This is a genomic window from Asanoa sp. NPDC049573, from assembly GCF_040676615.1.
In the GTDB taxonomy this organism is placed as follows: domain Bacteria; phylum Actinomycetota; class Actinomycetes; order Mycobacteriales; family Micromonosporaceae; genus Asanoa.
Genome location: NZ_JBFAPI010000005.1, coordinates 56,126 through 169,149, shown reverse-complemented (window position 1 = coordinate 169,149; position 113,024 = coordinate 56,126). Strand labels below are relative to the sequence as shown.

Annotated in this window: 106 protein-coding genes, 2 tRNA genes and 3 pseudogenes (1 of these 111 cut by a window edge); 39 read left to right on the top strand and 72 right to left on the bottom strand. The window is 70.5% G+C overall.

Going from position 1 to position 113,024, the window contains the following annotated elements; all coding sequences use genetic code 11:
* From obgE to AB0J74_RS13715, 4 genes are all read right to left on the bottom strand, one after another.
* Positions 1-548 carry the 5' portion of a GTPase ObgE gene (obgE, locus tag AB0J74_RS13730; RefSeq protein WP_363448043.1) on the bottom strand. Its footprint begins 916 nt before the window's first position, so the window shows 548 of its 1,464 coding nt (coding positions 1-548); its start codon is at positions 546-548; its stop codon lies beyond the left edge, outside the window.
* Positions 549-647: 99 nt separating this feature from the next.
* Positions 648-905: a 50S ribosomal protein L27 gene (rpmA, locus tag AB0J74_RS13725; protein ID WP_363448042.1), complete on the bottom strand. Its 258-nt coding sequence runs from the start codon at positions 903-905 to the stop codon at positions 648-650.
* Between the two features lie 9 nt (positions 906-914).
* On the bottom strand, positions 915-1,229 hold the full coding sequence (gene rplU / locus AB0J74_RS13720; RefSeq protein ID WP_116066148.1) for a 50S ribosomal protein L21: 315 nt from the start codon (positions 1,227-1,229) through the stop codon (positions 915-917).
* 166 nt (positions 1,230-1,395) lie between these two features.
* Positions 1,396-3,159: an ABC transporter ATP-binding protein gene (locus AB0J74_RS13715; protein WP_363448040.1), complete on the bottom strand. Its 1,764-nt coding sequence runs from the start codon at positions 3,157-3,159 to the stop codon at positions 1,396-1,398.
* Positions 3,160-3,231: 72 nt separating this feature from the next.
* Between AB0J74_RS13715 and AB0J74_RS13710 the strand changes: the two genes are divergently transcribed.
* Entirely contained in the window at positions 3,232-3,783 is a 552-nt protein-coding gene (locus AB0J74_RS13710) for a TetR/AcrR family transcriptional regulator (RefSeq protein WP_363448039.1), read from the top strand.
* Between the two features lie 4 nt (positions 3,784-3,787).
* Here AB0J74_RS13710 and AB0J74_RS13705 read toward each other — a convergent pair whose 3' ends face one another.
* The 3 genes from AB0J74_RS13705 to AB0J74_RS13695 all read right to left on the bottom strand — a co-directional run bounded on the left by AB0J74_RS13705 (position 3,788) and on the right by AB0J74_RS13695 (position 8,405).
* On the bottom strand, positions 3,788-4,333 hold the full coding sequence (locus AB0J74_RS13705; protein ID WP_363448038.1) for a hypothetical protein: 546 nt from the start codon (positions 4,331-4,333) through the stop codon (positions 3,788-3,790).
* A gap of 168 nt (positions 4,334-4,501) precedes the next feature.
* Positions 4,502-7,546: an Rne/Rng family ribonuclease gene (locus tag AB0J74_RS13700; RefSeq protein ID WP_363448037.1), complete on the bottom strand. Its 3,045-nt coding sequence runs from the start codon at positions 7,544-7,546 to the stop codon at positions 4,502-4,504.
* A 139-nt stretch (positions 7,547-7,685) separates the two neighbouring features.
* The gene (locus AB0J74_RS13695) at positions 7,686-8,405 is read right to left on the bottom strand and encodes a TIGR03936 family radical SAM-associated protein (RefSeq protein WP_363448363.1); all 720 of its coding nucleotides are present in this window, start codon (positions 8,403-8,405) and stop codon (positions 7,686-7,688) included.
* 119 nt (positions 8,406-8,524) lie between these two features.
* On the opposite strand from AB0J74_RS13695, the gene AB0J74_RS13690 reads away from it, so the two are divergent.
* A complete protein-coding gene (locus AB0J74_RS13690) occupies positions 8,525-9,364 on the top strand; it encodes a methyltransferase domain-containing protein (protein ID WP_363448036.1) in 840 nt (279 codons plus the stop codon).
* On the opposite strand, the gene AB0J74_RS13685 is transcribed toward AB0J74_RS13690, so the two are convergent.
* Genes AB0J74_RS13685 through AB0J74_RS13675 form a run of 3 tightly spaced genes read right to left on the bottom strand, consistent with a single transcriptional unit; the run spans position 9,339 to position 12,312 of the window.
* Positions 9,339-9,911: a TetR/AcrR family transcriptional regulator gene (locus AB0J74_RS13685; protein ID WP_363448035.1), complete on the bottom strand. Its 573-nt coding sequence runs from the start codon at positions 9,909-9,911 to the stop codon at positions 9,339-9,341. The two genes, AB0J74_RS13690 and AB0J74_RS13685, sit on opposite strands and share 26 nt — an antisense overlap.
* 39 nt (positions 9,912-9,950) lie before the next feature.
* Complete coding sequence (locus AB0J74_RS13680) at positions 9,951-10,388, bottom strand: GNAT family N-acetyltransferase (protein WP_363448034.1); 438 nt, start codon at positions 10,386-10,388, stop codon at positions 9,951-9,953.
* On the bottom strand, positions 10,381-12,312 hold the full coding sequence (locus AB0J74_RS13675; protein ID WP_363448033.1) for a TIGR03960 family B12-binding radical SAM protein: 1,932 nt from the start codon (positions 12,310-12,312) through the stop codon (positions 10,381-10,383). Before AB0J74_RS13675 ends, AB0J74_RS13680 begins: the two co-directional genes overlap by 8 nt.
* A 110-nt stretch (positions 12,313-12,422) precedes the next feature.
* On the opposite strand from AB0J74_RS13675, the gene AB0J74_RS13670 reads away from it, so the two are divergent.
* Entirely contained in the window at positions 12,423-13,439 is a 1,017-nt protein-coding gene (locus AB0J74_RS13670) for a prenyltransferase (protein ID WP_363448031.1), read from the top strand.
* Here the strand turns inward: AB0J74_RS13670 and AB0J74_RS13665 are convergent.
* The gene (locus AB0J74_RS13665; RefSeq protein WP_363448030.1) at positions 13,436-13,831 is read right to left on the bottom strand and encodes a VOC family protein; all 396 of its coding nucleotides are present in this window, start codon (positions 13,829-13,831) and stop codon (positions 13,436-13,438) included. The genes AB0J74_RS13670 and AB0J74_RS13665 overlap by 4 nt on opposite strands.
* 60 nt (positions 13,832-13,891) lie before the next feature.
* On the opposite strand from AB0J74_RS13665, the gene AB0J74_RS13660 reads away from it, so the two are divergent.
* From AB0J74_RS13660 to AB0J74_RS13645, 4 genes are all read left to right on the top strand, one after another.
* The gene (locus AB0J74_RS13660) at positions 13,892-14,947 is read left to right on the top strand and encodes a hypothetical protein (RefSeq protein ID WP_363448029.1); all 1,056 of its coding nucleotides are present in this window, start codon (positions 13,892-13,894) and stop codon (positions 14,945-14,947) included.
* A gap of 29 nt (positions 14,948-14,976) precedes the next feature.
* Complete coding sequence (locus AB0J74_RS13655) at positions 14,977-16,446, top strand: cryptochrome/photolyase family protein (protein ID WP_363448028.1); 1,470 nt, start codon at positions 14,977-14,979, stop codon at positions 16,444-16,446.
* Positions 16,443-17,198, top strand: a complete 756-nt coding sequence (locus AB0J74_RS13650) for an SDR family oxidoreductase (RefSeq protein ID WP_363448027.1) — start codon at positions 16,443-16,445, stop codon at positions 17,196-17,198. The genes AB0J74_RS13655 and AB0J74_RS13650 overlap by 4 nt, the downstream gene beginning before the upstream one ends.
* 164 nt (positions 17,199-17,362) lie before the next feature.
* Positions 17,363-18,142, top strand: coding sequence for an SDR family NAD(P)-dependent oxidoreductase (locus AB0J74_RS13645; protein ID WP_363448026.1), 780 nt, complete (start codon positions 17,363-17,365; stop codon positions 18,140-18,142).
* A gap of 189 nt (positions 18,143-18,331) precedes the next feature.
* Here AB0J74_RS13645 and AB0J74_RS13640 read toward each other — a convergent pair whose 3' ends face one another.
* The 8 genes from AB0J74_RS13640 to AB0J74_RS13605 all read right to left on the bottom strand — a co-directional run bounded on the left by AB0J74_RS13640 (position 18,332) and on the right by AB0J74_RS13605 (position 24,059).
* Entirely contained in the window at positions 18,332-19,057 is a 726-nt protein-coding gene (locus AB0J74_RS13640) for a PRC and DUF2382 domain-containing protein (protein WP_363448025.1), read from the bottom strand.
* 111 nt (positions 19,058-19,168) lie between these two features.
* Positions 19,169-19,699 (bottom strand): hypothetical protein, encoded by a 531-nt coding sequence (locus tag AB0J74_RS13635; RefSeq protein WP_363448024.1) that lies wholly within the window; start codon positions 19,697-19,699, stop codon positions 19,169-19,171.
* On the bottom strand, positions 19,674-19,871 hold the full coding sequence (locus tag AB0J74_RS13630) for a hypothetical protein (RefSeq protein WP_363448023.1): 198 nt from the start codon (positions 19,869-19,871) through the stop codon (positions 19,674-19,676). Before AB0J74_RS13630 ends, AB0J74_RS13635 begins: the two co-directional genes overlap by 26 nt.
* A gap of 101 nt (positions 19,872-19,972) precedes the next feature.
* A complete protein-coding gene (locus tag AB0J74_RS13625; RefSeq protein ID WP_363448022.1) occupies positions 19,973-20,326 on the bottom strand; it encodes a hypothetical protein in 354 nt (117 codons plus the stop codon).
* A 97-nt stretch (positions 20,327-20,423) separates the two neighbouring features.
* Positions 20,424-21,200 (bottom strand): ABC transporter permease, encoded by a 777-nt coding sequence (locus AB0J74_RS13620; RefSeq protein WP_363448021.1) that lies wholly within the window; start codon positions 21,198-21,200, stop codon positions 20,424-20,426.
* A gap of 14 nt (positions 21,201-21,214) precedes the next feature.
* Positions 21,215-21,988, bottom strand: a complete 774-nt coding sequence (locus tag AB0J74_RS13615) for an ABC transporter permease (protein WP_363448019.1) — start codon at positions 21,986-21,988, stop codon at positions 21,215-21,217.
* Positions 21,985-22,983: an ABC transporter ATP-binding protein gene (locus tag AB0J74_RS13610; RefSeq protein WP_363448018.1), complete on the bottom strand. Its 999-nt coding sequence runs from the start codon at positions 22,981-22,983 to the stop codon at positions 21,985-21,987. The genes AB0J74_RS13615 and AB0J74_RS13610 overlap by 4 nt, the downstream gene beginning before the upstream one ends.
* Positions 22,984-23,048: 65 nt before the next feature.
* Positions 23,049-24,059 (bottom strand): helix-turn-helix domain-containing protein, encoded by a 1,011-nt coding sequence (locus AB0J74_RS13605; protein ID WP_363448017.1) that lies wholly within the window; start codon positions 24,057-24,059, stop codon positions 23,049-23,051.
* A gap of 263 nt (positions 24,060-24,322) precedes the next feature.
* On the opposite strand from AB0J74_RS13605, the gene ileS reads away from it, so the two are divergent.
* Positions 24,323-27,439, top strand: a complete 3,117-nt coding sequence (gene ileS, locus AB0J74_RS13600) for an isoleucine--tRNA ligase (RefSeq protein WP_363448016.1) — start codon at positions 24,323-24,325, stop codon at positions 27,437-27,439.
* Between the two features lie 245 nt (positions 27,440-27,684).
* Positions 27,685-28,365, top strand: a complete 681-nt coding sequence (locus AB0J74_RS13595) for a lysophospholipid acyltransferase family protein (protein ID WP_363448362.1) — start codon at positions 27,685-27,687, stop codon at positions 28,363-28,365.
* Here AB0J74_RS13595 and AB0J74_RS13590 read toward each other — a convergent pair.
* The 4 genes from AB0J74_RS13590 to ndk form a co-directional block, all read right to left on the bottom strand.
* Complete coding sequence (locus AB0J74_RS13590) at positions 28,362-28,541, bottom strand: DUF1737 domain-containing protein (RefSeq protein ID WP_363448015.1); 180 nt, start codon at positions 28,539-28,541, stop codon at positions 28,362-28,364. The two genes, AB0J74_RS13595 and AB0J74_RS13590, sit on opposite strands and share 4 nt — an antisense overlap.
* Before the next feature lie 19 nt (positions 28,542-28,560).
* The gene (locus tag AB0J74_RS13585) at positions 28,561-28,869 is read right to left on the bottom strand and encodes a hypothetical protein (protein WP_363448014.1); all 309 of its coding nucleotides are present in this window, start codon (positions 28,867-28,869) and stop codon (positions 28,561-28,563) included.
* The gene (locus tag AB0J74_RS13580; RefSeq protein WP_363448013.1) at positions 28,869-29,459 is read right to left on the bottom strand and encodes a TetR/AcrR family transcriptional regulator; all 591 of its coding nucleotides are present in this window, start codon (positions 29,457-29,459) and stop codon (positions 28,869-28,871) included. Before AB0J74_RS13580 ends, AB0J74_RS13585 begins: the two co-directional genes overlap by 1 nt.
* A 1,279-nt stretch (positions 29,460-30,738) precedes the next feature.
* Complete coding sequence (ndk, locus tag AB0J74_RS13575; protein WP_363448012.1) at positions 30,739-31,158, bottom strand: nucleoside-diphosphate kinase; 420 nt, start codon at positions 31,156-31,158, stop codon at positions 30,739-30,741.
* A 920-nt stretch (positions 31,159-32,078) separates the two neighbouring features.
* Between ndk and AB0J74_RS13570 the strand changes: the two genes are divergently transcribed.
* The 3 genes and pseudogenes from AB0J74_RS13570 (at position 32,079) to AB0J74_RS13560 (ending at position 34,284) form a co-directional block, all read left to right on the top strand.
* Complete coding sequence (locus AB0J74_RS13570; protein ID WP_363448361.1) at positions 32,079-33,425, top strand: pentapeptide repeat-containing protein; 1,347 nt, start codon at positions 32,079-32,081, stop codon at positions 33,423-33,425.
* 44 nt (positions 33,426-33,469) lie between these two features.
* Positions 33,470-33,841: pseudogene (locus tag AB0J74_RS13565) on the top strand (VOC family protein); the annotation flags it as partial.
* A gap of 59 nt (positions 33,842-33,900) precedes the next feature.
* Positions 33,901-34,284, top strand: a complete 384-nt coding sequence (locus AB0J74_RS13560; RefSeq protein ID WP_363448011.1) for a VOC family protein — start codon at positions 33,901-33,903, stop codon at positions 34,282-34,284.
* On the opposite strand, the gene AB0J74_RS13555 is transcribed toward AB0J74_RS13560, so the two are convergent.
* Genes AB0J74_RS13555 through AB0J74_RS13545 form a run of 3 tightly spaced genes read right to left on the bottom strand, consistent with a single transcriptional unit; the run spans position 34,281 to position 38,706 of the window.
* Positions 34,281-34,775 (bottom strand): DUF4233 domain-containing protein, encoded by a 495-nt coding sequence (locus tag AB0J74_RS13555; RefSeq protein ID WP_363448010.1) that lies wholly within the window; start codon positions 34,773-34,775, stop codon positions 34,281-34,283. The genes AB0J74_RS13560 and AB0J74_RS13555 overlap by 4 nt on opposite strands.
* On the bottom strand, positions 34,772-36,106 hold the full coding sequence (locus AB0J74_RS13550; RefSeq protein ID WP_363448009.1) for a folylpolyglutamate synthase/dihydrofolate synthase family protein: 1,335 nt from the start codon (positions 36,104-36,106) through the stop codon (positions 34,772-34,774). The genes AB0J74_RS13555 and AB0J74_RS13550 overlap by 4 nt, the downstream gene beginning before the upstream one ends.
* Positions 36,103-38,706: a valine--tRNA ligase gene (locus AB0J74_RS13545; protein WP_363448008.1), complete on the bottom strand. Its 2,604-nt coding sequence runs from the start codon at positions 38,704-38,706 to the stop codon at positions 36,103-36,105. The genes AB0J74_RS13550 and AB0J74_RS13545 overlap by 4 nt, the downstream gene beginning before the upstream one ends.
* Before the next feature lie 70 nt (positions 38,707-38,776).
* Here AB0J74_RS13545 and AB0J74_RS13540 point away from each other — a divergent pair, with 70 nt between their 5' ends.
* Positions 38,777-39,454 carry a hypothetical protein gene (locus AB0J74_RS13540; RefSeq protein WP_363448007.1) on the top strand — a complete coding sequence of 226 codons (678 nt, stop codon included), beginning with the start codon at positions 38,777-38,779 and terminating at the stop codon, positions 39,452-39,454.
* 29 nt (positions 39,455-39,483) lie between these two features.
* On the opposite strand, the gene AB0J74_RS13535 is transcribed toward AB0J74_RS13540, so the two are convergent.
* The 7 genes from AB0J74_RS13535 to AB0J74_RS13505 form a co-directional block, all read right to left on the bottom strand.
* Positions 39,484-40,296 carry a methyltransferase domain-containing protein gene (locus AB0J74_RS13535; RefSeq protein WP_363448006.1) on the bottom strand — a complete coding sequence of 271 codons (813 nt, stop codon included), beginning with the start codon at positions 40,294-40,296 and terminating at the stop codon, positions 39,484-39,486.
* A complete protein-coding gene (locus AB0J74_RS13530; protein WP_363448004.1) occupies positions 40,293-41,102 on the bottom strand; it encodes a carbon-nitrogen hydrolase family protein in 810 nt (269 codons plus the stop codon). The genes AB0J74_RS13535 and AB0J74_RS13530 overlap by 4 nt, the downstream gene beginning before the upstream one ends.
* A gap of 7 nt (positions 41,103-41,109) precedes the next feature.
* Positions 41,110-42,399: an ATP-dependent Clp protease ATP-binding subunit ClpX gene (clpX, locus tag AB0J74_RS13525; RefSeq protein WP_363448003.1), complete on the bottom strand. Its 1,290-nt coding sequence runs from the start codon at positions 42,397-42,399 to the stop codon at positions 41,110-41,112.
* A gap of 160 nt (positions 42,400-42,559) precedes the next feature.
* Positions 42,560-43,222 carry an ATP-dependent Clp protease proteolytic subunit gene (locus AB0J74_RS13520; RefSeq protein WP_363448002.1) on the bottom strand — a complete coding sequence of 221 codons (663 nt, stop codon included), beginning with the start codon at positions 43,220-43,222 and terminating at the stop codon, positions 42,560-42,562.
* Between the two features lie 10 nt (positions 43,223-43,232).
* Positions 43,233-43,874, bottom strand: a complete 642-nt coding sequence (locus AB0J74_RS13515) for an ATP-dependent Clp protease proteolytic subunit (protein ID WP_363448001.1) — start codon at positions 43,872-43,874, stop codon at positions 43,233-43,235.
* 136 nt (positions 43,875-44,010) lie between these two features.
* Entirely contained in the window at positions 44,011-45,345 is a 1,335-nt protein-coding gene (gene tig, locus AB0J74_RS13510) for a trigger factor (protein WP_363448000.1), read from the bottom strand.
* 85 nt (positions 45,346-45,430) lie between these two features.
* Positions 45,431-45,504 (bottom strand) — tRNA-Pro (locus AB0J74_RS13505).
* A 190-nt stretch (positions 45,505-45,694) separates the two neighbouring features.
* Here AB0J74_RS13505 and AB0J74_RS13500 point away from each other — a divergent pair.
* Both AB0J74_RS13500 and AB0J74_RS13495 read left to right on the top strand, forming a co-directional pair.
* Positions 45,695-46,351: a response regulator transcription factor gene (locus AB0J74_RS13500; protein WP_363447999.1), complete on the top strand. Its 657-nt coding sequence runs from the start codon at positions 45,695-45,697 to the stop codon at positions 46,349-46,351.
* A gap of 1 nt (position 46,352) precedes the next feature.
* Entirely contained in the window at positions 46,353-47,744 is a 1,392-nt protein-coding gene (locus AB0J74_RS13495) for a HAMP domain-containing sensor histidine kinase (protein WP_363447997.1), read from the top strand.
* Here AB0J74_RS13495 and AB0J74_RS13490 read toward each other — a convergent pair.
* Positions 47,700-48,641 (bottom strand): TAXI family TRAP transporter solute-binding subunit, encoded by a 942-nt coding sequence (locus AB0J74_RS13490; RefSeq protein ID WP_363447996.1) that lies wholly within the window; start codon positions 48,639-48,641, stop codon positions 47,700-47,702. The genes AB0J74_RS13495 and AB0J74_RS13490 overlap by 45 nt on opposite strands.
* A gap of 175 nt (positions 48,642-48,816) precedes the next feature.
* Here AB0J74_RS13490 and AB0J74_RS13485 point away from each other — a divergent pair, with 175 nt between their 5' ends.
* Together AB0J74_RS13485 and AB0J74_RS13480 are read left to right on the top strand one after the other, a co-directional pair.
* On the top strand, positions 48,817-49,458 hold the full coding sequence (locus tag AB0J74_RS13485; protein WP_363447995.1) for a hypothetical protein: 642 nt from the start codon (positions 48,817-48,819) through the stop codon (positions 49,456-49,458).
* A gap of 41 nt (positions 49,459-49,499) precedes the next feature.
* Positions 49,500-49,570 (top strand) — tRNA-Gly (locus tag AB0J74_RS13480).
* Positions 49,571-49,759: 189 nt separating this feature from the next.
* Here AB0J74_RS13480 and AB0J74_RS13475 read toward each other — a convergent pair.
* The 9 genes from AB0J74_RS13475 to AB0J74_RS13435 all read right to left on the bottom strand — a co-directional run bounded on the left by AB0J74_RS13475 (position 49,760) and on the right by AB0J74_RS13435 (position 57,711).
* Complete coding sequence (locus AB0J74_RS13475) at positions 49,760-50,026, bottom strand: hypothetical protein (RefSeq protein WP_363447994.1); 267 nt, start codon at positions 50,024-50,026, stop codon at positions 49,760-49,762.
* A gap of 265 nt (positions 50,027-50,291) precedes the next feature.
* Entirely contained in the window at positions 50,292-51,449 is a 1,158-nt protein-coding gene (locus tag AB0J74_RS13470; RefSeq protein WP_363447993.1) for a tyrosine-type recombinase/integrase, read from the bottom strand.
* Entirely contained in the window at positions 51,449-51,655 is a 207-nt protein-coding gene (locus AB0J74_RS13465) for a helix-turn-helix domain-containing protein (protein ID WP_363447992.1), read from the bottom strand. Before AB0J74_RS13465 ends, AB0J74_RS13470 begins: the two co-directional genes overlap by 1 nt.
* 4 nt (positions 51,656-51,659) lie before the next feature.
* Positions 51,660-53,438: a replication initiator gene (locus AB0J74_RS13460; RefSeq protein ID WP_363447991.1), complete on the bottom strand. Its 1,779-nt coding sequence runs from the start codon at positions 53,436-53,438 to the stop codon at positions 51,660-51,662.
* Positions 53,435-53,953: a DUF2637 domain-containing protein gene (locus tag AB0J74_RS13455; RefSeq protein ID WP_363447990.1), complete on the bottom strand. Its 519-nt coding sequence runs from the start codon at positions 53,951-53,953 to the stop codon at positions 53,435-53,437. The genes AB0J74_RS13460 and AB0J74_RS13455 overlap by 4 nt, the downstream gene beginning before the upstream one ends.
* On the bottom strand, positions 53,950-55,368 hold the full coding sequence (locus tag AB0J74_RS13450) for a cell division protein FtsK (protein ID WP_363447989.1): 1,419 nt from the start codon (positions 55,366-55,368) through the stop codon (positions 53,950-53,952). Before AB0J74_RS13450 ends, AB0J74_RS13455 begins: the two co-directional genes overlap by 4 nt.
* Positions 55,369-56,178: 810 nt before the next feature.
* On the bottom strand, positions 56,179-56,586 hold the full coding sequence (locus AB0J74_RS13445) for a hypothetical protein (protein ID WP_363447988.1): 408 nt from the start codon (positions 56,584-56,586) through the stop codon (positions 56,179-56,181).
* 115 nt (positions 56,587-56,701) lie between these two features.
* A complete protein-coding gene (locus AB0J74_RS13440) occupies positions 56,702-57,427 on the bottom strand; it encodes a GntR family transcriptional regulator (protein ID WP_363447987.1) in 726 nt (241 codons plus the stop codon).
* Positions 57,427-57,711, bottom strand: coding sequence for a hypothetical protein (locus AB0J74_RS13435; protein ID WP_363447986.1), 285 nt, complete (start codon positions 57,709-57,711; stop codon positions 57,427-57,429). Before AB0J74_RS13435 ends, AB0J74_RS13440 begins: the two co-directional genes overlap by 1 nt.
* Positions 57,712-58,241: 530 nt before the next feature.
* Here AB0J74_RS13435 and AB0J74_RS13430 point away from each other — a divergent pair.
* The 4 genes and pseudogenes from AB0J74_RS13430 to AB0J74_RS13415 all read left to right on the top strand — a co-directional run bounded on the left by AB0J74_RS13430 (position 58,242) and on the right by AB0J74_RS13415 (position 61,949).
* A pseudogene (locus AB0J74_RS13430) lies at positions 58,242-59,104 on the top strand (winged helix-turn-helix domain-containing protein).
* On the top strand, positions 59,101-59,784 hold the full coding sequence (locus AB0J74_RS13425) for an HAD family hydrolase (RefSeq protein WP_363447985.1): 684 nt from the start codon (positions 59,101-59,103) through the stop codon (positions 59,782-59,784). Before AB0J74_RS13430 ends, AB0J74_RS13425 begins: the two are co-directional and overlap by 4 nt.
* Before the next feature lie 76 nt (positions 59,785-59,860).
* On the top strand, positions 59,861-60,880 hold the full coding sequence (locus AB0J74_RS13420; protein WP_363447984.1) for a DUF262 domain-containing protein: 1,020 nt from the start codon (positions 59,861-59,863) through the stop codon (positions 60,878-60,880).
* Position 60,881: 1 nt separating this feature from the next.
* Positions 60,882-61,949 (top strand): hypothetical protein, encoded by a 1,068-nt coding sequence (locus AB0J74_RS13415; RefSeq protein ID WP_363447983.1) that lies wholly within the window; start codon positions 60,882-60,884, stop codon positions 61,947-61,949.
* A 118-nt stretch (positions 61,950-62,067) separates the two neighbouring features.
* Here the strand turns inward: AB0J74_RS13415 and AB0J74_RS13410 are convergent, their stop codons facing one another.
* Positions 62,068-63,486 carry a HEPN domain-containing protein gene (locus tag AB0J74_RS13410; RefSeq protein ID WP_363447982.1) on the bottom strand — a complete coding sequence of 473 codons (1,419 nt, stop codon included), beginning with the start codon at positions 63,484-63,486 and terminating at the stop codon, positions 62,068-62,070.
* Between the two features lie 174 nt (positions 63,487-63,660).
* Complete coding sequence (locus tag AB0J74_RS13405) at positions 63,661-64,131, bottom strand: hypothetical protein (protein WP_363447981.1); 471 nt, start codon at positions 64,129-64,131, stop codon at positions 63,661-63,663.
* 1,605 nt (positions 64,132-65,736) lie between these two features.
* On the opposite strand from AB0J74_RS13405, the gene AB0J74_RS13400 reads away from it, so the two are divergent.
* A complete protein-coding gene (locus AB0J74_RS13400) occupies positions 65,737-66,306 on the top strand; it encodes a hypothetical protein (protein ID WP_363447979.1) in 570 nt (189 codons plus the stop codon).
* Between the two features lie 86 nt (positions 66,307-66,392).
* Complete coding sequence (locus AB0J74_RS13395) at positions 66,393-67,298, top strand: sulfotransferase (protein ID WP_363447977.1); 906 nt, start codon at positions 66,393-66,395, stop codon at positions 67,296-67,298.
* Between the two features lie 21 nt (positions 67,299-67,319).
* On the opposite strand, the gene AB0J74_RS13390 is transcribed toward AB0J74_RS13395, so the two are convergent.
* Complete coding sequence (locus tag AB0J74_RS13390) at positions 67,320-67,802, bottom strand: carboxymuconolactone decarboxylase family protein (RefSeq protein WP_363447976.1); 483 nt, start codon at positions 67,800-67,802, stop codon at positions 67,320-67,322.
* A gap of 114 nt (positions 67,803-67,916) precedes the next feature.
* On the opposite strand from AB0J74_RS13390, the gene AB0J74_RS13385 reads away from it, so the two are divergent.
* A complete protein-coding gene (locus AB0J74_RS13385) occupies positions 67,917-68,570 on the top strand; it encodes an AAA family ATPase (protein ID WP_363447975.1) in 654 nt (217 codons plus the stop codon).
* Here AB0J74_RS13385 and AB0J74_RS13380 read toward each other — a convergent pair.
* The 5 genes from AB0J74_RS13380 to AB0J74_RS13360 all read right to left on the bottom strand — a co-directional run bounded on the left by AB0J74_RS13380 (position 68,567) and on the right by AB0J74_RS13360 (position 72,112).
* The gene (locus AB0J74_RS13380; RefSeq protein ID WP_363447974.1) at positions 68,567-69,367 is read right to left on the bottom strand and encodes a hypothetical protein; all 801 of its coding nucleotides are present in this window, start codon (positions 69,365-69,367) and stop codon (positions 68,567-68,569) included. The two genes, AB0J74_RS13385 and AB0J74_RS13380, sit on opposite strands and share 4 nt — an antisense overlap.
* Before the next feature lie 58 nt (positions 69,368-69,425).
* Entirely contained in the window at positions 69,426-69,896 is a 471-nt protein-coding gene (locus tag AB0J74_RS13375) for a ribose-5-phosphate isomerase (RefSeq protein WP_363447973.1), read from the bottom strand.
* Positions 69,897-69,909: 13 nt separating this feature from the next.
* The gene (locus AB0J74_RS13370) at positions 69,910-71,097 is read right to left on the bottom strand and encodes a DUF1015 family protein (RefSeq protein ID WP_363447971.1); all 1,188 of its coding nucleotides are present in this window, start codon (positions 71,095-71,097) and stop codon (positions 69,910-69,912) included.
* 54 nt (positions 71,098-71,151) lie between these two features.
* Positions 71,152-71,409: a hypothetical protein gene (locus AB0J74_RS13365; RefSeq protein ID WP_363447970.1), complete on the bottom strand. Its 258-nt coding sequence runs from the start codon at positions 71,407-71,409 to the stop codon at positions 71,152-71,154.
* Between the two features lie 76 nt (positions 71,410-71,485).
* A complete protein-coding gene (locus AB0J74_RS13360; protein WP_363447968.1) occupies positions 71,486-72,112 on the bottom strand; it encodes a DsbA family protein in 627 nt (208 codons plus the stop codon).
* A 196-nt stretch (positions 72,113-72,308) separates the two neighbouring features.
* Between AB0J74_RS13360 and pepN the strand changes: the two genes are divergently transcribed.
* Entirely contained in the window at positions 72,309-74,867 is a 2,559-nt protein-coding gene (gene pepN / locus AB0J74_RS13355; protein ID WP_363448360.1) for an aminopeptidase N, read from the top strand.
* Here pepN and AB0J74_RS13350 read toward each other — a convergent pair whose 3' ends face one another.
* The gene (locus tag AB0J74_RS13350; RefSeq protein WP_363447966.1) at positions 74,868-76,541 is read right to left on the bottom strand and encodes an enoyl-CoA hydratase-related protein; all 1,674 of its coding nucleotides are present in this window, start codon (positions 76,539-76,541) and stop codon (positions 74,868-74,870) included.
* Positions 76,542-76,724: 183 nt separating this feature from the next.
* Between AB0J74_RS13350 and AB0J74_RS13345 the strand changes: the two genes are divergently transcribed.
* Complete coding sequence (locus AB0J74_RS13345) at positions 76,725-77,498, top strand: SDR family oxidoreductase (RefSeq protein ID WP_363447964.1); 774 nt, start codon at positions 76,725-76,727, stop codon at positions 77,496-77,498.
* Between the two features lies 1 nt (position 77,499).
* On the top strand, positions 77,500-77,892 hold the full coding sequence (locus AB0J74_RS13340) for a hypothetical protein (protein WP_363447962.1): 393 nt from the start codon (positions 77,500-77,502) through the stop codon (positions 77,890-77,892).
* A 12-nt stretch (positions 77,893-77,904) separates the two neighbouring features.
* On the opposite strand, the gene AB0J74_RS13335 is transcribed toward AB0J74_RS13340, so the two are convergent.
* Both AB0J74_RS13335 and AB0J74_RS13330 read right to left on the bottom strand, forming a co-directional pair.
* A complete protein-coding gene (locus AB0J74_RS13335; RefSeq protein ID WP_363447959.1) occupies positions 77,905-78,315 on the bottom strand; it encodes a hypothetical protein in 411 nt (136 codons plus the stop codon).
* 15 nt (positions 78,316-78,330) lie between these two features.
* Entirely contained in the window at positions 78,331-79,563 is a 1,233-nt protein-coding gene (locus AB0J74_RS13330) for a GNAT family N-acetyltransferase (RefSeq protein WP_363447957.1), read from the bottom strand.
* Positions 79,564-79,641: 78 nt separating this feature from the next.
* Between AB0J74_RS13330 and AB0J74_RS13325 the strand changes: the two genes are divergently transcribed.
* Genes AB0J74_RS13325 through AB0J74_RS13315 form a run of 3 tightly spaced genes read left to right on the top strand, consistent with a single transcriptional unit; the run spans position 79,642 to position 82,991 of the window.
* The gene (locus AB0J74_RS13325) at positions 79,642-80,157 is read left to right on the top strand and encodes a hypothetical protein (protein ID WP_363447955.1); all 516 of its coding nucleotides are present in this window, start codon (positions 79,642-79,644) and stop codon (positions 80,155-80,157) included.
* A 58-nt stretch (positions 80,158-80,215) separates the two neighbouring features.
* On the top strand, positions 80,216-81,253 hold the full coding sequence (locus AB0J74_RS13320) for a glycosyltransferase family 2 protein (RefSeq protein WP_363447953.1): 1,038 nt from the start codon (positions 80,216-80,218) through the stop codon (positions 81,251-81,253).
* Between the two features lie 4 nt (positions 81,254-81,257).
* On the top strand, positions 81,258-82,991 hold the full coding sequence (locus AB0J74_RS13315) for a glycosyltransferase (RefSeq protein WP_363447952.1): 1,734 nt from the start codon (positions 81,258-81,260) through the stop codon (positions 82,989-82,991).
* Between the two features lie 120 nt (positions 82,992-83,111).
* Here AB0J74_RS13315 and AB0J74_RS13310 read toward each other — a convergent pair whose 3' ends face one another.
* The 3 genes and pseudogenes from AB0J74_RS13310 to AB0J74_RS13300 form a co-directional block, all read right to left on the bottom strand.
* Positions 83,112-84,281 carry an MFS transporter gene (locus tag AB0J74_RS13310; protein WP_363447950.1) on the bottom strand — a complete coding sequence of 390 codons (1,170 nt, stop codon included), beginning with the start codon at positions 84,279-84,281 and terminating at the stop codon, positions 83,112-83,114.
* A gap of 40 nt (positions 84,282-84,321) precedes the next feature.
* Complete coding sequence (locus tag AB0J74_RS13305; protein WP_363447948.1) at positions 84,322-85,671, bottom strand: MFS transporter; 1,350 nt, start codon at positions 85,669-85,671, stop codon at positions 84,322-84,324.
* 214 nt (positions 85,672-85,885) lie between these two features.
* Positions 85,886-86,842 (bottom strand): annotated as a pseudogene (locus tag AB0J74_RS13300) (mechanosensitive ion channel family protein); the annotation flags it as partial.
* A gap of 227 nt (positions 86,843-87,069) precedes the next feature.
* Here AB0J74_RS13300 and AB0J74_RS13295 point away from each other — a divergent pair.
* The gene (locus tag AB0J74_RS13295) at positions 87,070-87,609 is read left to right on the top strand and encodes an HNH endonuclease (protein WP_363447946.1); all 540 of its coding nucleotides are present in this window, start codon (positions 87,070-87,072) and stop codon (positions 87,607-87,609) included.
* A 5-nt stretch (positions 87,610-87,614) separates the two neighbouring features.
* On the opposite strand, the gene AB0J74_RS13290 is transcribed toward AB0J74_RS13295, so the two are convergent.
* From AB0J74_RS13290 to kynU, 3 genes are all read right to left on the bottom strand, one after another.
* A complete protein-coding gene (locus AB0J74_RS13290) occupies positions 87,615-88,442 on the bottom strand; it encodes a class F sortase (protein ID WP_363447944.1) in 828 nt (275 codons plus the stop codon).
* Between the two features lie 6 nt (positions 88,443-88,448).
* The gene (locus tag AB0J74_RS13285; protein ID WP_363447942.1) at positions 88,449-89,033 is read right to left on the bottom strand and encodes a hypothetical protein; all 585 of its coding nucleotides are present in this window, start codon (positions 89,031-89,033) and stop codon (positions 88,449-88,451) included.
* Positions 89,034-89,134: 101 nt separating this feature from the next.
* The gene (gene kynU, locus AB0J74_RS13280) at positions 89,135-90,385 is read right to left on the bottom strand and encodes a kynureninase (protein ID WP_363447940.1); all 1,251 of its coding nucleotides are present in this window, start codon (positions 90,383-90,385) and stop codon (positions 89,135-89,137) included.
* 30 nt (positions 90,386-90,415) lie between these two features.
* On the opposite strand from kynU, the gene AB0J74_RS13275 reads away from it, so the two are divergent.
* The 5 genes from AB0J74_RS13275 (at position 90,416) to AB0J74_RS13255 (ending at position 94,552) form a co-directional block, all read left to right on the top strand.
* A complete protein-coding gene (locus AB0J74_RS13275) occupies positions 90,416-91,858 on the top strand; it encodes an amidase (protein WP_363447939.1) in 1,443 nt (480 codons plus the stop codon).
* Between the two features lie 46 nt (positions 91,859-91,904).
* A complete protein-coding gene (locus tag AB0J74_RS13270; RefSeq protein WP_363448359.1) occupies positions 91,905-92,216 on the top strand; it encodes a hypothetical protein in 312 nt (103 codons plus the stop codon).
* A gap of 55 nt (positions 92,217-92,271) precedes the next feature.
* Positions 92,272-92,685, top strand: coding sequence for a DUF5130 family protein (locus AB0J74_RS13265; protein WP_363448358.1), 414 nt, complete (start codon positions 92,272-92,274; stop codon positions 92,683-92,685).
* Between the two features lie 109 nt (positions 92,686-92,794).
* On the top strand, positions 92,795-93,205 hold the full coding sequence (locus AB0J74_RS13260; protein WP_363447937.1) for a globin: 411 nt from the start codon (positions 92,795-92,797) through the stop codon (positions 93,203-93,205).
* Between the two features lie 93 nt (positions 93,206-93,298).
* Positions 93,299-94,552, top strand: coding sequence for a PKD domain containing protein (locus AB0J74_RS13255; protein WP_363447935.1), 1,254 nt, complete (start codon positions 93,299-93,301; stop codon positions 94,550-94,552).
* Between the two features lie 352 nt (positions 94,553-94,904).
* Here AB0J74_RS13255 and AB0J74_RS13250 read toward each other — a convergent pair whose 3' ends face one another.
* The 5 genes from AB0J74_RS13250 to AB0J74_RS13230 all read right to left on the bottom strand — a co-directional run bounded on the left by AB0J74_RS13250 (position 94,905) and on the right by AB0J74_RS13230 (position 98,945).
* Positions 94,905-95,495 carry a YbjN domain-containing protein gene (locus AB0J74_RS13250; protein WP_363447933.1) on the bottom strand — a complete coding sequence of 197 codons (591 nt, stop codon included), beginning with the start codon at positions 95,493-95,495 and terminating at the stop codon, positions 94,905-94,907.
* 126 nt (positions 95,496-95,621) lie between these two features.
* Positions 95,622-96,269, bottom strand: coding sequence for a hypothetical protein (locus tag AB0J74_RS13245; RefSeq protein ID WP_363447931.1), 648 nt, complete (start codon positions 96,267-96,269; stop codon positions 95,622-95,624).
* The gene (locus AB0J74_RS13240; protein WP_363447929.1) at positions 96,266-96,685 is read right to left on the bottom strand and encodes a thioesterase family protein; all 420 of its coding nucleotides are present in this window, start codon (positions 96,683-96,685) and stop codon (positions 96,266-96,268) included. The genes AB0J74_RS13245 and AB0J74_RS13240 overlap by 4 nt, the downstream gene beginning before the upstream one ends.
* Before the next feature lie 4 nt (positions 96,686-96,689).
* A complete protein-coding gene (gene ettA, locus AB0J74_RS13235; RefSeq protein ID WP_363447927.1) occupies positions 96,690-98,366 on the bottom strand; it encodes an energy-dependent translational throttle protein EttA in 1,677 nt (558 codons plus the stop codon).
* A gap of 96 nt (positions 98,367-98,462) precedes the next feature.
* Entirely contained in the window at positions 98,463-98,945 is a 483-nt protein-coding gene (locus tag AB0J74_RS13230) for a hypothetical protein (protein WP_363447925.1), read from the bottom strand.
* 213 nt (positions 98,946-99,158) lie between these two features.
* On the opposite strand from AB0J74_RS13230, the gene AB0J74_RS13225 reads away from it, so the two are divergent.
* Positions 99,159-100,562 (top strand): trehalose-6-phosphate synthase, encoded by a 1,404-nt coding sequence (locus tag AB0J74_RS13225; protein WP_363447923.1) that lies wholly within the window; start codon positions 99,159-99,161, stop codon positions 100,560-100,562.
* Positions 100,559-103,159 carry a trehalose-phosphatase gene (gene otsB / locus AB0J74_RS13220; protein ID WP_363447921.1) on the top strand — a complete coding sequence of 867 codons (2,601 nt, stop codon included), beginning with the start codon at positions 100,559-100,561 and terminating at the stop codon, positions 103,157-103,159. Before AB0J74_RS13225 ends, otsB begins: the two co-directional genes overlap by 4 nt.
* A 52-nt stretch (positions 103,160-103,211) precedes the next feature.
* Here the strand turns inward: otsB and cobA are convergent, their stop codons facing one another.
* From cobA to AB0J74_RS13205, 3 genes are read right to left on the bottom strand one after another with little or no spacing between them, the layout of a single operon-like run.
* Positions 103,212-104,444: a uroporphyrinogen-III C-methyltransferase gene (gene cobA, locus AB0J74_RS13215; RefSeq protein WP_363447919.1), complete on the bottom strand. Its 1,233-nt coding sequence runs from the start codon at positions 104,442-104,444 to the stop codon at positions 103,212-103,214.
* The gene (cobT, locus tag AB0J74_RS13210) at positions 104,441-105,520 is read right to left on the bottom strand and encodes a nicotinate-nucleotide--dimethylbenzimidazole phosphoribosyltransferase (protein WP_363447917.1); all 1,080 of its coding nucleotides are present in this window, start codon (positions 105,518-105,520) and stop codon (positions 104,441-104,443) included. Before cobT ends, cobA begins: the two co-directional genes overlap by 4 nt.
* Positions 105,521-105,575: 55 nt before the next feature.
* Positions 105,576-107,732 carry a transglycosylase domain-containing protein gene (locus AB0J74_RS13205; protein WP_363447915.1) on the bottom strand — a complete coding sequence of 719 codons (2,157 nt, stop codon included), beginning with the start codon at positions 107,730-107,732 and terminating at the stop codon, positions 105,576-105,578.
* A 106-nt stretch (positions 107,733-107,838) separates the two neighbouring features.
* On the opposite strand from AB0J74_RS13205, the gene cobC reads away from it, so the two are divergent.
* Entirely contained in the window at positions 107,839-108,885 is a 1,047-nt protein-coding gene (gene cobC / locus AB0J74_RS13200; protein ID WP_363447913.1) for an Rv2231c family pyridoxal phosphate-dependent protein CobC, read from the top strand.
* 32 nt (positions 108,886-108,917) lie between these two features.
* On the opposite strand, the gene AB0J74_RS13195 is transcribed toward cobC, so the two are convergent.
* From AB0J74_RS13195 to AB0J74_RS13180, 4 genes are all read right to left on the bottom strand, one after another.
* Entirely contained in the window at positions 108,918-109,367 is a 450-nt protein-coding gene (locus tag AB0J74_RS13195; RefSeq protein WP_363447910.1) for a protein phosphatase, read from the bottom strand.
* Positions 109,368-109,989: 622 nt separating this feature from the next.
* A complete protein-coding gene (locus AB0J74_RS13190; RefSeq protein WP_363447908.1) occupies positions 109,990-111,342 on the bottom strand; it encodes an APC family permease in 1,353 nt (450 codons plus the stop codon).
* 37 nt (positions 111,343-111,379) lie between these two features.
* Positions 111,380-112,039, bottom strand: a complete 660-nt coding sequence (locus tag AB0J74_RS13185; RefSeq protein WP_363447906.1) for a hypothetical protein — start codon at positions 112,037-112,039, stop codon at positions 111,380-111,382.
* Positions 112,040-112,111: 72 nt separating this feature from the next.
* On the bottom strand, positions 112,112-112,912 hold the full coding sequence (locus AB0J74_RS13180) for an SURF1 family protein (RefSeq protein WP_363447904.1): 801 nt from the start codon (positions 112,910-112,912) through the stop codon (positions 112,112-112,114).
* Positions 112,913-113,024: the final 112 nt, after the last annotated feature.

The following is a 113,024-nucleotide window of genomic DNA, read 5'->3' as shown; positions in this document are numbered from 1 at the left end:
TTGGCCGCGGACAGCACCGAGATCAGCGACGACTTGCCGGCCGACGGGAAGCCCACCAGGCCGACGTCGGCGACGCTCTTGAGTTCGAGCACCACGTCGAGTTGCTCGCCGGGCTCGCCCAGCTCGGCGAAGCCGGGCGCCTTGCGGCGCGAGTTGGCCAGGGCCGCGTTGCCGCGGCCGCCGCGGCCGCCGCGGGCGACCTCGACGGTCGTGCCCGCGCCGACCAGGTCGGCCAGGATCTCGCCGTCGACGGTCTGCACCACCGTGCCGTCGGGGACGAGCAGCACCAGGTCGTCGCCGGTGGCGCCGTCGCGGTTGGAGCCGGCGCCGCCCTTGCCGTTGGAGGCCTTCAGGTGCGGGCGGAAGTGGAAGTCGAGCAGCGTGTGGACCTGCGGGTCGACCTTGAACGAGACGCTGCCGCCGTGGCCGCCGTTGCCGCCGTCGGGGCCGCCGAGGGGCTTGAACTTCTCCCGATGGATCGACACGCAGCCGTGCCCACCGTCGCCGGCCCGCAGGTGCAGGACGACCCGGTCAACGAACGTAGCCACGGCTCTCCACTCTTTCCATCAAAACCGAAACAACAGCGAAGCGGGCCGGGACACCTGGTCCACGGCCCGCTTCGAACGAATGCTGGTGGCGCTTGCCGCCTAGTGCTCGCTCGGCACGATGCTGACGGTCTTGCGACCGCGCTTGGTGCCGAACAGGACCGCGCCCTTGGCGAGCGCGAACAGCGTGTCGTCGCCGCCGCGGCCGACCAGGTCGCCCGGGTGGAACTTGGTGCCACGCTGGCGGATCAGGATCTCGCCGGCGCTGACCTGCTGGCCACCGAACCGCTTCACGCCCAGGCGCTGGGCCGCGGAATCACGACCGTTGCGCGAGCTGGACGCACCCTTTTTGTGAGCCATCGGTAACGCCTACTTCCCGCTCGAGATGCCGGTGACCTTGATCTGGGTCAGCTTCTGCCGGTGACCCTGACGCTTGTGGTAGCCGGTCTTGTTCTTGAACTTGTGGATCCGGATCTTCGGTCCCTTGGTGTGCGCGGCGATCTCGCCGGACACCGAGACCTTGGCAAGCTTCGCCGCGTCGGTCACCAGGTCGTCACCGTCAACGAGGAGAACCGCGGCGAGCGTCACCGCGTCGCCGGGCTCGCCGACGAGCTTCTCGACCTCGATCACGTCACCCTCGGCGACCTTGTATTGCTTGCCGCCGGTCTTGACGATCGCGTACATGGGACGCGGACTCCTGTCGTAGCGTGGCGGTGGTCTGTCGTTCGCCGCGGCGCCTGCGTGCGAGAGGGGCACGATCGGCGGGCACACGTGAACGCGGCGCACGGGGTGCGCCACAGGCAAGCGTACGGCATATGGCCCCTGCCCCCCAAACCACCCCCGGAGGACCTCACAACCCTATGCCGGCCGGCTCGGGGTCGGGCCGGGGCGAGGCCTCGGCGATCCGCAGCGCCTCGACCAGCCTGCGGTAGAGCGAGTCGGTGGCCAGCAGTGACGCGTGGGTCCCGCGGGCCCGGATCCGGCCTTCCTCCATCACCAGGATGGTGTCGGCGTCGAGCACCGTCGACAGGCGGTGGGCGATGGTGACCACCGCCCCGACCGCCGCCCGCTCGCGGATGCAGTCGTGCAGCGCGGCCTCGGTCAGGCCGTCGACCTGCGCGGTGGCCTCGTCGAGGAGCAACACCTCGGGGGTACGCAGGATGGCGCGGGCCAGCGCGATCCGCTGCCGTTGGCCCCCGCTGACCGCGCTCTCGGTCAGCGACGTGTCGAGCCCTTCGGCCAGCGAGTCGATCTTGTCGTCGAGGCGGACCGCCCGCAGGACGGCGTCGACCTCGGCCTCGGTCGCGTCCGGGTGGGTGAAGAGCAGGTTGTCGCGGATCGTGCCCGGAACGACCGGGGTCTCCTGCTCGACGTAGGCGAGCCGGGCCCGGATCTCGTCGTGCGTGTAGGACCCGTAGGACCGGCCGTCGAGCAGCAGCTCACCGCTCTCCGGCTCGAGAAACCGCAGGATCAGCGAGAACAGCGTGGTCTTGCCGGCGCCGGACGGCCCGACGATCGCGGTGTGGCCCCGGCGCGGGACGGCCAGGTCGATGCCCCGCACGGCGGGCTCGGTGCCAGGCGCGTAGCGGGCGGTCACCCCGCGGAACTCCAGCACCGGCACCTCGCCGGGCACCGGCGCGGGTGGCGCCGCGGCCGGCGGCCGGACGGGCTCGATCTCCATCGCCTCGACCTGCCGGATCCGCGCGCCGGCGGCCATGCCGGCCTGCAGGTTGGTGATGTTCTGGGTCAGTTCGGTGATCGGGCCCATCAGCTGGAACGCGTAGAGCAGGAACGCGATCAGGCTGGACACCTCGAGCAGCCCCCGGTCGGCCCGCCAGGCACCGACGCCCAGGATCACGATGATCGAGAGCTGGATGCCGGTCCACGAGATCGTCCAGACGGTGGCCGTGCGGCGGGCGGCGTGGATCGCGTGCGCGGCCGAGTCCTGGGCGTCGGCGATGATCCGCTCGGTCTGCCGCTGCTCGGCCCGGCTGGCCTTGACCGTGCGGATCGCGCGCAGGGCCCCCTCCAGCGTGCCGCCGAGTCGGCCGACCGACTCCTGCGCCGCCTCCTGCGAGCGGGCGATGGCCGGCATCAGCGCGGTCATCACCGCGCCGACCACCAGCACCGCCGCCAGCGTGCAGGCCAGCAGGACCAGGTCGAGCACGCCCATCAGGATCAGCGTGGCGATCATGGCGAGCGTGCTGTTGAGCAGCCCGACGATGCTGGCCGAGGCGCTGTGCAACAGGCCCGCGTCGGAGGTGACCCGGGTGACCAGCTCGCCGGTCGGGCGCCCGGTGATCTCGCGGACCCGCGCGGCGAAGTAGCGCCTGATCATCGACACCCGGGCGTCGAGCACGACCTTCTCGGAGACGGTGCCCATGATCACCCATTGCCACATGGAGATGCCGGCGCCGACCACCACGAGGCCGAGCAGCACCCCGACCGGCTGCCAGAGCGGCATCCGGGAGTCGCCCAGCGTGTCGATCACCCACTTGGCGACCAGGGGCGTGGCCAGCCCGACCGCACTGCCGAGCAACCCCAGCAGGAAACCGACGACCAGCACCCGCCGGTGCGGTGTGACGAACGAGACGAGAGTGCGCAGAGCGGCCATGGACCCCAGTGGAACGCACGTGTTCCACAACAGTCAAGAGAGATACCAATTCGGGACTGCTAGCCTCAGCGAGTGCAGGAAAATGAACGTGGTGCGCGGGCCCGCACCCGGCAGGCGATCCTGACTGCCGCGATCGAGATGTTGGGTCAGAACCCGGCGGCCGCCCTTTCCGACATCGCCGCCGCGGCCGAGGTCGGCCGCACGACCCTGCACCGATATTTTCCCGAGCGCTCCGACCTGCTCCGGGCCGTCGCCGCGGAGGGATCCGCCCGGCTCGACGGTGCCACCGCGAACGCCCGCCTCGACCAGGGCACCGGCGCCGAGGCGTTCCTGCGGCTCTGCCGCGAATACTTCGACCTGGGCGACTTGCTGTCGCTGATCTTCACCGAGAGCGACGCCACGCCGATCGTCGAGGGCGGCTGTGACGAGCGCTTCGCGGCCATGGTCGATCGCGGGCACCGCGACGGCACGATCGACCCGGCCCTGCCGACCGGTTGGCTGTCCAGCCTGATGTGGTCGCAGCTCTACGCGGGCTGGAGCTACGTCAGCCAGCAGGGCACCTCCCGGCACGAGGTGCTCGAGCTGGTCATCCGCACGGTCGACGGGGCCATCGCCCCGCGCTGACCGGTCAGCTCGGGCAGAGCGCGTCGAGCCGGTCCTGGATGGCGCCGAGGGTGGCGTCGTCGATGCTCTCCACGTTGGAGGTCATCTTGTCGACCTGGCCGGCGAGCTGCGCCAGCGTGGTCTTGAGCTGCGCGTCGGTCGCCGTGCCGGAGACCTTCCGCAGGTCGGCGGCCCAGGTGTCCAGTGTCGACTGCAGCTTGGCCTCGGCCGCCGCCTGCGCCGTCTTGTCCTTCTTCTGCTCGGCCTCCAGCACGGCCGTGAGCTGCTGCACGAACGCGGTCGTGCCGTTGGAGCTGGCCTTCAGGGCGTCGGCGCAGACCTGGGAAGCGTTGCCACCGGCCTTGGCGGTCGGCGCCGGGCCGAGCGACAGGTCCGGCGCGACGGTGCCGGCCGGCGCACCCGGACTCGCCGACGACGCGACCGGCGCCGGGCTGCCCGAGGCGGCCGGCGGTGCGGAAGCGGCCGAGCCCCCGCGGCCTTCCACATCGGCCGAACAGCCGGTCAGCGCCAGCAGCACGACGACAACGGCGAGATGGCCACGCATACGCATCGCGAGATCCTCCGGAGGGGGTGGCGGGACCGCGTCCCGCGACCCTAACGCGCATTCATGAACCCCGCTCGTCCGCCCCGGACGCGAAGCAGCCCGGCCGCTTTCACGACCGGGCGCTTCTCACATCATTCCAGAATCGGATCCGGGCACCGCGCGGAGCCGGCTTGGTCAGGGGCGGGTCCGCCGCCGGGTGCCGCCCCGGCGGCCGCGGCGCCGGCTGGCGCCGGCCTCGGCCAGGTCGCCGTCGTCGTCGCCGGCCGCGTCGGGGTCGTCGTTGCCGGCCAGCCGGCCGTTGCTCGCCGGTGCCAGGTCGGTCGGTGCCTCGGCCTCGTCGACCGGGTCGAGCACGACGTCGTCATAGCGGGACAGGTCGTAGCCCATCGTGTCGTCGTCGCTGACCACCGTGGGCTCGACCGTGTCGGGCGCGTCCGCCGCCGGCTCGGCCGCCGCCTTGCCGCGGCCGCGGCGCCGGGTCGAGGCGGCCGGCGCGGCCGCCACCGCCTTCGCCGCTCCCCCGGCCGAACCGTTGCCGCCGTGGCTGTGCTGCTGCGGTGCGCCGCCGCCCTTCACCGGGACCGGCTCGGTGTGCAGGATGACGCCGCGGCCCTTGCAGGTCTCGCAGGTCTCGGAGAAGGCCTCGAGCAGGCCGGCGCCGATCCGCTTGCGGGTCATCTGCACCAGGCCGAGCGAGGTGATCTCGGTGACCTGGTGCTTGGTGCGGTCGCGGCCCAGGCACTCGGTAAGCCGCCGGAGCACCAGCTCGCGGTTGCTCTCCAGCACCATGTCGATGAAGTCGATGACCACGATGCCGCCGATGTCGCGCAGCCGGAGCTGGCGGACGATCTCCTCGGCCGCTTCGAGGTTGTTGCGGGTGACCGTCTCCTCCAGGTTGCCGCCGGCGCCGGTGTACTTACCGGTGTTGACGTCGACCACCGTCATCGCCTCGGTGCGGTCGATCACCAGGTGACCGCCGGACGGGAGGAAGACCTTGCGGTCGAGGCCCTTGAGGATCTGCTCGTCGATCCGCTTCTCGGCGAAAACGTCGACCGTCGAGGTGTGCCGGCGCAGCCGCGGCACCAGGTCGGGCGAGACATGGCCGAGATAGGTGTCGACCATCTCGTAGGCCTCTTCGCCCTGCACGACGATCTCGCGGAAGTCTTCGTTGAACAGGTCGCGGACGACCCGGATCAGCAGGTCGGGCTCCTCGTAGAGGAGTGCCGGCGCACCGCCGCCGGCGGCCTTGGCCTGGATGTCGTCCCACTGCGCCTGTAGTCGCTTGACGTCGCGGGCCAACTCGTCTTCGGACGCGCCCTCGGCCGCGGTGCGGACGATCACGCCGGCGCCCTCGGGGACCAGCTTCTTCAGCACGTCGCGGAGCCGCTTGCGCTCGGTGTCGGGCAGCTTGCGGCTGATCCCGGACGCGTTGCCGCCGGGCACGTAGACCAGGTGCCGGCCGGAGAGCGCGACGTGGCTGGTCAGCCGGGCGCCCTTGTGGCCGATCGGGTCCTTGGTGACCTGCACCAGCACCGAGTCGCCGGAGCGCAGCGCCTGCTCGATCGAGCGGCCCCGGCCCTCCAGCCCGGAGGCGTCCCAGTTGACCTCGCCGGCGTAGAGCACCGCGTTGCGGCCCCGGCCGACGTCGACGAACGCCGCCTCCATGGAGGGCAGCACGTTCTGCACCTTGCCGAGGTAGACGTTGCCGGCCATCGCGCCGGACGACGCCCGGGTCACGTAGTGCTCGACCAGCACGCCGTCTTCGAGGACGCCGATCTGGGTGCGGTCGGCCCGCTGCCGGACCACCATCACCCGGTCGACCGCCTCGCGGCGGGCCAGGAACTCGGACTCGCTCAGGATCGGCGGCCGGGTGCGGCGCTGCTCGCGACCGTCGCGCCGGCGCTGCCGCTTGGCCTCGAGCCGGGTGGAGCCGGAGACGCCCTGCACCTCGTCGGAGGTGGTGCGCGGCTCGCGGATCCGGACCACGGTGTGCACGCCGTCGTCGGCGCCGGTGTCGGAGTCGCCCTTGCGGCGGCGGCGCCGGCGCCGGCGGGTGACCCCGTCGCCGTCGTCGTCGGCGCCGGCCTCGTCGTCGGTCTCGGCGGCAGCCGGCTCGTCGACCTCGTCACCCTCGTCGATCGGGCCCTTGCCGCGGCCCCGGCCGCGACGGCCACGGCGGCGCCGGCGGCGGCCGTTCTCGTCGAGTTCGTCGCCGTCGGCGTCTTCCTCGTCGGCCTCGTCGACCGCGGCCGGCTCGGCCTCTTCGGTCGTCACGGCCACGTCTTCGGTGGTACGCCGGCCCCGGCGACGCCGCCGGCCAGCGGTGGTCTCCGCGCTCTCGGCGCTGGTCTCGGGCTCGGCCTCGACGGTCTCCTCGGAGACGGCCTCGGCGGCCGCGACCGGCTCGGCGGCGGCCGCGCCCCGGGTGCGCCGGGTGCGCCGGGTCGGCGCGGCCGGCTCGTCTTCCGGCTGTGGCGCCATGAACAGCAGCGGTGCCGCGGCGACGCGGCGGGTGCGGCGGCTGGGCGCCGGCTCCTCGGCCGCGGTGTCGAGCGGCTCGGTGGTGGCCTCCTCGGCCTCCTCGTCGTCGACCGGCTCGCCGGGCTGCCCCGCCGCCTGACTCCGGACGAGACCGGCGTCACCGTCGACGGGCCCGGCAACCGCCGCGCCCGGCTCGACGTCGGCAGGACCGGCGGCACCGGCACGGTCGACATCGCCAGGACCGGCGGCACGGCCGACGGCGGCGCCCGGTTCGACGTCGCCGAGACCGGCGGCCGGTTCGGCCGCGGGGTCGTCGGACTCGATGGCGATCGCCTGGTCGCCGGTGGTGCCGACGGGGGGCCTGCCGGGCTCGACGTCGCCCAGGCCGGCGCCGGCCTCCGCGGCCGGGTCGTCGAACTCGGCGGCGACGATGTCGTCGGTGGCGCGATCGGCAGCGGCGGCGTCTTCGGTGGCGGCCTTGCGCCGCCGGGTGCGCTTGACCGGACCGGCGGCCGGCGCGGCGTTCGTCGCCTCTGCCGCAGAATCGCCGTCATTGTCAGCTTTGGCCGGGGTGGCCTTGCGCCGGCGCCGGGTCGGGGCCGCTTCGCCGTCGGCGGCGGCCGGGGCGGCGGTCGTCTTGCGGGCGCGGGTGCGCTTGACGGGCGTGGCGGGTGCCTCGGTCTCGGCGGCGGGCTCGTTGCCCTGGTCCTCGCCGCCCGTTGGCTCGTTCTCGAGCATGGACGTTCTCCAGTTCTGACAACCCCGGGCGCGGGTGAGCGCTGCCACGCAGGGTCGCCGCAAAGTGTTTCCGGCGCCGCCCACCAGCTGGCGGGCAGACCGAAGTCTGGCGGGCTAAACGCCGATCACGTCGCCGCGATCAGCGTTCACCGACGACAGCCCCGTCGCGGTCCGCCTCCAACGGATCCGCGATCGCCCCCTGCGCGGTCAGTCGGCCCTGTGCCAGCCGGGTGGCCCGTGGCGGGACCGGCGGCTCCAGGTCGGCCACCACGCGGAGGCCGGCAAGGACGTCATCGGGTCGTACGGACGGGGTGACCTGCCGCACGACTACGTCGAGTATCGCACACGGCACCTCGGGGGCTCCGGAAGCCGCCGGACCGGGATCGATCACCTCGATGGATGCCACCGCGGCGCGCGTGTCGAACGTGCGCCGGCCCTGCTTGGTCTGCCGATCGACCAGAATTTCGGACGCATCCCGAAATTTCGCGACAGCGGCGGCCAAACCCTCCGAAGTGACCCCGGACAGCTCCAGCCGCCACCGGGAGGCGTCGATCCGGTCGGCCAGGCTCTCCCCCGTGGCCGCGACCGCGTCGAGCACGTCGAGCCCGGGCGAGAGCGACGCGTCGAGCGCGCCGACCACCCAGGCCGGGTCGACCTCGGCCTGCAGGCCGATCTCCAGGTATTCAGCCTCGCTCGCGGTGCCGGTCGGCGCCGCGCTCGCGTACGAAATCTTGGGGTGTGGGGTGAACCCCTGCGAGAACGCGATGGGCACGCCGGCCCGCTTCACCGCCCGCTCGAAAGCGCGCGCGAAGTCGCGGTGCGAGGTGAACCGCAGCGGCCCACGCTTGGCGTACCGGATCCGGATGCGCTGGACGACGGGCGCCTGCCCGCCCTCCGGCTGTGGTTTCCTGCTGATCTCTGTGCTCCTCGACTGTTCGGACGGTCGAGAACCATCCTCCCACCCGCTAGCGTCTGGCCATGACGGACGTCGACCCCAAGGCGCGCATCGCGGGCATCTTCGACCGGGCCGCACCCACCTACGACCAGACCGGTGTCGAGTTCTTCGGGCCGCCGGGCCGGGAGCTGGTCCGCCTCGCCGGCATCGCCGCCGGCCAGCGGGTCCTCGACCTCGGCTGCGGCCGGGGCAACGTGCTCTTCCCGGCCGCCGAGGCGGTCGGCCCGACCGGGGAGGTGATCGGCGTCGATTTCGCGCCGGGGATGCTCACCGCCACCACGCGCGCCGCGGAAGACCATCCGTGGGTACGGGTGACCGCCGGCGACGCCGACTATCCCGATTTCCCGCCCGACTCCTTCGACGCCGTCACCGCCGGTTTCATGGTCTTCCTGCTCCCCGACCCGCCCGCCGCCATCGCCCGCTGGGCCCGGTTGCTGCGCCCCGGCGGCCGGCTGGCGCTGAGCACGTTCGCCGAGGGCGGCGAGGCGGCCGACGCGTTCTACCGCGACCGGGCTGCTGCCCTGCTGCCGTTCCAGGAGCCGGACCCGGCGATGGACCGGCAGACGGCCGACAACTCGACGGCCACCACGGCCTGGGTCGAGGCCCTGTTCGCCGGCGCCGACCTGGTCGACGTCACGATGACCGAGATGTCGGTGCGCAGCGTCTACCCGTCCACCGACGCCTACTGGGACTGGATCCTGTCCGTCGGGATGCGCCGCCAGCTCGAACGCGTGCCGCCCGATCGGGAACCGCAGGCCCGGGCCGCGCTCGGGAAGGTGCTCGACCAGCACCTGCGCCAGCCCGACGGCAGCTATGCCATGGAGTCGCCGATGCGACTCACGGTCGCCCGGCGGCCGGGCTGAACACGCCGTCAAGGAACTCGTCGAGCACCCGCAGGGCGACCTCGGCGGAATAGGTCCCGCTGATCATGTAGAGCCCCAGCCCCTCGACCAGGGCCAGCAGCGTGGTCGCCGCCTCCGACGGCATCAGCGTCGCGAAATAGTCGCGCAGCCCGAGGGCGCCCTGCCGCTGCACTTCGGCGACCTCCGGCCGGGTGGCCGCGTACGCGAAGAAGGCCAATGCGACCTTGCCGTCGGCCCGCCGTTCCTCGTCGAGCGGCAGCATCTGGACGACCATCGCCCGGACCAGGTCGCGCGGCGCCGGTGCCGGGCCCAGCGCGCCGACCGCGGCGGAGATGCGGGCCTCGGTGTGCCCGCTCACAACCGAAAGCGCGAACAGCATCATCTCGTCCTTGGTGCGGAAGTAGTGCTGCACCAGGCCCGTCGTCGCGCCGGCCGCGGCGGCCACGTGGCGCAGGCTGACGGCTTCCAGGCCCTGCTCGGCGGCGACCCGCATCAGCGCGTCGGCGATCAGGGTGCGCCGCTCGGTGGGGTCGACCCGCTTCGGCATACCGCCATGTTTTCACATTGCGGTCGTATTGACGGGGCCCTAGCGCAGCCGCAGCCGCACCTCGTCGGCACCGGCGACGGTGTAGCGCTCGGTCTCGACGTACCCGTGCCGCTCGGCGAACGCCAACCCTTCGCTGTTGGCCAGCAGCACGACGGTCTCGATGGCGGCCGGATCGAGCGCCCGGGCCGCGGCGAGCGCCCGCTCGTGGATCAGCGTCCCGAACCCCTGCCGGCGCCGCTCCGGTAGCACCCGCGCGATCACCACCGCCACGCCGTCGGCGTCGGGCGGCCGCACGGTCGAGTTGCCGACCGCGTCGTCGCCCAGGTAGGCCAGCTCCAGCCGGTTGCGTCCCGCCCGCTCCCGCACGTCATCGAGCGAGAGCGGAAACGGCGCGACGATCGTGTTGTGGACGTGTCGCCATTCGGCGAGCGCGGCGTCGTCGGAGCCGGTGGCGGCGACGAACCGCAGCTCAGCCATTGCCGACCGGCGTGAGCGGCAGCAGCTTGCGGCCGGTCGGACCGATCTGGATCTCGGTGTCCATCGAGGGGCAGACGCCGCAGTCGAAGCACGGGGTCCAGCGGCAGTCGTCCTGCTCGTACTCGTTGGTCGAGTCCTGCCAGTCCTGCCAGAGCCAGTCCTTGTCGAGCCCCGAGTCGAGGTGGTCCCAGGGCAGCACCTCGAGCTCGTCGCGCTCGCGGGTGGTGAACCAGTCGAGGTCGAGCCCGAAGCCGGGCAGCACCGCGCCGGCCGCGTCGACCCAGCGCTGGTAGGAGAAGTGCTCGCTCCAGCCGTCGAACCGCCCGCCGTCTTCCCACACCTTGCGGATCACGGCGCCGACCCGGCGGTCACCGCGGGACAGCAGGCCTTCGATCAGCGAGGGCTGGCCGTCGTGGTAGCGGAAGCCGATCGCCCGGCCCAGCGAGCGGTCGCTGTTGATCGCCTGCTTGAGCAGCTTGAGCCGGTTGTCGATCACCTCGGGCGACGACATCGAGGCCCACTGGAACGGGGTGTGCGGCTTGGGCACGAACCCGCCGATGGAGACCGTACAACGGATGTCTTTCGATCCGGTCGCGGCGCGGCCTGCCTTGATCACCTCGTGGGCGAGCCGGGCGATCTGCAGCACGTCTTCGTCGGTCTCGGTCGGCAGACCGCACATGAAGTAGAGCTTCACCTGGCGCCAGCCGTTGGTGTAGGCGGTGACCACGGTGCGGATGAGGTCTTCCTCCGACACCATCTTGTTGATCACCTTGCGGATCCGCTCGGAGCCGCCCTCGGGCGCGAACGTCAGGCCGGTGCGCCGCCCGTTGCGGGACAGCTCCTGGGCCAGGTCGATGTTGAACGCGTCGACCCGGGTCGACGGCAGCGACAGCGAGACGTTGGTGCCCTGGTACTGGTCGGCCAGGCCGGAGCAGATGTCGCCGATCTCGGAGTGGTCGGCGCTCGACAGCGAGAGCAGGCCGACCTCGGAGAAGCCGGAGAACTCCAGGCCCTCCTTGACCATCTGGCCGACGGTGGTGATCGACCGTTCGCGGACCGGCCGGGTGATCATGCCGGCCTGGCAGAACCGGCAGCCGCGGGTGCAACCCCGGAAGATCTCGACGGCGTAGCGCTCGTGCACGGTCTCGGCCAGCGGCACCAGCGGCTTCTTCGGATAGGGCCACTGGTCGAGGTCCATCGTCGTGCGCTTGTGGACCCGGAACGGGACGCCGGCCCGGTTGGGCACGACCCGCTGGATCCGCCCGTCGGGCAGGTAGTCGACGTCGTAGAAGCGCGGCACGTAGACGCTCTCGGTCTTGGCCAGGCGCAGCAGCAACTCGTCGCGGCCGCCCGGGGAGCCCTCTTCCTTCCAGGCCCGGACCAGCGCGGTGACCTCGAGGACCGCCTCTTCGCCGTCGCCGAGCACGGCCGCGTCGAGGAAGTCGGCGATCGGCTCGGGGTTGAACGCGGCGTGCCCGCCGGCCAGCACGATCGGGTCGTCGTCGGTGCGGTCGACCGCCAGCAGCGGGATGCCGGCCAGGTCGAGCGCGGTCAGCATGTTGGTGTAGCCGAGCTCGGTCGCGAACGAGAGCCCGAGGATGTCGAAGGCCCGGACCGGGCGGTGCGCGTCGACGGTGAACTGCGGCACGCCGCGCTCGCGCATCAGCGCCTCGAGGTCGGGCCAGACCGCGTAGGTGCGCTCGGCCAGCACGTCGGGCTGCTCGTTGAGCACCTCGTAGAGGATCTGCACGCCCTGGTTGGGCAGGCCGACCTCGTAGGCGTCCGGATACATCAGGGCCCAGCGCACGGTGGTGGCGTCCCACTCCTTGCGCACCCCGCCCAGCTCGCCGCCGACGTACTGGATCGGCTTGCTGACCAGCGGCAGCAGCTCTTCGAGCCGCGGCCACACGGTTGCGACGGTCATCGACCCCTCCTTCAATCCCAACCAACCAGGGTACGCGGCGTGATCCGGCGCACCTCCCGCGCGGGCGGGGTCGTCTTGAACAAGTTCAAGATCGGCGTAGCATCGATCCCGTGAGCAGCCTCAGCGTCGCCGACCGGCTGTCGGCCTGGCGGTACGCGTTCGCCACCACCAACCCACCCGCACAGGGCGTCGTCGACCCGGTCACCCGCTGGCTCGTCGTCACCCGCGCCGGCGTACTCCCGATGACGATCGTCTCGGGTTTGATCGCCGTGCTCCTGGCCGCCGTCGCTACGGTTTCCGTCGACTGGCTCAACATCGTGCTCGCCGTCGTCGGGATCGTGGTCGCGCACCTGGCCAACAACCTGATGAACGACCTGACGGACACCGACCTGGGCAACGACACCGCCGACTACCCGCGGGCGCTCTACGCGCCGCACCCGATCCTGGCCGGCCTGGTCACCCGCCGGCAGTTGCTGGTCGGCATCCTGCTCTGCCAGGTGGTCGACCTGGCCATCATGATCACGCTGATCGTCCGGCAGAACTGGTGGGTCGCCGCGTTCGCGCTCGGCGGGCTGTTCCTCTCCTGGGCCTACACCGCACCACCGCTGCGGCTCAAGAAGATCGGCCTCGGCGAGGTCGACGTGCTGGTCACCTGGGGTCCGCTGATGGTCGGCGGGGTCTACTACGCCGGCACCGGCACGCTGCCCTGGGCGGTCGTGGTCGCCGCGTTCGTCTACGCGCTGCTGCCGACCACGGTGCTGATGGGCAAACACATCGACAAGCTGCCGTACGACGCCCGCAGCGGCACCCGCACGCTGCCGGTGGTGCTCGGTGAGCCGTTCGCCAAGGCGGCCACGGTCGGCATGATGCTGGTCTACTACGTCGGCGTGGTGGTGCTGGTCGCTCTTGGTGAACTGCCGTGGCCGGCCCTGCTCACGCTCGGTGGGTTGCCGACGCTGGTCTGGGTGTGGCGGCGGTTCCGCGAGCCCAAGCCCGTCGACCCGCCGCCCAACAACCCGGTCTGGCCACTGTGGTGGGCACCGCTGGCGTTCATCCACACCCGCCGGGCCGGTGCCCTGCTGATCATCGGCCTGGCGGCGTGGGCCGTGTGGACCGCTGTCCGCTAGGCCCTTGGTCCTAGTAGGTCCCATTTGTTACCGGCGACGTCTTCGAACACGACCACGGTTCCGTAGACCTCGTGCCGCGGCTCGCCGTGGAAGGTCACACCCGCTTCGCGCATCCGGGCGTACGCGGCCGCGAAGTCGTCGACCCGCAGGAAGAAGCCGACCCGGCCGGCGAGCTGGTTTCCGACGACTGCGCGCTGGTCTTCGCCGTCGGCCAGGGCGAGCAGCAGGCCGGTCTGGCCGCCCGGCGGACGGACCACGACCCAGCGCTTCGGGCGGCCGTCGTTGGTTTCCGACGGGCTGTCCTCGACCAGGTCGAAACCGAGAGCGTCGACGAAGAAGCCGATCGCCTCGTCGTAGTCGTCGACGACGAGCGCCGCGAGTTCCATGTGCATGGGCGGAAAGGGTAGACCTGCTCGTCTAACCTCGGGTCGGGCTGGGAGAGGAGCGCCGCGATGGCGGAGGAGCAGCACGGGGTTACCGAGCCGGTCACGCCGGCCGATCCCGGCTCCCCGGGTTCGCCTGACGAGCGGCCGAAGTGGAGCGGCGCGGCGCCGGTGCCACCGGCGTCGCCGAAGCGCAAGCGGTGGCTGGAGGACGAATCGGTGTTTCCACCGCCACCGCCACCGCCCGCCGAGCCGCCGCGGGAGCCCACCCGCGAGATGGCGACCGGGCGGATGTTCGAGCCGGACACTCCGGTCGACCCGTGGGCCGACGCTGACCCGCTGCCGTCATACCCCGTCGAGATCTCTTATCCACCGACGTGGGTCGAGCCGGCCGTCGCAGCGCCACCACCCCCGGCGCAGCCGCCGGCCGTGCCGGCCCCGCCGGCGCCGGGGCCTGCCCCGGCTCCGGCCGCGGCGCCGGTCAAGGGCCGGAAGGCGAAGCGGCCGGCGCCGGCCGGACCGCCGCCGGGGTGGCGGCCGCCGCCGGGATACGTCGCGGTTCCGGTGCGGCGGCGGCGCCGGTGGCCCTGGTTGGCGCTGATCTCGCTGCTCTGCTGCTGCGGGTGCCCGGCGTGGTTCGGCCTGCCGGTCTACGAGCAATGGCCCGCCGACGCGGCGGTGCCGAGCGTGGTCGGCGGGCTGACGTTGCGCGACGACGCGTCGAGTGAGCGCGCGGCCGAGCAGCTGAAGGGCGACATGCGCGCCGCCTATCTGTTCGCGGACGACACGTTCGCGGGCCTGTTCGTCGACGGCGACAACAAGCGCGCGACCGTCTACGGCACCACGGGCTTCCACTGGTCACCCGACGATGACGTCGCAGCCGAGATCACCCGGGTGACCGGCACCTACAAGCTGCACGACGTGCGGGCGGCGAAGGCGACCGAGCGCGGCGAGGCCCGGCGGTGCGGTGTCGGCACCGACGACGGCGCGGAGGTGGTGGTCTGCTCGTGGGTGGACTACGGCAGCCTCGGCACCGGGGTCTTCACCCGGCTCGACGTCGACGACAGCAACGCGCGGCTGAGCGCTTTGCGCGACACGATCGTGACCCGCCGATCGAAAGGTTGATTCCCTCAAAAGAGGGGCACAATGATCGGATGATCCGCCGGTGGCTGTTCGCCGACCAATTGGGGCCGCACTACCTGGACGCGCCCCGACAACCGGTGCTGCTGGTCGAGTCCAAGGCCGTCTTCCGCCGGCGAGCGTTCCACCGGCAAAAGGCCCACCTCGTGCTTTCCGCCCTCCGCCACCGCGCCGCCGAACTCGGCGACCAGGCGATCTTCCTGCGCACGGAGACCTACGGAGAAGCGCTACGCAAGGTCAGCGGAGAGGCACTGGAAGTGTGCCATCCGACCTCTCGGCGTGCTCACGAATTCGTGCGAGGTCTCGACGGGGTGACCGTGCTGCCGCCCCGCGGCTTCGCGACCAGCCCCGCTTCGTTCGTCGCGTGGGCCGACGGCCGGCCCGGCCGCCTGCGAATGGAAGACTTCTACCGGGACGCCCGCCGCCGCCTGGACGTGCTGATGGACGGCGACACTCCCGCTGGCGGCCGGTGGAACCTCGACACGGAGAACCGCCAGCCACCGCCGAGCGGCGGCATGGAGGTGCCGGCGCCGCCGATGCCGGTCGAAGACGAGATCGACGACGGCGTACGCGCCGACCTGGACCGCTGGGAACGCGAGGGCATCCGTTTCGTCGGCAGCGACGGCCCACGCCTGTTCCCCGCGACCCGGGCCGAGGCGTTGTCACGGTTGCGGCACTTCGTCAACCACCGACTATCGGCGTTCGGCCCGTACGAAGACGCCATGCTCGCCGACGACCCATGGATGGCACACAGCATGCTGTCAGCGCCGTTGAACCTGGGGCTGCTCGATCCGCTGGAGGCGGTGCATCGCGCGGAGAACGCCTACCGCGCGGGCAAGGCACCGTTGTCGAGCGTGGAGGGCTTCGTCCGCCAGCTGATCGGCTGGCGCGACTACATCTGGCACCTCTACTGGTATTTCGGAGCCGACTACGGCGGCGCCGACGGCCTGCGCGCCACCCGCCCGGTCCCGTCCTGGTTCCAGTCCCTCGATGCCGACGCCGTCGAAGCCCGCTGCCTGGCCGACGTCCTCCGCGGTGTCCGCGACCGAGGCTGGGTGCACCACATCCCCCGCCTGATGGTGCTCGGCAACTACGCGTTGCAACGTGGCTGGCGCCCCGCCGAGCTGGTCGACTGGTTCCACCGCAGCTTCGTCGACGGCTACGAGTGGGTGATGACGGCCAACGTCATCGGCATGAGCCAGTACGCCGACCTGGGCGCGATGACCACGAAGCCGTACGCCGCCGGCGGGGCCTACATCAACCGGATGAGCGACTACTGCCGCGGGTGCCGGTATGACCCGCGCTCGCGGCTGGGCGTGAACGCGTGCCCGTACACCGCCGGTTATTGGTCCTTCCTGGATCGCAACCGCGGCCGCCTGCGGGGGAATGCCCGGCTGGGCCAGGCGATGCGCCAGCTCGACCGTCTCGCTGACCTGGGCGCCGTCCGCGACCAGGAACGCGACCGCGGCGACGCCGCGCCATGACGGCGTCCTATGTGGTCACCGGCGGCGCCGGCGGTGTCGGCCGGGCGATCGCTTCCCGGTTGCTGGCGGTCGAATCCACCACCGTCGTCGTCCTCGACCTGGCACCGGTGTCGTGGTCCCACCCGCGCCTGCTGTCGGTGACCGGCGACGCCACCGACGAGGCCGCGGCGGTCGCAGCGGCCGACGCCGCGGAGTCGGCGTCGCCGCTGGCCGGCTGGGTCAACAACGCGGCCGTCTTCCGCGACCTGTCGCTGTCCTCCGCGCCGGCGTCGGAGGTGGTCGCGCTGATCGCGCTGAACCTGGCGCCGGCGGTGGTCGGCTCGGCGGTGGCGGTCCGCCGTTTCCTGGCCGCCGGCACCCCGGGTGCGATCGTCAACGTCTCGTCCCACCAGGCGCAGCGCGCCGTCCGCGGCGCCCTCCCCTACGCGACCGCGAAGGCCGCGGTCGAGGGCCTGACCCGGGCGCTCGCGGTCGACTACGGCCCGTACGGCATCCGCGCGAACGCGGTCGCGCTGGGCTCGATCGACACGGAACGCTATGCCGGCTATCTGGCCGGTTTGCCGCCGACGGCGGTGACCCAGGTCGCCGAGGAGATGGCCCGCCTGCACCCGATCGGCCGGGTGGGCCGGGCCGACGAGGTGGCCGAGGCGGTCGCGTTCCTCTTGTCACCCGGCGCCAGCCTGATCACAGGCGCGGTCATCCCGGTCGACGGCGGGCGCGCCGCCCAGGGCCAGGACCCGGAGTCGAGCTGACGCCTTGAAGCCCGCGTTGTCGCCGCTGTGGTGCCGCCACCGTCGGCCGTTGAGACCGTCAACGCGGGTTCGGGCGACCCCCGGACCTGATACGCCCGTTTGCGTACGGCCAGTGTCGCCACCCGCCTGAGGCGGTGTCGGCCGGCCAAGTCGAAACTGGGGCCATGACGACCTACGACGCTCATTACCCCGACCTGGCAGGCAAAGTGGCCGTGGTTACCGGTGGTTCCCGCGGGCTCGGTGCTGAGTCGGCCCGAGCCCTGGCCCGCAATGGCGCGCTCGTCGTGGTTTCGGGCCGTGACGAGTCCGCGATCGGCGCCGTCCTCGACGACATCCGCCGTGCGGAAGGGTTGGCGATCGGCTGCCCAGCGGACGTCACCGACGCGACCGCCCTGGCACGCCTACGGGACGTCACCCAGCGCGAGTTCGGGCCTGCTGACATCCTCCTGGCGTTCGCCGCGGGGGGCAGGGCGCGGCCCGGTCCCATCCACACGACCACCGAGGCCGACTGGCGTTCCACCGTGGACGGCAGCCTCACATCGACGTTCCTGACCCTGAAGACGTTCTTGCCGGACATGGCCGACCGTGGCTCGGGATCCGTCCTCACCATGGCTTCGCTGGCGGCTCGCCGTGCGGCGACCGGCGCGCCAGCTGCGTACATCGCCGCCAAGGCGGGCGTCGTCGCGCTGACCAAAGAGGCTGCGGCGCAGTACGGCCCGCGAAACGTCAGGATCAACTGCCTGTCACCGTCAACGGTCCGCACCGAACAGATCGAGCGGGTGATGCCCGAGGAGTTCCGGGAGCGCGTCACCGCGTTGCACCCGCTCCGGCGTCTCGGGCTGCCGGCCGACGTGGCCGCGGTGACGCTATTCCTGGCATCGTCCGCGTCGTCGTGGCTGACCGGGCTGACCGTCGACGTCGACGGCGGGCGCACGCTCGTCTGAGCGACTGTCTCGGGCCACCACGTCAACCAGCTCTGGATGGTGCCCCGGCCAGCGGCCGGGGCACCGGCACGACAGGAAGAGTCGGCCGCGATGTAGGAGCAGGGGACGGTCATCGCGTCCCGAGCGGCCTTAGGATTGTGCCTCGTGAAGCCATCCTGCCGGCGTTCACCAAGCCAGTAGAGCCGCTGGTCAGGTCACGTCGCGGGGGCCTTCGTCTTCCGGGACCTCAGCCTCGATGCGCTCCTTGCGAACCTTGTCGCCGACGGTCTCCTGCTCGGTCACCGTCTCCTTGCTCATGCGGACCCGCTCGACGGGCACCGCTTCCTTCTCCACCACCGGCCGCTCGGCGTGGAGCGTGACCTCATGCTCCGCCTCGCTGATGTCCGGACCGGCGTACGCCGCCGCGGCGGTTTCCTCGGTGATCGGCTCCCGCTCGACCACCACCTCTTCGTGCGACACCGGCACAGTGACCTGCTGGTGCTCGGTCACGACGTACTTGCGCAGTCGGGCCCGTCCGACCCGTTCCCGCTCGGTGCCGACCCGCAACCGCTCCTCGGACCGCGTCATCGCGTCGTCCGGGTCGCTCGGCTCGGGGTCCTCGACGACCATGTCGTAATGGTGGTAAAGGCGCAGCGCCTCGTCGATGCTCAATGGCTCGTCTTCCGCCGCGTCGACCATCGGGGCGTCCTTGACCCGCGACTTGTCGAACGGAATGAGGAGCCGGTCACCCTCCAGATCCGCCTCGTGCAGCGGCACCAACGTCTCTCTCTTGCCGAACATCCCCATCTGGACGCTGCACCAGGCGGGCTGTCCCGATACGTCCTCCCAGATCTGCCCAACCGTGCCGATCTTGGAACCGTCACTTCCATATACCTCGCGGCCGACCACGCGGCCGACGTCGTTCTGAGTGATCATGAAATCACCTCCCGTTTGCTTGTGGTACCCGCGATATCGGCGAATCCACATTTTTGGAGATATTTCCCTAGGGCAACCAACATCGTCGATCGATAACCAGTGGGGCTGGTCTTAGGGGTGATCCTGGTGCTGTTGTTCGACCGGTGGCCGGCGGTGTGTGAGACGCCTGGTGTAGTCGGTCAACGCATCGGCGCCTCTGCCGATGACCCTCGTCGAAGCTTTCCCAACATCAGGTGTGGGTACGCAGCCAGCCTCGTAACGGTCGAAGCGGTCCCGTGGGGGCGGAGCGGGCAGGGCGCGCAACAGCTCGGCGTCGGTGGCCGGGCGGGTGGCGAGGGCGGTGCGCCGCAGCAGTTGGCGGTCCACGGAGACGCCGCCCTCGGCGCTGACGATGACGTCGCCGCGGTGGTGGATGTAGCCGTGCGTGTCGTCGCGGCGCAGGTAGGTCAGGCCCGGGCCGGCCGGCGAGCAGGTCGACATGCAGCACTGGTCGCCCTGGCCGGCCCGCACGGCCGAGACGGTGATCTGCACGCTTGGCGGCCCGCTGGTGTGGTCGGCCCGCAGGTACTGGACGCCCGGCGCGATGCCCATCGCCCGCGGCTGGAAGCCAGGGACGTCAGCGACGAAGAACCCACCCAGCACGGCGCCCGCTGTCAGGTTGAGCCGCCACCGCGAGCGCGAGCAGCGAACCGAGGCCGACGCCGAGCGACCCGCCGAACAGCAGGACGGCGAGCGCCCCGACCCCGCTCGGCACGAGCACGCCGCCGAGGACCCACAGCGCACCTAGCTGAGCCACCAGCCGCTGATCCCGCACCAGCACAGGATGCCGGCGCGACAGCCGGGCCGCATGGGCCCGGATACTCAGCAGGTGCGCGGCCGCCCAGCGGGAGGCTGGGCGGCCGCCCATTCAAGCGATCAGGTGTAGATCCAGGGGCTGCAGTAGTCCTTGGCGTTGGGCACCTTCTCGCAGACCCGGAACGAGCTTGCCGGATCGCTGGACCAGTTGCCGTAGTCGCAGCCGGCGTCGCCGCCGTCGGTGATGGTGTAGATGGACAGGCCGGTCTGGTACTGGGCGTACACCGAGTGGCCGTCGGCCTCCTTGTCACACACCGCACCCGAGAAATGGTTGGCATAGACCACCGCGTAGTCGTAGCCCTGGCTCACCGTCTGGTAATGCGCCCAGGCTGTCGACGTCGTCGATACCAGCAACGCCGGCACGGCGACCGCGGCCAGTCCGATACCGGCGAGCCGTCGCTTGAGTGGAGTCACGTTTGAGCACCTCGCTGTTGCGTCCGTGGACAGTCGCACCCACCACAGCCGACGCCGCTTGCCAAAACCCTTGCCAGACCCTTGCCGGGTCAGCGGGTCAGAGGGTGTCGAGCGACGCGCGCCGGCGGGACTCCGCCTCGAAGACCTTGAGGAGCACGGCCGCCACCACCGCGTACGCCGCTCCGACCGCGACCTCCTTGCCCAGCGGCGCCAGGGCCGCCCCGAAACCGTCGCCGGCCACCAACCGGCGGGCCGCCTCGGCGGAATGGGTGATCGGCAGCCCGCCACCCACCACGCGCATCCACGCCGGCAGGTGGTCGGCCGGCACGTTGACGCCGGTCAACAGCAGCAACAGCGACACCGAGACGTTGGAGACCAGCCAGACGTCGCGGAACCGCAAACCCAGCGCGCCCAGCGTGAGCCCGCAGAACGCGCACGACAGCGCACCCACCGCGAGCGTCAACGCGAGACCGGGAAGAGCCCCGAGCGCAATGCGCAACCCCAACAGCAACGACCCGACGGTCAGCGTGAAAGCGGCGATCAACAATCCATTCCCCGCGTACGGAACGGCCCGCCCCAGGAAAACCAGCGTCCGCGGCCGGGGCGAGAGCAGCACGTGGCCGAGCGTCCCGTACCGCCGCTCGTTGGACACCGCCATCGTCCCGCCGAAGACGCACGCCAGCGACGCCGCCAGGACCGCGTTGCCGACGATGTAGAAGGTGTCGTCGGCCACGCCCAACTGGCGGCCGAGGAAGGCGAAGAACAACAGCTGGAACAGCGGGCCGACCAGCAGGGTGCCGACGAACATCGACGGCGTCGTCCAGTTGAACAGGGCGCGGTAGGCGATCACGCCGCCGACGGACAGTAGGCGCATGGCAGCAACCAACCTCAGGCTAGGGCGAGGGTCGCGTTCGCGCGGGCGCGACGCTCCACGTAGGACATGACGACGGCGCCGGCGGCCAGGCAGACCACGCTGATCGCCAGGCAGACGCCCAGCGACGGCCAGACCGGGCCCGACCCGGTGACCGACTCGCGGACCGCGCGGGCGGCCCACGTCGTCGGCAGCACCGCGCCGATCGGGCCGGTCCAACCCGGTAGCACGGTGATCGGCACGAGCATCCCGGAGACCAGCCAGATCGGGTACTCCAGCGTGTTGTTGATGGCGTTGGCATTGGGCAGCAGCACGAACGTCGACGCCAGCAGCAGGCCGAACATGCCCAGGCCCAGGATCGCGGCCGGCACCGAGACCGCGAACGCCACCGGGTCGGCGACGTCCAACGGAATCCGGTAGACCAGGCCGCCCCAGAGCAGCGTCGCGATCATCGCGTAGGTGCCGGTGACCGCCGTGGCCAGCGTGATCGGGAAGACCAGCAGCGCCGGTGGGCGGGGCGCGAGCATCAGCATCTCCAGCGTGCCCTGCCAGCGCTGCATCTGGATCGCGCCGCCGGAGCCGAACAGCACCGAGCTCCAGACCGCCATCATCCCGGCGCCGACCGCCGCCTCCAGCAGGCGGTGCGGCTCGGTCCCGGCCCGGAAGAGATAAACAGCCAGGGTCGCCTGCACCAGCGGTACGAACAGCGCGGTCGCGATCTCGAACTGCGACCGGCTGAGCTGCTTGACGTGCAACAGCGTGGCGACCCCGATCAAGCGCCAGAGGTTCACGCGGTCACCATCGCCGGCGTGCGGTCGACCCCGTTGACGATCGCGATGTACGCGTCTTCCAGTGTCGGCTGCCGCGCCGTCACCCGGCCCAGCCGCACGCCGTCGAGCGCCCGGAGCACATCCGCCTGCACGTCGACGGCCGCGTCCGACTGGATGGTCAGCAGCTGACTGGTGCCGACCACTTCGACGCTCGCCTCGCGTACACCCGGAAGCACGTCGATCCCGGCCAGTTGCTCGTCGCTGACCCCGAACGCCTGCACCTCGAGCACCCGGCGGCCCTCGGCGTGGTGCTTGAGCTCGTCGGCGGTGCCCAGCGCCTGGATCTCACCGCCGGCGATGACGGCGATCCGGTCGCACAGCTCCTCGGCCTCGGCCATGTAGTGGGTGGTGAGCAGAACGGTCGTCCCCGTGGCGGCAAGGCCGGCGACCGTGTTGCGCAACTCCCGGGCGGCGACCGGGTCGACCCCGATCGACGGCTCGTCGAGGAACAGCACCTCGGGCTCGTGCAGCAGCCCGCGGGCGATGTGCAGCCGCTGCCGCATGCCCCGCGAGTAGCCCTCGACCCGTTCCCGCTCCCGCCCGGCCAGCCCGACCAGCTCCAGCAGCTCGCCGATCCGTTGCTTCTGCCGGGCGGCCGGCACGCCGTAGAGCTCGGCGAAGTAGCGCAGGTTGTCCAGCGCCGACAGCCGGTCGTAGAGGCCACGGTCGCCGCCGAAGACGTACCCGATGCGCCGCCGCACCTCCCGGGTCTGTGACACCACGTCGAAGCCGCACACCCGGGCGGTGCCGGAGGTGGGAATGAGCAGGGTGTTGAGCATCTTGATGGTGGTGGTCTTGCCGGCGCCGTTGGGGCCGAGCAGCCCGAACAGCTCGCCCCGGCGGACGTCGAGGTCGACACCGCGAACGGCGTCGATCTCGACCCGGCGGGGATTGAACCACCCCGTGCGGGTGCGGTAGGTCCGGCGCAGGCCACGCGCCTCGATCGCGAGGGTCATGCCCGAGAAGGTAGGTGCCGCCGCCGGCTCAGGAAAACGAATTCGGTGGGAGCCGAATCGTCCGGCTACGCCGAATGCCGGCGGCGGGACGGGTCGTCGGCGAGCAGGTGCAGCAACGCGGTCCCGGCCGGCTCCAGCGAGTAGAGCACCCGCCGCCCGGCCCGGCGCCGGTTGACCACCCCGGCCGCGGTCAGCGCGGCCAGGTGCTCCGACACCGTGCTGGGCGCGAGCCCGAGGGTGGCGGCCAGGCCCGCGGTGGTCGAGGGCCGGGACAGCGCATCGAGTACGGCGGCCCGCCCGCGCCCGATCAGGATGGCCAGCCGGTCCGGCGCCGGCTCGGGGCGCCCCTCGGCCAGCACGGCGGCACCGCGGGCCTGGTAGGAGACCGCGACCACCTCGGGATGATCGGTCGAGCACATCAGCGCGCCCCGCGAGAAGATCAGCGGGATCAGCAGGAGCCGCTTGTCGACCGCCGAGAACGCCTGCTCCAGCGGCTTGACCAGGGTGAGCACCGGCCGCTGCCAGATCACCCGCTGGTGCAGGCCGGACAGCAGCGCGTCGGGGCCGTCGGCGGCCAGCGCCCGGGCCCGGTGCAGCACCTCTTCGTCGAGCGCGGCCCGCATCGCCGGCCAGTGCGGTGCCATCGCCGCCGCCCAGTAGGCGGCCAGCCCGTCGGCGAGCTCGGCGAACGCCTTCGCCGGGTCGTCCCGGAAGGGTCTGATCCAGCCCGGCGGATCGTCGGCGTAGTAGTCGGGCAGCTGCTCCTCGACCACGCTCCGCGGCGTCGCGCAGAGGGCGTGCAGCTCCTCCTCGATCGTGGGCGCCGGGCCGGGCGGGATCGGCGACAGGAAGTCGGGCGACCGCGAACCGGACTCGCGGAACACCCACGCCGTCCGGGCCGCCGCCGGCACGTCCCGGATCACCTCGCGGGCCCGGACCGCCCACTGTTGGTAGGGCCAGGGCACCCCGTCGGGGTTGCGGTCGAGCAGATAGAGCGAGTCGACCAGCTCCCAGAGCGGACTGATCGCGATCCGGGTGCGGTCGAGCGTGGGCTCGTCGAGCTCGATCCGGATCACGGCCCGAGAATAAGTCGCGCGCGCCCGTTGTTGGGAGTCAGGTAACCTTGTGTGCCATAGGCGACGATCCGGCAATCACCGGTGAGCCTCCGGAAGAACGGATCTTCGGATCTCAGTAGAACCGGACGGGTTCGGCCCGTTACAGCCGGCCAACGAGCGGGTGGTCGCGTTCCCGGGCCATCAAGCGGGGTGGTACCGCGGCCCTAGAGGGTCGTCCTCGCAGTCCACGACGTGTGTGAGCTGTTCGAGGAGATTGACCACCGATGGCCTATCCCAAGCACGAGAGCAAGCCGGGCGTCCCGGCGAGCCCCGACCTGCCCGCGGTCGAGCGACGTGTGCTGGATCACTGGACGGCCGACAAGACCTTCGAGGCCTCGATCGAGCTTCGCGACGCCGGGCCGAACGGCGAGAACGAGTTCGTGTTCTACGACGGCCCTCCGTTCGCCAACGGCCTCCCCCACTACGGCCACCTCCTCACCGGCTACGTCAAAGACGTCGTCCCCCGCTACAAGACGATGCGCGGCCAGCGGGTCGAGCGCCGGTTCGGCTGGGACACCCACGGGCTGCCGGCCGAGGTGGTCGCCGAGAAGCAACTCGGCATCACCACCAAGGCCGAGATCGTCGACCTCGGCGTGGAGCGGTTCAACGACGTGTGCCGCACCTCGGTCCTGCAATACACGCAGGACTGGGAGCGCTACGTCACCCGCCAGGCCCGCTGGGTCGACTTCAGCAACGACTACAAGACACTCGATCTGTCCTACATGGAGAGTGTCATGTGGGCGTTCAAGAGCCTTCATGACAAGGGACTGGTGTACGAGGGCTTCAAGGTGCTGGCCTACTGCTGGCGCTGCGAGACCCCGCTGTCCAACACCGAGACCCGGATGGACGACGTCTACCGCGACCGGCACGACCCGTCGCTGACGGTCTGGTTCACCCTCGACAGCGGCGAGAAGCTGGCGGTCTGGACCACGACGCCGTGGACGCTGCCGTCCAACCTCGCGGTGGCGGTCGGGCCCGACATCGAATACGCCGAGTTCACCGACGACGCCGGCCAGGTCTACCTGGTGGGTGCGGCGCGCGCCGACTACTACGCCAGGGAGCTGGAAGGGTTCACCCGCACCGGCTCCCGGCGCGGCGCCGACCTGGTGGGCAAGCGCTACACGCCGCTGTTCGACTTCCTGGTCGACCGGGCCGGCCCCAACGCCTACCAGATCCTCGGTGGCGACTTCGTCACCACCGAAGACGGCACCGGTGCCGTGCACATGGCGCCCGCGTTCGGCGAGGAAGACCAGAACGCCTGCAACGCGGCCGGCATCCCGACCATCGTGACGGTCGACGACCACACCCGGTTCACGGCGCTCGTTCCCACGTACGAGGGAATGCAGGTCTTCGAAGCCAACAAGCCGATCAGCCGCGACCTCAAGGAACGCGGCGTGGTGGTGCGGCAGGAGACCTACACGCACTCCTACCCGCACTGCTGGCGGTGCGACACCCCGCTGGTCTACAAGGCCGTGTCGTCGTGGTTCGTGCAGGTGACCAAGTTCAAGGACCGGATGGTCGAGCTCAACCAGCAGATCGACTGGACGCCGGGGCACGTGAAGGACGGCTCGTTCGGCAAGTGGCTGGCCAACGCCCGCGACTGGTCGATCAGCCGCAACCGGTTCTGGGGCTCACCGATCCCGGTGTGGCGGTCCGACGACCCGGCGTACCCGCGGGTCGACGTCTACGGCTCGCTCGCCGACCTCGAGCGCGACTTCGGGGTGGCGGTCACCGACCTGCACCGGCCCTTCGTCGACGAGCTGACCCGGCCCAACCCCGACGACCCGACGGGTCGCTCGACGATGCGGCGCGTACCCGAGGTGCTGGATTGCTGGTTCGAATCGGGTTCGATGCCGTTCGCCCAGGTGCATTACCCGTTCGAGAACGCCGACTGGTTCGAGCACCACTACCCGGGCGACTTCATCGTCGAATACATCGGGCAGACCCGCGGCTGGTTCTACACCATGCACGTGCTGGCGACGGCGCTGTTCGACCGGCCGGCGTTCCGCACCTGCGTGAGCCACGGCATCCTGCAGGGTTCCGACGGCCGCAAGATGAGCAAGAGCCTGCAGAACTATCCCGACGTCTACTACGTGTTCGACGAATACGGCTCCGACGCGATGCGCTGGATGCTGATGTCGTCGCCGGTGCTGCGCGGCGGCGACATGCCGGTGACCGAGCCGGCGATCCGCGACTCGGTGCGCCAGGTGCTGCTTCCACTGTGGAACGTCTGGTACTTCTTCTCGCTCTACGCCAACGCCGACGGCTATGAAGCGGTGCGCCGGGTCGACTCGACCCACCTGCTCGACCGCTACGTGCTGGCCAAGACCGGCGAACTGGTGTCGACGGTGACCCGGCAGATGGACGCCTACGACGTCTCCGGCGCGTGCCTGACCGTGCGCACGTTCCTCGACGCGCTCACCAACTGGTACGTGCGCCGGTCCCGCGACCGGTTCTGGGCCGGCGACCGGGACGCGTTCGACACGCTCTACACGGTGCTGGAGACGCTGACCCGGGTGATGGCGCCGCTGGCGCCGCTGACCGCCGAGGAGGTGTGGCGCGGGCTGACCGGCGAGCGTTCGGTGCACCTGACCGACTGGCCGTCGGCTGACGAGTTCCCGGCCGACCACTCGCTGGTGGCGGCCATGGACGCGGTGCGCGACCTGGTCTCGGCGGCGCTGTCGGTGCGCAAGGCCAAGGGCCTGCGGGTCCGGCTGCCGTTGCCGTCACTGACAGTGGCCACGCCCGACGCGGCGACGCTGCGCCCGTTCGCCGACCTGGTCACCGACGAGGTCAACGTCAAGTCGGTCGAGTTCACCGACGACGTGGCCGCCTACTGCGAGCGGGTGCTCACGGTGGTGCCGCGGGCACTCGGCCCACGCATCGGCGGCGCCGTGCAGCAGGTGATCAAGGCGGTCAAGGCCGGCGAGTGGTCGCTGGTCGAGGGCCAGCCGGTCGCCGCCGGCGTCACCCTCCAGGAGGGTGAATACGACCTGAAACTGGTCGCCGCCGACGCCGCCAACTCGGCCGCCCTGCCGTCCGGCGACGGGGTGGTCGTGCTGGACAGCGCGGTGACCCCAGAACTGGCCGCCGAAGGCATGGCCCGCGACGTGGTCCGGGTGGTGCAGCAGGCCCGCCGGGACGCCGACCTGGACGTTTCGGACCGGATCAGGCTGGAGATCAACGGCTCCGACTCGGTGCGGTCCGCGGTCGAAACCTTTGACGACTTCGTGGCCCGCGAGGTCCTGGCCGACTCGATCACGTTCAATGCCACGGCCGCCGGGTTCGCCGGCGAGGTCGGTGACGGGGAAACCGTACGGGTGACCGTGGCGCGTGCTTAGACCCCATCCGGCGGATCAGGGTAGTGGCCCGGCGAGGTCCAGGCGGCGTCCGGGCGTGCGCGGAGACCGGTCGGATTCCGGTGTTGTATCTGGCCGGTCTCCGCGTGCGGTCGGCCGCCGCCTGGGCCCGCCGGGGTGCCGCCCTGATCCGCCGGATGGGTCCTATGGACCTGTTCGTCCACTCGCGGCGGCGGGGCGGTGTCGGTTACGGTGACACCGCCCACGCTGCGAGATCCGGAGGACCCGTGCCGCTGCTCTACACGATCGGCCAGCTCACCATCGGCGTGAGCATGCGGTGGGGCTGGGCGCCGAAGGTCGAGGGGCTGGAAAACGTGCCGGCCCGTGGCGGCGCGATCATCGCGGGCAACCACCTCTCGGTGGCCGACGAGCTGTTCCTGGGCTCGGTCATCCCGCGCCACATCGCGTTCTGGGCAAAAGCCGAATACTTCACGGGTACCGGCATCCGCGGCTGGTTCAGCCGATCGGTGATGAACGGCATCGGGGCGATCCGCGTGGAGCGCGCCGGCGGCCGGGCCGCGCTGAGCGCGTTCGACGGCGCCATCCCGGTCCTCAAGGCCGGCGACCTGGTCGCGATCTACCCGGAGGGCACCCGCTCGCCGGACGGGCGCCTCTACCGCGGCCGCACCGGCGTCGCCCGCCTCGCGCTGGCCGCCGGCGTGCCGATCATCCCGGTCGGCATGATCGGCACCGACAAGCTCCAGCCGATCGGCCATCGCATCCCGCGCTTCGAGCGCGGCACGGCCACGGTCAAGTTCGGCAAGCCGATCGACGTGACCGGCCGCCGCACCGACAGCTCCTCGCTACGCCAGATCACCGACGAGGTGATGGCCGCGATCCAGGAACTGACCGGCCAGGAGTACGTGCCGAAATACTGCCCGCCGCGCGAAGCCACCCCGCCGGCCTAGCCCCAGAGGAGCGCCTGCGCGACGATCACCCGTTCGCCGTTGTAGGTCACGGCCGGGCCGCCGTGCAGCCGGTAGCCCAGGTCCAGCGCCTCGCTGACCCGGCGGCAGAACGTCTCGTCGTCGGGCCCGGTCAACACCCGGTAGCGCGGCAGCCCGTCCGGCGGCTGATCCGACATGTTGCCTCCCAAGATCTGCTCAGCCGACCGTACCGCGGCGCCAGGGCCACGGGTTGTGCCGCCAGGTCCGCGAGTGGATCAGGCCGACCGCCAGCACGCCGGCCGCCAGCGCCGACCAGCCTGCGGCGGGATGCCGCGGGATGTGGGCGAAATGCCAGAACAGCGCCGCCCCGACCAGCATCAGCCAGCCGATCAACACGTTGCCCGCGGCCGAGTCGCCGAACGGTCCGGGGTTGCGGCCGTCACCGGTGCTGCCGGCGACGAAGTAGGGCAGCCCGTTGCCGCCCCAGAACCCGGCCAGGAACGCGAGCACCACCGTGGTCGCCATCAGGAATCACCCGCCCGCTGCCGGACCAACGGCAGCAGCACCCGGTCGACCAGATCGGCGAGAAAGGCGTCGTCGAGCGGCTCACCGGTGACGAACGCCCGCGAGAACAGCATCGCCGAACTGACCTCGGCCAGCATCGCGCGGTCAAGCCCTTCCGGCAGCTCGCCGCGCTCGACGGCGCGGTCGATCGCGGGGTCGAAGGCCTGCCGCTTGTCGTCGATCATCTGGGCCCGCACGATGGAGGCCAGCCCCGCGTCGTGGCGCATGGCCGTCAGCAGCCCCAGCAACAGCCCGGCGTCCTGCCCCATCAGGCCGTCGCGCATGGCCCGTATCCGCCCGAGCAGGTCGTCGCGCAGATCGCCCGTGTCCGCCGGGTCCGGGTTGTCCGCCATCGCCATCGCGGTATGCCGCTCGATCGCGGTCATCACCAGTTCGGCCTTGCCTCCCCATCGCCGGTAGATCGTCGCCTTACTGGCCTTGGCCCGCTCGGCGACGGCATCCATCCGCATCCGGTCATAGCCAACCTCGGCCAACAACTCCAACGTCGCCGCGAGAATCGCCTCCTCACGCTCTTCCCGTGCCAAGCGCACCCCCTCACCCTGCTGAACGAAACCGTTTCGTTCACCATACTCACCCCGACAGCGCCGTCAACCGTCTCGCACCCGCCCAGCGCAGCGCGCTGTCTCCAGCACCCGGCCCCCGCGCCGGTCAGACGGGTGATCAAGTCCCCATGACCACGGCGACCGCAAGCACGCCCACTCCTAGTCATCCACCGCGCGTCCGGGCGCCGACGGGGCCGTGGACCGCCGCCCAACCGTCGGCCTCGACACGGCCGAACGCGTTTGCGAAATCGGCGAAGTCGCCGAGCATCTCGACGGCCCCGGCAGACGGCCGGCGATCCAGAACCCGTCGCCACAGCCGGCGAGCACGAGCAGTGCCGCCACGGCGGCCCAGCGCGGGTCGCGCCGCGATCAACACTCGATCAAGATCCGGGTGACCACGGCCGACAGGACGCCTCGGTCTCGGCGGGCTAACCCGCGTAGGCCTAGCGACCGCCCGCGACAAGCTGCTCGCGGCCGCCCGCCAGCGTGGGCAGCAGCCCGCCTTGCCGAGGTCGAGGCGCTGGTCGGGGCCGCTGACCAGGACCCGGGTGAGGCCGGAAGGCGTGCGCGGCGCCAACGCTGAGCACCAGGTCAAAGCTGCGAGGCGAGGCAAAGCCCCGGCCCCACCGGGGTGCAGGACCACGCGTTCGGTAACCCACCGCCGCGCCGCCCAAGGGTCGGGCGCCGTCGTCGAAGCGCCCCTTCGCCGACGCACCTGACGCCTTCGCGACTCGGCAATGGCCGCGCCTCGCCCGGTTCCACCTCGCCGACCGGGCGCCCCGATCCGGTCCGAACTACTGAGCGGCCGGTCTTGCTCTGCTGCCAGATCGGCAGCACCGGTAGCGGCGCTACACGTGCTTCCTATACGGCAGCAGAGCAACGGCCCTAAGGAAACGCTGGACCGCCGCCGCCCGCTGCACCGTTTTGCCCCGGGCGACCCACCCGCCTCAACGCCTGCGGATAGCCCCCGCGAAGCCCGCCCAATGGACTGTGTCCCCCGCACCGTGATCGTGGTCGCGGCCAGCGACTGGGTCAGGTCCGGGGAGGGTGTCATGCGCTGGAGCGTAAAAGCGCTCTCCCCCAGCCCGTAGCTCCAGCGCATGACACCCACCCTCCCCGGACCCAAACCGCAACCAGAGACGGCGAATCCACGGTCCAAGCGACGCGGAACCGATCGCGGGAAGGGGGCCTGAGCGCAACCAACGACGGAGAACAAGTCCGGCGGGAGCGACGGCGCGCGCCCCCGACGGACCCGGGACCGCGGGGTTTATGCCTTGGGGAACCAGAGACCGATCTCGCGCTTGGCGCTGTCAGGCGAGTCCGACGCGTGCACGAGGTTTTCGCGGTTGGAGAGGGCGAGGTCGCCGCGGATGGTCCCTGCGGCGGCCTTGCGGGCGTCCGTGGCGCCGACCAGGGTGCGGACGACCTCGATCGCGCTGTCGCCGCTCAGGATCAGGGCGACGAGCGGGCCGCTGGTCATGAATTCCTTGAGCGGCGGGTAGAACGGCTTCTCGACGTGCTCGGCATAGTGCGCGTCGGCGAGGTCGGCGTCCATCGTGCGGCTGACCAGCACGTCGATGCTCAGGCCCTTGCGCTCGAAGCGGCTCAGGATCTCGCCGACCAGGCCGCGCCGGACCGCGTCGGGCTTGATCAGCACGAGCGTGCGCTCGACCGTAGTGCTGGACACGTGGAAACACCCTCCTGAAGCTGGGGGTTCAGCCTACCGAGGGCAGATCACCCACTGCCCGCCGGCTCTTCCCTCGGCGGGCGCGCTGGGCCTAGCCTTCTTGGTGACTCAGGGGAGGTCCACTGTGGCGAACGGCAACCGCCGCCCGCTTGCACCGGTCCGGAAGTTGTTCGCCGCGGTGCTGGGCACCTGCGCGCTGTTCGTGGTCCTGTTCGGGATCGGGATGAAGAGCCTGGCCATCGTGGCACTCGGCATCGCGCTGATCGTGCTGGCCGTCGGGCTCGTGCTGGTGACCACCATCCGCGGCGGGGCCCGCGCGTGGGTCGCCGGCACCGCGCACGTGCACACCGTCTCCGAACCACCGGCGTCGTCGGTGTTCGGGCGCTGCGAGCTACAGGTGCTGATCGACGCACCGGGCGTGGCCGGGCGGCTGGTGCGGATGCGTGACCCGCGGGTACCGGTCGCCAAGTGGCCCGACGTCGGCGCCAGCCTGCCCATCATGGTGGCGATCGACGACCCGCGACACATCCGCATCCTCTGGGACGACGTGCTCACCCACGCCGAGGCGGCCTCCGTCCGGGAGAACGACATCGGGCCGCTCGACGAAGAAGAGTGGGACCAGGCCGAGACCGCCTATGGCGGCGCGGGGGCGCCGGTCGAGACCATAGAGACGACGACCGCGGATCTGACCGACGAGCTGAGCGGCCTGCGCGAGCCGCCGGAGCCGGTGGTGGTCCACCAGACGCCCGGCGGGCCGATCGTGGTCGAGGGCACGCTGGTCGACCCGCCGAAGGCGACCGCACCTCCCCTGACGCACCGGGCGCGGCCTGATCCGCGGATGACGCGCGCGGCGCGCGCGGCACGAGAAGAAAGCGCCGGGGGTACGGCCACCGCCACCGCCCCGCCACCGCCCGCGCCCGATGTGCCGGGGCAGCGGGCCGGCGCCGGGCCGGACGACGTTTTCGACTTCGATCAGCATGCGACCTGGGCTGAGCCCCTGTTCGCCGAGCGCCGGGTCAGCCGGCCGGCTCGGGGCGCGGCCGACACCGACGTGGTCACGCCGCCTGGCGGGCCCGAAGCCGGCGATGACGTACGCCCGGGTGGTGGCCGGTCGGACGCCGGTGATCCCGAAGGTTCGGCGAGCGGCGACAGCCCGATCAGCGGGCCGCTGGGTTCGGACCGTGGTCGCGGCGCCGACGTCGCAGCCGATCCGGCGGTCAGCGGCGGTGAGGGCGATGACGCGACGCCGTCGGGGACCGGCGACGATTCGGCCGCGCCGGGCGATGCTGCGTCGCCTGCGGCTGCGTCGGGCTCGGCTACGTCCGGCGAAGCTGCGTCGGGCGCGGCTGCGTCGGGCGCGGCTGCGGCTGGCGCGGCTGCGGCTGGCGCGGCTGCGGCTGGCGCGGCTGCGGCTGGGGCCTGGGGGTCTTCGGGTCGGGCCGGGCGAGGCGATGTCGACTCGGCTGCGGGTGGGGCCCGGAGCGGTCCGGCCAACGGCTCGGGGGCGTCGGGGGCCCCCGTCAGCCGGATCCGCCGGGATGACGACCTTGGTGAAGACCTTGGGAACCAGGCGGCGTCGGACGACGCCTTGCGGGCCGCGCCGGCAGACGACGATCCCGCCGAGTCCGTGGATGCCGCGGCCAGGCGCGAGCGGCGCGAGCACTCGGCCGCAGTTCGGGACGCCGCGACGCGGAGCGAGTCGCGGGACCGTTCGGCCGCGACCGGCGAGACGGCAACCGGGAGTGGGCCAGCCGCCGCCGGCGAGACGGCAACCGGGAGTGGGCCAGCCGCCGCCGGCGAGACCGCGACGCGGAACGAGCCGCGCAGCCAACCGGCCACGGCCGGGGAGGCCGCGATGCGGACCGAATCCGGCGGCCACTCGGCTACACCCGGCTGGACGGCCGCCGGGAGTGGCTCAGCCGCGACCGGCGAGACCGCGACGCGGAGCGAGCCGGGCGACGACAGTGGGGTCTCGGACGACGGCGCGAGCCGGATCCGGCGGGACGACGATCTTGGCGAAGATCTGGCCGCGAGCGGCTCGCCCGACACTGCCGATTCCACGGCGGCGACCACCGCCGACGAGGCTGGTCCGGACGGGCCGAGCCCCACCGATCCGGCACCCGACGACGAAACCCAGGCCGCGGCCGGCCTCCTGGCCGGCGCAGCGGCCGCGGGTGCCGCTGCCGCCGCAGCCGGGTCGGGTGACGCCCCGCGGCCGCCGGCACGCGGAGACGACGGCGACGACGAGGACGTGTTCGCCGATCTGATCACTGCCTACCCGAGCGCCCGGCCCGGCGCGACCGGGGCGACCATCCACGGCGTCGGGCTGACCTTCCTGGTGCGCGACCTGCCGCGCTCGGTCGCCTTCTACCGCGACATGCTCGGCTTCCTCGAGATCGACGGCGGGGAGCACAACGCGGTCCTGGCGTCGGGCGACACCCGGATGGTGCTCCGCGAGATCCGCGACGCCTCGCCGGTCAACCGGCGGCTCGTGCACCTCAACCTCGAGGTCGGCGACGTCATGTCGGTCTACGAGGACCTGCGGGCCAAGGGCGTCCGGTTCACCTATCCCCCTCGGGTGGTCAACCGGGGTGCGAAGCTGGAGCTCTGGGCGGCCGCCTTCCGCGACCCCGACGGGCACGGCATCGCCATCACGCAGTGGCGTAGCCGGGAAACGGGGTAGCACCGCCCGTTCCGCCGTGGCAGGTTGGTGCTCCAAACCTGAGCGGAAGGAGCGCCGCGGTGGCGCCTACGGTTCTCAACGTCACGTTCGACTCGGCTGACGCCTATCAGCTGGCGGCGTTCTGGAGTCGGGTGATGGCGGCGCCGATGGCCGACGACGACCTGCCGGGCGATCCCGAGGCGAGCATCGCGTTGCCGACCGGGCTGCACCTGTATTTCCAGACGGTGCGCGAGCCGAAGACGACGAAGAACCGGGTGCACATCTGCCTGCGGCCCGACGTGCCGCGCGACGAAGAGGTGCAGCGGGTGCTCTCGCTGGGCGCGACGATCGTCGACGACCGGCGTGATCCCCCGCCGGGCGAAGACGGTGGTTGGGTGGTCTTCGCCGACCCCGAGGGCAACGAGTTCTGCGTGCTCCGCAGCGCCGCGGAGCGGCATCCCTAGCGGAGGATCGAGCGGCGGACGTAGAGGACGTAGAGCCAGACCACGCCGAAGATGACGCCGAGGGCGAAGAGTGTCCAGTGCAGGAGGCCGCCGACCAGCAGCAGAGCCTGCACGACGCTGCCCGCCGTCCACACCCACGGGCGCCGCATCATCCCGCAGAGCACGAAGCAGATCAGCGCGAGCGCGGCCGCGACCCACTCGACGCTGCCGCCCTGGCCCAGGGCCCGGATCGGCGCGATCACGAGCAGCAGCATGATCCCTTGCAGGCCCAGCGCCGCGGCACCCATGCCGCGCACCGCCCCGGCCGGGTTGCGCAACCCGGACCGCCGGTAGCCGGGCGGCACCTCGTCGGCATCCGGCGCCTGGGGGGCGGCGCCGGACGGGTCCGCGGCACCGGCGGCCGGGCCCGGAGCGCCGGGCCCGCCGTCGGCCGCGGGCGGCTCTGTCGGTGGCTGTTCTGCTGGCGCCGCGGCGCCGTCGGGAAGTGTCATCGCCTCAACAGTGTCCTTGCCTCGGCCACCGTGATGACCGAACCCGTCACGAGCACGCCCACGCCGCTCAGCTCGCCCTGGACCTCGGTCTCGGCGAGCACGACGGCGGTCTCGATCGCGTCCGGCATGTTGGCGGCCGTCTCCACCCGTTCCTCGCCGAAGATCTCGATCGCCAGCTCCTCGAGTTCCTCGACCGGCATCGCCCGCGGTGACTGGTTGCGGGTGACCACGACCGCGTCGGCGATCGGCTCCAGCAGGTCGAGCATGCCGGTCACGTCTTTGTCGCCGAGCACGGCGACGACCGCGACCAGCTTGCTGAACGCGAACTCCTCCTGCAGCGCCGTCACCGTGGCGGCCATGCCGTGCGGGTTGTGCGCACCGTCGAGGAGGATCGTGGGCGCATTGCGTACGCGCTCCAGGCGCCCCGGCGACGACGTGCCGGAGAAGCCCTCGCGGACGGTCTCCACCGCCAACTGGCGGTCGGCTCCGGCACCGAGGAACGCCTCGACCGCGGCCAGCGCCAGCGCCGCGTTCTGTGCCTGGTGTGCGCCGTGCAGCGGCAGGAAGATGTCGTCGTATTCGCCGCCCAGGCCCTGCAGCGTCAGCACCTGGCCGCCGACCGCGAGGGTGCGGCGCAGCACGCCGAACTCGCCGCCCTCGCGGGCGATCGTCGCGCCGACCTCCGCGCAGCGTTCGAGCAGCGGGCGGGCCGCCTCCTCGGGCTGCGCGGCGGTGATCACGGTGGCGCCCTTGTGGATGATGCCGGCCTTGGCCCAGGCGATCTCCTCGAGCGTGTCGCCGAGCCATTCGGTGTGGTCGAGGCCGATCGGGGTGATCACGCAGACGCCGGCCTGGATCACGTTGGTCGAGTCGTCGGCGCCGCCGAGGCCCACCTCGACCACGGCGACGTCGACCGGGGCGTCGGCGAACGCCGCGAACGCCAGCGTGGTGGTCATGTCGAAGTAGGTCAGCGGCTCGTCGTGCTGCTGGTCGACGAGCGCGGCCAGCGGCTCGACCTCGCGGTAGACCGAGACGAACCGGTCTTCGTCGATCGGCTCGCCGTCGAGGCTGATCCGCTCACGGACCGTCTCCAGGTGCGGGCTGGTGTAGCGCCCGGTGTGGATGCCGAACGCCCGCAGCAGCGAGTCGATCATCCGGGCGGTCGAGGTCTTGCCGTTGGTGCCGGTGAGGTGGATCGACGGGTAGGCCCGCTGCGGCGAGCCGAGCAGGTCGAGCAGTTCCTCGATCTTGCTCAGGTCGAAGACCATCCGGATGTTGCCGCGCGCCTCCAGGGCCGCGTTGACCTCGCGGAACTCGGCCGACTCTTTCATGCGGGCAACGCCTCCAGGGCCGCGCCGATCCGCGCGAGGTCGGCCTCGGCGGTGGCCAGCCGTTCCTTGATCTTGTTGACCACCGGCTCGGGAGCCTTGCCGACGAACGCGGAGTTGCCGAGCTTGGCCCGGCACTGGGTGGCCTCCTTCTCGGCGGCCGCGCGGTCCTTCTCCAGCCGGGCCCGCTCGGCGGCGATGTCGATCGCGCCGCGGGTGTCGAGACCGACCCGCACGCCACCGGCGACCGACAGCGTCGCGGACGCCGCGAAGTCGGCGCCGGCGTCGTCGAGCCGGACCAGCGAGCGGATCAGGCCCTCGTGCGGCGCGACCACGCCGAGCCCGTCGAGCCGGGCGGCCACCCGCTGCGCGGGACGCAACCCCTGGTCGGACCGGAACCGGCGGATCTCGGTCACCACCCGCTGCAGCGCCTCGATCTCGGCCTCGGCGTCGTCGTCGACCAGCGCCTTGTCGAGCTGCGGCCAGGCGGCCCGGGCGACCGTGCCGGCGCCGTTGAGCGCGATCCACAGCTCGTCGGTGACGAACGGGATGACCGGGTGCAGCAGCCGGAGCAACTGGTCGAGCACGTGCCCGAGCACCCGCCGGGTCGCGTCGGCCGCCGGACCGCCGGTGGCCAGCACCGGCTTGCTCAGCTCGACGTACCAGTCGCAGACGTCGTCCCAGGCGAAGTGGTAGAGCACGTCGCAGGCCTTGGCGAACTCGAACCGCTCGAACAGGTCGTCGACCTCGTCGACCACGTGCTGGAGCCGCGACAGGATCCAGCCGTCGACCGTGGACGGTTCGGCGGGCAGCGGGCCGTCGACGTGTGCGCCGTTCATCAGGGCGAACCGGGTCGCGTTCCAGAGCTTGTTGCAGAAGTTGCGGGAGCCCTGGCACCACTCCTCGCTGACCGGCACGTCCTGGCCGGGGTTGGCGCCGCGGGCCAGCGTGAAGCGGGTCGCGTCGGCACCGAAGCGGTCCATCCAGTCGAGCGGGTCGACCACGTTGCCGAACGACTTCGACATCTTCTTGCCGTGTTCGTCGCGGACCATGCCGTGCAGCGCGATCACGTCGAACGGCTGCTTGCCGTCCATCGCGTACAGGCCGAACATCATCATCCGCGCGACCCAGAAGAACAGGATGTCGTACCCGGTGACAAGAACGCTGGTCGGGTAGAAGCGCTCCAGGTCGGCGGTCTGCTCGGGCCAGCCGAGGGTGGAGAACGGCCACAGGCCGCTGGAGAACCAGGTGTCGAGAACGTCGGTGTCCTGGGTCCAGCCCTCGCCGGGCGGCTCTTCGTCGGGGCCGACGCAGCGCACGGCGCCGTCCGGGCCGTACCAGACCGGGATGCGGTGGCCCCACCAGAGCTGGCGCGAGATGCACCAGTCGTGCATGTTGTCGACCCAGGCGAAGTAGCGCTTCGACATGTCTTCGGGGTCGATCCGGACCCGGCCGTCGCGCACCGCGTCCCCGGCGGCCTTGGCCAGCGGGCCGGTGTTGACGAACCACTGCAGCGACAGCCGCGGCTCGACCGTCGTGCGGCACCGCGAGCAGTGCCCGACCGCGTGCACGTAGGGCCGCTTCTCGGCGACGATCAGCCCCTGCTCGCGTAGCGCGGCCACGACCGCCGGGCGGGCCTCGAAGCGGTCCAGGCCCTCGAACGGCCCGGCAGTGGTGATCACGCCCCGCTCGTCCATCATGGTGATGCTGGGCAGGTTGTGCCGCTGCCCGATCTCGAAGTCGTTGGGGTCGTGTGCCGGGGTCACCTTGACCGCGCCGGTGCCGAACGCCGGGTCGACGTGCTCGTCGCCGACGATCGGGATGCGCCGGCCGGTCAGCGGCAGCTCGACCTCGGTGCCGATCAGGTGCCGGTAGCGCTCGTCGTCGGGGTGCACGGCCACCGCGGTGTCGCCGAGCATCGTCTCCGCGCGGGTGGTGGCGACGACGATCTCGTCGCTGTAGCGGATCGAGACCAGCTCGCCGTCGTCGTCGCTGTGCACGACCTCGATGTCGCTGAGCGCGGTGAGGCAGCGGGGGCACCAGTTGATGATGCGGTTGGCGCGGTAGATCAGGCCGTCGTCGAAGAGCTTCTTGAACATGGTCTGCACGGCCCGGGACAGGCCCTCGTCCATGGTGAACCGCTCGCGGCTCCAGTCGACCGAGTCGCCGAGCCGGCGCATCTGGCCGAGGATCGCGCCGCCGGACTCGGCCTTCCACTGCCAGACCCGCTCGACGAACGCCTCGCGGCCCAGGTCGTGGCGGGACAGGCCCTCGGTGCCGAGTTGCCGCTCGACCAGGTTCTGGGTGGCGATGCCGGCGTGGTCCATGCCCGGCAGCCAGAGCGCTTCGTAGCCCTGCATGCGCCGGCGGCGTACGAGTGCGTCCATCAGGGTGTGCTCGAAAGCGTGACCCATGTGCAGCGAGCCGGTCACGTTGGGCGGCGGGATCACGATGGTGAACGGCTGCTTGTCGCTCGCCGCGTCGGCGGTGAAGACGCCCTCGGATACCCATGCCTCGTAGCGCCGACTCTCTACGTCCGCCGGCGTGTATTGCGCCGGCAGGGTCGGTGTCACGGGCTCACGGGTCTCCGGTGTCTGGGTCACCCGTGAAGTCTACGGAGCGTTCCGGGCGACCCCGCATGCGACCACCGGCCGTTCCGTTACGGTGGCGAGCATGTCGAACGACCGTATTTCCGCCGCCGAACCGGGCGACCCGATCGACGTCACACCGCCCGTCTGGGCGGCGTCGCCGGATCGGCCCGACGAGGACGACGGACCCCGCCCACCGATGTCCGGCCGCCGCAAGATCGTGCTCGGCTCGGTGGCCGTGGTGGTCCTGGCGGGCGTGATCGGCGTCGGCATCTGGGGCGCCGGGATCATCTCCCAGCAGGACACGAAGATGACCACCCCGACCAAGGTGGCGGGGTTGACCCGCGACAACTCGTCCGAGGCGGAGGCGACGGCGGAGGACCTCCGGGCGGCTTTCGCCGCCGGCATCGACCTCAACGAGAGCGTGGGCGCGGTCTACACGGATCCCGCGGGCGCCAACCGCAGCGTCCTCTTCTTCGGGGGTACGGCATTGCTGTGGTCACCCGCCAAGGACCTCGACACCCTGTTCACGCTGGTCGGCGACGAGAACGGTGAGGTCGCCGGGGTCCACGAGGTGCCAGCCGGCGACCTCGGTGGCGTGATGAAATGCGGTACGACGCCCGTCGACGACGGCGGCAGCATGGCGGTATGCGGCTGGGCCGACCACGGCGCGACCGGGATGGCACTGTTCCCGTCGCGGACCCCGGAAGAGGCCGGCAAGCTGATGCGCGAGATGCGCGGCGTGCTCCAAACCCGCGACTGACCTTCACGGAGGCCCGGCGGGGACGCGGCTCAGGCCACGACGCCGTGGGCGAGGACCGCGGAGGTCGGCAGTGCCAGCGAACCGTCGTCGGTCAGGAACGGTGTGGTTATCCGGTCGAACTCCATCCGGATTCGCGCCTTCGTCGTGGGATCCTGGCGGGCCAGCATCGTCCCGGTGGCGCCGATCCCGTTCGCCGGGCCGTTCCACCAGGCCTCGCGGTCGGTGTGGTGGGTCCAGGCGACCACCGAACCGTCGACCTCCGCCAACCCGGCGCGCCGCAGCAGGGTGGTCAGGCCTTCGGGGGACCGCGGGAAGTCCAGGTCCGCGTCGACGCGGGGCAGGTCGGGCGGGCGCACGGCGCCGGCCGCGGCGAAGGTGTCCGCCCAGATCTGCTGTGCCGGTGGCGGCGGGTGCGGCCAGATCGTCACGGCTACCCGGCCGCCGGGGCGGACGACGCGGCGCAGGGCGCGCAACGCGGCCAGCGGGTCGCCGACGTGGTTGACGACGAAGTTGGCCACCGCGGCGTCGAAACTGGCCGCTGCGAACGGAAGCCGCGGCAGCGCAGCCAGGGCGAGGTCGACCGTGGGCAGGCGGCGGCGTACTAGTGAGAGCATGCCGGTTTCCGCGTCGACGGCGACGGTGCGCACGCCGCGCGCGACCGCCAGGGCGGCGACGGTGCCGGTGCCGGTTCCGGCGTCGAGCACGAGGTCGCCGGCGCCGACCGCGGCGGCGTCCAGGAGGGAGTCGGCGGAGCCGGCGCACAGGGCGGCGAGGCTGTCGCGGTAAGCGGCCGCGCGGCCGGACCACAGGGCGCGCTCGTGCGCGTCGAACGCCGCGGTCAACCGACGGTGAACGGCCGGCTGTTGGCCAGCGACGGCAACTCGCGGCGGATGCGGGCCAGCCGGGTCAGGTCGAGGTCGGCCACGATGACGGTCACTTCGTCGGGTGCCTGGGCGACCACGGTGCCCCACGGGTCGATGACCATCGAGCGGCCGAAGCAGCTGCGGGCCGGCTCGTGGTCGCCGACCTGGCCGGCCGCGATCACGTAGCACTGGTTTTCGATCGCGCGGGCCCGGAGCAGGACCTCCCAGTGGTCGCGGCCGGTGTGCAGCATGAACGCCGCGGGGACCACGAGCACCTGGGCGCCGCTGTCGTGCGCCAGCGACCGGTAGAGCTGCGGGAAACGCAGGTCGTAACAGATCGTCAGGCCGAACGGCACGCCCTCGATGTCGGCGACCGAGGTGGTGGTGCCGGGCGCGATGGTGGCGGACTCCAGGTAGGACACCTTGCCGGGGATGTCGACGTCGTAGAGGTGGATCTTGCGATAGGTCGCCGCCAGGGTGCCGGAGCGGTCGAACACCAGCGACGTGTTGTAGGAGTGCTGCGGCGTCGGGCCGGTCTCGTGGAACGAGCCGGCGTGCACCCACATGCCCAGGTCGCGCGCCGTCGCGGCGAAGAAGGAGCCGTATTCACCGTCGACGGGTTCGGGCGCCGGCAGGCCGGAATCAGGGCCGAGGTAGTCGGTGTATTCCGGCAGCACCGCGACGTCGGCGCCCAGCGAGGCGGCCCGCTCCAGCAGGGAGCGGGCGGCCTTCAGGTTGTCGGCGCGGTTGTCGCGCGCGTTGAGCTGGCAGACGGCGACCCGCATGGTGCCGTCAGGCCGATTTCTCCTCGCGGTCGCGGCGGCGGCGGCCGGCGAACTCGCGGGGCACGATCGTCGGGTTGACGTTTTCCAGCACGACGCCGCGGGTGATCAGGACGCGGGCGGCGTCAGGGTTGCTGGGCACCTCGTACATCACCGAGAGGAGCACCTCTTCGAGGATGGCGCGCAGGCCTCGGGCGCCGGTGCCGCGGAGCATCGCCTGGTCGGCGATCGCGTCGAGGGCGGCCTGCTCGAACTCGAGCTCGACGCCGTCGAGCTCGAAGAGGCGCTGGTATTGCCGGACCAGCGCGTTGCGCGGCTCGGTCAGGATCTTGACGAGCGCCTCGCGGTCGAGCGAGCGCACGTTGGTGATCACCGGGAGGCGGCCGATGAACTCGGGGATCAGGCCGAACTTGAGCATGTCTTCCGGCATCACCTGGCCGAAGACGTCGTCGGTCGAGCGCTCGGAGACCGCGCGTAGTCGGGCGCCGAAGCCGGTGCCGCCCTGGCCGGTGCGGGACTCGATGATCCGGTCGAGCCCGGCGAACGCGCCACCGCAGATGAACAGCACGTTGGTGGTGTCGATCTGGATGAATTCCTGGTGGGGGTGCTTGCGGCCGCCCTGCGGCGGCACGTTGGCGACCGTGCCTTCCAGGATCTTGAGCAGCGCCTGCTGGACGCCCTCGCCGGAGACGTCGCGGGTGATCGACGGGTTTTCCGACTTGCGGGCGATCTTGTCGACCTCGTCGATGTAGATGATGCCGGTCTCGGCGCGCTTGATGTCGTAGTCGGCGGCCTGGATCAGCTTCAGCAGGATGTTTTCGACATCCTCACCGACGTAGCCGGCCTCGGTCAGCGCGGTGGCGTCGGCGATCGCGAACGGCACGTTGAGCATCCGGGCCAGGGTCTGGGCCAGGTGGGTCTTGCCGCAGCCAGTGGGGCCGATGAGCATGATGTTGGACTTGGCCAGCTCGACCGCGTCGCTGCCACCCGGGCCGCTGGCCGACTCGGCCTGGACCCGTTTGTAGTGGTTGTAGACGGCGACGGAGAGCGCCTTCTTGGCCTGGTCCTGCCCCACGACGTATTGGTTGAGGAACTGGTAGATCTCCATCGGCTTGGGAAGCTCTTCCCACTTCACCTCGCCGGACTCGGCCAGCTCCTCTTCGATGATCTCGTTGCAGAGGTCGATGCACTCGTCGCAGATGTAGACCCCGGGGCCTGCGATCAGCTTCTTGACCTGCTTCTGCGACTTGCCGCAGAAGGAGCACTTGAGTAGGTCGCCACCGTCTCCGATCCGTGCCACCTACGTTCTCCCTGCGCTCATCGGCCGCGGCGGACCGCCTCCGGGGTGTGTGCAAACTCGACGTTACCCGCTAGGGGCGTTATCTCCGACCCCCAATATGGGTGTGTCAGGGACCAGCCAGTGTTGTCGAACCTGGCCGATCCCCGACACTACGCCTATTTCAGCCCGCTGCGGCAGCCGCGAGCAGGCCCTTCTTGCGGCTGGTGAGGATCGTGTCGACCAGCCCGTACTCCCGGGCCTCTTCGGCCGTCATGATCTTGTCGCGATCGACGTCCTTGGAGACCTGGTCGCGCGGCCGCCCGGAGTGCCGGGAGATGATTTCCTCCATCTGCGACCGCATGCGCAGGATCTCCCGCGCCTGGATCTCGATGTCGGAGCCCTGGCCGTAGCCGCCCTCGGTGGCCGGCTGGTGGATGATGATCCGCGAGTTGGGCAGCGCCATCCGCTTGCCCGGCGTGCCGGCGCCCAGCAGGACGGCGGCGGCCGACGCGGCCTGACCCAGGCAGACCGTCTGGATGTCGGGACGGACGTATTGCATGGTGTCGTAGATCGCGGTCATCGCCGTGAACGAGCCACCGGGCGAGTTGATGTACATGATGATGTCGCGGTCGGGGTCGGTGCCCTCGAGCGTCAACAGCTGTGCCATCACGTCGTTGGCCGACGCGTCGTCGACCTGGACGCCGAGGAAGATGATGCGGTCCTCGAACAGCTTGTTGTAAGGGTTCGACTCCTTGATGCCGTACGAGGTGCGCTCGACGAACGAGGGCAGCACGTAGCGGTTGTGCACCGGCGCGAACTGCGGAGGCAGCGTCAGATCAGTCATGGTGGCCTCCTCAGCCCAGAGTCCCGGCGCCTTCCGGAACCTGTGCGGCTCCGGTGATCACCTTGTCGATGAATCCGTAGTCCTTGGCCTCCTGGGCCGTGAACCAGCGGTCGCGGTCGGAGTCGGCCTCGATCTGGTCCTGGCCCTGGCCGGTGTGGAAGGCGACCCGCTCCTGGAACATCCGCTTGGTGTAGAGCATCTGCTCGGCCTGGATCGCGATGTCGGACGCCGTGCCACCCATGCCACCGGACGGCTGGTGCATCATGATCCGCGCGTGCGGCAGGGCGTAGCGCTTGCCCTTGGTGCCGGCGCAGAGCAGGAGCTGGCCCATCGACGCGGCCATGCCCATCGCGACGGTGGAGACGTCGTTGTCGATGAACTGCATGGTGTCGTAGATCGCCATGCCGGAGTAGACCGAGCCACCGGGCGAGTTGATCCAGAGGTTGATGTCACGGCCCGGGTCTTCCGCGGCCAGCAGCAGCAGCTGCGCGCAGATGCGGTTGGCCACCTGGTCGGTAACCTCGCTGCCGAGGAAGATGATGCGTTCCTTGAGCAGCCGGTTGTAGACCGAGTCGTCGAGCCCGCCGGCGAGGTTGTCGCCGCGAGCCTCGTGCGCCCGGATGGGCGTCGCTGGGATATGCAGATCGGTCATGGCAGCCTCTCGCTCGTTTCCGTACTACGCCCGACATTAACCGCTGCCCGAGGCGCTGACTTCCCGCTGCGGACGGTGTTCGCTCAGAGCGCAGGCGGGGCTCGGTGGTTGTGTTCGTGAGCCCGCCCCAGCGCGCTCAGTGGTTGTGCTCGGTGACCTCGCGCACCGCGTCCAGGCTGATGGGGTTCCCGGCCGAGTCGTTGATCTTGATCCGCTCCATCACGAGGGTGAGCGCCTTGCCCCGGCGCACGTCGCCGAAGACGGCGCCCGCGGCCCCCGACCGGACGAGCTGGTCGTAGTACTGCTGCGGCTGCATCCCGGCGCGCTGGGCGCGGTGCATGATCTCGTGACCGAACTCGTCGTCGGAGACCTGCACGTCTTCGGCGTCGGCCAGGGTGTCGAGCACGAGCTGGATCTTGACGCCCTCGGTGGCCGCCTCGGTCAGCTCGGTGTCGATCTGCTCCTCGGTCTTCTCCTCCGCCGCGAGGTATTCCTCGAAGGAGGCGCCGATCCGCTCGAGCTGGTCGGCCATCGCCTGCTTGCGGTGCTCGACCTCTTCCTTCACGACGCCCTCGGGCGCCGGCACGTCGGCCGCCTCGACGACCTGCTGCAGCGCCTTGTCGCGGGCCGCGTAGACCTGCTCGACCTGCTTGGCCTGGGTGACCCGCTTGCGGAGGTCTTCGCGCAGCTCGTCGAGGGTGTCGAACTCGCTGGCGAGCTGGGCGAACTCGTCGTCGAGCTCGGGCAGCTGCTTCTCCTTGACGGTGCGCACGGTGACCGCCACGTCGGCCTCACGGCCGGCGAAGTCGCCGCCCACGAGCTGGGTGCTGAACGAGGTCTCGTCGTTGGCCGACAGGCCGACCAGCACCTCGTCGAGCCCCGGCAGCAGCTGCTTGCTGCCGACCTCGTGGGAGATGTTGGTGGCGGACCCGCCCGGCACCTCTTCGCCGTCGACGGTCGCCTTCATGTCGATCTGGACGTAGTCGCCGTCCTGCGCGGCCCGGTCGACCGTCTTGAGCGTCGCGAACCGCTCGCGCAGCGCCTTGACCTGGTCGTCGATCTCGTTGTCGCCGATCGCCAGCTCGTCGACGGTGACCTCGATGCCGGACAGGTCGGGCAGCGTGATCTCCGGACGGACGTCGATCTCGGCGGTGAACTTGAGCGGCTCGCCGTCACCGAACTCGGTGATCTCCACCTCGGGGCGGCCGAGCGTCTTCACCTCGTGCTCGCGGACGGCGGCGACGATGTTCTCCGGGATCGCCTCCTGGACGGCCTCGTTGAGCACGGCGCCGCGGCCGACCCGCTGGTCGATGACCGCCGACGGCACCTTCCCCTTGCGGAAACCGGGCACGGTGACCGACTGGGCGATTTCCCGGTACGCCTTACGCAGGCTCGGCTCGAGCTCGACGAACGGCACCTCGATGGCGAGCCGCACCCGGGTCGGGCTCAGGGTCTCGACGGTGCTCTTCACAGGCGTACTCCTCGGAATGTCTCTTGGACTGATCAGCCCATCGAGTGTAGGCGCGCGGCAGTTGACACCGCCGCGGCGGTCACAGTCGGGGTGGCGGGATTTGAACCCACGGCCCCTCGCTCCCAAAGCGAGTGCGCTACCAAGCTGCGCCACACCCCGTGGCGAACCGAAGTCTATGCGGTAGCGGCGCACGCGCCGCGCCCGGCGTCCCATTCCCGCACGGTGGGTGACGGATAAACCGGACAAACCCGAATGCCCGGGTTTGGCGGGGCCGTCGGTTGGCCGACCAAGGGCATCAGAGCTTGACGGTACGATGCGCGCACCACGCGCTCGGGGAGGAGGCGGAGCCATGCGCATTCTGCTCGTCGAAGACGACCTGCGGGTGGCGTCCGTGATGAAGTCGATGCTGGTCCGCCGCGGCTACCAGGTCGAGCACGCGGCCACCGCCCGCGCCGCCGTCGAGGCCGCGCCCTGTGACCTCGTGCTGCTCGACCTGAGCCTGCCCGACGGCGACGGCATCGACGTGTGCCGGGCGCTGCGCACCCGCGACGACAACCTGGCGATCATCGCGGTGACCGCGCGCTCCGACGAGCGCGACAAGGTCAACGGCTTCCGGGTCGGCGCCGACGACTACGTGGTCAAGCCGTTCTCGATGGCCGAGTTGCAGTTGCGGATCGAGGCGCTGCTGCGGCGGGCCGCCCGCGGTGTCGCCGCCCGGCAGACCCGCGACATCGGCCCGCTGCGGATCGACTTCACCGCCCGCGAGGTGCTGGTCGACGCCAAGCCGGTCGCGCTGACCCGCAAGGAGTTCGACATCCTGGCCTCGCTGGCGCGCCAGCCCGGGGTCGCGGTCACCCGCGAGCGGATCCTCCTCGACGTCTGGCAGACCACCTGGTCCGGCCGGCACACGCTGGAGGTGCACATCGCCTCCCTGCGGGCCAAGCTCGGCCAGCCCGACCTGGTCCGCACCGTGCGCGGGGTGGGCTACCGGCTCCAGGCCGAGTGACGTGCGGCGCCGGCTCGTCACCACATACCTGCTGCTGCTCTGTCTGGTGCTCCTGGCACTGGAGGTGCCGCTGGCGCTGGTGATGAGCGGGCGCACCACGCAGGCGCTGCTCGCCGACCGGCTGGCCGACGCGACCCGGTTCGCCGCGCTGGTCGCGCCGGCCATGCGCGGCGGCGAGCTCGCACCGGTCGCGGCGGAGCTCAACCGCTACCACGACCTCTACGGCATCGTCGTGATCGTCGTCGACCAGAACCGGCGGGTGGTGACCTCGGCCGGCCCGCGGCCCGCGCTCGAGACCGACGCGGTCGTCCGGGGCGCGCTCGCCGGCCGGCAGGTCAGCTCGCCGACCAACGTCTGGCCGTGGCAGCAGAGCTCGCTGCTGGTGGCGGTGCCGGTCTACGAGGGCGGCGCGGTGCTCGGCGGGGTGCTCACCATCTCGTCGACCGAGCGGGCCCGCGGCGCGATGCTGTTCGCTTGGGCGGTCCTCGGCGTCGTCGGGTTGCTGGCGCTGGTGGGTTCGCTGGTGGCCGCGGTGCGGCTGGCCCACTGGGTGCTGCGACCCGTCCTGTCACTCGACACCGCCGTGCACGAGATCACCGCCGGCGACAGCACCGCCCGGGTGCCGCACGCCCTCGGGCCGCCCGAACTGCGCCGGCTCACCACCAGCTTCAACGAGATGGCCGACACGGTCTCCGACGCCCTGGAGCGGCAGCGGCTGTTCGTCGCGCACGCCAGCCACCAGCTGCGCAACCCGCTCACCGTGCTCCGGCTGCGGGTCGAGGGCCTGGGCGACATGCTGCCGTCGGAGGCCCGGACCGAGCACCACCTGGCGCTGGAGGAGTCCGACCGGCTCAGCCGGGTACTCGACAGCCTGCTCGCGCTGGCCCGCGCCGAGTGGGACGGCCGGCCGCCGGTCACCGTCGACGCGGCCGAGTTGGTGGCGGCCCGGGTCGAGGCCTGGCGGCCGCTGGCCACGCAGCGGGGCGTCGCGCTGACCGCCGAGGTGCCGGCCGACCCGGTGCCCGCCGAGGCCGCCGACACCGCTCTCGACCAGGCGCTCGACGCGCTGATCGACAACGGCCTGAAGTTCGCCGGCGCCGGCGGCCACGTGACCGTCTCGGTCGAGGCGGTGGCCGGTCGCGCGTTGGTCACCGTCCGCGACGACGGCCCCGGCATGACCGCCGAGGAGTGCCGGCTCGCGACCCGGCGGTTCTGGCGGGCACCCAACACCCAGAACGTCGACGGCGCCGGGCTCGGCCTGTCGATCGCGACCGTGCTGGTCGAGGCGTCCGGCGGCACGCTGACGCTGGCCCCGCTGCGGCCCCGCGGGCTGGTCGCGCGGGTGCGGCTACGGCTTCACCGAGCGGAAATATCGGGCGGCGCCCGGGTGTAGCGGCACCGGCATCGTGCCGATCGCCGAGCGCACGTCGAACCGCTCCCCGGCCGGGTGGGCGCGGGCCAGCACGTCGTGCCGCTCCATCAACAGCTTCGTCAGGTTGTAGGCGACGTCGTCGGGCATGTCGGTCGGCACCACGAGGTAGTTGGGCACGGCGAGCGTGCTGACGGCCGGCAGGTTGTAGACGGAGTCGTTGACCTCGCGCTCGACGTACACCATCGAATGGGCCTTGCGCATCGGCTCGACCCACTCCCCGAGGTCGACGATCCGGATGCCCAGGCTGTTGTTGAGATCCTCGATCGCCTGCACCGGGAGGCCGCCGGAGAAGAAGAAGGCGTCGATCCGGCCCTCGCGCAGCGCCTCCGCCGACTGGTCGAGCCCCCAGCGCTGCGTCTGGATCATGCCCGGCGCGCTCAGCCCGCCGACCTCGAGCAGCCGGCCGACGGTGATCTCGGTGCCCGACCCGGCCGCTCCGATCGCGACCCGGCGGCCCCTCAGGTCGGTCAGGGTCTTTATGTCGGAGCCGCGCGGCACCACCAGGTGCAGCAGGTCTTCGTAGACCCGGGCCAGCGCCCGCACCCGCGGGTCCGGCGGTGCCGAGCCGGTGACCAGGATGTCGGCCTGGGTGAAGCCGATCTCGGCGCCCTTGCTCTCGACCAGCCGCACGTTCTCCACCGAGGCGGCGGTGACCATGACCTCGGCCTGGGAATCGGGCAGGTTGTCGTCGACGAGCTGGCCGAGCGCCTTGCCGAACGCGTAGTAGACGGCGGTCTGGCTGCCGGTGGCGATCCGGATGTGGTGGACCGGCGGATGCCCCTCGCCGGCGACGCCCGCGCCGAGCAGCAGCAGCACCAGGACCGCCAGTCCGGTGCGCCGCACAGCTAAGGCCCTCACGCAGCGCAAGTTTTCCTCAAGTAAGGCGCTCGCGCATACCCCCTGAACGGCCGGACCGCCACGCTGAGGGCGGAGGCGATGAACGATGGCCATGCACCGTGAAACCACTGAATCCGCGGCCATGCGGTCACTGCCCGCCGCTTTCGAGGCAGCCTGCCTCATCCGGTGTACGGGCGTGGGCCGCTCCCCCGCGCCGCGGTCTTTCGGGTCCGGGCCGGCACCCGGACCCACGCCCGCCGTCGTCCTGGCGGGCGCCGGCGTCGCGCCGGTTCCGGCCGGCGCGACGCTGCGGGTGCTGCCGGACGCGCCCGAGGCCACCGTGGCCGAGTTCAACCAGCCCGAGGCCGCGACCCGGCTGGCGAAGCTGCTGACCGATTTGGGGGTTTCGGCGACGAGCGCCACCCTGGTCGGTGGCGGGCGCCGGCAGTATTTCGTGCACCGGGTGACCGTGCCGGCTGTCGTTTTTCCCGAAACCGCCCACCGGCTGACCTCGGCGTGGCGGCAGGGGCGGCACTTCCTGCTCCGTACTGATCCGGTGGGCGCGTCATCGCCGCACAACGCCCGGCGCGAGACGCTGGCCCGGCGGGCCTGGCAGGCGGCGTCGCTGGCGGCCGGCCGGCAGCGCCGGGGCGGGGTCTTCGGGGTCCGGCTGGCGGATCAGGAAATGGCGGCCGTGCTGGTCCGGGGCGCCCGCCTGCTGGGCGCGACGGCCTCGATCCGGTCGCGTCCGGGCTGCCTACAGGTGTCGGTGACCTCGGTGACCTCGGATGCGGCCCTGCTGGAGATCGCCACACCCCCGCTCCGCGCGGCGTCGTGACCTAGCCAGTACGCTGTCGGTTGTGCGCCCGCGGCGCACCCGCGGGCGTAGCTCAATGGCAGAGCTTCAGTCTTCCAAACTGACGGTGCGGGTTCGATTCCCGTCGCCCGCTCTCCGCGGTTTTGGCCAGGTCAGACCTGTTGCTTGCGGTCTGACCTTGAGCCTTCTTTAGGGCTTTTCGATCTTGCGTGCCATTGGCGTGCCACAATGATGCGCTGGCCACTCCACGCGGGTTGGCGCGGTCCGCGAGGCGAGTAGTCCGAACGCTCGAGGCCATCACCGGGTTGTTGAGCCGGACGCCCTATTCGCCGGAGGCGCCATCTTTGGCAGTCGGTGGCGGCTCCGCGCTGTCGGCGATCTTGTCTTCCACGGCTTCCTCGACGGTCGAACGATCGCGTCCGCGTTGATTCCAAGCGGTTACGAGCGCCGTAACTGCCCGGACCAGTGCTGTCGTTACCACGATGATCAATAGGATGGTGGCGTGGGCCGGAGGAAGATTGATCCCCTCGATCACTACTGGCATCTGTACCTCTTGTCCCGTTTCCGAAGGCGACACAATGAAGTACATCAGCGACTTCAAGTTCGAGGCCGAGCAAAAAGGCGCCGCACAATACTCTCTGACCCGGAAATAGGCAACACAATGTTGTGGCATTATTCTGCATTCGGGCTGTTCACGGCATTACATAACCGTGCGTAGTCGGTGCGTATCACCCGCTCGAATTAAGCCATAAGGCTGGATAGGTCGGCACTTTCGTTTACGATGTCCACCAACCGTATGACCACGAAAGGGCGGTGCAGCATGCACAGCTCCAGGCGAACACTGTGCGAGCGAATTACGCTCGCGGCTGTGGCAATGAGGCCTTGGCGCGCTTAGGTGTCCGACTCTTCCTGATCCGCTTGTCCATTGCGTCGGCGATCTCGCGGTCCCGTTCGCTGGCCGCGTGTTGGTAGCCGAGGGCCGCCCGCATGCTCGACTGACCCAGTCTGGTCATCAGTTCCTTGGTGCTAGCGCCGGCTGCAGCAGCGAGGGTGTTGCCTGTATGGCGAAGATCGTGGAAATGGAAGTCGTCACCGAGGCTGGCCGCACGGGTCGACTCCGCCCAGCGGGTCGCGCGGCGGAAGTTGCCGGAACGGAGCAGGGCACCTTTGTCCCCGGTAAAGATCAACGCCTCCGGGTCGTCGGGAACGAATCCCGCCGCGAAATGATCTCTGAGTGCGTCGATGGCGACTCCAGGTAGGGCAACCGAACGGACGCCCGCGCGGGTCTTCGGTGGTCCGAACTCCAACCCGGTCCGGAGCGCCGCGAGCTTCCGGTGGACCTTGACCGTTCTGGCGTCGAGGTCGACGTCGCAACGACGCAGCGCGGCAAGCTCTCCCCAGCGGAGTCCGGAGAAGGCCGCGACCAGGATGAAGGCTGAGAAGCGCCGCGGCATGACGTCAGCGAGCGCGTGGACCTGGTCGACGGTCGCGGTCGGTCGCTCCGGCGTGTGATAGGTGTCGTAGCCGCGGATCCGGCACGGATTCTTCGGCAAGATCTCGTCATCCTTGACCGCCGTGTTGAAGATCGCTCTCAGGAGTGTGTACGCCTTGACCGCTTGCGGCTCGCTACAGCCGCCGGCGAGCAAGGTTGACCGCCACGTGCGGATCGTTGCCGGCTGTACTTCGCCGAGTTCGAGCTTGCCGAGACGTGGGTCGATGTAGAGCCGGTAGAGGTCTCCATAGAGTTCGCGCGTGCGTGGGGCGAGCTTCCTGTCGGAGATCCAGCGGCGGCCGTAGTCCCGGACCGTGATCTCCGAACCCTCCGGGGGCGACCACTCCCCTTTGATCATCTGCGACTCGGTCAAGGTGAGCCACTTCTCGGCATCGCGCTCCTTTGCGAAGGTCTCCGGGGCGGTGCGCGTGAGCCCATCGGAGCCGAGATACCTCGCTTGGTAGCGACCCGAGCGCAGCTTTCGCACGCTGCCGAAGCGCCGACGACTCTTCCCGGCCATCACGCCACCCGGCCAAGGATCGAGGCGCGCAGTTGCGCTCTGGAGAGCGTGACAACGCGGTTCTGTTCGACGTAGGCGACGACGGCATTCGGTTCGAACCGGACGGCGCGGCCGACCTTGACGTAGGCGATGCGTCTCTCAGCGACGAGCCGCCGGACCAGCCGCTCTGACGTGTGGAGCACTTTCGCGACCTCCTCAGTGGTCATCAGGTCATCCATGGGTGTCGCCCCCGCCGGGCACCGCCGTTCCTGGCGGACCGGTGCTCGCACGTTGCCGAGCGGCGTCGAGCTGCTGTCTTCGCTGGACGCGTTGCGCGACCGCGCGGAGGAGTCGGTGTTCTACGGGAGGCACGTCCGGGTCGTCGGGCCGAGCTATCTCCCAGGCGACCGGCGCTGGTTCACCGGGCGTCGCGTCGACCGGGTCGGCGGTTGCCGCGTCGGTGGAGATGCCGAGGAGTGCTTTGACCCAGGCGTGCGCGTCAGCGCGGTGGTCGGCAAGGGTCTTGCCAGACCAGTCGCGCGAGATCAGGATGCGCCGACCACCGATGCCCAATGTGGACCGTTGGTGGACCTTTCCCTTGCAGTTGCCCGGTCGTAGCTTGCCGTGTGCGTTCTTGGGCTGGACGCCGTAGAGCAGCCAGTTAGCGCAGCGATCGGAGCAAGGTGTGACGCGGAGTTGTCGCCAGAGTCGGTCGGCGTGTGCGCGTTGGGCGTCGGTGGTCTCAGCGTGGCAGTCAGCGGCGCTCTTGGTCAGGTACTTGGTGATGTAGCCAATCGTGCGGTCGGTGTCGCGACTGCCGGCATTGACGCCCTTGGCCTTGACCTGGTCGCCGAAAGCGATGACGTGCGCCGGTTCGGTGTCGGAGTCGTCGAGGGTGTCGAGCGCTTCCGACCAGGTCGGCAGAGGTCGGCCGGTGTCAGGGTCGACCCAGGCACCGCGGTCGGCGTTCCACGCTGGTGGGTTGTCCGGCTCGCACGTCCGCCTGTCCACGGGCGGCCACCAGACCTGGTGATAGGTCGCTCTGGCGACCTTCGCGAGCAGGGTGCGCGGGATGGTGCCGCGGATCGCGAAGTGCGCGTGCGGGGCGAGTCGGCGTTGCGGCTCGACGCAGCCGGCGTACTGGATGTTCCAGCCTTCGGCGCGGCGGAGGTTCTGCCAGAATCGGTCGAGCAGGCGTGGGAAATGCACGGCGTCCCAGGCGGCGCGGCGGTAGTCGTATCTCGCTGGATCGACGGGTGTGCCGATGAGTGGGTCATCGTCGGTGTGGACGCGGCGGCAAGCGCACGGGATGGGCTTCCCGCTGGGCGCACGGCGGACCCCGTGGACCGCGCCGTAGGAGCCGAGTGTGAGCGTCAGCCACATCGAAGGCTGGTAGGTGGCACCGTCCGGCGCGGCGTAGACGCGGCCAACCGTGCGCGGCTCGACACGCCGCCGTGGCAGGTCCGGCACGTCCTGACGCCGCCTGGTCGACCGGGTGCGACGTGCCGGACCATCCTCGTCCTGGTAGTCGGCCTGGTGTGGCGGCGCAATCCGTCCGCGCAGGCCCTCTGCGGCGATGACCTCTTCGACTTCGGCGATGGCCTGTTCGAGGTCGGCGACCTGGTCCCATTGGCTGGAGAGTTCGGCTTGGGCGCGGCCGAGTTCGTAGTTGGCACGGAGTTCGATAAGCGCACGTTGGGCGTCGGTCGCCGGTTCTGGCCCGGTCGTAGGTTCGTCGGTGCGGTGCCAACCTTCGCGGATCTGAACCTGCCGGAGTCGCTTGGCGCGCTTGGCGCAGGCCGGGCATTTGTCGTCGCGGGTGGCTCCGCAAGGAAGGTCGATTACCTCGGTCTGACCGGTGGCCAGGTCTGTGCGGCGCAGCAGGACGGGGCGCGCGCAGACGCCGTACTCGGTGGCGAGTTGCTTTAGTGCGTCAATGGCGCGGGGCAGCGCCACCCGCGCGGCGCGGGAGCCGGGCCGCGGCTCGATGAGCGTCGTGGTCTCCGTCATCGGCGGACCGCCTGCCCACCGTTGGGGCGCGCGAATGCGCTGGGCCGCAAGGGAACGAAGGCCGCGGGGCGTGGGTCGGTGAGGACCTGGTCGTCGACGACAGGAGCGTCGGCGCTGTGCCCAGCCGGTTTGGTCGTCAGGACGAGCTTGCTGAGGGCGAGGAACGCCAGCGCCGGTACGGCGGAGAGCAGCCAACCAGACGGGCCAGGCTTGGCAACGGCGAGCTGCGCGGCGAGCGAGAGCGCGACGGCGCCGGCGAGGACGCAGACCGGGTATGCGATGGGCTGGCCGGTGCGTCGGCGGCGCCGGATGTCGAGTGCGGCAGCGGTGGGCAGGAGTTCGCTGATGACGGCGTTGGCCCAGCCGTACCAGGCGCCGGTGCCGGGCGGCGAGTTGGCGAGGGTCCAGTCTTTGACGTGGGTGAACGAGGCGGCGCCGGCGAACGCGGCGACGGTGAGCAGGATGGCGACCAGGGCGACCCCTTCCAGCCGGATGGTTGCAGTGGGTGTAGTCATGCGGCGCTCCCCTCTCTGAGGCGGAGCCGGCCGTAGTCGGCGGCGAGGGCGCGGATGTCAGCGTCGGAGTGGTAGGAGAACCGCACCCGCATGGGTGTCGGATCGCCGTCGAGGAGGACGTAGGCGACGCCAGGCAGGCTCTTGGGGATCTGGTCGCAGAGGGCGCCGCGGTCGCGGCTTCCGTCGTTGAGGACCAGGTCGACTTCCTTGTCCTCGGTGAGCCGCAAGGCGATGCGGGTCGGGAAGAGGTTGCGGAAGGGCAGGATCTCTTTGCGTGGGTCCTGGAGGCAGGCCAGGGCATGGACGCCGACCGCGCGGCCTTGAGAGAGCAGGATGCCGAGCGCGTTCTTGATGCGTTCCTTGAGTTGCCGGTCGGTCAGATACGCCGTCAGAGCCGCGAGTTCGTCGATGATGATCAGGATCAGCGGTTCGTCGACGGTGGGAATGTGTTGGCGGGTCTTGCCGCGTAGTCGTGCGGTGCGGCGACGCATTCTGGCTACGGCCTCTTCGAGCACGTCGGCCATGGCTTCGTAGTCGTCGCAGGCGAAGCGTGCGAACAGAGGCCGGCCGATGGCGAGTTCCATGCCGCCCTTGGGGTCGAACGCCCAGACCTCGACGATCCCGTCCCGGATGCCGCTTGCCAGGGCGCGGACGATCGACCAGATGACGGAGCCCTTCCCCGCATCGGTGGCGCCGGCCACGAGGACCTGTGTTCCGAACAGCTTCAGCGTCAACAGGCGCCCGTCTTCGCGACGGCCGAGTGGCAGCGAGGCGAAGTCTGGGACGTACGGGACAGGCACCGGCGGAACCACGGCGGTGAGCGGGTCACCGCGCAGAAGGTTCAAGGTGATCGTGTCCGGTCGCCGGCCAGGTGTGACCTTGACCTGCCGGACGCCGAAGGTGTGAGCCAAGCGCACCGCGGAGAGGGCGAAGTCGTCCGGTGTCTGCCCGGACACCATGCGCACGACGACCCGATCGACACCCGCGCCGCAGCGGACCCGTCGCAGGACCGGCAGGACGGTGCGGGTGTCCCAGCTGACCGCCAGCCGGGCGGTGGCCATGGCGGGATGCCAGACGCGTCGGTACTGCCAGCGCCGGATCTGGGCCTTGATCGGCCACCAGCCCAAACGCAACCACGACGGCCGGTGCGAGAACGCCCACACCGTCGCGACCAGGGCGACGCCGCTAATTGTCGCGGCCAGCGGGAGCCAGCCGTGCTCGAGGTAGAGCCAGCCAAGCCCGGTCGCAGGCATCGTCACCCACCAGTAGCGGACATAGCCGCGGAGCAGCCGGCCGAGGCCGCGTAGGCACCACCAGGCCAGCGCCATCCAGAGCGGAATGCGCACGACCGGGGTACGGAGGTTGAGCGGTGCTTCCGGGATTTCTTGTCCCCGGATGACGTTCACGAGTGGCATGCCACGGCCTCCCCCGAGGACGAGGCAGGGAATAACGCCGTCTGCCCCGCCCCAGCGCGACGGGAGCTGCGCCGGCGAATCGAGCGCGACACAACGACTGGCCGCGGCAGCGCGGACAGAACCGGCGGTCCTCCCGGAGGCAGCGAAACGTGGCGGGTCATGGTCGGCAGCCACCGGCCACGGCCGAGGACGGCGCGCAGGTCGGCCCGGTCGACGACGTGCGGAGCGATGAGGTCAGGGTCCAGGTGCCGAAGCTTGACCACAGTCCTGGCGAGTGCCGCAGCAGCAGCCGAGATCTCGACGAGTGCGGCAACCCGTACCGCGTCGCCAGGGGTTGTGAGGTAGACGGTGCGTGCGGCAGTGATGCCCGGCCCGGCGAGGGCGGCAACGGTCCGCCGATGGGTACGCGTCACGGCCGCCACACCTCCCGCCCGAGGGTGGCCTTGCACCGAGCGCACGCGTTGACGTGAGTGTCGAAGCGGCGCGGCTTGCGCCACCGGTGGCACCGTGGGCAGCGGATCTCGACGACCGTCGCCGAAGGCGCACCGACGACGATCGCGGTGGAGTCGGCCAGAGCGCGGCAGAGCGCGATGACGCGCATCATGACCACCCCGCACACGCCGGGCAGACAGCGTCGGTCGGGCCTGCGGGGAACAGCCGGCCGCAGCCGGCGCATTCGCGCCACCTAACCCGAACGCGGGCAGCATGAACTAACTCGGGCATGAGCCCTCCCTTTCTGGGTGTGGTTGATGACGCCGAGTCGGGGTTCTGCTTTGAACCCCGACTCCGACGTGATGGCCGCTGGTTAGATCAGGCGGCGTTGCGACGCGGTGATGGTTTCGGCGCGGAGAGTCCGCTTGCGCGGACGGACCAGGCCAGACGCGCCCGGCAGCGGTGCGCTCCCTTGTCGGAGCCCTTGCAGCGCTGCGAGTCGACATACGGCGTCAACACCAGGTCGGCGAACTCGATCCGAGGCGGATAGCCCGGGACCGGCGACTCAGGAAGCACCGGCTGATGCGGTGCCGCGATCTTGACTTTGACTTCGGTGGTCCGACCGAACGAGCCCGCGTCGGGGTCGAGATCCATCACGACCACCTGCCAGAGACGTTCCCCGGTCGCCTTGTCACGGGCTTGATCGTCGCCCTGCCCACGCTTGTCGAAGTCGGTGACCGCCTCGACGCGCAGACCCAGGACGCCATACGCGAACACGTAATCCATCGGCACGGGCACCTGGAACGCGTTCGGAACTGACACGGTTTCTCCCTTCACTCAACTTGACTGGTCATGTCAGTCAAGTGTGTCTATGACCAACATGGCTAGTCAAGTGAAGCATTCAAGAAAGTCCATGTCCGAATTCCACGATGGTGCGATCCGCCGGCTGCACGGCGTCAACCGCGACGAGCGGCCGGCCTTCGCCGTCGAGGACAACCAGAGTCGCGACGAGCAGGCAGCGGCCACGGTGAACGGTCAGAAGGCTTGCCTCGCGCGGAGTTGCGGGCCTGACCGTCAGCCGTTCGGTGATCCGTCGGGGGTTGTGCCCGGTGCGGCTCAGGCGTGAGACGACGTCCTCGCCGATGGGTGCGTTCATCACCATCGCGGATCGCTGTGCGATGCCGTCGGGTAGGTGGACGATCGCGAACGCGGGCGGCATGGCGCCGCTGTCCGCGAGCAGACGCCGTCGAGCGATCACCCGCGCCGGGGTCGTCAGGCCGAGTAGGTCCGCGGTTCGGTCGGTGGCCGGGACTGGCGCCGCCCGCAGGAGAGAGACGTGCGTCGAGTCTTCGCCAGCGAGCAGCCGCAATACACGCGTGGGCGCCGGCGAGCGCTCGGTGTGGGGTCGGCCCAGGACGGTCCTTCCTCTCCCCTGCTGGGCTTCGAGCCAGCCTTCGAGGCGAAGGAACTCCAAGGCGCGCACGACCGTCGCGCGGGCAGTGCCGAACTCGCGAACCAGGTCAGCTTCGCTGGGCAGCAGCGAACGGACCGGATACCGGCCGGAGATGATCCTGTCCTGGATAGTGCTGGCGATCAGCGCGTACTTCGGAGTCGACTCCCCCGCCATCAGACACCGCCGTCGAGGCGAGTTAGCTCTCCGAGAGCGTCGACATGAACGAGCGCCTGAACCCGACCGAGCGCGTCGCCCTGGACGTCGAGCTGGACACCCTCGATCCAGACCCAGGACCCGCCGTACCAAAGGGAGATGTCCTCCCGGACCTCGGTAAGTCGGACAACGAACCCCGCGCGTTCGTACTGGACCAGGTCAGGCGGGATGTAGAAGACCCGGCCAACTAGTTCGGCCGCCGGCCGAGGAAGCCGAGGCGGCGTAGTTACCGGATCGGGCCTCATGACCACACCTGCCGCCAGCGCCCATCCGTGACCCGCCAAGGCGCGCCATGCGGCTGCGTGAAGGCGGAAACGAGCCCGAGGTCGGCAAGCTGCCGCGCCACGCACGGGTAGTAGCTGTAGGGCCGACACGCGACGCACCAGCCATCCTGACCGGGTTGGTGGTCCGCGAACAGTCGCCGCGACACCTGCCACATCAGCCGGTTGACGCACCCGGCGGGCGGGTCGATTGGCGGGTCGTTCGGATCGAAGGGAAGAATCCCTGCCGGTCGCACCACGCACCTCCACCGCAAAGCGTGGATGGCACCGGAGCGGACGGAGCGGGCTCAACGTCCACCCCGGTGCCGGATAACGGCCCGCCGCGCGCCACCACAAGCGCCAACTCGGAAGCGAGCCACGCGGCGGACCTGTCTAGGGGTGAAGCACTTGACTAGCTTGGCTAGTCAAATTGACGGTAGAAGATGGGACGGCCAGGCACAAGACGACCAGCCCGACTATTCCTAACTTGGCTAGTCAGGTTCTAATCTGTGCGCGTGAACCTCACCGCGGCCGATCTCGACGACCTGGAGCCCGACGACCACCGCCCGGCATCCCAGCAGATCGCCAACGTCCTCCGCGCCGTCATCCTGACCAAGCGCATCGGCCCAGGTGAACGCCTACCGTCCCAACTCGACCTTGCCGACCGCTACAGCGTCGCCCGCGAAACCATCAAGACCGCGCTGCGCATCCTCCGTGACGAACGGCTGATCGTCACGAGGCAGGGAACCGGCGCGTTCGTCCGCACCAGCACCGAGAAGCCGGTAGGTCTACGGCCGCACATCGAGGCAGCGTTCGAACGCCCACACGTCTCCATCGACTTCGCCGGCTTCTCCGGTGAGACCCTCCACGGCGCGATGACCGAACCACTCGACAAGATCCGCGCGGGCCGCCTCTCGCCAGAGTCGATCACGGTCCGAATCTTGCTTCCCGACCTCAGCGAGTCAGCGTCCGTCCCGGCGGCCGCGACTACCGACGGAGACGACAAGGCTGTCCGACGCCGCGCCGAGCGCATCATGCGCCGACACGCGGAGTCGATCGTCGATGAGGTCAACGAGCTCGCCGACCTCGGCCTCATCCGCAACGCCACAGCCGAGATCCGCCATCACCGGACCGCGGTCCTGTTCAAGCTCTACGTCCTCAACGGCGACCAGGCCTTCTTCGGCTTCTACCCGGTCGTGAAACACACCGTCACGATCGACAAGACGCCAACGCCGATCTACGACGTCATGGGCAAGGACGTGCCCCTTTTTCCCTACGTCGCCGGAGACAACGAAGACCCGGCGACCCTCTACGTGGAGCAAGCCGAAGCTGGTTCGACAGCGTGTGGACCACCATTGCTGAGGCACACCGCCCATGACCGCCAGTGTCGAACAACTCGAAGACCTAGTACGGGGTGGCGCCGCGATCCTGCTGGACTTCGACGGGCCAATTTGTTCAGTGTTCGCCGGCTACGCAGCTCCAGCGATAGCGAGCGAGCTCAGGGACATGTTGGGTGCCAACGCTGCCGAGTTCGAAACCGAAGACGACCCTCTTCAGCTACTCGTTAGGCTAGATGCGACAGCGCCGGCGGCGACAGTTCGGCGCATCGCAGACGCCCTTCGAGATAAAGAACTGTTGGCAGTAAAATCCGCGACCGAGACCATTGGTGCCCTTGATACGCTCAGGGCCGCGAGAATGGCCGGCAGGCCAACTGCGGTAGTTAGCAACAACTCGGTTTCAGCCGTCCGCTCATATTTGGAGCGCCACGAAGTGTTAGATCACGTGGACATAATCAGTGCGCGCAATGACGGGATGCGCCCGTCGTTACTCAAGCCTCACCCGCACCTAGTCAGGCACGCCTTGGAGCGCCTTGACTTGTCGCCCAATCGGGTAATCTTTGTTGGTGATTCAAGCAGCGATGTAATCGCAGGGCACGCGGCAGGAGTATCTACGATTGGATACGGCAAGAGTGCCGAAAAACGCAAACGACTAGTCGATGCGGGCGCAGATTACATCACGGACAGCATGGCCGAGATTGCGTCCGCGCTGCTCAAATAAAGGACTAGCCAAGGAACGGCATGGCAACGCAGCTGTGCAAGCTCGCTACGTAGCGTAGGCAGATTGGAGGCTTAGAATGCCGGAAACCCGATCGACGACGACGAAGGATGTTGCTCTCCTGCTCCAACTGGAGGAGAGCAAGCAACTAACTGTAGCCCCCGAATATCAGCGGACCGCCGTTTGGCCGCGGCCAGCTAAAGCATACCTAGTTGACACTATCTTAAAGAACCGGCCGATCCCTCTATTGTTCTTTGGAAGAACGATCAACGCGCAAACCGGTCGAACCTCCTACGAGGTAATCGACGGCCAGCAGCGGTTGCGGGCGGTTTTCGATTTCATAAAGAACAAGTTTTCGCTGACGGAATCCGACCTGGATAGTCCGTGGTATGGAAAGAAATGGCGTGACCTCAGCGACGACTCGCGGTCGAGATTGCTGGGCTACGACTTCGTAATCGAGGAATTGGGTGGCTACAACGACGAGGACATCCGCGACATGTTCCGCAGGATGAATCGCTACGTGGTCAAGCTCAATGCCCAGGAACAGCGGCACGCGGTGAACGTCGGCAAGTTTAAGGATTTCTGCGAAGAAGTCGGAGGCTGGGAGTTCTGGACAGCCAACAGAACCTTCAGTCTGCAAGCGCAACGGCGCCGCCTCGCAGACGAGTTCGCTGCAGAACTCGCGATACTTCTCCTTGAAGGACCTCAAGACAAGAAGAAAACGGTTGAACTATATTTTGGGCAGTATAAGGACGAGTTCGAGTATGCTGATGATCTCCGAGAGCGGCTGCTAGAGTACACGTCCTTTATCTCAAAAGCGCTTCCGTCGCTGGGCGCTATGCAGCTCAGAAGTAGAGCAAACGTATACGCACTCATAGGCGCTCTCGATGAGGTCTCGGACCAAGGCGAGCACCTTGAAGATCTCTCCGTCGAGACTACCCGAACCACACTTGAAGCATTCGATCAGCAGCTCCAAGAGGAGCAGCCCGATCGCACGGCGGCGCGGTATCTCAGAGCCGCGAGCCGTCAAACCGACAACGTACAGCCCAGAAAGACGCGCATACAGATCCTGGTCAAGCTGCTCCTGCAAGGCATGTGAAATGGAGGCCACAGCCGCACAATGGGTGGCCGCTTATGAAGCCAACTATCCGGCCCTCAAGGATGCCGCAGCCCTTGCAAAGGGCGAGTTGACGGAGGCGCTTAGGCCTCGGCCACTCAATATCCATTCCATCGAGGTGCGAGCAAAAGCACCAGATTCTGTTTACGCGAAGATCAGGCGAAAGGGCTATAAGGACCCAGCGAGCCAGATGACCGACATCCTGGGCGCTCGGGTAATCACGAGCTTTTCAGGGGACATCGAGGACGTCGTTACCCGCCTAAAGTCCAAGTTCGACGTCGACGACAAGAACTCCATCGACAAGAGGCGCGCTTTAGGCGTCAGCCAGTTCGGCTACAGGAGTGTTCACCTCGTCTTGGCGATTCACAAGCCCGCGGAAATTGGGCCGGTGTCTGAGCTCTTAAGCCGAACAAAGGTCGAGGTTCAGGTTCGGACAATTATCGAGCACGCATGGGCAGAGGCAGAACACTTCTTGAGATACAAGTCGGGCATCGAATGGCCGGAGAATCTTAAAAGGAGATTCAACGCCGCTGCGGCGACTCTCGAAATGGTGGATCGTGAGTTCGATGCGCTTACGACCGACATAAACGGCCTGGTTGCCATTCAGAGTCAGCGATACAAAGAAAGTGGGCCGACAATCGAGAGGTTTGATTCGGCGAAGTTCCTTGCCTTCATGGCTGTTGCGCGCCCAGACGCTGCGCGTTTAGGGCCGAAACCGCTGCTCCTGCCGCTACGTCGAGCAAGCGAATGTGTAAGTGCTCTGGCGGAGATCGGAATCACAAACGCCGAGCAACTGCACACGATCCTGGAAAGCGCCAGCTTTCGAGCGATAATCCGTGATTACGCCGACCGGAACGAGGTGGAGCCGGAAGACGTGTCGGCAGCCGTCTGCGTAAGCGCGGTAGTGGCCCTTTCAGATTCAGCTAAGCTCGCCGATTATCCCGCGCTAAACGATGCAGAAATTCGCCGCCTCGCCTCGCCGTCAACCGACGATGAAGACGGCGATGTCACCCAGGTGTCGCCAGAAGAAGACGGTTCTACCGTGGGCTAGCGATAGGATTGGGGTTTAGCTGCGTAAACGCGGACGCGGGAGATGCGGATCCGATTAGTTGGACGCACGTCTGCGCACAATCTAAGATCTTCAGACCGCAGTCTCCCACCAGTGTGGATTAATCGACCGCGCCGAGCTTGGAGCGCGCCAAGACCTCACGGGCCTGTTGCAGCGCCTCTTTTACCCCTTCTTTGTACCAGGTAGTTCTGTGGGAAGTGGCTATGTGCCGGATGGCGCCATCCTCCACACCCGCGTAACGGAGAATTGCGGCCCTCGTGACAGCAAAGACGGACTCGTAAAGGAACAGCAGGGTCCCGCCATCGAATCCGTGATGCCCGGGCGAGCTCATGTGTACGAGCTTATTGCGGACCTCAGCAACTGTCACCGCCCAACTCTTCTGGTCGTCCACGACCGCGTCGGCGACAGGTGAGACCGTGGAGGCCAGCTCCTCGAGCCGGTGCGCGAGCGTCGGTTCGTTAAATCTCAGATGCGACTTTATCCAGCTTCTCCCCTTGGAGTCGGGCATGCTCGCAATCGCGAGGCCGCGGAGGAGCGCGAACCTATCATCCGGAAGGCGGGTGCCTCCAAACGCAAGACGGTGGAAAGCCTCTGCCGCCCCTGCCAGGTTGAAGAAGCGGTTCTCAACGTAGGACCACTGTGTCGTTCGGGCTGACATAAGCAGTCCCAGCACGTATCCCAGATCACCCGCGCGGTCCAACCATCGAGACAGGGCTTCGACACCGCCGATGTCCTCCATACGGATAAGCATGGAGTGTGGATCTACGACCTTCGCTTTAGAAGCCTTTTCGACTGGTTCATTGAAGTATTCGATGGGATCTTGCGTGTTGGGAAAGGCGTTTCCGGCGAGGCTTCGCTGCGGCAGATCCGCGCGTTGGAATTTTGCGGCCGTCCTCGGACTCGGGCTATCGACGCAGAGGGTGATAAGGTTCTCAATGATGTTAGCGTCTCGCAGGATCTCATCAAATTGCTGCGGCTCGTCATATTGGAGGCGCACGATCGGCAACTCCTCGATGCTTCGCCTCCGTGAACCCTGGTCTCCTTCCTTCCAAAGAAAGTCGATGAATACCTTGCCTTTGGAGAATTCCGAGGACAGTGATTCTGGCTTGATGTAGTTGATCGCCAGGTCGCCCGGCGGCCTCGATTCATTTTCCGCGAAGCCAGTGTCCTCGAGCCACTCGGCGAAGTTGTGATACTGGGCTTGGATCGTGGTGAACACGGGACGGTCTTCCGGAATATACGAAAGACCAGAGAAGAAATGCCGGACGAGGTACCGCTCGTAACTAAGACCCGAGCCGTAGAAACTTTCCCCAAAGCGCTGACAGCCCAAAAGCGTAACCTTCTGATTGCGAACTACCCCGAGGATGCGCGGGACGCTCTCAGCCCGACGGGGCAAGCTGGGTTGGCTTACCACGTTAAGGTGGCATCCCGCTTCGGGGCTGTATTCCAGGTGGCCCGGAAATGGATTATCCTCCGCTTCCGGAAGCCAGAATATTCCATTTTCGTTTAGCTCGTTCAACTTTCCTCCTCTGTGCGTAGCGGATGGACGCCAATATGCACGACACAGGCGTTGCCGAATCTGGCTGTAGAGGATCAAGGCGCCGCGCAAGCGCGGCGCGACCGTGCCGGCTCGGCTGCGCTTTGGGCCTCTGGCCCTCCGCGCACCGGCCGGCCGCGTCTGCCTTCGATCGGTCTACCGATGCTGTCCCCACAGGCTTTCTAAGTCGGCGACCGCAGACTGGTGCGATGCTGCCCATCTCACAACATCGGGCTGGGCGCTCCGCGGGTGCTCGACGCACCAACGCAGGACTGAGAGGGCCAGCTCCACAGCCCTCTCAGCGGACTCCACCGAGTAGTCGACGTACTCAGGCGCCGTGTTCGTACCCAGAGGGTGTGGGACAGACGCTTTCGGCTTCTCCTCGGGATGAGCGGCTGCGTCGCGAAGGTCAAACAACCAAGCGAAGTCGACGGCCCACCTGGCGTTGACGGCACCGGTGTTGAACACGAGCTTCAGCGCCTCGCGTATCTTCCCGTGCCGCTTGGTGCCCTTCGATGCCCAGATTTGGCGGACCGACGCCGGAACCACCGTGGAGCCATAGAGCGCGTCTAAGGCATGCGCCGACGCAGCGACAGCGATCAACGACGCTTCGAACTCCCGTCGCATCCGCTCGTGTAGGCCGTTGCCCTGGGCCGGACGCGTGGCTTCGTGCCGAATCCGACGCGCTGCCTGCCCTTGATCGATTGCGATCGCGATCCAACTCCGCCACAGGCTGGTGCTGACCTGAATCGACGCCACCTCGATCTCAGCGACGCCCAGCGCGACCGACGCAGAGACCTCGGCACTTACCCTTAAAGATCCACACTCCGGGCACTGTCGTTCGCCCAATGGCATTCGCTGGAATTGAGCCTCGTTGTATTCATATCCACACTCTGCACAGGTGTGACGGGCCACCACGCGAAGGTACACGGTCCGTAGTGGACGGATCAGATCGTGTGCGGGGCGCCGCCTCGGACCCTGGCTCTCCTCGGAGATCAGCGTCCGGTGGGGATCTCCTCGATCGTGCATCGGGACCGCTACTCGTGAACCTCCGGTCGGGTCAAGGCCGAGCCGCTTCGCGGTCGCCTTCGGCGAGCCTTGACCCGACCGGAGAACCCCGCGCAGGGATTGACCTGCCCGACCGAGGAGATCCGGCCGCCGGCGGAGGGGGTGGAAGGAACGAAGATCGGCGTGCCATACGCGTGCCAGTAGACCGTGCCACAAGCGGTCTTCAGGGGTCACCCACGGACACGACGACCAGGCCGCCGAGCTGCGGTTTCATGCTCGGCGACCTCGCCGGCCAACGTCTTCCAAACTGACGGTGCGGGTTCGATTCCCGTCGCCCGCTCAATCTCTTATGACCTGCGGTCATAAGAGATTGAGCCATTCCGGCTCCGGGGCCGAGCCCCGGACACCCCACGTACCGGTGGTCACGGTCGTCGGTAGGCGACGCTGTTTGGCGTTTGATCCGCTTGTCCATCGCCGTCGGGATCTCGCGGCCACCGGCCGCGTGTTGGCAGCCGAGCGCCGCGCATGCTCGACTGGCAAGTTGGGTCATGAGTTCCTGGGTGTCGGCGCCGGCCACCGCGGCGACGGTGTTGCCGAGATCGTGGAAGTGGAAGCTTCGCCGAGGCCGGCCGCGCCGGTCGACTCGGACCAGCGGTTCGCTCGGCGGAAGTTGCCGAAACGGGGCAGGGCACCTTTGTCGCCGGTGAAGATCAACGCCTCCGGCACGTCAGGGACGTATCCCGCCGCGAAATGATCTCTAAGTGCGTCGGTGGCGACTCCAGATAGGGCAACCGACCGGACGCCCGCGACGGTCTCCGCTGTCCCGACAGCGCCGCGAGCCTTCGGTGGACGTCAACGCTCTCGCTTCGAGGTTGACGTCGCAACGGCGCAGCGCGGCAAGCTCGCCCCAGCGAAGCCCGGAGAAGGCAGCGAACAGGTTGAAGATCGAGAATCGTGGCGGCATCCGCTGGCGGTCCGTCGCAACTCGCGCGACTGCCGATGCCACTCGACCCCGCCTAGCATCGCCTGATGAGTGGAGTGCCGGTCCGCGTCACCGTTCAGCAGGACTGCAACGGTCCTGGCGATGCCTGGCTGCTTCCCCGATTGCAGATGCGACTGCGACCGGTCGATTCGCCCATCCACGCCCCGCGAGCGAAGCTGGGCGGCCAACCCGTATGGCTGGGGCCATCCACCTGGCCGCTGTCTCGCAGCCTAGGAACGCCCATGATGTTCGTCGGGCAGATCCCCATCCCCGGTGAACCAACGTGCCTTGCCTACCTGTTCATTACCGACGGCCCCGCCGAGACCTTCGACGCGGAGGCCGGCGAGAACGCGCTCCTGGTACAACCCGGCGGGCGCCTCCCACCCTTCATCGCTACGACCGAGACGGCCACCGGTCCGTCCCTGTGGCGACGGGGCATGACATGGGACGAACATGTGGGCGTCGAACTCGCCGTGGACCTGGTCCCACCGGACCCAGCCGCCGAGGCAACTCTGGATGCGGATATCGCACGCCAAGAGGCGGAACGGGCAGGCGTGCTGCTGGAGGTACCCGACGCGGTCGTCGAAGACGCCAGCCCGCTTCCGCCCTACAGCTATGTCGGGGGCAAGCCCCACCTGTGGCAAAGCGACCTTCAGGGGATACCGACCGACTGGCGGTTCCACTTCCAGCTCGACGGCGGGGAAGGTCAAGGACCCGACGACCCCTACGCCCTCAACTTCGGCGGAGGGACCGGATACGGCTTCCTCTCGCCGGACCTCCGCGAAGGCCGCTTCTTCTGGGATTGCGTCTGACGCCTACGGCAAACCGACAACCGGTGCCCCACAACGGCGCCTTATTTCGTTTGCGTCCTGGGTTTGCCGGGGCTTAGCTCGGCGGCATGGCCGCACCATCACCGGTCTTCGTAGCGGGCACCGGTCGTTCGGGAACATCGCAGCTCGCCGACATCATCGGGCAGCATCCGCAGATCCACCGGGTTCCGATCGAGACCCGGTTCATCCCCGATCCGGGTGGGTTGCGGGATCTGGCCGACGCGCTGACGTGTCGATACGACCCTATCGTCGGCGAAGAGGCCTTCCAGCGGCTGAGCGATCTGCTGACCGTGCGCCTGGCCGACCGGCGGGACCGGGATCGCGGTTACACCTTTCCCGAGATCCTCGGCGAGCGGCACTACTGGGACGCGGTGACAACGCTCCTGTCGGAGCTCGTCGCGGTCACCTACGACGAGCCGGAGGGTCAACGGCGGACCATCCCCCGCTACTTCAGCGACCGGGGCGAACTGATCCAGATCCTGCGGCGCGCGGTCGACACGATGTTCTGCGGTGCGGCGGCCGACGCGGGCAAGGCGACCTGGTGCGAGAAGACGCCGTTCAACCTGCTGTGTATGGACTTCCTCTGGGAGCTCGTCCCGGAGGCGACCATCGTGCACGTCAAGCGCCACCCGGTCGCCGTGGTCGCGTCCCACATCGACCAGCCGTGGGCACCGCCCACGGTCGACGGCGCGCTCGCCTGGGTCATGCCGGTCTATGACCGGTGGCTCGCCTGGAAGGGCACGGCCGACCTCACCGGCAAAAGGTATGTGGAGGTCAAGGCCGAGGATCTCGCCGCCGACTGGCCCGGGCAGCGACGCGCCCTGTTCGACCGACTCGGCGTCGACGACTTCGCGACCAGCTCGACGTTCGAGTCGCGGATACTGGAAAACCGCAAAGACCAGTTCGACACCGCGACACGGGAGTACGTCGAACGCGCACTCGATGGCGTCATCCCGGCCATGGGGTACGCATAGCCGGGATGACGCGCCCGCCGGTCAGTCGAGTGCGGCGAACATGCCGGGCTCGTAGGTGCCGCCCTGCTGATGGACGATCACGCCCATCCGGGTGGCGGCGTTGATCATGGCGATCAGGCAGATCAGGGTGCCGACCTGGTCGTCGTCGTAGTGCTTGCGGACCGCGGCCCAGGTCTCGTCGGAGACGCCCTGGTCGGCGTCGGCCAGGCGGGTGCCCTCCTCGGCGAACGCCAGCGCCGCCCGCTCGGCCTCGGTGAACACGCTGCTGTGCCGCCACGCGGCGACCAGGTTGAGCCGCAGCGCGGTCTCACCGGCCGCCGCGGCCTCCTTGGTGTGCACGTCGACGCACCAGCCGCAGCCGTTGATCTGGCTCGCCCGCAGCGACACCAGTTCCTGGGTGGTCTTCGACAGGCTCGACTCGTCGAGAACCTTGGAGGCGGCGAAGAAGCGCTTCGCGGCCTTCGCGGCGGTCGGGCTGTCGAACAGGTTGAATCGGGGTTCCATGGCCTCGTCCTCACTCGTGTCGGTGACGAACACGAGATGCCGGCGGGCCGATCGCTGTGACAGCGGCGCCTTGTGACCCGCGCCATCGCACGGTCGGCAGTTAGCATCGGCGCCGTGAGCGGTGAGGGCGCGCGCTGGATGGCCGGCGACGCGTCAGCGCGCGGCCACGAGGTGAGGCGGCCTCTCTTCGTCGCCGTCACCGGGCCGACCGCCAGTGGCAAGACCACGCTCGCCAATGGACTGTCGGCCCGGCTCGGTGCCGACCTGGCCGTGCTCTCGCTCGACGACCTCGTCATCGGTCGGGCGGCACTCGCCGCCACCGGCCGGACCGTGACCGACTGGGACGACCCGGCTCTGTGGCGCTGGGACGACCTGCGGGGTCACCTGGCCGACCTCCGAGCCGGAAGGCCGACCGTCGTCGACGCCCGGTCACGCGAGAGCCGCGCCGCCGCGACGGCGAGCCGCCGCCTCGTCCCGGCGCCGGTGGTCCTGCTCGTCGGACACCTCGCCCTGCACGACCCGGCCACCGCCCGGAGCTTCGACGTCCGGGTCTACCTCGACCTTCCGGAGGAGGAGCTGATCCAGCGCCGCCTGAGTCGCCCACCGGCCGCGGAGAACCGCGAGCCCTACCTCACCGACACGCTGCTGCCCGCACACCGACGCCTCGTGCTCCCCCAGAAAGCGCGCGCGACCCACATCCTCGACGCGACCCGCCCGCCCGACGCGCTGGCCGACGAGGTTGCCGCCCTCGTCCGGCGCGCCGGCTAGAAGCGGTCGGGCGCCGGAACGGCCCTTGCCGCCGCCGCGGCGGGCAGCGCGGCGGCCGGTGCCAGGAACACCTGGGCGCCGTCGCCGGCCAGTTGGCGGAGACCGGCGTCGGCTGGTGAGTCCGCGGCGAGCGGGTGCGGGCCGTACACCGCGGGCGTGCTCGGGGTCGCGACCACCTCGCCGGTTGGCCGGACCACCGTTGTGCCGAACGACAGTCCGGCGTCGGTCCAGCCGAGCGGCACCACCCGGTCGTGGTCGCACTCGAGTGCGACCTTCGTTTCGCGGCTGGTTTCGACCTCGACGAAGCGGACCTGGTCTGCGCAGTGGTCCTGTTTGTTCGCGGCTTTCACCCGGGCGAAGGACAGCCACCTGCCGTCGGCGGACCAGCGGACGTGGCTGTAGGGCAGCTGACCCAGGTGCAGCGCCCGGCGGCCGTGCACCGTGTCGTAGAGCCAGAAGTCGAAGAGCTGCGGCAACTCGCCGACCCGCTCGACCGACATGATCGCCCAGCGCAGGTCGGGCGACACCGTGTGCAGGTTGCCCGCGACCGTGCGGTAGTCGCCGGTGGTCGGGTCGATCACCTGGGCGGCAACCTCGCCGTAGCCGATCGGCATGCCGTACGCCGCGACGATCTGCGGACCCGCCGCGGCAACGGCTGGCGCGGGCGCCGGTGACACGATCGGTGACGTGGCGTCGGGGCCGATGTAGCCGAGCCGCCACAGCACCGCGGCGGCCGCCAGCAGCACCGCCACCACGACGCCGGCGCCGGCGCGCCTGCCACCCGAAGCCAGATCCATGGCCGGATCCTCCTTGACGACGAGGAAATTCGCTGCCCCGGGAGGACCGCCGCGAGACCTAGTCCGGCAGCGCCGGCAGTTCCTGGCTCGTCTCGTAGGAAGCGACCTCGGCGATCCGCCGGGCATGCCGCTCGGCGCCCGAGAACGGCGTCGACAGGAACGTCTCGACCAGGGCCGTCGCCTCGTCGAGGGTGTGCTGCCGCGCGCCGACCCCGGCCACGTTGGCGTCGTTGTGTGCCCGGGACAGCTGCGCCGTGTCGGCGTTCCAGATCAGCGCCGCCCGTACACCCTTGATCTTGTTTGCCGCGATCTGTTCGCCGTTGCCCGAGCCGCCGATCACGATGCCGAGGCTCCCGGGGTCGTCGACCACCCGGGCGCCGGTGTGCAGGCAGAACGCCGGATAGTCGTCGCCCTCGTCGTAGACGTGCGCACCGACGTCGACCACGTCGTAGCCCTTTGTCGCGAGGTGGGTGACCAGATGGGACTTGAGCTCGTAGCCGGCGTGGTCGGAGCCGAGGTAGACGCGCATGGTCAGCAGTCTCTCAGTGCGTGCCCAGCTCCGCGAGCACCAGGCCACCCCGCGCCTTCGGGGTGAACCAGGTGCTCTTGCGCGGCATCTTGGCCCGCGCCAGGTTGACCGCCACGAAGTCGTCGACGGTGACCGGCGCGATCAGGATCGCCAGCTCGGCGCGGCCCGCGTCGACCTCGCCGACCAGCCACGAGGCGGGGTAGTCACCACCGACATAGGTGATCCCCTTGTCACCGGGCTCCAGGCCCAGCGCGTCGCGCAGGATGACCCGCTCGACGAGCGCGTGGTCGAGGTTGTCGACCGGCCCGGCGCTGGGGTCGTGCGGCAACTCGACGGCGTAGGCGGTGCCGGCGGCGTACAAGATGACGGACGTGGGGTTGAGATCTGAGACCGGGGTGACAGAGGCGCCCGCCGCACGCAGCGCGTCGACCAAAGAAGCCGGGGTCAGGGTCAGCTCCGACACCAGGCGGTTGTAGGGCTGGATCGCGACCGACGCCGGCGTGGTGATCACGGCGAGGAAGCGGGGCAGCTTGCCGAGTTGGGCGGCCAGGCTGCGGTGGTTGCCGTCGGCCACGACCAGGTCGCCGCCGCTGGCCAGGGCGAGCAGTTCGTCCTGGGTCGCGCCGGGGCCGAGCGGCCAGATCGCGTGGGTGCGGCCGGCCTGGTCGAGATCGGTCGCCGCGGGCGCGCCGGCCGCGTCGCACGCCGCCGCGAGGGCGGCCTGCAACTGCGCGCCACCACCGGTCTGCAGCAGGAGTACGGGCGACAGCAGGTGCCCGACCGCCTCGGCCAGAGCGACCCGCTCGCGCACCTTCTCGATGAACACGTCCTCGTTGCGGATCACCAGGCCGGGCTCGTCGGCGCTGGTCGAGATCTGGTCGGTGTCGACCGTGGCGAACATGCCGTAGGCCGGCTCCTCACCGGGAGCGGTGATCCGGTAGAGCACCACGACGCCGTCGGCCGGGGTGTAGCTGCCGTCGTCCTTGGCGTCGGCGAGCCGCTGGGCGGCGGCCGGCAGCGCGTCCAGGAAGGAGCCGCCGGCGCCGGGTGCCCGGTGCGGCATCTCGATCGCGAGCGCGCTGCGCGGGTTGTCGGCGATGATCGCGGTGATCTCGTTGTCGTCGGCGAACTCGTCGTAGTTCTGCGCGCCGGTGCCGCCGGTGGTGATCCAGGCCCGGGCGATCGGGTGCACGATCGTCATGTCCGAAACGCTACCGATGGGCGCCGGCGTGACGACCGACACCCGGGTGCCGTCTCAGGCTGTGGCCGCGACCGGCGCTTCGCGCGGGAACGACACCAGCATGTCGAGCCGGTCGAGCGCGGTCGGGTCGGATCCGGTGGGCGGCGCGAGGCCCGGGAGGGCGGCGACCGCGTCGGTCCCGCGGGGCGCGGCACCGACCAAGATCGGCGTGGCGAGCAGGTCGGCGCAGTAGTCGGGCAGGGCCGGGGCGAGCGTCTCCCAGCGACCTTCGTCGACCGACCAGTAGGCAGCGCCGGCGATCTGATCTGACATCAGAGATCCTTCGATGCGAGGGTGCCAATCGGACACCCTACGCAACGAATCGGTCGGCCGGCGGGAAAGGGTCCGATCAGTCGAAAATCGGACCCACGTCGCGGGTCCGCTTGAGCTCGAAGAAGCCCGGGGTGCTCGTCACCAGCAGGACGCCGTCCCAGAGCTTGCCGGCGGCCTCGCCCTTGGGCGCCGGCGTGACCACCGGGCCGAAGATCGCGACCCGGCCGCCGTCCGGACCCGGAGCGTGGATCACCGGGGTGCCGACGTCCATGCCGACCGGCTTCATGCCGGCCGCGTGGCTGGCCCGCAGCGCCTCGTCGTAGTCGGTGCTGTCGGCGGCAGCGGCCAGCGCGGTGTCCAGGCCGGCATCGGCCAGCGCGGCCGCGTACAACTCGGGTCCGCGTTCCTGCTTCTGCAGGTGGATCCGGGTGCCGAATGCGGTGTAAAGGTCGCGGAGCACCGCGGTGCCGTATTTCTGCTCGGCGGCGATGCAGATCCGCACCGGCCCCCACGCGGTGCGCAGGAATGTCCGGTAGCTCTCGTCGAGGTTGTCGCGGCCCTCGTTGAGCACGGCCAGGCTCATCACCCGGTAGGTGACGTCGACGGGGCGGACCTTCTCCACTTCCAGCAGCCACCGGGAGGTGATCCAGGCCCAGGGACAGGCGGGGTCGAAATACATGTCGACGCTTTGACGATCGGACACGGCGTAAGCCTTCCGGGGGATGGGGTTCCTACCCTGATATTCACCCTCGTCCGACCCTTTCCGCACCTGATGCCCCGCGTGACGTGGGTTACCGTGGTTCGCTCTTACGGGCATGGAAGACTCGACGGAACTGACAGTGTCGTCGGCCAGAAGCTCGGCCTGCGAGCGGTGAAACGGAGAACAGACTGTGGCTGGTGTGCGTAACCTGACCCAGGCGGAGGCGGCCGAGCGGGCCCGGCTGCTCGACGTGACGTCCTACGACATCAGTCTGGATCTGGCTTCGGCCGGTCAGGGCGACGCGCGCACGTTCCGCTCGACGACCAAAATCGTGTTCGACTGCCGCGAGCCCGGCGCCACCACGTTCATCGAGTTGGCCGCCGCGTCGGTGCGCTCGGCGACGCTCAACGGCGACGCGGTCGACACCAGCGGCTGGGCCGCCGACAAGGGCCTCACGATCACCGGCCTGGCCGCCGCCAACGAACTAGTGGTCGACGCCGACTTCAACTACTCGACGTCGGGCCAGGGTCTGCACCGCAGCGTCGACCCGGTCGACGGCGAGACCTATCTCTACAGCCAGTTCGAAACCGCCGACGCACAGCGCGTGTTCGCGTCCTTCGACCAGCCCGACCTCAAATCGGTCTACACCTGGCACGCGACGGTGCCTTCCCACTGGAAGGTCATCTCCAACATGCCGGTCGACTCGGTCGAAGCGGGCGCCGACGAGGTCAAGACCGTCCACTTCGTGCGGTCGGAGCGGATGTCGACCTACATCACCGCGCTGTGTGCCGGGCCCTACCACGAGGAGCGCTTCGCGCACGACGGCATCGACCTCGGCTATTTCTGCCGGGCCAGCATGGCGCAGTACTTCGACGCCGACGCCCTCAACCTGATCACCACGCAGGGCTTCGACTTTTACCACTCCAACTTCGGCGTCCGTTACCCGCTGCCGAAATACGACCAGCTCTGGGTGCCCGACTTCAATGCCGGCGCGATGGAGAACTTCGGCTGCGTCACGCACGCCGAGTCGGCCTACGTCTACCGCTCGCAGGTCACCGATTTCGAGTACGAGCAGCGCGCCAACACGATCCTGCACGAGCTGGCCCACATGTGGTTCGGCGACCTGGTCACCATGCGCTGGTGGAACGACCTGTGGCTCAACGAGTCGTTCGCCGAATGGGCGAGCCACTGGTGCAACACGCACGCCACCCGGTTCTCCGACGCCTGGACGACGTTTCTGTCGATCCGCAAGAACTGGGGCTACCGGCAGGACCAGCTCAGCTCCACCCACCCGGTCTACTGCGAGATGCCCGACCTGGAAGCGGTCGAGGTCAACTTCGACGGGATCACCTACGCCAAGGGCGCGTCGGTCATCAAGCAGTTGGTGGCCTACGTCGGCCTCGACCCGTTCCTCGCCGGCCTGCGCGCCTACTTCGCCAAGCACGCCTGGGGCAACGCCACCTTCGACGACCTGCTCGGCGAGCTCGAGGCCGCGTCCGGCCGCGAGCTGCGCAAGTTCGCCGCCCAGTGGCTGGAGACCGCGCAGGTCAACACGCTGCGCCCGCAGGTGGTCATCGGTGACGACGGCTCCTACGAGTCGGTCGTGGTGCTCCAGGAGGCGCCGGCGGGTTACCCGACGCTGCGCACCCACCGGATCGGGGTCGGCCTCTACGACCTCAACGCCGACGGCAAGCTGGTCCGCCGCGACCGGCTGGAGATCGACGTGACCGGCGAGCAGACCGCGGTGCCACAGCTGACCGGCGTACGCGCACCCGACGTGCTGCTGCTCAACGACGACGACCTGACCTACGCCAAGCTGCGCCTCGACGAGCGCTCGATGGCCACCGTCGTGCAACACATCGACGGCTTCGACTCGTCGCTGGCCCGCGCCCTGTGTTGGGCCGCCGCGTGGGACATGCTGCGCGACGCCGAGTTGGCCGCCCGCGACTACGTCGCGCTGGTGCTGACCGGCCTGCCCGCCGAGTCCGACATCAACCTGGTCACCGCGACGCTGCGGCAGGCCGGCGGCGCCCTGTCGTTCTACTCCGACCCGGAGTGGGCGCCGACCGGCTGGGCCCAGGTCGCCGACACGGCCCGCACCGCGATGCTCGCCGCGGATCCGGGCAGCGGCTTCCAGCTCGCCTGGGCCCGGGCGTTCGCGTCGGCGGCCCGCTCCGACGAGCACCTGGCCGCGCTGCGCGGCTGGCTGTCGGGTGACAACATCCCGGCCGGCCTGCCGATCGACACCGAGTTCCGCTGGTCGCTGCTCGGTGCCCTGGTCGCCAACGGCGCCGCGTCGTCGGCCGAGATCGACACGGAACTGGCCAACGACCGCACCTCGAGCGGTGAGCGCGAGGCGGCCGAGGCGCACGCGCTGATCCCCACCGCGGAGAACAAGGCCAACGTGTGGCGGCACCTGACCGAGCAGGCCGAGCTGCCCAACTGGCGCAACCGCGCGCTGCTGAGCGGCTTCCAGCACCCGGCCCAGGTCGACCTGATCGCGCCCTACGCGACGAAGTTCTTCGAGTCGGTCGACGCGGTGTGGGCGTTGCGCGACAGCGAGCCCGGCCAGGAGTTCGTGGTGATGGCCTACCCGACCTACACGATCACCGAGGACGTGGTCACCGCCGCCGACGCGTGGCTGGCCAGGTCAGGGCAGCCGGCGGCGCTGCGCCGGCTGGTCGCCGAAGGGCGCGACAGCACCGAACGCGCCCTGCGCGCCCGCCAGCGCGACATCGCGGCGGGTTCGGCCGGCTAGCTAGTAGGCGCCGCGGTACTCGGCGGTCGCGGGCGGTGGCGGCCCGCCGCGCTTGAGGACGAAGTTCGACAGGGCCGACTGGAACGCCGGGCTCGCGAAGTCCTGGTCGATCCGGCGGAGCTCGCGCTGCTGCGTGGCGGCGAGCTCCGCCTCGGTCGGCAGCGGCCGCCACCGCTGGCGGTCGAGCTGCTTGGCCGGGTGCCGGTAGTTGACCGCGAACTCGTGGATCCAGTCGGTCAGGTCGCCCGTCCGCAGCCCCTCGGGCACCAGGTAGTCGACGAGTCCCTGCCGCTGCGCCTGGTGCGCGCTGAGCGGCAGGCACTCGTGCAGCAGCCGGGCCCGGGCCGCTTCGTCGGCCATCCGGTCCGGCAGCGTGAGGGTGTGGAACTCCGAGCCGGTCAGCCCGCCCATGCCGGTGTAGTGGTAGTTGAACGTGCGCCCCGGCACGGCGACCACGACGTCGGCGCAGAGCGACAGGAACGCGCCGCCGGCGCCGGCGTCGCCGTCGAGCAGCACGATCACCGGGACCCCGTCGCGGCGGGCCTGGAACATCGCCAGGGCCACCTCGTTGATCGCCCGGATGTTGGCGCGCGCCTCCTGTTCCACGCCCGCCGCGCAGCCGTACACGTGATTGAGGTTGATGCCGTTGCCGAACGGCCCGCCACCGCCGCCGCGCAGCACGACCAGATCGATCTCGGGCCGGCGCGCCGCCGCGGTGACGGTCGCGGCAACGGTGCGGCAGAACCGGGTCGACCAGGCACCGTTGTACGCGGCCGCGGTCACGATGGCGATCTGGTCGCGGCGGTGCGTGGTCACCGGCCGGTAGGGCTGCGGGTTGCCCTGCTGCGCCGGCAGGTGCTCGACGGCATCCCGCAGCCACCAGGTGGCCGGCTGCTTGAAGCCGGTCTCCTTCACGTACCCGATCCAGACGCTGCCGCGCAGCCCGTCGCCGTCGGCCGGCCCGGCCGCGACCCGGATGGCGCCGTCGAGGATCCAGCCGACCACCCGGCCCGGCTCGAAGCGGGTCGCCCCGGCCGGGTGCACGTCGAAGATCCGCACCGGCCGGCCGGCCAGTTCGGCGGTGACACCGGGCGCACCGTCGCGGGCGGCGGCCCGCCAGACGATCTCCTCGGCCGGCAGCGCCCAGTCGACGGCGCAGTCGCCCTGGCGCAGCACGTCGTTCCAGGTGCCGAGCACGTCGGGGTGCGCGTAGTCGAGCGGCCTCGGCGTCGACAGGCCTTGGACGAGCCGCTCCAGCCCGTCGAACATCGCGGCGCGGTTGAGGTTGGCGTAGATCCAGCTCTTGGTCGCCGGCCCCGGCGGGTAGCGGAAGCTCGTCGTGTGCACGATGTCGCCGGTGTCCCAGCCGTCGGCCGCGAGCAGCAGGGTGGTGCCGCCGAAGGTCTCACGCCGGAGCCGTCCCCAGTCGATCGAGGAGGCGCCGCGGTCGCCCATCCGCCCGGGATGGTTGATCACCACACGCCCGAGCAGCTCGTCCGGGACCCGTTTCGTCAACGTGGGCGCGAAGATCAGATCCGGACCGTAACGGCGGTCGGCGTCGACCATGGCGGCACCGTCGGTGGCCGGCTGGAACGCGGTCTCGATCCCCCGGTCGCGGAGCCAGCAGTAGGCCGCCATCGTGGCGCCACCGAACCCGTTGGACAACAGCAGCACGCGCGGTTTGTTTGGTAGCAAAGCAGAACTCCCGATCCGGTCGTCATTTCCAACGACCGAGCCCGGCTTTGCGAGGCGGCGCAGCCACCGCGACCCAGATTTCGACACGGGGTCGATTAACCCGCGGCGCTGTCGCCGCGCGACGGACGAAAAGTCCACCCTTCCGGTGGGATGATTCATGACGTGGATCTTCATCTCGCAGGCAGGACCGCGGTCGTCACCGGCGCCGGCAAGGGCATCGGCCTGGCCATCACCCGGGCCCTGGCCGAAGAAGGAGCGACGGTGATCGCCGGCTCCCGCACGATCACCCCCGACCTGGCGGCGCTCTCGTCGGTCGTCCCGATGGCCGTCGACCTGGCGACACCCGACGGCCCGGCCCGCCTGCTCGACGCCGCTCTCGCCCAGGGCGGCGCCGACATCCTGGTCAACAACGTCGGCGCGACCCACTCCCGGCCCGACGGCTTCCTGTCGATCACCGACGACGACTGGCTGGAAACCATCACGATCAACTTCCTGACCGCGGTCCGCGCGACCCGCGCCGCCATCCCCCAACTGCTGTCGCGGCGCGGCACGATCGTGACGGTCTGCTCGGTCAACGCGACGCTGCCGGACCCGCTGGTGATGGACTACAGCGCCGCGAAGGGCGCGCTGCTCAACTTCTGCAAGTCGCTGTCCAAGGAGTACGGCCCGCAGGGCATCCGGGTCAACACGGTCAGCCCGGGCCCGGTCGAAACCGACCTGTGGCTGGGCGAACACGGCATGGCCCACTCGGTGGCGGCGGCAACCGGCGGCAACCCGTCCGACGTCCAGGCCGCCGCGGCCGGCCAGTCGGTCACGAACCGTTTCACCCACCCCGACGAGGTGGCGGCCCTGGTCGTCATGCTGGCCAGCGATCGCGCCGGCAACGTGACCGGCGCCGACCACATCATCGACGGCGGCCTGACGACGTCGCTCTAGGATGCGCTATCTCACGGAGCGTTTCGCGCTGGGCGCCCTGGCCCGCGGCGCGGCCATCGAACAGTTCCTCGGCCCGGTGACCGTCGCCGGCCGCCGTGGCATCCGCTGGGTGACCCTCACACCCGGCGCGGCCGGCATCGCGCTCCACGACCACGTGGCCGAGGACCTGGACGGCGAAGAGACCGGCGACCTGGACAGCCTCCCGCCGATGTACCCGGACGAAGACCGCGCCTGGGGCTGGACCCTCGCGACCGCCCAGAACGGCTCGGACGCATTACGACTCGCACAGGACATGACGCCGGCACGCCCGGACCGCTGGGTCAACGTCGGTGTCGCCGGCGAGGACTATCTCGACTGGGTACAGGCCGGCCGGGGGACGTCACAGCCGGGCTAGCGCCGCGGACCGCTACGCCCTGGGACGCCCGCCGCCACGGGGGAGGTCTTCTCTGGGGATCCAGTTGCGGCGGACGACGACCATGCGGTCCATGGCCTCGGCCTCCTCGGCGGCGGTGGGGCGGGAGGCGTCGCGGGCGCGCATCGCGGCCGTGGTGCCGACCTGCGAAGCGCCCGAGCCGACCAGCCCCCGCAGGCCGCGTTCGGCTTCGCGTTCCTCCGACGGCGGCAGGCCACCGCGGCGCGGGCGCGGCTCCGGCTGCTCTGGGCGGCGCTGAGCCGGTGGCAGCTCGTCGGGTGCCGGGTCGTGCACCTCGGGGGTGACGGCCGTCGGCAGGGCCTCGTCCGGCGCCGGTGGTGGCTCCGGCACCGGGCGCGCCGCCGGGTGGCGGAGTCGTCGCCGGCGGCGCTCGTTGTCACCCATGGGGCTGACGGTAACTCAGAAGACCTCCGATCCGCTCGGTGCCTGGTGCCAGCCGAACGCCGCGTCGGCCTCCAGCAGGGCGCCCGGCCGCAACTCGGTGACCCGGCCGGCACGGCCCAGCGCCGACAGTGACGTGCCGCCCAGGTAGGCCGCGCCCAGCTCCAGCACGTCGCAGGCCAGGTCGGCGGGCGACGTGGTGGGCTCGCATGTCACAGCGCCACCGGAGACCGTGAGGTGCCAGCGGCCCGCGTTGGCCGGCAGGATCGCGTCGGTCACGGACAGGACCACATCCAGCGGCGTGCGGTAGGCGCGGGCGCGCAGGGCCGTGGCCACGTCGATCAGCCGCACCCACAGGCCGTCGGCCAGGTTGCCGCCCAGGCGGCGGGGCTCCGGGACCAGGTGCCACAGCGGCTCGTCGGGGGTCGCGTAACCGAACGTCAGGCGGCGGGTGAGGTCGAGCGAGAACAGGAACCGCCACAGGGCCTGGTAGGCCGCGGGCGTCGCGGCGACCACCTCGTCGACCCGGACCTCGCCGTCGGGGCCGTTGTCGCCCCAGTCGCCCTTCGTGCGCCACGTCGCGTAACCGTCGACGGTGCCGGACTCGTCGGCGTGGACGACCGCCAGGCGCTCAGCGGCGCCGTCGCGCTCGGAAGCGACGTCGGCCAGCAGGTAGGTCCACCAGTTGTCGTCGCGGCTCGACCAACCCGGGCGGCTGCCGCGGACCTCGTCCCAGAGCTTGACCAGCTCCGGGCGCAGCGCCGCCGGGGTGCCGGTGCGCAGGCGGCCCGGCGCGGCCGGCGGCAGGCCCGTGCCCGTCAGGTCGGCCCGCAACCGCACCCGGTGGCCGGCGAAGCCGTAGCCGAAGCGCGGGTAGATCGCCGTCTCGCTGGCCCACAACGCCGCGATCGGCTCGCGGCCGGCGGCGGCCAGGTCGGTGAGCTGGCGCTCCATCAGCCGGCGCAGGATGCCCTGCCGGCGGTGCGTGGGCAACACGCCGACGCCGGTGACGTGTGCGCACGGCACCGCCGCGCCGCCGGGCACGGTCATCTCGCGGTCGAACGACGACGCGGCGCCGACGATGGTGTCGCCGTCGACCGCGACCAGGCCGCGGGCCGGGTCGTGCAGCGGGCGCTCGACGGCCCACACCTCCGGGTCCTGGGTGTGGTGGAAGACGATGCCGAGCATGGTGGCGATCGGGTCGATGTCGTCAGGGTTCGCCGGCCTTACCGCCACATCGAGGGAAGTCATGCTTCCTGCGTACCCGAATGTCGGCTTGAAGGCGACCGGTTTGCCGGCTCGCTACCCTGGCGTCAGAAGGGGGGCGCGATGACCGACCAACGCGAGCCGTGGGCCGAGCGCACCGTCGAGATGCCGCCGGAGGGTGACAACCCGTTCCGGCGGGGGCGGGCCCAGGTGGGTCCAGGCCCGAAGAACCAACCCCACATTCCGACGGGTACGGGCTGGCCCGGCGACAACACCGGTGCGATACCGCGGCCGGTGTTCAGCGAGGAGATCCGGCTGTTCCGGCGCGGCGCCGGGCTGAGCCTGATCGGCGCTCTGTTCGCCTTCGTCTGCTGGGGGCTCTGGGCGATCTCCGACGGCGGCAACCTTGGCACCCCGGTCGCCCTCTTCGTGTTGACCGGGCTGGTCGCGCTGGGGCTCTACGCGCTGGCCCGGGTGGTCGGCCGGGTCATTCTCGAAAAGCAGCTCGGCCGGGTACGCCGCTCCGCGCGCGGCGCGCACCTCGTAATGGCCGTCTTCCTCGCCGGGGTGGGCTTCGCCTACCTACGGTCCATCGACTGGGTGGTAGACGCCTGGACGTGGGTCGCCGGGCTTTTCTAGGTGCGGGTGAGCCGTACACTGTCCCGCGTTCCCTGCGCGGGAGGTTCGGATGCCCCTGGTGAGCGTCATCGTTCCGGTCTACCGGGTCGAGCACTATCTCGGCGCGTGCCTCGACTCGATCCTCGACCAGGGTTTCGCCGACTTCGAGGTGGTCGCCGTCGACGACGCGTCCGACGACGGGTCCGCCGCGATCCTGGCCGGCTACGCCGCCCGCGACAACCGGGTCCGGGTCCTGACGCTCCCTACCAACCGTGGGCTGGGCGCCGCCCGCAACGCCGGGCTGGCCGCGGCCACCGGTGACTACGTCTGGTTCGTCGACAGCGACGACTGGCTCACCGAGGGCACCCTGGAGGCGGTGGCCAAGCGGCTCGCCGAGACCGACGCCGACCTGCTGATCACGGGTTTCGCCCGGGTCTTCCCCGACGGCAGGATCCGGCACAGCCCGGTCACCGGGGCCGGGCCGGCGCCCGCCGCGTTCCGGCTCGCGGAGCTGCCGGGTCTGATCAAGCTCCTGCACATCGCCTGCAACAAGGTGATCCGCCGGCAGCTCCTGGTCGAACTGGGCCTGGCGTTCCGGCCCGGCTGGTACGAGGACGTCGCGTTCTCCCTGCCGCTCATGATCGCCGCTGACCGGATCACGCTGCTGGACCGTTATTCCTACGGCTACCGGCAACGGGACACGGGCTCGATCACCCGCACGGTCAGCGACCGGCATTTCGACGTCTTCGACCAGTGGGGGTTCGTCTTCCACTTCATCGACGACCGGCAGGCCGAGGAGCTGCGCGCGCCGCTGTTCGCCCGGGCGGTCTGGCACCAGCTGCAGGTGCTCAACCACTCCGCGCGGGTGCCGCGGCCGCGCCGCCGCGAGTTCTTCGGCCGGCTGGTCGACTTCTATCGCGCCGAGCGGCCGGCGGGCGGGTACGAGTTCCCGCACGGCGACGAGGGCGTCAAGCAACGGCTGGTCGCCCGCAACGCGTTCCTGCTGTTCGAGGCGTTGCGCGCGGGGCGCCGGATGCAGACCCAGGCCGCCCGCCGGGTGGCACCGCCGCGGCAGCGGGACACGACGAAGCCGCCGGTTCCGGACGCCGTACCCTGACCGCGTGTCGTCGTCATCCTGGTCGCTCATCGATTGCCCACCACCCAAGGGCCGCCTCGCACGCCTGACCCGGGCGATCGGCCTGCGGATGATCCGGCTGCCCCGCCAGCGGGTGCTGCTGGTCGCCGGGACACCCGGTCACCTGCGCGACCTGATGGCCACCCCGGCGTCGGCGACACCCGTCCGCGCCGTACGGATCATGCTCCCCTGGCAGGCGATCCGGCCCGGCTGGTCGGGCGCGATCGACCCGCTGCCGAGGCTCCGGCGGCACCGGGTCTCACTGCCGCTGCGCCGCCGCGGCCTGGCCACCGTCACGCTCCGGCTGCACCAGCCACTGCCGCTGCGTGACGTGGTCCGCAGCGCGCTGGCCGCGCTGGTGCCGGTGCGCCCGCTGCCGATGCCGGCCAGCCTCGACGTGGCCGCCGCTGGGGCGCTGCCCGCGTACCTGCCGCCCACCGCACACGTCGGCGCCCTGCCGTCGCCCGACGAGATCCGCCCGACCGACGTGTTGCTCACCGACGGCGAGGCCGACCCGGCGGCGGCCGGCATCGCGCTGCCCACCGACGGCGCGGTCCTGTTCGACGCGATCCGGATCAACCCCAGGGCCAGGGCGGACAAGACCGCCGACGCGCGGGTACGCCTGGTGCTGGGTGGCGCCCCCGGTGCGAACGGCCGGTCCGGCCGGCTCGACGGCGCCGGCCTCGACGCTTCGACGGTCGAGATGCTCCGCCGCGTGGCCACGGTCTCGGCCACCGGGCTGGCCGGCGCCTCCGACCCCAGAGAGGTCGCGACCCTGCTGGTGCAGATCGCGGCGACCGGCGCCGTGCTGCGGGTCGACGACCTGCCGACCGCCGTCGCGACGCTGCTCTCCCCCGAACTGGCCGCCGTGCTGGCCGAGCCGCTGCCCGCCGGCGACGACCCGGTGGCGCTGGAGGCGCACAGCGTGCGGCAACGCCGGGCGGCGCTGCGCGGCCACGCGACCGGCCTGGTGCTGCCCCGTCTGGTCGCCGGCGCCTTCCCGCTGCTCGGCACCCTGCCCACGGTCAGCGCGATCCTGATGACCCGCCGCCCGGAACGGGTGGCTCCGGTGCTGGAGGCGCTCGACAAGCAGACCTATCCGGAGCTGGAGATCGTCGTCGGCCTGCACGGCTGCGCGGCGCCGCCGGCGTTGACGGCCTGGGCGGCGAAGAGCGAACGCCCGGCATCGGTGGTCGAGGTGCCGGCGGGCGTCGACTTCGGCACCGCGCTGGGCCTGGCGACAGCCCGCTCCAACGGCAGCCTGGTGACAAAGGTCGACGACGACGACACCTACGGCCCGGAGCACGTCTGGGACCTGGTCCTGGCCCGCCACTTCTCCGGTGCGACGCTGGTCGGCAAGGGCGCCGAGTTCGTACACCTCGAGGAACGCGACGAAACGATCCGCCGCAAGTCAGGCAATTCCGAGTCCTACGCGGAGGTGGTCGCCGGCGGCACGATCCTGATCGGGCGCGGTGATCTCGAGAACGCGGGCGGCTGGCGGCCGGTGCCGCGGTCGGTCGACCTGGGCCTGATCACCCGGGTCAAGGCGGGCGGTGGGCTGGTCTACCGCACGCATCCGTTCGGCTACGTCTACCACCGCCGGGCGCAAGGGCACACCTGGGACCCGGGCGAGCGCTACTTCCTCGACGCCGCGTTCGCCCGCTGGCCGGGGCTGCCGCCCTACGCCGAGTTCGGCGTCCCACTCGGCGCCTCGGCCTAGCCGCCAGCGCCGCAAGGCCGCGCCGCGTGGAAGCCCAAGCCACGCGAAAGCCGGCCGCCCCCAAAGCCAAGCCGCCCCAAAGTCAAGGCGCCGGAAAGCCGGGCCACGCGAAAAGTCGAGCTACGCCGACAGCTTTGCCGGGCGCTGGCGGCGGCTGAGGCTGATCAACACGGTGAGGGCCAGCAAGGCCACGATCAGGCTGAAGATGCCGCCGGCCCAGTGGAGGTTGGCGTACTCGATGACCAGGCCGACACCGATCGCCGGCACGGCCAGGACCGTGTAGAGGATCGCGAAGAACGCCGAGAAGGCCTCACCGCGGCGCTCTGCCGGCACGCCGGTGGCGATGGACCGCAGGCCCGCGCTGACCGCGCTACCCGTGCCAAGACCCACCACGACAGCGGCAGCCAGCAGCGGCGCCAGCGCCGCACCCAGCACCGCCCAAGCGATCAACCCGGCCGCCACCACCAGCGCCACGCATGCGGCCGGCAGCGACACCCGCGGCGGCAGCCGGCGGTCGATGAGCTGGCCCGCCGCGGTGAAGACAAAGCCCAGGAAGACCACGAAACCCGTCAACGCCGGATCGTCGCGGCCCAGTTCCGTGCCCAGCAGGATGCCGGTCACCGAGGTCAGCACGCCCAGCACGGCGAAGCCGGCGCCGGCCGACGCCGACGCCCGGACGAACTCGCCGCGGATCTCGGGTGGGACGCTCAGCCTCTGGAAGCGGAACGTCGGGCGGGTGCGCCGGACCGTCTCGGCCACCGTGACCAGGCCGACCAGGGCGGCGCCGAGCAGGGCCAGGTCGACGATCCAGCTCAGCCGCAGCGGGTGGCCGGCCCACTGGGCCAGGATGCCGGCGAGCATCGTCCCGGAGGCCAGGCCGCCCATGTTGGCCAGCAGCGCGAGCACCGGGCCGAGCCACTTGCGGCTCGCCGGCAGTTGTTCGCCGATCGCGGCCGTGCCGGCGCCGGTGGCCAGGGCGGCCGAGAAACCGGAGATGACGCGCGCGACGAGCAGCAGCGTCAGGCTGTCGGAGACCAGGAACAGGCTGGCGGCCACGGCCGAGAGGAGCAGCGCGATGGCGAGCACAGGCTTGCGGCCGATCTGGTCGGAGAGCCGGCCCAGCGTGAGCAGGCCGACGACCACGCCAATGGCGTACACCGCGAAAAGGACCGTGACCTCGACCGGGACGATGCCGAACGACCGCTCGTACAACGGATAGAGCGGTGTTGGCACTGTCGTCCCGAGCATGACGGTCCAGAAGACGAAGGCCGTGACAGCGACATTGCGCACGACCGCCAGCCTAGCCACTAGGCGATCTTGACCCCCGGGGTCAGGGTCGGGCGTGTGCCGGGCGGTGGCTGGACGGGCCGCGCTGGGGCGGCGGCGCCTCGGCGGTTTCGGGGTGGGACTTGGCCGCTTCGGCGATGGCCACGTCGAACTGGTGTGCGGTCGGCCAACTGCCGGCCATCACCAGCATCAGCAGCACGCCGCCGATGCTCCAGACGCCGACCACCAGCGGGATGTCGAAATGCTCGGCCAGCAGGCCGGTGACCAGCACCGCGGCGCCCTGCATCAGTTGGACGCCGGTGGCCATCACGCCGAACGCGCGGGCCCGGTAGCCGTGCGGCAGCGCCTGCACGAACAGGCCGTTGGCGACCGGCATCAGGCCGGCGACGGCGAAGCCGGAGAACGCCGCCAGCACCGCCACCCAGACCGGTGACGGGTTGAGCAGGGCCGGCACCAGGACCAGCGGGGAGAACACCGCGAACGGGCGGACCAGCACCCGGCGCAGGTTGGGCGGCACCAGGCGGGCCATCGCCAGGCCGCCGACGATGAAACCGACCGGGTTGGCGGCCATGATCAGCGCCTGGTAGGCGCCCGCGGTGGTGCCCTCGGCCTTGTCCTGCGCCCAGGCCGCGGCCAGGCCCTCGGGGACGATCGAGAACAGCATCGCCGAGAAGACCAGCAGGGCCACGCCGCGCAGCACCCGGCTGCCGAAGACCAGCCGGAAGCCCTCGCCGGTCTCGCGGAGCAGGTTGGACCGGTCGGCGGAGCGCATCGCGGGTGGACGGTGCCGGGTGCCGAACCAGATCAGCAACGCCGACGCCAGGAACGTGGTGGCGTCGAGCACGATCGCGGCGCGCGGGTTGAACGCGGCGATGCCGGCGCCGATCGCGTAGCCGGCGACCTGGGCCGCCTGGCCGGTGCTGTTGTTGAGGCCCAGCCCGACGACCAGCTTGTCGCCGGGCAGGATCAGCGGCATCAGCGCCGAGCGGGCGGCCTGGCTCGGCGGGTTGGCCAGAGTGGCCACGAACAGGATCACGAGCATGACCGGCACGGGCAGGCCGGGGATGACGATCAGCGAGATCAGCACCATCCGCACGACGTCACAGACCACCATGACGTTGCGGTAGGGGTAGCGCTCGGCCAGCGTCGCCAGCAGCGGGCCGCCGACGAGCCAGGGCAGGTAGCTGATCGCGAAGGCGGCGGCCGACAGGGCGACCGACTTCGACTCCTGGTAGACGATGACCGTGACGGCGGCCTTGGAGATGTAGTCACCCAGCCACGAGAGCGCACTCGCCGCCAAGACCGCGCGGTATTCGCGCTGGCCGAGAACCTCACGGAAGGTCGCCGGCCGATTGGACGGTCGTGTCTCATCGGACACTGGGTAAGCCTCCATCGCCCTCGGCCAGCCCACTTTTGGCGGTGCGACCGAGCAACGTTGTCAGACGTCGGGAATGAAGTGAGCTTGTGACGGATTCTGCCCGATCGTCTGACAACTGGCTAGGGCGAACGGGTAGGGCGTCGCTTGTCCGACTGAACGATCGGACGATACCCGACCGTTCGAGTGGCGCGCGACCCCGGCCGGCACGCTCTTCGATGTGCGGGATGGGTCAGGACACGCCTTGCGATTCACCCTCCGGAGTGGCCGGTCGGGGGAAGACCCGGGCCGCGGCGAGCTGGGCGGTGACGCCGGCGCTGGCCAGGGCCTCGGTGAGCCGGCGCCGCAGTTCCCGGCCGACCACGTACTGACCGTCTGAAGTGGTCTTGGCGACCGTCCGGATGACCGTGCCGTCGACGGTCACCGACTCGACGCCGAGCACCTCGGGCGGTTCGACGAAGTTCTCTGTCAGCTCCGGATCGGCATAGACGGTGGCCGCCGCCGTCCGCAGCACGTCGACCGCGACCTCGGCGTCGGCGAAACCGATCGGCATATCGATCATGAGCATTGCCCAGCCCTGGCTCTTGTTGCCGACCCGGATGATCTCGCCGTTGCGGATGTACCAGAGCACGCCGCGGGCGTCCCGCACCGTGGTGATCCGCAGCCCGACCGACTCCACCACGCCGGTCGCCTCGCCCAGGTCGACCGTGTCGCCGACCCCGTACTGATCTTCGAGCAGCATGAACAGGCCGCCGAGCAGGTCCTTGACCAGGCTCTGGGCGCCGAAGCCGACGGCCAGGCCGAGGATGCCGGCGCTGGCCAGCAGCGGCGCGAGGTTGAAGCTGAGCTCCTCGAGCACCATCAGCAGGGCGATCGAGAAGACGAAGGCGGTGACCAGGCTGCGCAGCACGGAGCCGATCGCCTCGGCCCGCTGGCGGCGCCGCTCCGGCACGACGACCGCCGGGTCAACGGCCGCGGTGGGGACCCGGTTGCGCAGCGGCTTGAGGATCGCCGGCACGGAGCCCTCGGAGGTGGTCCGGACCAGCCGGCTGATCAGTTTGTGCAGCAGGTAGCGGGCGAAGACGGCGAGCAGCAGGATCGCCAGGATCCGCAGCGGCTTGACCAGGAAGTAGTAGCTGCCCTCCGCTACCCAGGACGAACCGGTCATATCCAGGACCCAGCCACAAAGGCGGTCAGTAGTCGCACAGCTGGCCGTGTCGATGGCAGTCACACATGTGTTCGTACCGCATGGGCCGTTCGGCCGATCAGGCGGCCCGACCATGGTCGCAACCGGACGGAACCGACCATCTCACCACACGAAACCGAAGCTTCACTTCCCGACCCCCGATTAGTGCGTGCAATCGGGTCCCCCATCAGGGACTATTGCTGCACGGGACTACCGAGAGGGTGAGCGGGATGCCTGACATACGACCGGCTGTGGGCTCCGGGGTATTAGTCCTGAACGCCACCTACGAGCCCCTCTGCGTCGTGTCAGTGCGAAGAGCCGCGATCCTCGTCCTATCCGCCAAGGCTGTCTGTGTCGCCGACGGTGAGGGATTTCTGCACAGCGTCCGGCACGAGCTTCCGGTGCCGTCGGTCGTCCGGCTGACCCGCTACGTCCGGGTCCCGTTCCGGGCCACCGTCGGGCTGTCCCGGCGCGCGATATTCGCCCGCGACGGCTGGCGCTGCGCCTACTGCAAAGGGCCGGCGGAGACCATCGACCACGTCTTCCCGCGCAGCCGGGGTGGCCGGCACGCCTGGGAGAACGTCGTCGCCGCGTGCGCCAGGTGCAACCACAGCAAAGGCGACAAGACCCCGGCCGAGCTCGGCTGGCGGCTGCTCACCAAGCCCGCGGCACCCAAAGGAGTCGCCTGGCGGGTGCTCGGCCACCGCGCGCCCGACCCGCGCTGGGCGAGCTGGCTCGACCTGCCCGCACCGGAGGTCGCCGCGGCCTGAGCGCGCTAGGCGGCGTCGTGCGCTGAGACCAGCGACGCGAACACCACGATGTTGTCCTCGTAACCGGTCGCGCCGCCGACCCAGCGCCCGCCACAGGTGATCAGCCGCAGCGCGGGCCGGCTGAAGTCGCCGTAGACCCGGTCGGCCGGCACGCTGGTCTTGTCGAACCGCTCCACCGAGTTGACCTCGAACACCGCCACCGACCGGTCCCGCCGGGTCACCTCCACCCGGTCGCCGGGCGCCAGCGCCGACAGCTTCGCGAACACGGCCGGGCCGGTCCTGGTGTCGACGTGCCCGACGACCACGGCCGGTCCGAACTCACCCGGTGTCGGGCCCGCCTCGTACCAGCCGGTCTCGTTGGGCTCGTTGACCGGCGGCACGGCGATCGTGCCGTCGTCGGCCAGCCCGACATCGTGCACGGGCGCGTTCACGCCGATCTCGGGTATGGCGATCCGGGTCGGCCGGCTCGCGGCCAGCACCGGGAAATCCCGCGGCGGAGGCTTCGCGTCGGGCCCGAACCAGGAGAAGCTCGGCAGCGCGAAGCCGCCGGTCACCTGGCCCAGCCCGAGACCGGAGAGGAAGACACCGAGCAGGAGCAGGGCCAGCACACCGGGTACGCCCAACCGCCGGCGCCGCCTGGCCTGGCGCTCGGACAGCCCGACGACCCGGGCCGAGGCGGCGGCCTTCGGGCCCGGGTCGGTGGTCCCGGCGGTGGGGCCGGGCGCGGGAGCGGGAACGGGAACGGGTACGGGCGGGGCGGGTGGGGGCGCGCTCGCCCCTGGCAGGCGGAGCAGGTCCCGGATGACCGGGATCCGCTCCGGCTCATCCGACATGGCGGGCTAGACCAGCCGCCGGCGCCGGCGCAGCGCCACGGCGAGCCCCGCGCCGGCCACGACAGTCGCCAGGCCACCGGCCAGGGTCACCATGCCCCCGTCGCTGTCCGAGCCGGCCAGGCCGCCACCGCCGGTGTGCGGGCCGTAGGTCGGCCGGACGTTGCCGATCACCTTCAGCTTGGTCGACGCGCTCTTGCCGTTGGCGCAGCTCAGCTTGACGTCGTAGTCGCCCTGGCGGGTGTCCGGCGGCACGATCGCGTCGCCGACCAGGAAGCCCCACTCGGAGATCAGCGGCACCTCGCCGAACGCCTTCGAGGTCACCGTAGCCTCGGGCGGGCGGTGGCCGGCGCCGGCCTGGTCGGGCGCTCCCCCGCCGGGGGCGCCGCCCTGGCCCTGGTCGGCCGCGCCGCCCGGGCCCTGCTCGGGCTTCCCCTCGTCCTGCTTGAGGTTGTCCTCGCAGCTCGCCTTGATCGCGACCGATTCGCCCGCCTGGACGGTGCTCGGGCTCAGCTCGACCCAGGCGCCGCTGCCGGCCCGGGCCGGTGCGCCGGCGACCAGTACGGTCCCGGCCGCCGCGGCCGCCCCAACCACCACGATCCGGCTAAGCGCGGCAAAAGAAACGACTGACACGAAAGCCCCCCTTCGATGGGGAGACCATAACCCCGCCTATCGGTGGAAAGACCCGAAATCGGTCAGGTAACCCGAGAACGATTCGCGGAAAACCGGAGCCAGGACTCGGCCTCCATGATCGTGCGGAGCCGGTGGAGGCCCTCGTACACGTCGACGAACCGGGTGTAGAGCGGCGCGAGGCCGAGCCGCAGCCGGTCCGGGGTGCGGTAGTCGGGGATCACCGAGGCCTCCCGCAGCGCCTGGCTGATCTGCCAGGCGCCCGGGTGGTGCAGCGTCACGTGCGCGCCGCGGCCGGCCCGGGGCGAGGCCAGCGCGAAGCCGTGCGGCGCCAGCCACTCGTCGAACAGCTCGATCGCGAAGTCGCCCAGCGCGGTGCCCTTCGCGAAGATCCGGTCGATGCCCGCCGACGCGCTCAGCCGGGCACCGCACAGCGCCGCGTAGCCGCCCAGCACCGGCGGCGTGCCGACCAGGAAGCGGTCCACCGAGGGCACCGGGTCGTACGCCGGCCCCATCGCGAACTGGTCCCGCTGCCCGAACCAGCCCCAGATCGGCTGCCGCAACTCCGCCTGCAGGTCGGCCCGCACGTAGAGGAACGCCGGCGCGCCTGGGCCGGCGTTGAGGTGCTTGTACGTGCACCCGACGGCGAGATCGACCCCGGCGGAGCGCAACGGCACCGGCACCGCGCCGGCCGAGTGGCACAGGTCCCAGAGCACCAGCGCGCCCGCCGCGTGCACGGCCCGGGTAATCCCGTCGAGGTCGGCGATCGCGCCCGACCGGTAGGCCACATGTGACAGCGACACCAGCGCCACGTCGTCGTCGAGCGCCTCCCGCACCGCGGCCGCCGACACGCCCGTGTCCAGATCGGAGCGGATCACCCGCAGTGTCATCCCCCGCGTGGCCGCGACGCCCTCCAGCACGTAGCGGTCGGTCGGGAAGTTGTCGTCGTCGGTGACGATCACCCGCCGGTCGGGCCGCGCGTCGCAGGCGGCCATCGCCAGCTTGTAGAGGTTGACGCTGGTCGAGTCGCCGAGCACCACCTCGCCCGGGTCGGCAGCCAGCACCCCGCCGGCCAGCACGTCGCCGACCTCGCGGGCCAGCCCGATCCAGCGGTCCCAGCCGCGCACCAGGTCGACACCCCATTCCTCGTCGACGGCGGCGCGCAGGCGGTCGCGGGTGGCGTGCGGCAGCCGACCGAGCGAGTTGCCGTCGAGGTAGACCAGATCGGGCTCGCCGATGACGAACTCGTCGCGGAAAGCGGCCAGCGGGTCGGCGGCGTCGAGACGGTGGGCCTGGGTGAGGCGATCAACGGGCACGCCGACACCGTAGCCGGGCAGGATGGAGGCATGGCGGACCTCCACGACCTCACCGCACTCGACCAGGCGGCCGCGATCGCCCGCGGCGAGCTGACCAGCGCCGAACTCGTCGAGCACTACCTGGCGCGGGTGGCCGCCTTCGGCGACACCGTCGGGGCGTTCGTCACCGTGACCGCCGACCGGGCCCGCGCCGAGGCGGCCGCCCTCGACGCGGCACCGACGGACGCGCGGGGTCCGCTGCACGGCGTGCCGACGGCGATCAAAGACCTGACCATGACCGCCGGCGTACGCACGACGTTCGGCTCGGCCGCGTTCGCCGACTACGTGCCGCCGGTCGACGCCGACGTGGTCGGCTACCTGCGCGCGGCCGGCACCGTGTCGCTCGGCAAGACCACCACGTCGGAGTTGGGCGCCTCGTGCCACGCGGAGAGCCTGGTCGCCCCGCCGGCCCGCAACCCGTGGGCGCTGGGCAACACGGCCGGCGGGTCGAGCGGCGGCGCGGCCGCTGCGGTCGCCGCCGGCCTGGTCGCGGTCGCGCAGGGCTCCGACGGCGGCGGCTCGGTGCGGATCCCGGCGGCGATCTGCGGCCTGGTCGGCTACAAGCCCAGCCGCGGCGTGGTCTCCGGGGGCCCGCTCGGCTTCGCCGGGTTCGGCCTACCGACGCACGGGGCGCTGGCCCGCACGGTCACCGACGCGGCCGCGTTCCTCGACGCGATGGCGGTGCCCACGGTCGGCGAGCCCTACCTGGCACCGCCGGCACCGGGCGGGGGCTACCTCGGCGCCGCCCGCACCGCCGCACCCGGCCCGCTGCGGATCGGCCGGTTCACCGCGCCGATGCTGGTCGACACGCCGGTCGACCCGGCGTGTGTGGCGGCCGTCGACGCGGCCGCCGCGGCGCTGAGCGATGCGGGCCATCACGTCGAAGACGTCGCGGCGCCCTTGACGCCGGACATGTGGCCGCTGTTCGAGACCATCTGGTACGTGCTGTCGCTGGCACCCGTGCCCCCGGAGAAGGAACCGGCCCTGTTGCCCTTGACGCGTTATCTGCGCGCCCGCGGCGGCACGGTCAGCGCGAGCCAGCTGATGGGCGTGCTCGCGCAGTTGCAGACCCGGGTGCGGCAGGGGCTGGCCCCGCTGGCCGGCTACGACGTGCTGCTCAGCCCGGTGCTGGCGGTGCCGCAGGCCGAGATCGGCTGGTTCACGTCGGCGGGCGAACCCGCCGACGACTTCGACCGGCAGCGGCGCTTCTCGCCGTACTGTGCGATCTTCAATGTGACCGGCCAACCCTCGGTGACCGTGCCGACCGGCGCGACCACCGACGGTCTTCCGGTCGGTGTCCTGTTGAGCGGGCGCTACGGCGACGACGCGCGGCTGCTGGCCGCGGCCGCGCAGTTGGAGCGGCTCGCCGGGCGTGTTGATCGCCACCCGGCGATCTGGACGGACGCGCCCTCCGCTACCGTGAACGGCGTCTGAGCCGGCTGGGCTTGAAGGGGCGTTGGCGTTGTCAGTTACACAGACGGTGCTTTATTTCGTCGTCATTCCGGCGGCCGCCGTGCTGGTGATCGCGGGGCTCGCGGCCGCGGGCGGGGGTCCCCGTCCGAAGCGTTACCGGCCCGGTCGGCCCTACGACTTCCGGCCGGTCTGGTTCCTGTCCTCGCCGGAGCTGCTCTCGCACGCTCCCGAGGAGCCCGACTCGCACGTGATCGAGGCCGGGGAAACCCGTGCGCTCAGCACCGCGAGCACCCCCTACGGCGGGCCGGTCGGCGCGATCGAGCCGGTGCCCTCGGCGGCCTCGGCCGGCAAGGTTGGAGGCGCAAGTGACCGCTGGTGAACGTCAACTGACGACCGGTGACGCGGTCGTGCCTTCGGCCGACGTCGAAGCCGCGGTGCAGGGCCGCGAGGCCGCGATCGAGGAAGACCACTACGGCCAGCCCGAGGTGCTCGAGGGCCCGTTCGGCACCCGCCAGCTGCTCCGCCTCGACGACGCGCTGCGCACCGCCGACCGGGCGACCGGGCTCACCTTTTCCGTCTACGTCGGAGAGCTGGAGGAGCCCGTCCGCGGCCACGCCGAGCGGATGCACCAGCAGCTGCCCAACGCCGCCTCGGCGGTGCTCCTCGCGGTCAGCCCCAACCAGCGCGTCCTGGAAGTGGTGACCGGCGGCGACGCCCGGCGCCGGATCCCGGACCGCGACGCCAAGCTCGCCGCGCTGTCGATGGTGGCCGCCTTCGGCGGCGGCGACCTGGCCGGCGGCATCATCAGCGGCCTCGACCAGCTCGCCACCCGCGCCGGCCGCTCCTGAGTTCGTTTTCGACAGGCCCGGCACCCGACCCGGGGCCGGGCCTTCGTCGTGCCGCACGGCACAGCCCCACGTGAATGGATCTCGCGATCCCGCCTGGCAGGATGGAAGCGTGACTGCACCCCGAGCCGGCCAGCCGACGTTCTACGAGCTCGTCGGGGGTGAGCCGACCTTCCGCAAGCTGGTGGCCCGCTTCTACGAGGGCGTGGCCGACGACACGCTGCTGCGGCCGATCTACCCCGAGGAAGACCTCGGGCCGGCGACCGAGCGACTGACGTTGTTCCTGATGCAATATTGGGGCGGCCCCAACACCTACTCCGCCGAGCGCGGGCACCCCCGCCTGCGCATGCGGCACGCACCCTTCCGGGTGGGCCCGGACGAGCGCGACGCCTGGCTGCGCCACATGCGCGACGCGGTCGACTCGCTCGACCTGCCGGAAGACCAGGAGCGCACGCTCTGGGAGTACCTGGAGCGCGCCGCCTACTTCATGGTCAACACCATGGACGCGACAAACCCGACATAAACGTTTCGCGGGGCACTTCTCGGTCGTTGATCCGCACGACCGCCGCCGCGGACAGGGATCGCGGGGGCCGCACGCCCGAGGAGCCCCGCCCAGATGCGTCGCCGACTCATCGCCGCCGCCGTGCTAGTTCTCGCCGCCGTCGCCGGCGCGATGCCGGCCCAGGCGGACGTCGCCCAGCCGAGGATCGTGTCGGCGGACCCCGTCGACTTCACGCCGCACGCGCTCGACGGCACCGTCCGCGCGATCGCGGTGGTCGGCCGGACCGTGGTCGTCGGCGGCACGTTCAGCTCGGTCGCCAACGAGAACGGCCTCCGCCCGATCCGCCGCCCCTACCTGTTCGCGTTCGACGCGAAGACCGGCGTGATCCGCACCAACTTCGCCCCGGCGGTCGACGGAGCCGTCTACGCCCTGGCGGCGGGCCCCGACAACACCGTCTACGCCGGCGGCGCGTTCCGCACGGTCAACGGCGTCGCGTCGCGCGGCCTGACCCGCCTGTCGGTGCCCAACGGCGCCCGGGTGGCCCCGTTCAAGGCCGAAATCAACTGGGGCGACGTGCGTACCCTGGCCGTCAACGGACGGCGCCTCTACGCGGGCGGCCCGTTCTCCGCGATCAACGGCGTCAACCGCGCCGGCCTGGCCCGCCTCGACGGCGTCACGGGCGCCGTCGACACCGGCTTCGACGCCCGCCTGACCGCGCCCAGCCTGGCCCGCGTGCGGGTCGAGGACATGGCCCTGTCCCCCAACGGCCGCAACCTGGTCGCGGTCGGCGCGCTCACCCACGCGTCCGGCCAGGCCCGCAGCCAACTCGCCATGTTCGACGTCTCCGGCCCGCGGGCGGTGCTCTCCACCTGGCGGACCGACGCCTTCGCCGGCGCCTGCGACCGCTCCCTGGACACCTACCTGCGCGGCGTCGACTTCTCCCCCGACGGGTCCTACTTCGTCACCGTCACCACCGGCGCCCTTCCCGGCCCCGCCCGGATGTGCGACACCGCGGCCCGCTTCGAAACGGCCGGCGCCGGCCTACACCGGGCCACCTGGGTCAACCACACGGGCGGCAACACCCTGTTCTCGGTCTCGGTGACCGGCAGCGCGGTCTACGTCGGCGGCCACCAGCAGTGGCTCGACAACCCGCGCGGCGACAAGACCAAGGGCCCGGGCGCGGTCGACCGCCCCGGCATCGGGGCCATCAACCCGAAAACCGGCAAGGCCCTGCCCTGGAACCCCACCCGCGCCCGCGGCGTCGGCGCCCGAGCCATCGTGGCCACGTCCTACGGCCTCTACGTCGGCTCCGACACCGACAAACTCGGCAAGGAGTACCACGGCCGCATCGGGATGTTCCCGCTCTAGATCAAACCCGTTGAAGCGTTGTCCCGGGTCCGCGGTGGTCCGGACCGTCGCTCCCGCCGGGGACCGGTCCGGGCCTGGGGGCCCGGCCCTGCCAGGCCCGCGGTGGGCCACGCCCGGCGTCTCACGCGGCCCCCTTCGGGCGTGTCGCGGCGCCGAAGGGGTGGTCTCTCGCGAGCCGACATGTTTTCGCATGTAGGTACATGCGAAAACATGTACGCCTCCGCGACTACCTGCCGCCGGTCCGCGACACGCCGCGTAGACGACGCGCCGACGCACACGCGGCGCCGCAGGGGTTTGGTTGTGGAGCGGCGGTCCGGACCACCGCGGACCCGGGAACGCGCCTGCCGTTGGCCTACAGCAGCGCGCCCTCGTCGTGGAGCCAGTCGACGAACGTGCTGGAGACCGCGGCGCCGCAGTCGAGCATTTCGACCAGGAGGGCGTCGTGTGCGCCGGCGCCGAGGGGGACCTGGATCTCCGCGTAGATCGGGAGTTGGCCGCGCTCGGTGGGGTCGCCCACGTAGGCCTTGCAGAAGCGGCGGGTGTGGTTCCACTCGTTGACGACGCGGTAGGCACGGTCGGCCCAGTCCGGCGGGACTGTCGAGTGTGGGCGGGCGCGGATGACCAGGATCTCGTCTTCCGGGCCTTCGAGGGTGAACAGCACCGCGTGCCGTTCCCACATCGCCAGCAGGCTGCCGTCGCCGTCGGCCAGGTAGCGGATGTCGAGCAGGTCCAGGGCGTCGCCCAGGCGGCGTAGGCACACCGGTTCGACCGTGGCGGGCTTGTCGGGCGTCTCCCGCGGCACGGCTAAGGCGGCCAGCGGATCGAGCACCACGGCGTTGGGATCGCGTTGCGGCGGCACTCCCAATCGGACTGTTCCATCGTCCGCACGAGTCTCGGATTTGACCCCTCCGGCGTGGCCGGGACGCCAAGACCACCAAGGCATCGCTCGCGCACCTCACTCCCCAGCGAATCCGTCCGCGTACGTTGCGTTGGACCCGGGGTGACGGTACCCGGAAGGTCGGCGGAGGGCATCCCCCCAACGGCAGGCCGGACCCGAACGGATAGCCGGCTATCGTCCGAAAGTACGAGGCGGTGTCGGTTTTAGGGAGAATTGCTGAACGGGCGGTAGCCAGGCGACGCCGTACGGTGCAGAGAGGCCTATCCATCTCCCTGATGCACGGACATCGATATTTGCGTGAGATGATACGTCCGGCCGACCCAGGAACCCCATCCGGATGACTGCCTGGATCAGCCGTTGTGGGACATCGACCGACGACTGGTCATCGCTGACGACGATCGGGACATGGTCGAGCAGCGCGTCCCGCAACGCCCGCTGGCCCACCGCTCGGCCACCGACACCCTCCCGCGTCGCGGTCCGCAGCGTGCCCGCCGCGGCCGTCGCCACCCGCCGGATATCCGCGGCCGGAACCGCCTCGACGACCCGGCCACCGCCGGCCGGCGGCAGCGGCCAGCGCCAGTCCGCGTCGCGCCGCGGTGGCAGGGTCGCACCGCCCCGGGCGACCTCTTCGAAGAGCGCCGCCGCCGACACCGTGGCGTCGACGGGGGCGGCGAGGTCGACCGTGCGGCCGACCAGCACGCCCCACGGCAGCGGGGCCCAGAGTTGCACCCGGCCGCCGACCGGACGGATCCGGACCACGGCGCCGGCGTCCAGCCGGACCAGCCGGCTGAGGAACGCACCGGTGTCGGACAGGCTCACGGCAGCACGGAGGGCTCGAGGCTGTAAGGCTTGAGAAACGCCCGCTCTTCCGGCGAGAGCCGGCGCGGGCGCCCGGCCGCCAGGTCGAACGGCACGCAGACCGAGCGGGCCCGGCTGGCCAGGGCGCCGTCGTCGAACAGCTCGTAGGCGATCACGAACCGGGACGCCCGGATCTCCTCGACCCACATCTCGATCCGCACGGTCTCGCCGTAGTCGACCGGGCGCAGGTAGTCGACCTCGTGCCGGGAGATGACCACGCCCTCTTCGAGCGAGGTCACCCCGTGCTTGCGGGCCGCGACGAACATGAGGGCCACGCGCGCTTCCTCGTACAGGGTCAGGAAGCGCGCGTTGTTGACATGGCCGTAGACGTCCATGTCGGACCAGCGCGGCACGCACTCGAAGACGAACCGGTCCACGAGGTCAGTCGCGGGTCAGCTTGCGGTAGGTCACCCGGTGCGGCCGGGCGGCCTCGGCGCCGAGACGGTCGACCTTGTTCTTCTCGTAGGCCTCGAAGTTGCCCTCGAACCAGAACCACCTGGCCGGGTTCTCCTCGTCGCCCTCCCAGGCCAGGATGTGCGTGGCGACCCGGTCGAGGAACATCCGGTCGTGGGAGATGACCACGGCGCAGCCGGGGAACTCGAGCAGCGCGTTCTCCAGCGAGCTGAGGGTCTCGACGTCGAGGTCGTTGGTCGGCTCGTCGAGCAGGATCACGTTGCCGCCGATCTTCAGCGTCAGCGCGAGGTTGAGCCGGTTGCGTTCGCCGCCGGACAGCACCTTGGTCGGCTTCTGCTGGTCGGGGCCCTTGAAGCCGAACGCCGCGACGTAGGCCCGGGACGGCATCTCGACCTTGCCGACCATCAGGTGGTCGAGCCCGTCGGAGACGACCTCCCAGACCGTCTTGTCGCCGTCGAGGCCGGAGCGGTTCTGGTCCACGTACGACAGGGAGACCGTCTCGCCGACGCGCACCGAGCCGCCGGTCGGCTCCTCCAGGCCCACGATGGTCTTGAAGAGCGTGGTCTTGCCGACGCCGTTGGGGCCGATGATGCCGACGATGCCGTTGCGCGGCAGCGAGAACGACAGGTTCTCGATCAGCGTCCGGTCGCCGAAACCCTTGGTCAGGCTGTTGGCCTCGATCACCGTGTTGCCCAGGCGCGGGCCCGGCGGGATCTGGATCTCTTCGAAGTCGAGCTTGCGGGTCTTCTCGGCCTCGGTGGCCATCTCCTCGTAGCGGTCCAGCCGGGCGCGCGACTTGGTCTGCCGGGCCTTGGCGTTGGACCGCACCCACTCGAGCTCTTCGGAGAGTCGCCGCTTCATCTTGGCGTCCTTGCGGCCCTCGACCGCGAGCCGGGCCGCCTTCTTCTCCAGGTAGGTGGAGTAGTTGCCCTCGTAGCCGATCGCGCGGCCACGGTCGAGCTCCAGGATCCAGCCGGCCACGTTGTCGAGGAAGTACCGGTCGTGGGTGATCGCCAGGACGGTGCCGGCGTACTTGGCCAGGTGCTGCTCCAGCCACTGGACGCTCTCCGCGTCGAGGTGGTTGGTCGGCTCGTCGAGCAGCAGCAGGTCGGGCGCCTCGAGCAGCAGCTTGCAGAGCGCGACCCGGCGGCGCTCACCACCGGAGAGAGTGGTCACGTCGGCGTCCGGCGGCGGGCAGCGCAGCGCGTCCATGGCCAGTTCGAGCGCGGAGTCGATGTCCCACGCGTCGGAGTGGTCGAGCTCCTCCTGGAGCTTGCCCATCTCCTCCATCAGCTCGTCGGAGTAGTCGGTGGCCATCTGCTCGGCGATCTTGTTGAACCGCTCCAGCTTGGCCTTGGTCTCGGCGACCGCCTCTTCGATGTTGCCGAGCACGGTCTTCGCGTCGTTGAGCGGCGGCTCCTGCGCCAGCATCCCGACGGTGTAGCCCGGCATCAGCCGCGCCTCGCCGTTGCTGGTCTTGTCGAGCCCAGCCATGATCTTGAGCAGGCTGGACTTACCGGCGCCGTTGGGACCGACGACCCCGATCTTGGCGCCCGGCAGGAAACTGAGCGTCACGTTGTCGAGCACGACCTTGTCGCCGTGCGCCTTGCGCGCCTTTTCCAGGACGTAGATGTACTGGGCCACGGTGCGGCCTACCTCCGAGTAATGGTCGATACCGGCAGAACGCCGTCGTCAATCCTGACAGGTTCCTCCACCAACGCCCACATCACCCCGGCCGGTTCAGCTCTGGCGGCGCTCCGTGACCGGATAGGTCGACTCCTTGCCGTTGGTCGACTGGGTCAGCCGGTAGGGGGTGACCGAGTAGGTCGTCGTGCCGTCGGCGGTCTCGTTCGTCGCCAGATAACCGCCGCCGGACTCGGTAACCGAGGTCAGGAACAGGGCGTTCGTGCCCTGTTGGAGGTCACCGCCGACCGGGCCGACGTACCCCTGGTAGAAGATCGAACCCGCCGTGTCCCGGCAGATCCAGACCTGCCGGTCGTCTTCGGTCCGGATGTAGAGGATCTCCACCAGGCCGCCCGGTGAGCCCGCGTCCTCGGCCGCCGCCTCGGCCGCGTCCGGGCAGGGGTCGCCCTGCGGCTGCCGTACCACCGGCGTCTCCGGCTGTTCTGTGATCTCCGCCCCTCGATCGGCGGCGCGCCGGTCCGCCACGCGCTGCCCGTAGAACCACCCGCCGGCCGCGCCGGCCGCCCCCAGCAGGGCCACTGCCAGCAAAAATGACAGCAGAACCCGTCCGCGTGGTTTCCGCCCCGGTGTCGACACGCCTACGAGCCTGTCATCCATCAGCAACCGAACGGAAGGATCATTACCTCGGGTGTACGGGTATCCCGTCCATCAGGGCCACCGGGCCCCGAAGCGCCGCAAGGCCACGAAGGTAGGCTCGACGGCGGACCCGTGATCACCGGAGGTGTGCGGAGCGTGACGGTTCGTAGCTCTTTTGTCGTTGTAGCGAACCGACTACCGGTTGACGAGGTCACCACCGACGAAGGACGGCAATGGCGGCGTAGCCCGGGTGGTCTGGTGACCGCGTTGCACCCGGTGCTGGCGGAGCACAAGGGCACCTGGGTCGGCTGGGCCGGCGGCACCAGCGAGGAGGCGCCGGAGCCGTTCGACCTCGAGGGTATCCACATCCACCCGGTGCCGCTGACCTCGCTCGACCTCGAGCGCTACTACGAGGGCATGTCGAATGCCACCATCTGGCCGCTCTACCACGACGCGGTCGAGACGCCGGTGTTCAAGCGCCGCTGGCGCGAGTCCTACCGCCAGGTCAACGCCCGGTTCGCGGAGGCCGCCGCCGAGGTGGCGGCCGACGGCGCGACGGTCTGGATCCAGGACTACCAGTTGCAGTTGGTGCCGGCGATGCTGCGGGAGCGGCGACCCGACCTCAAGATCGGTTTCTTCCTGCACATCCCGTTCCCGCCGATCGAGCTGTTCATGCAGATGCCGTTCCGGGCCGAGATCCTGCGCGGGCTGCTCGGCGCCGACCTGATCGGCTTCCAGCAGCGGCTCGCGGCCCAGAACTTCGTGCGGCTGGCCCGGCACCTGCTCGGCCTGCGCTACGAGGGCCAGGTCATCGACGTCGACGGCCGGCCGGTCAAGGCGGGCGCGTTCCCGATCTCGATCGACGTGGCCGAGATGGAGCGGATGGCGGCCGACCCGGCCGTGCAGGCCCGGGCCAAGCAGATCCGCGCCGAGCTGGGCGACCCGAAGACGGTCATCCTCGGCGTCGACCGGCTCGACTACACCAAGGGCATCGAGTTGCGCCTCAAGGCGTTCCGCGAACTGCTCTCCGACGGCAAGCTGACCGTGCCCGAAGCCGTCATGATCCAGGTCGCGACGCCGAGCCGCGAGCGGGTCGAGCACTACCAGACGTTGCGGGTCAAGGTCGAACGCGAAGTCGGCCGGATCAACGGCGAGTTCGGGCGCGTCGGCGTGCCCGCCGTCCACTACCTTCACCAGTCGTACAGTCGCAACGAGTTGGCCGCGCTCTATTGCGCGGCCGACGTCATGATGGTGACCCCGCTGCGAGACGGGATGAATTTGGTGGCGAAGGAATACGTGGCGGCGCGTGCCGACACGGGTGGAGCGCTGGTGCTGAGCGAGTTCGCCGGCGCCGCGACGGAACTGCGACAGGCGTTCCTGTGCAACCCGCACGACCCAGAGGGAGTCAAGGAGGCGCTACTGCGCGCGGTGCACATCGAGCACCCGGAAGCGCGGCGCCGTATAAGGATCATGCAGCGATACCTGCGCACCCACGATGTCGGCCACTGGGCCCGGACCTTCCTGCGGGAACTGGGCGTGCCTGACGTGGAGGCCGCGTGACCGACGTCGTCGAGGTCGATCAGAAGGCCGCGGGCCAGATCGACCCGGAACTGCGTGCGGCCATCGGCCGGATCGCGCGGGTTCCGCAACTGCTCATCGCGTGCGACTACGACGGCACGCTGGCACCGATCGTCGCCGACCCCACGATGGCCGTACCCCTGCCGGAAAGCGTGGCCGCGGTCCGGGCCCTCGCGGCACTGCCGCAGACCACCGTGGCGGTCGTCTCCGGGCGCGCCCTGCGCGACCTGGCCACGCTGTCGCGGCTGCCGAGCGAGGTGCACCTCGTCGGCAGCCACGGCTCGGAATTCGACATCGGGTTCGTCGAGCGGCTGACCCCCGAACTGGTCGAGGTCCGCACCCGGCTGCAGGTGGCACTCCGCGAGATCGTCGCGGGCAAGCCGGGCGTACGCCTGGAGAACAAGCCGGCCAGCGTCGCGGTGCACTACCGGACGGCGGAACGGCCGGTGGCCGACGAGGTCAAGGACCGGGTGGCGACCGGGCCGGCAACCTGGCCCGAGGTCACCGTCACACACGGCAAAGAGGTGATCGAGCTCTCCGTCGTGCCGACGCACAAGGGCACCGCGGTCGACCAGCTGCGCACCTCGATGTCGGCCAGCGCCGTGCTGTTCATCGGCGACGACATCACCGACGAGAACGCGTTCGGCAACCTGCACGGCCCCGACGTGGGCGTGAAGATCGGGCCGGGCGAGACGAAGGCCGGCTACCGGGTCGGCGAGCCGATCGAGGCCGCCCGGGTGCTCGGCCTGCTGCTGCAGACCCGCCGGCACTGGCTCTTCGGTGAGCGGGCGGTGCCGATCGAGCGGCACTCGCTGCTCTCCAACGGCGAGACGGTGGCCCTGCTGACCCCGGACGCCAAGGTCACCTGGCTGTGCCACCCGCGGCCGGACTCGTCGGCGATCTTCGCCGACCTGCTCGGCGGCAGCCCCGCCGGCCACTTCGCGGTCCAGCCGGAACGCGGTGGCATCCCGCTCGGCCAGCGCTACCGGCCCGGCACGATGACGGTGGAGACCCGCTGGTCGGGCCTGGCCGTGACCGACTGGCTCGACCGGGCACCGACCGCCAACCATGCCGACGGTTTCGTGATCGCCGGCGACTCGGCCCTCGTCCGCCGCCTGACCGGCAGTGCGACGGTGAAGCTGGAGTTCTCACCCCGCCCCGAGTTCGGCCAGGTCCAGGTGCGGCTGCAGGCGATCGGCGACGGCCTGCTGGTGCTCGGTTCCAACGAGCCGGTCGCCCTCTACTCCCCCGGCGTCGCCTGGGAGATCAGCGAAGACGGCGGCTACGACACCGCGCGGGCCACCGTCGACCTGACCGCGCGCGGCGGCGAGCAGTTGCTGGAGCTGCGGTTCGGCACGCAGAGCCTGCAGCCGCACCCGACGCCCGCGGCCGACCGGCAGGACTCCGCCGAGGAGCCCTGGAAGGCGTGGGTACGCAGCCTGCGCTTGCCGCCGGAGAGCCGGGAGCTGGTGGCCCGCAGTGCCCTGACCCTCAAGGGCCTGTGCCACGACCCGACCGGTGCGATCCTGGCCGCCGCGACCACCTCGCTGCCCGAGGAGCTGGGCGGGGTCCGCAACTGGGACTACCGCTACTGCTGGCTGCGCGACGCGGCGATGACCGCGCGGGCGCTGGTCGACCTCGGCTCGATCGACGAGGCCGAGGGCCTGCTCCGCTGGGTCGACGGCTGCGTCGAGCGCACGGGTGGCCACCCGGAGCGGCTGCACCCGCTCTACACGGTGGAGGGCTACGAGCTCGGCGCCGAGGCGGTCATCGACACGCTGCCCGGCTATGCCGGCTCCCGCCCGGTGCGGGTCGGCAACCTGGCCAACCACCAACTCCAGCTCGACGTCTTCGGCCCGGTGGCCGACCTGCTGGCGGCGGTAGCCGACGCCCGCGGCTCGGTCCGCGAGGAGGAGTGGCGCGTCCTGGAGGCGATGGTGCAGGCGGTCGAGCGCCGTTGGCACGAGCCCGACCACGGCCTCTGGGAGGCCCGCCTCCAGCCCCGGCACCACGTCTACTCGAAGGTCATGTGCTGGATGACCGTCGACCGGGCGTTGCACGTCGTGCGCAAGCACGCCGGCCAGGACCGCCCGGAGTGGGTCGGCCTGCGCGACCGGATCGGCCACAACGTGCTCGAACACGGGTGGCACGAGGAGGCCGGTGCCTACACGGTCGCCTACGGCGACGAGGAGATGGACGCGTCGTCGCTCTGGATCGGCCTCTCCGGCCTGCTCCCCGACGACGACCCGCGCTTCCTGTCGACGGTGCTGAAGGTCGAGGCCGACCTGCGCAGCGGCCCGGTCGTCTACCGGTACCGCTGGGACGACGGCCTGCCCGGTCGCGAGGGTGGTTTCCACATCTGCACGTCGTGGCTGGTGGAGGCCTACCTGCGGACCGGTCGCCGGGCGGATGCCGAGGAGCTGTTCGAGCAGATGGTGGCGACGGCGGGGCCGACGGGACTGCTCCCGGAGCAGTACGACCCGCTGGCCGAGCGCGGGCTGGGCAACCACCCGCAGGCCTACAGCCACCTCGGTCTCATCCGGTGCGCGCTGCTGCTGGCGGGGCTGCTCAAGCCCTGAGCTGACGCATTTCCTGAGGGCCGTCGCGGGCCACCGCGGCGGCCCTTCGCCGTCAGGACAGGGCCGTGACCACCTCGCCGATGACGGTGATCGCGGGTGCGCGCAGGCCCGCCTCGGCCACCGCGGCGGCGATCGTCTCCAGCGTTCCGGTCACCGTGCGCTCGTCCGCCGTGGTGCCTTCCTGGATCACCGCCGCCGGCGTCGTGCCCGCGCGGCCATGAGCGACCAGCGTCGACGCGATCGTGGCCAGGTGGCGCAGGCCCATCAGAACCACCACGGTGCCGGACTGCTGCGCCACGGAGGGCCAGTTGACCAGAGACTCGGGGTCGTCCGGGGACAGGTGGCCGGAGACCACCGTGAACTCGTGCGCGACGCCGCGGTGGGTGACCGGGATGCCGGCGCCGCCCGGGACCGCGACCGCGCTGGTCACGCCCGGCACGACGGTGACCGGGACACCGGCCGCGGCGCAGGCGAGCACCTCTTCGCCGCCGCGGCCGAAGACGAACGGGTCGCCGCCCTTGAGGCGGACCACCAGCAGGCCCTGCCGGGCCCGGTCGACCAGGATCTGGTTGATCTCGTCCTGGGTGCGTGCCGGCCCGTACGGGTTCTTCGCCGCGTCCACCAACTCCGCGTCCGGCCGCAGCTCGTCGAGCAGCAGCCCGGGCGCCAGCCGGTCGGCGACCACCACGTCGGCCTCGGCCAGCAGCCGGCGGCCCTTCACGGTGATCAGCTCCGGGTCGCCGGGGCCCGCGCCGACCAGTGCGACGCGGCCGCCCTGCCCGGTGGGAGCGGCCGGGCCGGCGGTGACCGCCGTGCCGCTCGCGGCCGCACCCGTCCAGCCGGACAGGAACGCGGCGATCGCGTCCCGGGTCGCGACGGCCCGGCGCGGGTCGCCGCCGCCGAGCACCGCGACCGTGACCGGGCCGCGCCGGGTCACGGCCGGCGTCCAGGCCGTCGCCGCGGACCGGTCGTCCGCCCGGACGCAGAACACCTGGCGCGCCTCGGCCGCGTCCGAGACCCGCCGCGCGGCCTCGAGATCGTCGACCGCGACGTGCACCAGCCACGCGCCGTCCACGTCGGACTCCTCGAACCGGCGGGGCTCCCAGCGCAGCCGCCCGGCGTCGGCGAGGCCGTGCAGGGTCGGTGTCAGCTCGGGCGACACCACCGTGACCTGGGCGCCGGCGCCGAGCAGGGCCGGCACCCGCCGGCTGGCGACCGCGCCGCCACCGACGACCAGCACCGGGCGGCCGTCGAGCCGGAGCGCCAGGGGGTAGAGATCGGTCATTTCTCGGCCACGCCGGCGGAGTCGAACGTGGCGACGTCGTGCAGCACCCGCACCGCGCTGGCCACGATCGGCCACGCGAGCACCGCGCCGGTGCCCTCGCCCAGGCGCAGGCCGAGGTCGACCAGCGGCGCCAGGCCGAGGTGCCGCAGCGCGACGGACGCGCCGGGCTCGGCCGAGCGGTGACCGGCGACCATCGCCCCGACCGCGTCGGGCGCCAGCGCCGCCGCGGCGAGCGCGGCCGAGTCGGCGATCACCCCGTCCAGGATCACGGGTACGCGGCGCGCCGCGGCACCCAGCACGAAACCGGCCAGGGCGGCGTGCTCCAGCCCGCCGACCGTGGCGAGCACGCCGATCGGGTCGGCTGGGTCCGGCCGGTGCAGGCCGAGCGCCCGCTGCACGACCGCCACCTTCCGGCCGTGCGTCTCGTCGTCGATCCCGGTGCCCCGACCGGTCACGTCGGCGGCCGCCGCGCCGGTGAACGCCGCGATCAGCGCGGCCGCGGGCGTGGTGTTGCCGATGCCCATGTCCCCGGTGATCAGGCAGCCGGCGCCACCGTCGACCAGGTCGCCGGCGAGCCGTATGCCGACCTCGACCGCGGCCGCGGCCTCGTCGCGGGTCAGCGCCGGCTGGACGCTCAGGTCCGCGGTGCCGCGACGGATGTTCGCGCGGACCAGCCGCGGCCCTGCGCTGCCCGGCGCGGCGTCGCCGTCCGGCAGCGGCGTGGCCACCCCCACGTCGACCACCACGACCTCGGCGCCGGCCTGGCGGGCGAACGCGTTGACCACCGCTCCGCCGGCCAGGAAGTTGAGGACCATCTGCGCGGTGACCTCCTGCGGCCACGGGCTGACGGCCTGGGCGTGCACGCCGTGGTCGCCGGCGAACACCGCGACCGTCGCCGGTTGCGGCAACGGCGGTGGGCAGGTGCCGGCGAGCCCGGCCAGGCGTACGCCCAGATCCTCGAGCGACCCGAGCGAGCCCGGCGGTTTGGTCAATGTGGCGTGCCGCGCCTGCGCGGCCGCCATGGCCGCGGCGTCGAGCGGCCGGATCGCGGCGACGGTGTCGGCGAGGAGGCTCATCTACCCATGATCCCGTCCGCCGCGAAGGGGCCCCCGTGCAGGGGCCCCTCGGCGGTCACCGGACGATCGCTGGTGACGGTGGCGTCCACTCGACGATCGGTTGGCCCTTGAGCGCGTCGCGCAGCGTCTGCGCCACCGAGTCGATCGGTTTCTGCGACTGGGCGTCACCGACCGCGTTGAACGGGTTGTCCGGGTCGGCGATGAAGCTCGCCGCGGCCAGTTCCTTGGTGAAGCCGACGAACCAGGCCGACCGGGTGCTGTCGGTGGTACCCGTCTTGCCGCCGACCGGGCGACCGACGGTCGCGGTCACGCTCGGCGCGGTCGACCATTCCTGGCAGGAGCCGGTCTGCGCCTTGCCGCCGGTCGGGCAGCGGGCCGCGTCGGCGGCGGCACGGGCCACGTCCTGGGTGACCTCCTGGCGGCACCGCGGCTTGGCCACGTCGACCGTCTGGCCCTGCTTGTTGGTCCAGGTCACCTGCTTGCCGTCGTTGGTCTGGATCGAGGTGACCGGCAGCGGCTCGCAGTACTGGCCGTCGGCGGCGACCGTCGCGTAGGCGCCGGCCATCTCCAGCGGTGTCACGTCGGAGACGCCGAGGGTGAACGCGCCCCAGGTCTTGGACCGCGGCGGCTTGGCCATCATCTGGTCGACGTCGGTGCGCCAGGTAAGGCCGAGCCGCTCGGCCATCCGGACCGCCTTGTCGGCGCCGACCTTCTGCTCGAGTTGGACGAAGTACGTGTTGACCGACTTGCCGAAGCCCGACCACATCATGTGCCGGCCGGTCATCGCGCCGGAGGCGTTCGACGGGCACCAGCGGCCGCCGCACGAGCCGGGCCCTTCGCCCAGGTACTGCGAGACCAGTCGCTGCGGCGAGTCGAACGCGGTCGACAATGGCATCCCGGCATCCAGCGCGGCAAGCATCGTGAACATCTTGAACGTCGAACCGGCCTGGTAGCCCGGCATGTCGCCGCCACCGAGCAGCGGCACCACCGTGTTCGGGTAGTTGCCCTTGATCTTCGCGGCCTTGGCCGGGTCGGAGTGCGTGCCGTTCTTGCTCTGGTCCAGCGAGTAGACCCGGTTGACGGCCATCGCCTTGACCAGACCCGTGCCCGGCTGGATCACCACGAGACCGTGCGCGAACTTGCTGGTCGACTTCTCCTTCTCCATCACGTTCTTCTCGGCGATGTTCTGGATGTTCGGGTCCAGCGAGGTGACGATCTTGTAGCCGCCGCGGCGCAGGTTGTCTTCCCGCTGGGAGGCGTTGTCGCCGAACGCCGGTTGCTCCGACCACCAGGTCTTCAGGTAGTCGCAGAAGAAGCCCCAGCTGTTGAGGTTCTTCGGCACCGACACGCAGTCGTTGGCCGGGGTGCTGAGGTTGAGTTGGATCGGCAGCGCCTTGGAGGCCGCGTTGTCCTGTGGGCTCAGGTAGCCCATCTTCTGCATGTTGTCGAGCACGTAGTTGCGCCGGGCGGTCGCCGCGAGCTTGTCCTGCGTCGCCGGGTCGTACTCGGTGGGCGCCTTGACCAGACCGGCGAGCGTGGCCGCCTCGACCAGCGTCAGGTCCTTGGGCGACTTGGAGAAGAACACCTCGGCCGCGGCGTAGATGCCGTAGGCACGGTGCCCGAAGTAGGCGGAGTTCAGGTAGCGCTCCAGGATCTCCTGCTTCGTGTACTGCTTCTCGACGGCCAGCGCGAGCCGCATCTCGCGCAGTTTGCGGGTGCTGGTCTGTTCGGTCGCCTCCTGCACCTCTTCCGGCGTCTCGGCGCCGTCGCGCTGCGCCATCCGGACGTACTGCATGGTCAACGTCGAGGCACCCTGTTGTACGCCGCCTCCCTCGTGGTTGGCGACGAACGCCCGCGCGATGCCCTTCGGGTCGACACCGTTGTGCTCGTAGAAGCGCTGGTCCTCGGAGGCCACGATGGCCTGCTGGATGTAGGGCGACATCTGCGAGATCGGCACATACTTACGGTGCTCTTCGTAGAACATCGTCAGCAGCGTCGTGCCGTCCGACGCGTACACGTAGCTGGTCTGCGCGGGGGGTTTGACGTTGAGCTCGCGAGGCATGGCGTTGAAGGCCTCGGCACCCTTCTTGGCGCCGATCCCACCGACGGCAACGATGGGATAGGCCACCGCCGCCACGACGACGCCGGCGATGAGCCCGGCCCGCAGCAGCGGAGCGAACCGACTGGTCGCGGAGAGGGTGCGCTTAATCACCACACAAAACTAGGACATAAGCGTATATGTCCGTAGTTGAAAGTGAACAACGTCTACGTCTCATGTTCCTGAACCCAAGATCAACCTACCGGGTACGGTCGACCGCGTGGTCGAGTTGGGACATCACGGTGACGCCGAGGTCGGGCCGGGCCTGGTCGACCTGGCGGTGAACGTACGCCAGGCGCCCCTGCCGCCCTGGCTCGCCGACCCCGTCGCGGCGTCGCTGGCCAACCTGGCGTCCTATCCGGACCCGGCGCCGGCCCGCGCCGCGCTGGCGGCCCGCCACGGCCGCGACCCGTCGTCGATCCTCTTGACGGCCGGCGCCGCACAGGCCTTCGTCCTGATCGCCCAGGCCTTCCGCGGCGCCGCTCTCCCCGTGGTGGTGCACCCGCAGTTCACCGAGCCCGAGGCGGCGCTGCTGGCGGCCGGCCACCGGGTGCACCGGGTGGAACTCCCGCCGCCGTACGCCCTGGATCCCGCGCTGGTCCCGACCGCCGCCGACCTGGTCTTCGTGGGCAACCCCACCAACCCGACGTCGGTCCTGCATCCGGCGTCGGCCGTAGCCGCCCTGGCCCGCCCGGGCCGCATCCTGGTCGTCGACGAGGCGTTCGCGGACACGACGCTGGGCGTCGACGGCTCACCCGAACCGTCGTCGCTGTCCGGCCGGTCGGAACTCCCCGGCCTCATCGTGCTGCGCAGCCTGACCAAGACCTGGGCCCTGGCCGGCCTGCGCATCGGCTACGCCCTGGCGGCACCCGACGTGATCGCCCGCCTGTCGGCCGTGCAACCCCTGTGGCCGGTCGCCACCCCCGCCCTGGCCGCGGCGGTGGCCTGCGCGAGCCCGGCGGCGGTGGCGGCGGAACACGCGATCGCCGTTTCGCTGGCCGCGGACCGTGCCCACCTGGTGTCCCGCCTGGCCGAGATCCCCGGTCTCACGATCGCCGCAGCCCCGCACAGCTCCTTCGTCCTCCTCAGGATCCCCAATGCCGACAAGATCCGCCTGGCGCTGCGGGAACGGGGTTACGCCGTCCGCCGCGGCGACACCTTCCCCGGCCTGGGTCCGGACTTCCTCCGGATAGCCGTCCGCGACCGAGCCACCACCGACGCTTTCACCAGGACCCTGTCCGCGGTGGTCCGCGACTTCACCCCTTGACTCGACCGCCGGCGGGCTGCCGGGCTCCCAGGTCAGTTCAGGTCGGGAGTGCCTGGGGCGAAGCGGGCGACGAAGCGTTTCTGCCAGGGGGTTTCGACCGCGCGGCGGTCGTAGTGCTGGCGGACGTACGAGACGGCCTCCGCGGCCGGCACGCCGTCGATGATCGCGAGACACGCCAGCGCGGTGCCCGTGCGGCCGCGGCCGCCGCGGCAGGCCAGTTCCACCCGCTCGGTCGCCGCCCGCTCCCAGGCCTCCTGCAGCGCGGAGCGCGCGTCGACGGGATCGCTGGGCAGCCACAGGTCGGGCCAGCGGACCCACCGGCTCTCCCAGGCCACCAGCGTGGCCGGTTTGCCGAGGAGATAGACCCCGAAGGTCGGCGGCGGCCCCATCGGGTAGGCCCGCAGCAGCCCACGCCCCCGAACCATCCGGCCCGAGGGCAACCGCAGAACCCCGCGGCCGGCTGGATCCCACGAGTCGATCATGAGCCCACCATATTCGCTGGCTGAGAGTTCAATGTTGATTCGGCCGTTTTGCGCCGCGCAGGGCAAACCCACCTCCAGCGGCATGCCCGACCCGGCGGGTCCGTGCCCGCGCCAGGGGGTGCCTCTATTCGGGCGTACATGTTCTCGCGTGTGCACACATGCCAAAACATGTACGCCCGAACACACCTACCCGTCCAGGCGCCGGACTCGCACCGCGTTCAGCACCGCGGTGGGCCGGTCGGGGACGGGGCAAGCCTGTCGAGGACGAGGCGAAGCCGCCGGGAACAAGGCGAGCCCGCCAGGACGAGGCGAACCCGCCGGGAACAAGGCGAGCCCGCCAGGACGAGGCGAACAAGGCGAACCCGCCGGGGACAAGGCGAGCCTGTCGGGGACGAGGCGAACCCGCCAGGACGAGGCGAACCCGCCGGGAACAAGGCGAACCCGCCCGGCGACGCCGACCACACAGGCGAGCACCTTCGCGGCGGCGGCGGCAATCCAGCCGATCAGGGCGACCGCCGTGAGGGTTGAGGGCGACCCGGCGCGGGCCTGGCAGCGCAGCGAAGCGGAGCGGTCTCTGGCGGGAGCGACGGTCGTGCCCACCGCGGACCCGAGCCGTCATGCCCTAATTGGCGGTTGACCTTCGGAGGAAGGCCCAGTTGATCGCCCAGAGGACCACGCCGCCGGCTAGGAGCCACAGGGCCAGGATGTAGATCGAGGCTTCGCGGACCACGGGGAGCAGGAAGATCAGCGAGATCGCCGCGCCCAGGATGAGGGCGGCGGTGGGCGCGCGGAAGTGGCTGTGGTCGACCGGGTCGCGGCGCAGGACGAGGGCGGCGATGTTGACCAGGAGGAAGACCGCGGTCAGCAGGAGGACCGTGGTGTCGGAGAGGTCGCCCAGGTTGTCGACGAAGAAGAGCAGGGCCACCGAGACCGCCGTCGTGAAGGCGATCGCCACCCACGGGGTGCGGCGTGGGCTCAGGCGGCTGAAGACGCCGGGGAGGACGTCGCGTTGGGCCATGCCGTAGAGGAGGCGGCTGGCCATCAGCATGTTGATGAGCATCGTGTTGCTGACGGCGATGATGGAGACCGCGGAGAAGATCTCGCCGACCGGGAGGCCGGGAGCGCCGAGCTTGACCACTTCGAGCAGTGGGCCGGTCGACTTGGTGAGCACGTCGAGGGGGACGGTCATCGCGGCCGTGAAGGCGACCAGGAGGTAGACCACGCCGGCCAGGACGAGGCCGGTGATCATCGCGGGCGGGAACGACCGGCTCGGCTCGGCGGTTTCCTCGGCCAGGTTGACCGAGTCCTCGAAGCCCAGGAAGGCGTAGAACGCGGTCGCCGCGCCCGAAAGCAGACCCGTCACGACGCCGAAGCCGGAGCCCGAGAAGGTGAACGCCTGGGCGGGGTCGCCGTCGCCGCTGCCGAGTACGACGATGCCGACGGCGATGATGAACAGCAGGCCGGTCAGCTCGATGCAGGTGATCACGACGTTGACGCGGACCGACTCGGCGACGCCCCAGAAATTGACCGCCGCGACGAGCAGGATCGCGACGATTCCGATCAGGACCATCGGCGGGTCTTCGACACCGAACAGACCGGTGAAGTACGCGCCACCGACGCGGCTGGCCGCGAACGTCGCCGAGGTGACACCGGACGCCATGATCGCGAAAGTGACCAGGAAGCTCAGGAACTTGAGCCCGAACGCCCGGTCGCAGTAGAGCGCGCCGCCGGCCGCCTGCGGGTATTTGGTGACCAGTTCCATGTAGGCGAACGCGGTCAGGAACGCCAGCGCGAACGCGGCCAGGAACGACGCCCAGATCGCTCCGCCGACGTCGGCGCCCACCTCGCCGGTCAGCGAGTAGATGCCCGCGCCGAGGATGTCGCCGAGGATGAAGAACGTCAGCATCGGCCGTGAGATGACGCGGCGCAGACCCTCGTCGGCCGGCCGGGTCGGCGTGCTCGTCTCGGAGGTCATGCGGGGCGCGGTACCCAGTCGGCGGCTGTGTCATGCCTCACAAAGCGGCGAGCGCCCGCACGTAGTTGACCTGCTGGTGCAGGTGCTGCACCTGGATTTGATCGACAACGGGGGTACGCGCGACGTATTGATGCCGGCCGCTGGTCACCGTGACCTGCACCGTTCCACGGTGGATGGTCTCCTTGACCAGCAGGAACAGCAGGCTCGCGATGGGTAGCACGCAGAAGCCCAGGATCGCCGTGATGATCGCCCAGGTCGGTGTCTTCTGCTCGGTCTGCCAGAAGTCGTTGACGTGCCAGGTCGAGTCTTTGAGCGGGAAGCTGCCGGCCGGCGTGTGGATCATGGCAGAGGTGACCCGGACGTCGCCGATCTGAGCGACGACCGGCCCGTCGACCGCGGGCGGGAACGGGCCGGCCGGGCCTGGCCCGGCCGGGCTCGCCGGTGCCCGCGGCGGGCCTGACGCGGCCGGGCTCGCCTGTGCCTGCGGCGGGCCGCTGCCGGGATGGGACGCGGCTCCGCTGGTCGGCGAGCCGCTGGTGGGCTGGGGCCACGGTGTGCTGCTGGGCTGCGACGGGTAGGCGGCGGGGTCGGCGGTCGGGTCCGGGCCGAGGTAGGGCGTCGACCACGGGTCGGCCGCCGGCGGAAACTGGCCCGGCTCGTCTGACGGCGGAAGCGGCAGAGTCGGCTCTGTGCCCATCACGCACCCCCAGGTCGCCGCGACTTCTCCCGGCACCTTACTGCCCGGTTGCCACGCCCACCGGGCGCCGCGTCAGGCGCTGCCGGCGAGTTGCGGCTCGGCTCTGCTGTCGGATTCCTGCGGGCCGCGGGCCTCGCGGCGGGCCACCCAGACGAACGCGAACAAGGTCATCAACCCGAACAGCCACCACTGGACCGTGTAGCCGAGGTTGAGCCAGTCGTTCTCGTAGCTCGGCGGCACCGGGGAGAAGCCTTTGTCGGCCGCCGGCACCTGGGAGTCGAGCTGCACGAACGCGCCGCGCACCGGGTAGGGCAGCTCGGGCGCGATCTTGGAAACGGAGATCCGGCGCGTCTCCAGCTTGCCGTCGGCGCGGTCGATCGCCGTGCCGCGGCTCTCGGAGAGTTTGACCGCGCCGGTGACCGTGGCCGGCCCGGTCGGGATCGGCGGAAGCTTCGGCTGCGCGTAGGCGCCGCCGCCCGGCACGGTCGGCACCCAGCCCAGGTCGACCAGCACCGCCGAGCCGTCGGAGAGCAGCAGCGGGGTCACGATCTCGAAGCCGACCTTGTCGTCGACGGTGCGGCCGCGCACCAGGACCACGTTGGCCGGGTCGTAATGGCCGGTCGCTGTCACCCGGGTCCATTCGGCGGTGCGCTCGGGGCCCGGCCCGGGCACACCCTTGCTGCCACCCGGCAGCACGACCGTGTCGAGTGGCACCGGGGTGGCGGTGTCGGCCAGATCGATCCGGTGGTTGACGTCTTTGCGCAGCTCGTAGCGGCCGTGCTGCCAGTTGCCGAGCAGCACCATCACCGCGGCGGCGACCAGCGCGAGCGCGAGGTAGCCCAGCCAGCGGGGGGTCAGCAGGAACCGGTACACGCCAAGAGGCTACTGCGGGGGTACGACGGGATTCCTGGCGGTCGCCCAGGCGCACCCGTTCGTCAATGTGTCGTCAGCCTGATGTTGTCGGGCGTATTAGGTATCGTCGGAC

Excerpts from the sequence above, each read along its gene's own strand:
- AB0J74_RS13250 (WP_363447933.1), bottom strand. The coding sequence starts at position 95,495 with ATGCCTTGGTGGTCTTGGCGTCCCGGCCACGCCGGAGGGGTCAAATCC.
- AB0J74_RS13340 (WP_363447962.1), top strand. The coding sequence starts at position 77,500 with ATGCGCTATCTCACGGAGCGTTTCGCGCTGGGCGCCCTGGCCCGCGGC.
- AB0J74_RS13680 (WP_363448034.1), bottom strand. The coding sequence starts at position 10,388 with ATGGCTGAGCTGCGGTTCGTCGCCGCCACCGGCTCCGACGACGCCGCG.
- AB0J74_RS13400 (WP_363447979.1), top strand. The coding sequence starts at position 65,737 with ATGATGTTCGTCGGGCAGATCCCCATCCCCGGTGAACCAACGTGCCTT.
- AB0J74_RS13655 (WP_363448028.1), top strand. The coding sequence starts at position 14,977 with ATGATCCGCCGGTGGCTGTTCGCCGACCAATTGGGGCCGCACTACCTG.
- AB0J74_RS13585 (WP_363448014.1), bottom strand. The coding sequence starts at position 28,869 with ATGGCGACCACGGTGGTGCTCGCGTTCCTGGCCGGGTTCTGGGGCGGC.
- AB0J74_RS13520 (WP_363448002.1), bottom strand. The coding sequence starts at position 43,222 with ATGACTGATCTGACGCTGCCTCCGCAGTTCGCGCCGGTGCACAACCGC.
- AB0J74_RS13195 (WP_363447910.1), bottom strand. The coding sequence starts at position 109,367 with ATGATCGACTCGTGGGATCCAGCCGGCCGCGGGGTTCTGCGGTTGCCC.
- AB0J74_RS13610 (WP_363448018.1), bottom strand. The coding sequence starts at position 22,983 with ATGACCCTCGCGATCGAGGCGCGTGGCCTGCGCCGGACCTACCGCACC.
- AB0J74_RS13640 (WP_363448025.1), bottom strand. The coding sequence starts at position 19,057 with ATGATCACTCAGAACGACGTCGGCCGCGTGGTCGGCCGCGAGGTATAT.
- AB0J74_RS13515 (WP_363448001.1), bottom strand. The coding sequence starts at position 43,874 with ATGACCGATCTGCATATCCCAGCGACGCCCATCCGGGCGCACGAGGCT.
- AB0J74_RS13415 (WP_363447983.1), top strand. The coding sequence starts at position 60,882 with ATGGAGGCCACAGCCGCACAATGGGTGGCCGCTTATGAAGCCAACTAT.
- AB0J74_RS13290 (WP_363447944.1), bottom strand. The coding sequence starts at position 88,442 with ATGTCGGATGAGCCGGAGCGGATCCCGGTCATCCGGGACCTGCTCCGC.
- AB0J74_RS13425 (WP_363447985.1), top strand. The coding sequence starts at position 59,101 with ATGACCGCCAGTGTCGAACAACTCGAAGACCTAGTACGGGGTGGCGCC.
- cobA (WP_363447919.1), bottom strand. The coding sequence starts at position 104,444 with ATGACCGATCTCTACCCCCTGGCGCTCCGGCTCGACGGCCGCCCGGTG.
- AB0J74_RS13440 (WP_363447987.1), bottom strand. The coding sequence starts at position 57,427 with ATGGCGGGGGAGTCGACTCCGAAGTACGCGCTGATCGCCAGCACTATC.
- AB0J74_RS13450 (WP_363447989.1), bottom strand. The coding sequence starts at position 55,368 with ATGCCACTCGTGAACGTCATCCGGGGACAAGAAATCCCGGAAGCACCG.
- AB0J74_RS13445 (WP_363447988.1), bottom strand. The coding sequence starts at position 56,586 with ATGGATTACGTGTTCGCGTATGGCGTCCTGGGTCTGCGCGTCGAGGCG.
- AB0J74_RS13540 (WP_363448007.1), top strand. The coding sequence starts at position 38,777 with ATGTCGAACGACCGTATTTCCGCCGCCGAACCGGGCGACCCGATCGAC.
- AB0J74_RS13590 (WP_363448015.1), bottom strand. The coding sequence starts at position 28,541 with ATGTCGGATCAGCCGCCGGACGGGCTGCCGCGCTACCGGGTGTTGACC.
- AB0J74_RS13530 (WP_363448004.1), bottom strand. The coding sequence starts at position 41,102 with ATGCGGGTCGCCGTCTGCCAGCTCAACGCGCGCGACAACCGCGCCGAC.
- AB0J74_RS13500 (WP_363447999.1), top strand. The coding sequence starts at position 45,695 with ATGCGCATTCTGCTCGTCGAAGACGACCTGCGGGTGGCGTCCGTGATG.
- AB0J74_RS13690 (WP_363448036.1), top strand. The coding sequence starts at position 8,525 with ATGACGGACGTCGACCCCAAGGCGCGCATCGCGGGCATCTTCGACCGG.
- cobT (WP_363447917.1), bottom strand. The coding sequence starts at position 105,520 with ATGAGCCTCCTCGCCGACACCGTCGCCGCGATCCGGCCGCTCGACGCC.
- AB0J74_RS13325 (WP_363447955.1), top strand. The coding sequence starts at position 79,642 with ATGACCGACCAACGCGAGCCGTGGGCCGAGCGCACCGTCGAGATGCCG.
- AB0J74_RS13190 (WP_363447908.1), bottom strand. The coding sequence starts at position 111,342 with ATGACCTCCGAGACGAGCACGCCGACCCGGCCGGCCGACGAGGGTCTG.
- AB0J74_RS13685 (WP_363448035.1), bottom strand. The coding sequence starts at position 9,911 with ATGCCGAAGCGGGTCGACCCCACCGAGCGGCGCACCCTGATCGCCGAC.
- AB0J74_RS13650 (WP_363448027.1), top strand. The coding sequence starts at position 16,443 with ATGACGGCGTCCTATGTGGTCACCGGCGGCGCCGGCGGTGTCGGCCGG.
- AB0J74_RS13555 (WP_363448010.1), bottom strand. The coding sequence starts at position 34,775 with ATGACACTTCCCGACGGCGCCGCGGCGCCAGCAGAACAGCCACCGACA.
- AB0J74_RS13255 (WP_363447935.1), top strand. The coding sequence starts at position 93,299 with ATGCGTCGCCGACTCATCGCCGCCGCCGTGCTAGTTCTCGCCGCCGTC.
- AB0J74_RS13665 (WP_363448030.1), bottom strand. The coding sequence starts at position 13,831 with ATGCACATGGAACTCGCGGCGCTCGTCGTCGACGACTACGACGAGGCG.
- AB0J74_RS13375 (WP_363447973.1), bottom strand. The coding sequence starts at position 69,896 with ATGCGCGTCTACCTCGGCTCCGACCACGCCGGCTACGAGCTCAAGTCC.
- AB0J74_RS13395 (WP_363447977.1), top strand. The coding sequence starts at position 66,393 with ATGGCCGCACCATCACCGGTCTTCGTAGCGGGCACCGGTCGTTCGGGA.
- AB0J74_RS13435 (WP_363447986.1), bottom strand. The coding sequence starts at position 57,711 with ATGAGGCCCGATCCGGTAACTACGCCGCCTCGGCTTCCTCGGCCGGCG.
- rplU (WP_116066148.1), bottom strand. The coding sequence starts at position 1,229 with ATGTACGCGATCGTCAAGACCGGCGGCAAGCAATACAAGGTCGCCGAG.
- AB0J74_RS13460 (WP_363447991.1), bottom strand. The coding sequence starts at position 53,438 with ATGACGGAGACCACGACGCTCATCGAGCCGCGGCCCGGCTCCCGCGCC.
- AB0J74_RS13330 (WP_363447957.1), bottom strand. The coding sequence starts at position 79,563 with ATGACTTCCCTCGATGTGGCGGTAAGGCCGGCGAACCCTGACGACATC.
- AB0J74_RS13675 (WP_363448033.1), bottom strand. The coding sequence starts at position 12,312 with ATGACCGTCGCAACCGTGTGGCCGCGGCTCGAAGAGCTGCTGCCGCTG.
- AB0J74_RS13470 (WP_363447993.1), bottom strand. The coding sequence starts at position 51,449 with ATGGCCGGGAAGAGTCGTCGGCGCTTCGGCAGCGTGCGAAAGCTGCGC.
- AB0J74_RS13420 (WP_363447984.1), top strand. The coding sequence starts at position 59,861 with ATGCCGGAAACCCGATCGACGACGACGAAGGATGTTGCTCTCCTGCTC.
- AB0J74_RS13570 (WP_363448361.1), top strand. The coding sequence starts at position 32,079 with ATGTGCCGGGGCAGCGGGCCGGCGCCGGGCCGGACGACGTTTTCGACT.
- AB0J74_RS13700 (WP_363448037.1), bottom strand. The coding sequence starts at position 7,546 with ATGCTCGAGAACGAGCCAACGGGCGGCGAGGACCAGGGCAACGAGCCC.
- AB0J74_RS13380 (WP_363447974.1), bottom strand. The coding sequence starts at position 69,367 with ATGGATCTGGCTTCGGGTGGCAGGCGCGCCGGCGCCGGCGTCGTGGTG.
- AB0J74_RS13715 (WP_363448040.1), bottom strand. The coding sequence starts at position 3,159 with ATGGCCGCTCTGCGCACTCTCGTCTCGTTCGTCACACCGCACCGGCGG.
- AB0J74_RS13465 (WP_363447992.1), bottom strand. The coding sequence starts at position 51,655 with ATGACCACTGAGGAGGTCGCGAAAGTGCTCCACACGTCAGAGCGGCTG.
- AB0J74_RS13660 (WP_363448029.1), top strand. The coding sequence starts at position 13,892 with ATGGCGGAGGAGCAGCACGGGGTTACCGAGCCGGTCACGCCGGCCGAT.
- AB0J74_RS13305 (WP_363447948.1), bottom strand. The coding sequence starts at position 85,671 with ATGGAGGCTTACCCAGTGTCCGATGAGACACGACCGTCCAATCGGCCG.
- AB0J74_RS13295 (WP_363447946.1), top strand. The coding sequence starts at position 87,070 with ATGCCTGACATACGACCGGCTGTGGGCTCCGGGGTATTAGTCCTGAAC.
- AB0J74_RS13455 (WP_363447990.1), bottom strand. The coding sequence starts at position 53,953 with ATGACTACACCCACTGCAACCATCCGGCTGGAAGGGGTCGCCCTGGTC.
- AB0J74_RS13475 (WP_363447994.1), bottom strand. The coding sequence starts at position 50,026 with ATGTACTTCATTGTGTCGCCTTCGGAAACGGGACAAGAGGTACAGATG.
- rpmA (WP_363448042.1), bottom strand. The coding sequence starts at position 905 with ATGGCTCACAAAAAGGGTGCGTCCAGCTCGCGCAACGGTCGTGATTCC.
- AB0J74_RS13645 (WP_363448026.1), top strand. The coding sequence starts at position 17,363 with ATGACGACCTACGACGCTCATTACCCCGACCTGGCAGGCAAAGTGGCC.
- AB0J74_RS13365 (WP_363447970.1), bottom strand. The coding sequence starts at position 71,409 with ATGTCAGATCAGATCGCCGGCGCTGCCTACTGGTCGGTCGACGAAGGT.
- AB0J74_RS13185 (WP_363447906.1), bottom strand. The coding sequence starts at position 112,039 with ATGGGCACAGAGCCGACTCTGCCGCTTCCGCCGTCAGACGAGCCGGGC.
- AB0J74_RS13620 (WP_363448021.1), bottom strand. The coding sequence starts at position 21,200 with ATGCGCCTACTGTCCGTCGGCGGCGTGATCGCCTACCGCGCCCTGTTC.
- AB0J74_RS13390 (WP_363447976.1), bottom strand. The coding sequence starts at position 67,802 with ATGGAACCCCGATTCAACCTGTTCGACAGCCCGACCGCCGCGAAGGCC.
- AB0J74_RS13370 (WP_363447971.1), bottom strand. The coding sequence starts at position 71,097 with ATGACGATCGTGCACCCGATCGCCCGGGCCTGGATCACCACCGGCGGC.
- AB0J74_RS13275 (WP_363447939.1), top strand. The coding sequence starts at position 90,416 with ATGGCGGACCTCCACGACCTCACCGCACTCGACCAGGCGGCCGCGATC.
- ileS (WP_363448016.1), top strand. The coding sequence starts at position 24,323 with ATGGCCTATCCCAAGCACGAGAGCAAGCCGGGCGTCCCGGCGAGCCCC.
- AB0J74_RS13335 (WP_363447959.1), bottom strand. The coding sequence starts at position 78,315 with ATGGGTGACAACGAGCGCCGCCGGCGACGACTCCGCCACCCGGCGGCG.
- AB0J74_RS13405 (WP_363447981.1), bottom strand. The coding sequence starts at position 64,131 with ATGCGACGGGAGTTCGAAGCGTCGTTGATCGCTGTCGCTGCGTCGGCG.
- AB0J74_RS13705 (WP_363448038.1), bottom strand. The coding sequence starts at position 4,333 with ATGCGTATGCGTGGCCATCTCGCCGTTGTCGTCGTGCTGCTGGCGCTG.
- AB0J74_RS13550 (WP_363448009.1), bottom strand. The coding sequence starts at position 36,106 with ATGAAAGAGTCGGCCGAGTTCCGCGAGGTCAACGCGGCCCTGGAGGCG.